Here is a 106,034-nt window from a genome sequence, read left to right on the forward strand (position 1 = left end):
CGAACTACGACCTGGCGGGCAAGCCAGTCGAGCTGATCCCGGTGGAAGACGTCTACCTGGAAGGCCCGCCGCACGGCTTCAACATGGTGGCCGTGAAGGACACCGCAGTGTTCGACGGGCCCGGCTATTCGATCGTGAAGGGCGTGAGCCCCAAGTACCTGCGCCACAAGGATCCCAAGCTGCATCACCCTCTGGGTGGGCTCTGAGGCTTTGGCGGGCCCATCTCCCGCTAGATTGGCCACCGTCGTTGGCGCGGCCGGCTTCGTCGGCGCCCGCCTGAGCGCGCGGCTGCAGGCCGACGGCTGGAGCGTGTGGGCCCCGGCCAAGGGCGATCCGGCGCTTTGCGAGCGTGATCTGGGGACGGTCTTCTACTGCGCGGGCCTGACCGCCGACTACGATCGCCGCCCCTTCGATACGGTGGAGGCGCACGCCAGTCTGGTCAGCGAGGTGATCCGCGCCGACCGGTTCGAGCGGCTGGTCTATTGCTCGTCCACCCGGCTCTACGACGGTCAGCGCAAGGAGGTGGCGCACGAGGCCGAGCCGCTGGTCTTCGATCCGGCCGACCCCCGCCGGGTCTACGACCTGTCCAAGGCGCTGGGCGAGAACCTGACCCTGGCCCGCACCGGCGGCCGGGGCGCCGTGGCGCGGCTGTCCAACGTCTACGACTGGGCCGACGGCGCGCCGGGCTTCCTCTCGGAGTGGCTGATGAAGGCGCGGACGACCCGCGACCTCGTGCTCGAAAGCAGCCCCAACATCGCCCGCGACTACATCCATCTGGACGACACGGTGGAGGCGCTGATCGCGTTGGCTGAACGAGGTCAGGGAATCTACAACGTGGCCGCCGGCCGCCTGTCGACCAACGCCGACATCGCCCGCGTTTTCGAGCGCGCAGGCTGGTGGGTCAGGTTCACGGGCGACGCCACGCCGCTGCCGCCGCCCAACGCCAGCGCCGAACGCCTCGCGGGCCTTGGCGTCGTCGCCCGACGGGTCGAGGATGTGGTCAAGGACTACCTGGAGGGTCTGCCCGCGTGAAGCTCGTCGACCACACCCGCGAGAGCCTGATCGGCTACGTCACCGCCCAGTGCGCCGCCATCGTGCCCGACGGGCGTGAGGCCGAGTTCCGCAAGGCCGTGGACGCCCACATCGACGAGGCGCTGGAGCGGATGCATGTCTGCATCAACGCCTGCGCGCCCTGGCGGCCCGACCAGTTCAACGTGCTGCAGAGCTCGCAGCACTGCATCTTCCTCTACTACCTCTCGAACACGATCTACCGGCGCTCGGGCGATACGGCGGCGGGGACGCGGCTGTTCCTGATGAACAAGGCGCTAAACGGCATCGACCTCTTCTACGAGATCCAGATGCCCGAGGTGTTCTACATTGGCCACTCGGTCGGCATCGTCCTGGCGAAGGCCACCTACGGAAACTACCTGGTGCTCTACCAGAACTCGACCGTGGGGAGGCACAAGACCGACATCCCGGTGATCGGCGACCGCGTGGTGCTCTATCCGAACACCGCCGTCATCGGCCGCTCGGTGATCGGCTCGGACTCGGTGCTCAGCCAGGGAACCAGCGCGGTGAACAAGACCGTCCCCGAGGGCGTCATCGCGTTCCGCTCCGGCGGCGCGGACCTGACGTTCGCGCCCCGCCCGAACGACCTGCTGCAGGAATACTTCCGGCTGTAGGCGCTGGGCTCGCTCAGGCGGTCTTCTTGAGCCCCGGCCGTTCGGTCACCGCGCGGTGGATCATGGCGTAGAAGTCGGCGGCGAACTGTTCGGTCTGGCCCAGCGGGCTGGCCCGCAGCCGGTCGCGGATGGTGGTGCGAAACTCGCGGCGGCGGTCCACGTCGGCGGCCAGCTTGAGCGCGATCTCCAGGTACTCGTCGAGGGTCCTGGCGCACAGGTCGCCGAAGCCGGCGTTCGACAGGATCGAATAGCTGAGCCGCTCGAAGAACGCCTCGCCTACCATGCTGACCAGGGGCACGCCCATCCACAGGGTCTCGGTGGTGGTGGTGCCGCCGGTGAGCGGGAACGGGTCCAGCGTGATGTCGATGTCGTTGTAGTGCGGCAGGTGGGCGCCGCGCACCGCGCGCCAGATGATCCGGTCGGCGCTGACGCCTTCCAGCGCGAACTGCTTCTCGATGTTCCTGCGGAAGCTCTCGCCACTGGCCTCGGGGCGCACGAAGGCGAACTTCGAGCCCGGCGTTGCGGCGACCACCCGGGCCCACTGACGCAGCACCTCGCGGGTATATTTGTGCGGGTTGTTGGCGGTGCCGTAGGTCACGAAGCCATTGCGGTCGGACGGCATCTCGGCCGCGATCGCGTGCCGGTCGACGAAGAACTGCTGGCCCAGCGCCAGCCAGGTGTGCGGCATCACCAGCGGGGTTTCGACCAGATACTCGTCCTTGGTCGGCCGGCTGTAGGGGTCGCAGATGAAGTAGTCGATGGTCGAGAGACCCGCCGAGTGCGGATAGCCCAGCCAGCTCGCCTGAACCGGGGCCGGGCGATAGGCCATCACCTCCAGCTTGTTCATGTGGGTCGAACCGCCCAGTTCGATCAGGATGTCCAGCTGGTCGGCGGCGATGTTCTCGGCCGCCTTGGGCACGCCGATGTCGCGCCACCAGCGGTAGGCCTTGATCCGGCTCTCGATGTGCCGCTGGGCGGGGTCGGGCTGTCCCTGATTGAACGAGTAGACATAGACCTCGAACCGCGGATCGACGTGGTCGAACAGCGGCATCGCGAAGTACCCCACGGGGTGCTGGCGCAGGTCAGACGACATGAAGCCCAGCCGGATCTTTCCGTCGGCCGGGCGCGGCGCGGGGCGGGCGATCTTGCGGCGGGCGGCGGCGGTCTCCTGGTCGCGGCCCCAGATGCGGTGTTGCTCGACCAGCTCCAGGCGGTCTGCGTCGGAGCGAACGCGGGCCAGCTGCTTCAGCAGCGCCGTGTGGCGGCCGTGGCGGGCCCAGCTGCGGCCCAGAGTCTCGAAATCGCCCACGGCGTCCAGCGCGTCGTAGTCGGCCACCCGTACGAAGACGTCGGTGAGGATCTTGTTCGCCGCGTCGGTGAACTCGTTCCGGCGCGGCAACAGTGACAGGGCCAGCTGGTAGGCCTTCTCGATGTAGGCGCCCTCGTCGCCGATCCGGCTGCGCTCCCAGGTTTCGACGAGAGCGGTGGCGGTCTCCAGTCGGCCCGGATCCAGCTGGTAGGCCTTCTCGAGGTGGTAGTTGGCGCGCTCGCGATCGCGGTCGGCCACCAGCATGCCCAGCTGGTAGTGGATCCACGCCACGTTCGGGTTGGCGGGCAGCTGCTCTTCGAGAAACGCCTCGCAGCGGGTCAGGTCGCCCGCGCGCCGCATCACCATGGCCTTGCTCTCGGCCAGGCGCAGGTCGTGCGGCGCGATGGCCAGCGCCTTGTCGATCGTCTCTTCGGCCTCGGCCGTGCGCAGCTCTTCGTTGAGGACGCCGATCATGTCCAGCCAGGCATCGGCGTTGTCGCGCTTGACGCTGATCGCGGTGCGCAGGCGCATCAGCGCCGGCTCGATCTTGCCCAGCTTGCTCAGCGTTCGGCCCAGCTGTCGGTGATATTCGCTGTTCCGCGGCTCCAGCCGGATCAGCTTCGTGAACATCGCCTCGGCCTTGGTGAGCTCGTTCAGGTCGATCAGCACGTTGCCCAGGTTCTGCTGTGCGGCGAGGCTCTTGGGCTGGAGCTTGATGGCGGCTTCGAACAGCGGCACGGCCTCGGCCTGGCGGCGCAGCTTGCGCAGAAGGACGCCGCGCGTGTTGAGCAGGTCGTAGTCGCGGGGGTAACGCTCGAGCCCTTTCGCCGCGGCGGCCTCGCCCTCTGCGAAACGGCCGGCGTTGTAGAGCTGGACCACCAGCGCCCGGTAAACCTGGACCGTGCGGGCGGGGTCTTCCGCAATCGCGGCGCTGAGGTGCTCGATGGCCTCGTCCCGGCGCCCCGCAGTCAGGGCCGCCTGCGCCGCGTTCAACCGATCGCTCATTCCTAGACCTTTATGCCGATAGTCGCGCCCGACTTACGGCGCTCGCCCGGCCATGGCTAGGGCCGGGTGGCCGCACCTGAAGCCTGTCCGGTGCAGATGGGGTCGTCTCAACCGGGTGAACAGGCGCTATTGCGTCGATTTTGTTCGTGTTTCGGGGCGAAACCGGCGTCCCCGTCGACCGACGCGCTCTAGCGCGAGAAGCGCCATTTCAGGACCAGGATCGTGGCCGACAGCCCGAGGCAGACGATGTTGGACGCGGCGACCGGCCAGCTTCCCGTCATGAGGCCGTAGACGGTCCAGAGGACGAAGCCCGTGACGGTCACGGCGTACATGCGGAGAGACACGGCCGAGGCGTCGCGTTCGCGAACGATCTTGATGATCTGGGGCGTAAAGCTGGCCATTGAGCACAGGGCGGCGCCTGTGCCGACGAGGTCGGCGGCTGAGAACATGAGGCCTCAGGCCCGTTGCGTGTGATTGTCCATGGGGACGCTAACGATGATGCGGACCCCGGGTTGCTCAGGTCTGATATCCAGCTTGCCGCGAAGCTGCTGGGCCATCAGTTGGGCCACGGTCAGCCCGAAGCCGGCCTTGGGCGCCGCAGGGTCCATCCCCACCCCGTCGTCGGCGACCGAGATCTCGAAGCCCTCCGGCGTGCGGCGCAAGCCCACGCGGATGCGCCCCGGCACGCCGTCGCGAAAGGCGTGGCGCAAGGCGTTGTTCACGGTTTCGCTGACCAGCAGCGCCACCGGCGCGCCATGCCGGCCCGGGATGTGAATGCTTTCGAGGTCCAGGTCGATGTCGACGCCTTCGCGCCCGGCAGACCCGGCCAGATCGCCGGCGATCTCGCGCACAAGGCCCGACAACTCGACCTCTTCGCAGTCGTCCGACCAGGTGACGTGGCGGTGGGCGACGCTGACGGCGGCCACCCGTAGCTGCACGGCCCGGAGCGCCTGGCGCGCGGTGTCGTCGCTCACCCGGCGGCCCTGCAGCATGACGATCGAGGAGATCAGCTGCAGGGTGTTCTTGACCCGGTGCTCGGCCTCCCTCTGCCGCGCCTCCTGGCGCTGGAGGGCGGCTTCCGGGCTTTCGTCGCTGGGACTGACCATACTGACTCCCGTGGTCGGCCGGGCCGACGCTCTACCGTAAGGCGGGTCGGTCGATCTTGCCACTCGGCGCCGCGTTCGCGGAACCGGTCACGTTGAAGCGGGCTCCCCGCTTGACCCGAAAGGGCCTGCGGGCGAAAGCGGCGCCTCATGAACATCCTGATCGTTGGGTCCGGCGGCCGCGAACACTCGCTGGCGTGGAAGATCGCGGCCTCGCCGCTGGTGAAGCGCCTGGTGGCTGCGCCCGGCAACCCCGGCATGGCGGCCCAGTGCGAGCTGCGGAACGTGGCCGCGACCGACGTCGCGGGCCTGGTGGCGCTGGCGCAGGAGATCGCCGCCAACCTCGTGGTGATCGGCCCCGAAACCGCGGTGGCGGCGGGGCTCGCCGACGCGCTGGCAGCGGTGGGCATCCCGTGCTTCGGGCCGACGGCCCAGGCGGGTCAGCTGGAGAGCTCGAAGGCTTTCACCAAGGCCTTCTGCGACCGCTACGGACTGCCCACCTCGGCCTATGCGGTGTGCGAGACCGCCGATGCGGCCAAGGCGGCGCTGGCCCGTTTCACGCCGCCCTACGTCATCAAGGCCGACGGGCTGGCGGCCGGGAAGGGCGTGGTGATCGCCCCGGACCGCGCCGAGGCGGACGCCGCGATCGACGACGCCTTCGGAGGCCGGTTCGGCGAGGCCGGCGCCCGGGTGGTCATCGAGGAGTTCCTGGAAGGCGAGATCGGCTCGCTGTTCGCCTTGTGCGACGGCAAGTCCTCGATGGTCTTCGGCTGGGCCCAGGACCACAAGCGGGTGTTCGATGGCGAGCAGGGACCGAATACGGGCGGCATGGGCACCTATTCGCCCGCGCCGGTCTTCACGCCGGAATTGGTGGAGCAGGTGCGCACGCGGCTGGTGGAGCCGGCGTTCGCGGGCATCGCCGCCGATGGGGCGCCCTATCGCGGCGTATTGTTCGTGGAACTGATGGCCACCAAGGACGGACCCAAGCTGGTGGAGTTCAACACCCGCTTCGGCGATCCCGAGTGCCAGGTGCTGATGCTGCGTCTCAAGAGCGACCTCGTGCCCTACCTGCTGGCCTGTGCGACCGGCCGGCTGGCCGAGATGCCGGAGCCGCAGTGGCGGGACGAATCCGCGATCTGCGTCGTGGTGGCGGCCAGGGGCTATCCGGGCACGCCGCAGGCCGGGGGCGTCATCACGGGCGCCGACGCCGATTTCGGCGCGGACGCGGCGGTCTTCCATGCCGGGACGAAGCTGGACGACGACGGCGTGCTGCGGGCAGCCGGTGGTCGCGTGCTGAACGTCTGCGCCCGGGCCGTCACGCTGCGCGACGCCAAGGACAAGGCCTATGCCGCCGTCGACGCGATCGACTTCCCGGACGGCTTCTGCCGCCGCGATATCGGCTGGCGCGCGCTTTCCCTCCCTTGATGGGGAGGGACAGGCGGCGAAGCCGCCAGGGTGAGGGAGTGTCGATCCTCCCGACCCTCTGAGTCTGGCCCTTACTGCCTCGCCCTGGCCGCTGGCGCGGCCTGTCCCTCCCCATCAAGGGAGGGAAGATTCCGCCACCGCCTTGAGTGCCGGCAGCGCCACGGCGTGCCAGGCGTGGCCCATGCCGCCCTGGATGCCCTCGACCTCGCGGTCGTCGAACTGGTCCCAGCCCGAGTGGACCAGCCTTACGTGCGTGCCGCCGGGGATATTGCGCAGCCGGATGTCCACGTGCGTGTCGGGCAGGCCCCACGAGAACGCCAGCCGCCTTGGAGCGTCCAGCATCTCGATCCGGCACGCGATGCCATCGGTGGGGTCGCCCGCGAGGCGCCGCGCACGGTCAGGCTGCAGGTAGAAGACCTGACCGACGACCGGCTGGAAGCGCAGACAGCCCATCCACTGGGTCACCAGCGCCGGTTCGGTGATCGCCCGCCACACCCGCTCGCGCGGGGCTTCGATCTCGATGATGGAGGCGACGTCCTCGACCATGACCCGCCTCTGAGGGGCGCCGGCCGCCCCGTCAAGCGCTTGCCCGACGCCGCGTCACCGGTAAAAGGACGTCAAACAAGCGTACGAAGCGTGGGAGAGCGCCATGACCGAAGCCGTCACTGCCGAGCAGGAGCGCGAGGCGCTCAACACCGGCACCAAGGAGGTCGCCGAGACCCACCGCTTCGACGAAGCCTCGCTGGCCCGCTGGATGGAGGCCAATGTCGAGGGCTACCAGGGCCCGCTCGAGGTGCGCCAGTTCAAGGGCGGCCAGTCCAATCCGACCTACCAGCTGATCACCCCGACCCAGAAGTACGTCATGCGCCGCAAGCCGCCGGGCAAGCTGCTGCCGTCGGCGCACGCTGTCGACCGCGAGTTCCGGGTGATCTCGGCGCTCTACCCCACCGGCTTCCCGGTGGCCAAGCCCTACGGCCTCTGCGAGGACGAGAGCGTCGTAGGCACCATGTTCTACATCATGGACATGGTGGAGGGTCGGATTCTCTGGGACCAGTCCCTGCCGGCCTATTCGCCCCCCGAACGGCGCGAGATTATTCTCGCGAAGATCAAGACGCTCGCCGACCTGCACAACACCGACTACGTGGCCGTCGGGCTCGAGAGCTACGGCAAGCCGGGCAACTACATGGCCCGTCAGGTCGACCGTTGGACCAAGCAGTACAAAGCCTCGGAAACGGTCCACATCCCCGAGATCGAGCGCCTCATCGAGTGGCTGCCGAAGACCGTGCCCGAGCAGGAGCGCACCTCGATCGTCCACGGCGACTATCGCCTGGACAACATGATCTTCCATCCCACCGAGAACCGCGTGGCGGCGGTGCTGGACTGGGAGCTCGGCACGCTGGGCGAGCCGCTGGCCGACTTCACCTACCTGCTGATGAACTGGATCAACGGCGGGATCTCGCAGATCCCCGACCTGAAGGCCCACGGCATCCCGACCATGGAAGAGGCGGTCGAGTACTATTGCGGGCTCACGGGCCGCAGCGGCCTGCACGACCTCTACTGGTTCTACAGCTACAACACCTTCCGCCTCGCGGGCATCCTGCAGGGCATCGTGGGCCGCGTCCGCGACGGCACCGCCAACAGCCCCCACGCCGCCCAGCAGGCCGACCGCGTGCTGAGCCTGGCCGAGACCAGCTGGAAGTACGCCAAGCTGGCCGGCGCGGAGTAGACGGCGGATCCTTCTCCCCTTGCGGGAGAAGGTGGGCCGCGAAGCGGCTCGGATGAGGGGTCGCGCTGGTCGTTCAACCCCCGTGGCGCGCCAGCGCCGCTAAACGGAACCACGGAAAACACGGAAGGCAGGCTCATGCTCGGAGCCCTTTACGTGTGCTTTCGTGCCTTCCGTGGTTCGGGCTGACGGCGCCTGCGCGCACATCGAGCTAGCGAGGTCAGCGCGACCCCTCATCCGTCAGCCTGCGGCTGACACCTTCTCCCGCAAGGGGAGAAGGAGACTTTCCAGCGCCGCCTCGTCCTCGAACACCGCTCGCACCGGCCAGGGCCGGATACGCGTGCGCCAGGCCGGGGGCAGGCGGGCCCAGTCCTTCTCCGTGGTGACCAGGCCGGCGTCGAATTGCGTGGCGCGGTCGGCCAGGCGGGCCAGTTCGCTTTCCGAATAGGCGTGGTGATCGGGGAAGGGCCAGAAGTCGGCCAGCTCGCAGCCGGCGGCCTTCAGCGCGCGCTCCACCTTCCACGGCTTGCCGACGCCCGCAAAGCCCACCTGCGGGCCCGGCGGGGGCGGTTCGGTGGGTTGCAGCCGGGCGACGAGAACCGGGACGCTTGCCAGGGCGCGCAGCAATTCCGGATCGGGCGCCTCGAGGTCGGCCGGCAGCAGGACGATCGCCGCGTCGGCGCGGGCGAGGCCCGCCTTCAGCGGCTCGCGCATTGGGCCGGCCGGAAAGACCCGGCCGTCGCCAAAGGGCCATTCATCGTTGCGGGTCTCGCCATCCACCACGACCAACGAGAGCGCCTTCTTCACGGAGGGGTTCTGGTGGCCGTCATCCATGATGATCACCGGCGCCCCGGCCTGCGCCGCCGCTACAGCCCCGGCCGCACGATCGCGCGCCACCCAGACGGGCAGGTCAGCGGCCAGCATCACCGGCTCGTCGCCGACGTCGGCCGCGGCGTGGTGGGGCTCGACCCTAAGCGGGCCAGCCTGCGCGCCGCCATAGCCGCGGGTCAGCACATGGCCCCCCAGCCGGCGGGCGACTTCGCGCACGACCGGCGTCTTGCCCGCGCCCCCCATGGTGACATTGCCGACGCAGATAACGGGCGCGCCGGGATCGACGGGTGCGCCGCGCGCGATCCGCCGCGCCGTGGCCCAGGTCCATATCCACGACGGCGGGGTCAGCAGCGCCCGCAGCACCGGACTGGGCGAGCGCTCGCGCGTGTACCACCACTGGGGTGTCGACAGCTTCATGCGGCCAGCAGGGGTTCGAGGCGGGCCAACGCATCGTCCAGGGCGGCGCTCTGGCGGCTGGCGTAGCTGAGGGCCGCCTCGCCCATGCGGCGGCCGATGGCGGGGTTGCCCAGCAGGCCGCGCAGGTGGCGGGCCAGCGCCTCGGTGTCGGCGGCCGCAATGGCGGCGGCCTCGGCGAACAGGTCGGCGTAGGGCTCGGCGGCGTTGGAGACGTTCGGGCCAGTCAGGATCGGCCGCCCGATGCGCGCCGGCTCCAGCGGGTTGTGGCCCCCCACGCCGGCCCAGCCGCCGCCCATCACCACCACGTCGGCCAGCCGGAAGAACAGCCCCAGCTCGCCCAGGGTATCGGCGACATGGATCGCGCCCGACGGCGCCTCGCCGGCGGCCCGGCGGGTGGCGGCGAAGCGGGCCGCGAGGTCGAGGCCACGCTCGGGATGGCGCGGCGCCAGGATCAGCAGCGTGTCGGCCTCGGCGACGCTCCGGAACGCCCCCACCACGATCTCGTCCTCTCCCGGATGGGTGCTGGCCGCCAGGACCACCTTCCGCCCGGCGCACGCTTCGCGCAGGCGCGCCAGTTCGGCCTCGTCGGCGGGCAGGGGCTCGCCCGCCAGCTTCAGGTTCAGCTTCGCCCCCGGCGACCCGCCCAGCCGGCGCACGCGCCCGGCGGTCGCGTCGTCCTGCGGCAGGATCAGGTCGAAGGACGAGAAGATCTCGTGCGCCGCCACCGGAAAGCGCCGCCAGTTCCGCGCCGTGCCCTCGGTGATCCGGGCCGAGACCAGGGCCAGCTTCACGCCGCGCGCGTGGGCGTCCTGGATCAGGTTGGGCCACAGCTCGCTCTCGACGAAGATCGCCAGCGACGGACGCCAGTGGTCCAGGAAGCGCTTTACCGTCCGGGGCGCGTCGATGGGGGCGTACTGATGGATCACGCCGTCCGGCAGTCGCCTGGCCAACATCTCGGCGGCTGTTCTCGTGCCGGACGTGACCAGCAGCACCAGCTCTGGCCGCGCCGCGTGCAGCGCCGCCACCAACGGCAGCAGCGACATGGCCTCGCCCACGCTGACCCCGTGCAGCCAGACGAGTCGACCGTCCGGCCGGGGCCGCGTGGTCCGACCCAGGCGCTCGTCCAGTCGCGCGGCGTCTTCCTTCCCGCGGGCGGCGCGGCGGCGCAGGAGCATCGGCGCGAGCGGCTCGAGGAGCGCCGTCAGCACGCCGTAGAAGGCGAGGGGGCTTGGCCTCACACCACGTCGGCCGGCGCGAGGCGGCAGGCGTGGACCGTGCTGGTCTCGACCTGCAGGGTGGCGTGGCAGATGCGGAAGCGGTGCTCAAGCCCTTCGCAGGCCATGTGCAGGAAGCTGTCGCCGTCGCCATTCTGAGGCCGCAGCACGTGGGCGGTCATGGCCGTCTCGGTGGTGGAAATCGCCCAGATGTGCAGATCGTGGACGTCCTCGACGCCCGGCAGTTCGGCCAGGTAGCGGCGCACCGCCTCGACGTCGATGCCGCGGGGCGCCGCGTCAAGAGCAAGGTCGGCCGAGTCGCGCAGCAGGCCCCATGTGCCCATCACAATGACCGCGGCGATGACCAGGCCCAGCACCGGGTCGATCCAGAGCAGCCCCGTCTGGGCCATCGCGAACGCGCCCACCACCACGGCCAGCGATACGCCGGCGTCGGCGGCCATATGCAGGAAGGCGCCGCGCACGTTGAGGTCGGAATGGCTGCCGCGCATGAAGAGCATGGCCGTCAGGCCGTTGATCACGACACCCAGGCTGGCCGTGAGCATGACCAGCTGGTTGTCCACCGGCGCCGGCTCGCGCAGCCGATGGGCCGCCTCGGAGACGATCACGCCCACGGCCACCATCAGCAGGATGGCGTTGGCGAGCGAGGCCAGGATGGTGGCCTTGCGCAGGCCATAGGTGCGACGCCCGGCCGGCGCTCGCCTCGCCAGCACCACCGCGCCCCAGGCCAGCAGCAGCGCCAGCACGTCCGAGAGATTGTGCCCGGCGTCGGCCAGCAGCGAGAGCGACCCGGTCCAGAGGCCCGCGGTGACCTCGGCGGCCACGAACAACGCATTGAGCCCGACCCCGATCGCGAAGGCTCGGCCCATGTCGGCCGGCGCATGATGATGGTGGCCGCCCCCGTGATGGTGGTGGTCGTGATCGTGTCCGTGGGCGTGATGATCGTGCGCGTGAGCCACGGGGCCTATGTCTCACCGACCTCGGGCGCGATCAACGCGATAACAAGTAACGCGTGCGCTGAGGGGGCGAGCTGGGCTGTCCGGTTCAGCGTGTGCCGCAGGCGCAGTCTTGTTTGACCACGAACGACACGAACCACACGAACGCGAGAAAACGCTGAGCGCCCGAGCTGCCGGCTCCGTTCGTGTGGTTCGTGTGGTTCGTGGTCAATCTGAACGGCGCTGACGCGCCACCGCGGCTGACAGGATTGTGCGCCCCTTGTCAGCCGCGCCCCACAATCGCCTCCGCCTTTCGGGTCGCTGCCGACAGCCGGGTCGACCACTCGACGATCAGCGCCTCGATCGCGGCCTCGTCGGCGTCCGCCGGGACGTAGAGTGGGCCGTCCCAGACCACGGCGCCGAGGCCGAAGGGGGCGGCCCACATGACCTTGTCCCAGGTGCTCTGCATCTGGGTCGCGGGGCTGGCGGCGATGCCCATCAGGTACACCGCCTGGCCCGAGCGCCTGGCGATCTGCAGCGAGCCGGCGGCGATCACCTCGTTGGGGCCGCGCGGGCCGTCGGGCGTGACCACCAGGGCCCCGCCGCCCTTCACCCAGTTGGTGGCCTCGCGGATCGCGGCGACTGCCTGGCGGGCCTTGGCCGCGTCGCCCTTCTTCGCCGAGGAGACGCGGATCGCCGGGAAGCCCGACATGTCCAGGGCGCGGGCGATGAACTCGCCGTCGGCGCTGGGCGAGATCAGGCACTTGGTGCGCTTCCTCCACCACTGCGGCGCCGTCGCCAGGCACAGCGGGATGCGGCCGTGCCAGAACAGCGCGATGGCGCCCTTGGCGTCGTCGACCAGCACGGGTTCGACGGCTTCGACGTTCTCGTGGCGCCAACGGATCGTGCGCAGCACCACGCGCAGATAGGTCCCGAGCAGCCAGCCGAGGAAGGCCTGGACACCGTCGGATCGCAGCAGCTTCTTCAAGCGGCGGGCTCCGCCTCCAGATCCTGGCTGCGCGCCAGGCGGGCGTAGAGGCCCTTCTTCTTCAACAGACCCGCGTGGTCGCCGGTTTCCACGACCCGCCCCTGGTCGACCACATAGATCCTGTCGGCGCCGCGGACGGTGGACAGGCGATGGGCGATGAGCAGGGTCGTGCGGCCCGCCATCAGCCGCTTCAGGGCGGCCTGCACCTGGGCCTCGCTTTCGGTGTCGAGCGCGCTGGTGGCCTCGTCCAGCAGCAGGATCGGAGCATCTTTCAGGAAGGCGCGGGCGATGGCGATCCGCTGCCGCTGGCCGCCGGACAGGCGCGTTCCGCCCTCGCCGACGAGACTGGCGTAGCCCTCGGGCAGGGCCGCGATGAACTCGTGGGCCGCGGCGGCCTCGGCCGCGGCCTGTATCTCGGCGTCGGTGGCGTCGGGCCGGGCGTAGGCGATGTTGGCGCGGACGGTGTCGTCGAACAGGAACGGCTCCTGGGTGACCAGCGCGATCTGGTCCCGAAGCGAGGCCAGGGTCACGTCGCGCACGTCCTGGCCGTCCAGCGTCACTCGGCCGCCGCTGACGTCGTAGAAGCGTGGGATCAGGTTGAGGATCGTGCTCTTGCCGCCGCCCGAAGGGCCCACCAGGGCGACGGTCTCGCCCCGGCGGGCCTCCAGCGACACGCCACCCAGCGCGGGCGGGCCCCCGCCCCCGTACGAGAAGCTGACGTCCTCGAAGCGGATGGCGCCCTCCGAGCGGGTGATGGCGTGCGCGCCGGCCTGTTCCCGCACCTCGGGCTCGACGTCCAGCGCCGCGAACAGCCGCCGCGCCGCCGACATGCCCTCGGCGAACACGGTCTGCAGGTTGGCCAACTGGCGCAGCGCCTGGCTGGCCATGGTCAGCGCGGCGATGAAGGAAAAGAACGCGCCGGCGTTCATCTCGCCCACGGTCGAACGCCAGCCCGCGTAGGCGAAGACGATGGCCACGATCAGGGACATCATCAGTTCGGTGGCCGGCGCGGCGCGGGCCCGGGCGTTGGCCCCCTTGGTCAGGTGGCGCTGGCGGCGTTCGACCACCTCGGCGACGCGGGCCTCCTCATAGGCCTCGCGGTTCTCCAGCTTCACGACGCGCACGCCGTCCAGGCTTTCCATGATCGCCGACGACAGCGCCGAGGTCTCGGCCATGGCGCCCTTGGCGGCCTTGGTCGTGCGCTTCGAGAACCGGCGCATGATCGCGCCCGCGACCGGCACAGCCCCGATCAGCACCAGCGACAGCACCCAGTCGTTGGCGATCATGACCGCCACGGCGCCCACGAAGACCAGCAGGTTCTGGGTGTAGTTCACGACCCCCGCAGTCGCCGCCTCGCGGATCAGGCCCGCGTCATAGAGCACCGACGAGACGTAGGCGCCCGAGTGCTGGCTGCGCAGATGGGCGAGGTCGGCGCGGACCAGCTTGCCGAACAGCTGAACCTGCACGTCGCCCACCACGCCGTTGCCGATGCGGTTGACCAGGGTGGCCTGGACGATCTGGGCGACCGTGCGGGCGACCGCCAAGCCCGCGATGGTCAGGGGGATCCAGAGCAGTGCGCCCGGCTTGTGAACCACCAGCAGGTCGTTGGTCGCCGGCTCGATGATCTGCACCAGCTGCGCCGAGCAATAGGCCACCACCACGGCGGCCAGCATGGCCACGGCCCAGCCCTTCCACCGCGGCGCCATGTAGATGCGGGCCACCCGGGCGATCAGCGCGCGGGCGGACAGCTCCGGCTGGGCTGGCTCGCTCATGGGGGTTGGGTCGGACGTTGCGGGGGTGAAGTCAAGCGGCTGTCGGGGACCTTCTCCTAGCGGGAGAGAGGGCGCCGGCCGAGCCGTGGTGGGTCAAATCCGCTTCATCGCCTCCGCGGCCGCGATCACGGAAGCGGCGAGCGGGGTCGGGAGGGCGTCCAGCCGAAACCAGCCCAGGCCGGTGTGCTTCTCAGGCTCGAGGAGGGCCGGCTCGCCCTGGAAGCTTCGCGCCAGGTATGTCGGCGAGACCCAGTGCTGATCGGGGAGGATGAGATCCACGACACAGAGGAGCTCGAGCGGGCCGAGGGTCAGGCCCAGCTCCTCCGCGATCTCGCGGCGCGCCGTGGTTTCCGTAGGTTCGCCCGCATCGACCTTGCCGCCCGGCAGGCTCCAGCAGCCCGCCTCCGGAGCGCGGCCCCGGCGGATCAGCAGGAGCTCGCCATTGCGCAAGATCGCGACGCCGCAGCCGACCCGGGGCTGGTTTGGGGATGGCTCCGTCATGGGCGGACCCTAGGATATCGGAGGCGAACCTCAAGCTGGCGAGTGTCGGAAGGCTTCCCCGGCGGCACGGCTGGCCCTAGTTAGGCCGACATGACCGCCCCGGCCGACCGCTTCGACCTCACAACCCCGTTGGGGCGGACGAAGACCTACCTCGACTATCTCTGGAACGACCACGCCTACCTGCGGCTGGGGTTCTCGAACGCGCACTGGATCAGCGAGGAACTGGTCCGGGCCAACCAGCCGTGGCCGCACCAGATCGCGGAATGGAAGGCGCGCGGGATCAAGTCGATCGTCAATCTGCGCGGCGGGTTCGACGCCAGCTTCCATGCGCTGGAGAAGGACGCCTGCGAGCGCCTGGGGCTGAATTTCGTGAACTTCACGATCACCTCGCGCGAAGTCCCGTCGCGCGACCGCGTGCTGGGCGCAAAGCGGCTGTTCGAGACGCTGGAGTACCCGGCGATGATGCACTGCAAGTCCGGCGCGGACCGGGCGGGCATCATGAGCGTGCTCTACATGCACTTTCGCAAGGGCCTGCCGATCCGCGTGGCGCTGGACCAGCTCTCGTTCAAGTACCTGCACATCCGCCACGGCAAGACCGGCGTGCTGGACTATACCTTCGCCCGCTACCTCACCGAGGGCGAGCCGGCGGGCATGAGCTTCCTGGAATGGGTCGAGAGCCCGATGTACGACCCTGCCGCCATGAAGGCCGACTTCCGCACCAACATGTGGGGCAACCTGCTCACCGAGAGCGTGCTGCGCCGGGAGTAGTCTGCCCAGATCCTCCCCCGCTGGGGAGGTCCGCGCGAAGGCGCGGGGCGGGGGTTCAGGCAGGGACTCGGGGCCTGCAACCCCCACTCGCTTCGTGAGCTCCCCCAGAGGGGGAGCATCTGGGCAGCGCCGCTGTCCTAGTGTGCGTGGCCGTCGTCGGCGCCGGGCGTCAGCAGCTTGTGGGCGTGCAGGACGAAGTAGCGCATGAGGGCGTTGTCGACGGTGGCCTGGGCCTTGGCGCGCCAGGCGCGCGCGGCTTCCTCATAGCTCCCGAAGGCGCCGACGAAGTCGACGCTGGCGTAGTCCTTGAACTCGGGCGGGCCGTCGAGGGACTTGAGCTCCCCGCCGAGGACGAGATGAAGGAGTTCTGTGCTGGGCATGGGTTAGATCGTTTCAGCTGAAATCATTTCCGCGGGCCAATATGCTGGACGAGCGGCAGGATCAATGGGGCCAGCGCTGGCGTAGCGCAGATGAGGCTGGCCTGCGACGCTCTGGCGCAATTGTAGCGGAAGCCTTCGCCGGTGTGGTCGCCCACGAAGCAACCCGCCTCGCGTGCGATCAGATCTCCGGCGGCCACGTCCCAGTCCGACTTGCGCACCGGCGCCACGGCGGCGTCGAAGTCGCCGGCCGCCACCAGGCACATGCGGTAGGCCGTGGAGTTGCGCTGCTCGACCTGCATCGCCGGCCAGGGCGTGGGCCAGGACCAATGCCCGAAGACGATCGGGTCGCCCACCATGCGGCAGTCGGCCAGTTCCGTCGCAGCGGAGGGCGAGATCGCCTCGCCGTTGCGGGTCGCGCCCTGGCCGGCGGCGGCGGCGTACAGCTCGTGGCATTCCGGCGCGAACACCACGGCGGCCACCGGCAGGCCGTCCTCGACGACCGCGATCGCCACCGACCACCAGGGCCGACCCTTCAGGAAGGCGCGCGTGCCGTCGATCGGGTCGACCACGAACAGACGCCGGCAGTCCATCCGGCTCTTGTCGTCGGCGGTCTCCTCGGACAGCCAGCCGTAGTCGGGGCGGGCGCCGCGCAGGCGTTCTGTCAGCAGCTTGTCGGCGGCCAGGTCGGCGTTGGTGACCGGCGTGCCGTCGTCTTCCTTGTACTCGATCTCCAGGCCCTGGCGGCGCAGGTCGCTGGCCAGCTCGCCGGCCTCGCGGGCCGCGTCGAGGATGAGGGCGAGGTCCGCTTCCATCCGGGCGTCTAGAGACCCGCGATGGCGAGGGCGTCGACGAGCAGCGAGGGGGCGTTTGCGGCGCCGCGGATCTCCAGGTCGGAGCCGGGCGTGACGCGGCCGAAGATGTCCAGCAGGTTGCCGGCCACGGTGATCTCGTTGACCGGATAGGCGATCTCGCCGTCCTCGAACCAGAACCCGGCGCAGCCCACCGACCAGTCGCCGGTGTTGCCGTTGAGCGAGGGGCCGAACATCGAGGTGATCAGCAGGCCCTTGCCGGCGTCCTTCATGAGGCCCGCCTGGTCCTTCTCGCCCGGCATGAAGGTCAGGTTCGAGGTCGAGACGCCGGGCGGGCCGGCCAGGCCGCGCGAGGCGTGGCCGGTGGTGGTCAGGCCGAGCTGACGGGCGGAAGAAGTGTTCAGCAGCCAGGTGGTCAGCACCCCGTCGTCGATCAGGTTACGGGCCTCGTTGGCCACGCCCTCGTCGTCGAAGGGCGAGGAGCCCAGGCCGCGCAGCCTGTGGGGGTCGTCGCGGATGACGACGCCCTTGGCGAACAGCTGCTGCCCCAGCTTGTCCTTCAGGAACGAGGCGCCGCGGGCGATGGCAGGGCCCGAGATGGCGCCGATCAGCGGGCTCATCAGCGAGCCGGCGAGGCGGTTCTCGAAGATCACCGGGGCGGTGGTGGACGCGATCTTGCGCGCGCCGAGACGGGCGGCGGCCCGGCGGCCGGCCGAGTCGCCCAGGCTCTCGGGCGAGGGGAGGTCGGCCTGCCATCGGGTGGAGCGGCCGTCGTGTCCGGTCTCCATGCCGTTCTCGTCGCCGGCGATGGCCGAGGCGCTGATAGAGAACCCGGAAGCCCGGTGGACGCCGGTGAAGCCCGCGCTGGTGACCATGGTCCACTGCGACGACGACCAGGCGCCCGACCCCCCGTCGGAGTTGGTCACCTTGGGGACTGCCCGCGCGGCGGCCTCGGCGAGGCGGGCGCGCTCCTCCAGCGTCTCGGGCGTCGGTTCGCTGGCGTCGTAGAGGTCCAGGTCGCGCATCGGCCCGCGGGCCAGATGCTCAGGGTCGGCGAGACCGGCGTAGGGATCCTCGGGCGCGAGACGGGCCATGGCGACGGCGCGCTCGACCAGCTTGGCGCGGGCTTCGGGCGAAATGTCGGACCCGGACACCGTCGCCTGCCGCTTGCCCACGAAGACGCGCAGGCCCAGGTCGCGGGACTCCTCGCGCTCGACTTCCTCGAGGTCGCCGTTGCGCACGGTGATCGACAGGCTGCGCCGTTCGGCGCCCACGGCCTCGGCAGCGTCGGCCCCCGCCTTGAGCGCAGCGGCGACGACGTCGTTCAGAAGGGTCTCATCCATCGCGGGGATATGGCCGACCCGGGCCGCCCGAACAACCCTACGGGATGGCGTAGAACAAGAGGGCCGCGGCGATGGCCACGTAGCTGATCCATGTGCCCAGCACGCCCAGCGCCCGCGGCAGCGTCGCGGACGTCGAACGCGAGAGGCCGACGGCGTGAGCGATGCGGCCCGCGAACAGGATCGCGCCGATCGGGTGGATCAGCAGCGGCGGGGCGCCCGCCAGCGCCAGCAGGCCCAGCCCGGCCAGGGCCGCCGGGACGTACTCCGTCGCGTTGCCAAAGGCGCGGATGGCCTGGTTCAGCGCCGGCACGCCGCCGTCGCCGATCTCGACGTGATGCTTGCGCCGCTGTCGGGTGACCAGCACCGACAGCACGAGCAACAGGATCAGGTGCAGGCCGGCCCAGAGGGCGGCGGCGTGGGCCGAAGCGGTAGCGTCCATGGGCTGCGTTAATCCACCGGTGCGCCATCACCCGGCAACCCCAGGCGGCCCCACATCTCCGTGACCTTGGCCACGGTGTCGCGGTCCATGCCCAGTTTCTCGCCCCATTCGCGGTGGGTCTCGGGCGGCCACTTGTTGGTGGCGTCGAGGCCGATCTTGGAGCCCAGGCCGCTCTCGGGCGAGGCGAAGTCGAGGTAGTCGATGGGCGTGTTCTCGATGACGGTGATGTCGCGGGCGGGATCCATGCGGGTGGAGAGCGCCCACATGACGTCCTTCCAGTCGCGCGCGTCGATGTCGTCGTCCACGACGATCACCCACTTGGTGTACATGAACTGCCGAAGGTAGCTCCAGACGCCCATCATCACGCGCTTGGCGTGGCCGGCGTAGGCCTTCTTCATCGACACGACGGCGATGCGATAGCTGCAGCCTTCGGGCGGCAGCCAGAAGTCGACCACCTCGGGAAACTGCTGCTGCAGCAGCGGGATGAACACCTCGTTCAGCGCCTCGCCCAGCACCGAGGGCTCGTCCGGCGGGCGGCCCGTGAAGGTGGTGAGGTAGATCGGGTCCTTCCGCATGGTGATCGCGGTCACCTGGAACACCGGGAACGGCTCCACCGAGTTGTAGTAGCCGGTGTGGTCGCCGTAGGGCCCCTCGTCGGCATACTCGTCCAGCAGGACGTGGCCCTCCAGCACGATCTCGGCGTGGGCCGGCACCATCAGCGGCACGGTCTTGGCGGGAACCAGATCCAGCTTGGCCCCGCGCATCAGGCCCGCGAACTGGTACTCCGACAGGGTGTCCGGCACCGGTGTCACCGCCGCCAGGATCGTGCCGGGGTCGGCGCCGATCACCGCGCAGGCGGGCAGCGGCCCGCGCTTGCCCTGCGCCTTCCACCGCCGGTGATGTTGCGCCCCGCCGCGGTGGGCCAGCCAGCGCATGATGGTGCGGTCCTTGCCCAGCACCTGCATGCGGTAGATGCCGAGATTGAAGTCGTCCTCGCGGCTGTCGGACGGGCCCTTGGTCACCACCAGCGGCCAGGTGATCAGCGGCGCCGGCTCGCCCGGCCAGCAGCCCTGGATCGGCAGCTTGGTGAGGTCGATCTGGTCGCCCTTGAGCACGATCTCCTGCACCGGCGCGGTCTTCCGCACCTGGGGCCGCATGCCCATCACGGTCCGGGCAAGCGGCAGCATGTCGAAGGCGTCCTTCAGGCCCCGCGGCGGCTCGGGCTGGCGCAGGAAGGCCAGCAGTTCGCCCACCTCGCGCAACTCGCCCGCGGTGGTGCGTTCCTTGCCCTCGAGCGTCACGCCCATGGCCACCCGCTTCACCGTGCCGAAGAGGTTGACCAGGCAGGGCATGGTCGAGCGCTCGCCGTCGGCGCGGATGACGTTCTCGAACAGCACCGCCGGCCCGCCGGTCGCCAGCAGGCGGCGCTGGATCTCGGTCATTTCCAGGTGGGTCGACACAGGCTCGGTGACGCGGACCAGCTCGCCCGCCGCCTCCAGCTTGGCCAGGAACTCGCGCAGCGATCGATAAGCCATGGCGCCGTTTACCTGGGGCCGGTGAAGCGGTCTAGGATGCGGCCCCACGGAGAGCACATGGCCCGCCTCGACCTCGACGACCTGCCGCCCAAGATCGCCGCCCTTCTGGCCGGCCTGCCCGAGGGCGAGGATCTGGTGTTGGTGCAGCACGGCGCGGTCGTGAGCCGCCTGACGGTCGCCGCCCCGCCGCCGGCCGCCGAACCCGAGCCGGACCTTTCGCCCGAGCAGAAGATGGCCGAGGTGTTCGAAGACTTCCGCGCCGCCATCGAGGACGAGTTTTGAACGTCAGCAGCCACATCCACGCCACCGCGCGCCACACCACCCACTACCTGTCGGCGGGCGCGCCGGGCGCGACGCCTATCATCTTCGTCCACGGTTGGCCCGAACTCTCGATATCGTGGCGCCACCAGCTGCCGGTCTTCGGGGGGTTGGGCTTCCACGCCGTCGCGCCCGACATGCGGGGCTATGGGCGCTCCAGCGTCTATCCCCGTCATGAAGACTACACGGTCGAGAATGCGGTCGCAGACCTCATCGAGCTGCTCGACCACCTGGGCGCCGAGAAGGCGGTGTTCGTCGGCCACGACTGGGGCGCCCCCGTCGTCTGGAGCATGGCCCAGCAGCATCCCGAGCGGACCCTCGGCGTCGCCGCGCTTTGCGTGCCCTACATGCCCGACGGCTTCGCGCCCGAGACGCTGATCCCGCTGGTGGACCGGACGGTCTATCCCGAGGCCCAGTTCCCGGCCGGACAGTGGGACTACATGCTGTTCTACCGAGAGAACTTCGCCGCCGCCTGTGCGGGCTTCGACCAGAATCCCCGGGGCTTCGTGAAACTGGCGTTCCGCGCGGGCGCGCCGGGCGGTGAGGGCCAGCCCGCCGGCACCGCCTTCGTTCGCGCCAACGGCGGCTGGTTCGGGGGCGCCGCGATCCCCGACGTCCCGCGTGACGAGAGCGTGCTGACCGCCGAGGACGAGGAGGCCTACGCCGAGAGCCTGTCGCGCAACGGCTTCTTCGGCCCCGACAGCTGGTACATGAACGGCCCGGCCAACATGGCCCACGCCGCCCGCGCGCCCGACAAGCGCCTCGCCATGCCGGCGCTCTTCCTGCACGGCGCCTACGACTACGTCTGCGCGACCGTGGGGACGCGCCTGCCCGATCCCATGCGGGCCAACTGCGCCGATCTGACCGAAGCGGTGGTCGAGAGCGGCCACTGGATGGCCCAGGAGAAGCCGCGCGAGGTCAACGCGGCGCTGGCGAAGTGGCTGGTGGCGAAGCTGCCGGAGCTTTGGCCGCTCTAGCCGACGGAACGAAGCGGCCGGTCCGCGGTTCTGCCTGCTCCACGGAGCTCGGCATGAAATCCAGGACGCTACTCTTCGCGGGCGGTCTCGCCCTTCTCGTCGCAGGCTGCGCGTCCCTGGGCGCGTCCCGCACGCCGCGGGCGCCCGAGCCCGCCAAGCCGATCGATGCGGCGTCCCACTTCACCGGCCGCTGGTACGAGATCGGCCGCACCCCGATGAAGCTCACCGACGGCTGCGTCGCGGGCTACACCGACTATCTGCGCGAGGGCGACAAGCTCATCCAGCGCGACGGCTGCCGCGACGGATCACCGGCGGGTAAGGAGAAGGTGGTCGCCGGACCGCTGAAGATTCTGAACCCCGGGCTGAACAACAAGGTCCACGTCAGCTACCGCCTGTTCGGCGTGCTGCCCGTCGGCCGCACGTACTGGCTGCTGGACCACGGCGAAGGCTGGTTCATCATGGCGACCGACGATTTCAAGCTGGTGAACCTCTACACCCGCGATCCCCGGCCTGCGCCGCAGATGGTGGCCGACATGACCGCCCGCACCCGCAGCCTGGGCCATGACGTCAGCAAGCTGGAGTACCCGACGCAGTTTCCGCCGGGCCAGAACTAGCGCGGCGTCGCGTCCCAGGCCTTCACGACGGATTTCTTGGCCGCCTTGCGGAAGCGGCGCTCGATGAAGCTGCGCAGCGAGCCGGGGTGCAGCGTCCCCAGGCGCGCCAGCACGCTGGGATAGTCCTTGTAGTGGGCCGTGACGTGAAAGGTCTGCGGTTCGGCCTCGATCAGCATCTCGCGTTCGTCGAACGGCACGTCGACCAGAACCAGCGAATTGTCCTCGTCGCGCAGCCGGGTCAGGAACTTGCCGTTCACCTTGAACGACGGCCGCCCATAGCTCGTCCCCTCCTCCACGCCGGGGAAGCTGAGCACGATCTCGCGCATCTCGTCTTCGGTCACGGATCGCCTCTTGCCTCAAAGCCGTCCAGGCTGAGCGGTCAGTCTGGCGCCCCGGACGCCCGGCGGCTAGCGGCCGGACCGAACCTCAGTGTGGGCATTGCGGTTGCGGGCCCAGGCCTCCGCGTTGGACGCCGGGTCGAGCGGGCGTTCCTTGCCGTATGAGATGGTCTGCACGCGGCCGGGGTCGACGCCATTGGCGACCAGCACCTCGCGGGCCGCGGCGGCGCGGCGCGCGCCGAGCGCCAGGTTATATTCCCGGGTGCCCCGCTCATCCGCCGAACCCGCGACGATCGCCGAGACACCGACGTTGCTGGCCAGCCACGCGGCCTGCCGCACCAGGATGTCACGCGCCTCGGGCGCCACCGCATGGCTGTCGAAGGCGAAGTAGACCCTGTCGCCGGCCCGCGCCGCGAGATCTGCCTGGCCCCCCGCCGCCGCCTCGCCGGACGAGGCCGATGGGGTCGGACTCTCCTGGGGGGTTGTGGACGAGGGCGTATCGGCCGGCGTGGGGCCAGGCGGCGGCTTCGGACGGCTGGCGCAGGCGGAGAGCGACAGCACGGCGAGGCCGCAAGCGGTGAGGCTGAGAAGGTTTCGACGCATGCATCGACGTCGCCCGCCGGGCCCTGCAAGCTCAAGCATAAGGAACTTATAGTGGGGCGTCCGGGCCTCAGCCGTCCCACACCTTCGTGGGGGATTGCAGGCGCGGGCCGTGGCGTCGATGAGAATGTCCAGGCGCCGCGCCCGCGTCTCCGCCGATTTCGCCGACACGACGCGGTGGACGGCCACCTTGCGGTAGCGGGGCGGGAGGGCCTGGAGCCGAGCCCCAGGCCAAGGGGTCAGCCGCCCGAGTCCAGGAGGTGGTCGCGGACCTGGACGAGGTCCTCCCGCAGGCGAGAGGCCTCGGTCTCCGTGACGCCGCTCGAGGCGACCAGCCGATCCCAGAAGGCAAAGGCCTTCTCGCGCGCGGCCCGCCCGGCCGGGGTCAGCGAGACGAGCACCTGGCGCTCGTCACGCACATCGCGCCGCCGGTCCACCAGGCCCGCCGTCTCCAACCGCTTCAACAGAGGCGTGAGGGTGTTGGAGTCCAGAAACAGCTTCTCGCCGAGCCGGCTCACCGTGACGCCGTCCTCTTCGTACAGCGCGACCAGCGCAAAGTACTGCGGATAGGTCAGGCCCAGTTCGTCCAGCATGGGCTTGTAGGTCCGGCCGAACGCCAGGTTGGCGGAATAGATGGCGAAGCACAGCAGCTCTCCGAGGCCGGCTTCGGGGTGGGACGGGTCCTGGGTCATGCGTCACATATAAATCGTGCGCGATTGGATCGTAAGGGGTTGCATCTCCCAGACGGCCCGACCAGACGACTCGCACACGATTTAATCGCAAACGATCTAAACGGAGATCACCCATGACCAAGTCCTTCAAGTCCCTGCTCGGCGCTGCCGCGGCCGTCGTCGCCATCGCGTCGCCCGCTCTCGCCGCGCCCGCGCTCGCCGGCTCTGTCCTGGACCCGGCCGCCCAGTCGTTCGCCGACGCCGCGGCCGCCGGCGCTCCGATCTACGCTCTTCCCTACGCCGATGCGCGTAAGGTGCTGGACACCGTCCAGGCCGCGCCGATCGCCGTGCCGGGCTCGAGGATCGAGGACGCGGTCTGGCCGGTCGGCCCCACCGGCAAAGTGCGGGTGCGTATCGTGCGGCCTGAAGGCGTCAGCGGGTCGCTGCCGGTGGTGCTCTACTTCCATGGCGGCGGCTGGGTGATGGGCGGTCCGAACACCCACGACCACCTGATCCGCCAGCTGTCGGTGCAAACGGGCGCTGCGGTGGTCTTCGTCGACTACGACCGCGCGCCGCAGGTGCAGTATCCGGTGAACAACGAGCAAGCCTACGCGGCCCTTCAGTACGTGGCCGCCAACGGGGCGAGCCTGGGCCTCGACGGATCGCGCATCGCGGTGGCGGGCGACAGCGCCGGGGGCAACATGGCCGCCGCGGTCACTCTGATGGCCAAGGCGCGCAAGGGCCCGGCGATCGCCCGGCAGGTGCTGTTCTATCCCGTGACCCAGGACATCTCGGACAACGCCTCGTACCGCGCGTTCGGCGAAGGGCCGTTCCTCACGCTCAAGGCGATGCACTACTTCCTGGACGCCAACTACCCGGCGGCCCGCCGCGGCGAAGTCCTGGCGTTCCCCGGGACGGCGACGGTGGAGGACCTGCGGGGTCTGCCGCCGGCGACGGTCATCGTGGCCGAGAATGACCTGCTGCGCGACGAAGGTGAGGCCTATGCCCGCAAGCTGCGCGCGGCCGGCGTAGCGGTGACGTCCACTCGCTACAACGGCACGATCCACGACTTCGTCATGCTGAACCCGCTCGCGGGGACGCCGGCCGCCAAGGCGGCCATCGGTCAGGCAAGCGCGGAACTCCGGTCGACGTTCCGAAAGTAACCGGCCGCCCAGGCGCCAAGACTCCCCTCCCGATTGGCTGGTCGAGCCGATCGGGAGGACCGGCGTCCTAGTAGGCCAGCGCCACGCCGTCCTTGCGCATCTCGGTGGCGGCGGCATAGCGGCCGGGCCAGCGCTGGATGGCCTGATAACCGCCATATCCACCGGGCGCCGGCTTGATCACCCAGCCGATCTTCGCGAGCTCGGCCTGGGTCTTGGCCGGCACGCCGGTCTCCAGGTTCAGCACGCCCGGTTGGCCCAGATCCTCGCCCGTCGGCTCCGATCCGCCGTCGTGGTGCCAACGCGGGCTGTCGCCGGCTTCCTGCAGGCCCAAGCCGAAGTCCACGATGTTCGAGATGATCTGGGTCTGGCCCTGGGGCTGCATGTCGCCGCCCATGACGCCGAAGCTGAGCATCGGCTGGCCGCCCTGGGTGGCGAAGCCGGGGATGATCGTCTGGAACGGCCGCTTGCCGGGCGCATACAGGTTGGGGTGCCCGTCGGTGAGCGAGAACAGTTCGCCGCGGTCCTGGAACATGAAGCCCAGCCCGTCGGGCATCAGGCCCGAGCCCATGCCGCGATAGTTGGACTGGATGATCGACACCATCATCCCGTCCTTGTCGGCCGTGGTGAAATAGGTGGTGTCGCCGCGGCTGGGCGCCTGGCCGTGGGCCACCTTGGGCTGGATGCGGTCGGGCAGGATCAGCTTTGCGCGCTCCCTGGCGTACTCCTTCGAGAGCAGCCTATCGATCGGCGCCTTGTAGAAGGCGGGGTCGGCGTAGAAGCGGGCGCGGTCCTCGAAGGCCAGGCGCTTGGCCTCGACGCCGTGATGGATGGCGGCGGCCGACTGGAAGCCCATCCCCTTCACATCGAACTCGTTCAGCATCGCCAGCATCTGCAGCGTGGCCAGCCCCTGGCTGTTGGGCGGCAGGCCCCAGACGTCGACGCCGCGGTAGTCGACGCTGCGCGGCTCGACCCATTCGGTCTTGTGGGCGGCCAGGTCGGCCTTGGTCATCCAGCCGCCGATCCGCTTGAAGTAGCGCTCGATGGTGTCGGCGATCTCGCCTTCGTAGAACGCGCGGCCGCCGCCCTCGGCGATCAGACGGTAGGTGCGGCCCAGGCCCGGGTTCTTGAAGATCTCGCCCTCGCGCGGCGTCCGGCCGTCGGCCACCCAGACCTTCTTGAAGTTCTCGATCTCCTCGATGGCCGTGTTGCGCGAGAAGTTGCGGTTCGAGGCCTCGACATAGAAGGCGGTGTTCTGGATGACCGGCGCGCCCTCCTCGCAGTAGCGAATGGCGGGCTGCAGCAGGTCCTTCCACGGCAGCTTGCCGTAGCGCTGGTGCAGCGCCCACCAGGCGTCGACCGCGCCGGGCACGCTGACCGAGATGGCGCCGTGGCTGGGGATCGTACCCTTGGCGGTCGCCCGCTTGCGGACGGTCTCCAGGCTGAGGCCTCTGGGGCTGCGGCCCGAGCCGTTGAGGCCGACCACCTTCTTCGTCTTCGGGTCCCACAGCAGCACGAAGCAGTCGCCGCCGATGCCGCAGGCGATGGGCTCGCCGTAGCCCAGCACCGCATTCGCCGCGATCGCCGCATCCACCGCCGAGCCCCCGGCCTTCAGGATGTCGATGGCGGCCAGGGTGGCCAGAGGGTGCGCTGTGGCGGCCGCGCCATGCACGCCCCAGGCGGCGCTGCGGCCGGCCCAGGTGGCGCCGTCGATGCGGTCGCCGGGGCCGACGTCCGGACGGTTGCGGTTGGGGTTCTCCGCCCGGCTGGACGCGAAGGCGGGCGCCGCGACCGCGGCGGCGGCGGCGGGCAGGGCGGCGAGGAAGGTGCGGCGGCGCATGCGGGACTCCGGCTAGGCGCCGAGATGTAGCAGATGCGGCGGGACCCGCTACGGCGGCGTGGCGCCTGGGATCAAGCGAATGGCGCCGTGCGTCATGGCCGGCTTGAGGCGCCCGCTTCAGGCTCAGGCTCTGGAGGTCTGTCCATGTCCAATCTCGTCGTCGCCGCCGACGCCCCCTGGATCGCCCACGCCACGGCCGCCGCGGCCCTGGGGCTGCATATCGGTGGCGGCAGCCTTGCGATCGCGTCGGGCTATGTCTCCATCTTCGCAAAGAAGGGCCAGAGGCTGCATCGGCTGAGCGGCAACGTCTTCTTCGCCTCGATGCTGGTGATGGCCGGCATCGGCGCGGTCGTGGCGCCCATGCTGGACGAGGCGCAGTGGACCAACACCACCGCGGCGGTCTTCACGCTGTATCTGACGCTGACGGCCTGGCTGACCGTGAAGCGGCGGCCGGGCGAGGCGGGGCGCGCCGAGGCGGGCCTGGTCGCCGTGCCCGTGAGCATCGCGGCGGTAGGCCTCTTCTGGGCCACGGTCACCGGCGGGTCGGACTCCTACGCCGTGGTCTATGCCTTCGGCGCGGTCGGGGTCCTGGCGGCGGCGTGCGACCTGCGGATGCTGCGAGCCGGCGGAATCACGGGCGTGGGGCGCACCGCGCGGCACCTCTGGCGCATGAGCTTGGCCATGTTCGTGGCGACGGGCTCGTTCTTCTTCGGCCAGCCCGCTTTCCAGCCAGACTGGCTGCGCGCCACGCCGCTGCCGATGATCGTGGGACTGGGGCCGCTGGCGCTGATGGCGTTCTGGCTGGTGCGGGTGCGGATTCCGCGCCGGAGGCGCACCCGCTCGGCTGCGGCGTAGCGTGAGCGGCCCGGCCTCGCCTATCTATGGGGCATGATGAGGCTTCTTCCCTGGATCGCCCGCGCGGCCCTGCTGGCTGTCCTGGCCGTGGCCTTCGCCGGCGCCATCGACCCGCACCACAACGCCCAGCGCTCGGCCCAGCCGGGCGATGTGGTCGAACACGTGGTCTACGGCTACCTGCTGACGGTGCTGACCGTGGCCGCGCTGCCGCGGGTGAACCCGTGGTGGATCGGCGCTGCCTACCTGGGCGTCGGCGGCGGGTTCGAACTCATGCAGGTCTTCGGCCTCGTCTCGGGGACGTTCCAGGCCAAGGACCTCGTTTCCAATGTCACCGGCGTGGCGGCGGCGATGATCCCCCTGGCGCTCGGCCGCGGCGCTGGCAAGCGGGCGTGAAACGGCGCTAGGCTCCGCGCGAGGGTTCGGCGACAGGAGCGGCGGCGTGCGAATTGGGCTCATGGGACGGGTGGCGGCGACCGTGATCGCGCCCCTGATGGCGTTGGCGACAACGGCCGGGGCGCAGGACGCGCCGGTCAACCTGACGCTGACCTGCATCGGGACGGATTCGATCCCCGTCGCCATCGCGCCCAACGCCTGGAGCGGGCGCTACGCCTACGCCATGGGCGGGGTCGTGCAGAGCCGTCAGGCCGCCCAGCTGGGCGTCATCGTCGAGGGCGGCAAGGTGCGCGTGCGCCCGCCCCAGACCTCGATCCCCCTGTTCGCCAAGGACGACCAGGGCGGCTGGTACGAACTGACCGACGTCGCGATCGACCGGCTCACGATCCGCGGACGCCTCAAGTGGAACCGCCTCGACCGCTCCACGCTCGACATCGACCGCCGCACGGGCGTCGCCAACTTCGGCGCCTTCTCCGGCGTCTGCCAGGTGGTCTCCACCACCCCCGAAGCGACGAAGTTCTAGGGGGCTGGCGGAGTCTACGACGCGGGCGTCAGGGCCAGCGCCTTGAGCGCATCGTCGATGGGGATGAACAGGTTGATGCCCACCGGCGCGCCATTGATCTCCATCCCCGACACGCAGATCCCGATCACCGCCCCGGCTTCGTCCAGCAGCGGCCCACCGCTGTTGCCGCCGTTGATGACCACGTCGCTCTGAATGTAGGGCAGGCCCTCATAGGTCCGTGTCGCCGAGACGATGCCTTTCGTGACGGTTCCCTGGAATTTGGGGTCGAGCGGGGTCCCGACGGCGAAGACCGCCTCGCCCACTGCGGCGGGCGGGGTGCGCAGGACGAGAAGAGCCTGACGCCCAGGCGAAACCTTGATCAGCGCCACATCACGACGGTTGTCGGAACGAACCACCTCGCCCAGCGACTCGGTTCCGTCAGCGAAGCGCACCTTTACGTACTTCGCGCCGCCGACGACGTGGCGATTGGTCAGCAGGTAGCCGTCGGTCGAGATCAGAAATCCGGAACCGTGTCCGTCACCGGCGAAGATTGCGGCGACCGCGTCGGACGCGCTGGCCACGGTTCGGCGGGTCTCGGGCGGCTTCATGAAGCGGATGGGCGCGGCGGTTGGAGACGGCGGCGCCTGGGCAAGTCCTGCGCCAGGATCGGTCATGATGACCCGGCGGAAGTCGTCGCTCGCGATCAGCCGTCGCGTACTGTCGCGTAGGGCGTTGTAGACCAACTGCGACGGCGCGCCTGACAGCCCGTCCTTGGGAGCTGCATAGCCGCCGTCAGTGATCACGGTGGCTATGACACGCCGTTCGCGGCCCGAGTAGATCTCCCACCGGGCCGTCTGGACCACTGCGCCGGACCATCGCGGACCAATCTTGAGGATGCCCGTGCACCCCTGGCAGAACGAGGCCTGCATTCCGATGATGGTCACGCCGAGCGCGAGATCAGCGCTGGTCTCCTGGCCGAACAGGCTTTCGCCGGAGCCATCGACAGGCACTCCGGCGGCGCGCAGCTCCTCGTTGACGATTTGCGCGACGAGGGAGGTCTCGAACTCGACCTGCCCATCTTCCCAGGTGAGAAGCTCGGGTTGGCCGCCCACGATCTTCTCACCGACGTAGTAGGGCGTCGGCCGCACGCGGGCCCAGGGCTCGGGGCGCAGCCGAATGACGCCGCGAGCGAACTTCACGGCCTGCTTGGGCCCCGCAGGCATCTGCCGAAGTTCGGCCGCTGCTGGCGCCTGTAGACGTGCCAAGTCGCGCCCCTCGACCGCCGAGGCGTGGGACGGCGCCAAGGCGGCGAACAGGCCTACTAGAAGCAACAAAGACGCCAGCTTGGTCGCCACTCGTTCTATCGCTACTCGCACGCCGTTCCCCCGATTGACCCACCGGCAACCTACAACCCTGGCGCGCCGGCCCGCTACCCCTCGCTCCACACCGCCAGTTCGTTCCCCGCCGGGTCGGTGAAGTGGAATCTCCGTCCGCCGGGGAAGGCGAAGATGGGCTTGGTGACGGCGCCGCCGGCGGCGCGGACCTTGGACTCCATAGCCTCCAGGTCGTGGGCGTAGAGGATCACCAGCGGCTTGGCGACGGCGCCCTCGTCCTCCTGGCCGGTGTGGAAACCGCCATCCAGCCCCTCGTTGAAGGCGGCGTAGTCGGGCCCGTAGTCGGTGAAGCCCCAGCCGAACGCCTGGGCGTAGAAGGCCTTGGTGGCGGGCAGCTCCCCGCCCGGCATTTCCACATAGTCGACCTTGCCGTCCTCACGCATCCGCGCCTCCAAAGTTGCCCGTTTGTTCTATATCGAGCCTAGGGCAGAGTCCAGACGGCGGTCTTCTTCACCTCCTGGTCCTCGAGTTCGCGGGTGGTGGGCACCTGGTACTCCGCCAGCTTCACGAGGCCCTCGCGCGGGAAGTAGCTGCGGCCGGGATCGCCGATCAGCACCGTGGCGCCGGCGGCGCGCGCCTCGGCCAGCCAGGCCATCACCCGGTCGGCCAGCGGCTTCTCGTAGCAGATGTCGCCGGCCAGGATGACATCGGCCCAGGGCGGCGGCGGCGCATCCAGCAGGTCGGCGTCGGTGTAGTCCACGGCCACCCCGTTGGCGGTGGCGTTCAGCGACAGCGCCTCGCCGCAGAAGGGATCGATGTCGGCGGCCAGGACGCGGGTCGCCCCGGCCTGCATGGCGGCGATCCCCACGATCCCCGATCCCGAGGCGAAGTCGACCACGGCCTTGCCGCTCACCACGTCAGGACGATCGAGCACATGGCGCGCCAGCGCCTGGCCGCCCGCCCAGGCGAAGGCCCAGAACGGCGGCGGCACCCCGATCTCGGCCAGCGCCTCCTCGGTCATGCGCCAGATCGGCGTCACCTCGTCGGCGAGGTGCAGCGTGAGCTCGGGCGTGTGCGGCGGCGACTGCAGGCGGGTGTTGGCGACGATGAACTGGCGGCGCGCCGCAAGGGGGATCATGGCGGCTCCTTACCGGAAGCGGTAAGGTGGGCGCCATGCTCGCATCCGATCCCGCCGCCGCCGAACAGCGCCTGCGCGCCCTCTGCCTGGCCCTGCCCGAGACCGGCGAGCGGATCAGCCACGGGATCCCGGCCTTCGACGTGGCGGGCAAGATGTTCGCCTACTTTCGCCACAACCATCACGGCGACGGCCTGACCTGCGTCTGCGTGAAGACCACCGGGCGCGACGAGCAGGAGTTCCTCTGGCAGGCCGACCCGGACACCTACTCGAAGCCCGCCTACCTCTGGCCCTCGGGCTGGGTGGCGATCTGTCTCGCGGAAGAGCGGGTGGACTGGGACCTGGTGGAGTCGCGCCTGCGCTCAAGCTGGAGCCTCGCGGCGCCGAAGCGGCTGGCCGGCGCGCTGGGCTAGGCCTCGTCGAAGTGGACGAGGGCGATCCGGTTGTAGTCTAGGAGCCAGTCCAGGAAGCTCCCGGCCACCTCCATCACCTCGCCGTTCTCGTGGTCCATCTGGAAGACGCCGCCCTCGGCCGGTCGTGCGCTGTTGCCCGGCGTGCACAGGAATCCGTAGCGGTCGCCGCAGGAGTCCGAAGCGAAAGCCACGAACGCCGCGGGCGTCGCGGCGGTCCGGTGGGCGTTCAAGCCCGCGGTGATCTCCTCGGGCGTGAAGAAGGCCTCGATGTCGCTGGCGTCGGCGTCGGCTTCCATCAGGCTGTTCGACAGCGAGAGCGTCGGCAGCGGCAGCCCCACCAGCGTCACTGCGTGCACATAGGCCTCGGGGAACCGCCGCCCCATCCGGTGCTCGGCGATGGCCAGGTCGCCCGAGTCGATCAGTTCCGGGAGCAGGTCGGGATCGCCCCACTTGTCGGCGAACCGCTGGAGCGCGAGGGCGGCCGGCTTCATTGGATCACCGTCTGCACGATGCCGCGCTTCTCGGGCGTGGCGCTGCCGCCCCTGTCCTGCCGGTCGGGCTTGGACGCGGCCATGCGCATCACGTCCATGTAGCTGGGCGCCGTCAGCATGCCGCTCAGCACGCCCTTGTCCCGCAGCAGGCGGTGGGTGCGGGGCAGGTTGTAGCAGGGGATATGCATGAACATGTGATGCTCGCAGTGGTAGTTCACGTAATAGGGCGCGAGGAACATCCGTTCCAAAAGGCTGGCCCGCGTGGTGCGCGCATGGCGCAGCGGATCGGGCTCGTCCTTGGGGATGCAGGCGTGCTCGGCGATGTTGCGCAGGCGCGTCACCAGCGGCAGCCAGGTCGCCGACGGCAGCCACCACAGCACGAACCAGGCCCACCAGAAGCCCAAGGGCGCCGTCAGGGCGATCGTCACCGCCCCGCCGATGAAGAAGCGCGGCCGGCGCTTGACGAACCCCCAGATCAGCCCGGGCGCGCTCTCGCCCGGCCGTTTCTCGCCGATGCGCCGGAACAGCGGCGCCCAGCGCTGCTTGAAGTGGGTCTGGCCGGTCAGGTCGCGGAGGATCTTGCGGCGCAGGCTGACCCGCGTGATCGGGAACGGGGCCGACAGGCCCAGGTCGGGGTCCTCGGCCTGCTGGGCGAACTTGTGGTGGCCCAGGTGGTAGGTCCGGTACTGAACCAGGCCGCCGGGCGTCAGGTATTCGCCCAGCCAGTCGTTGACCTTCAGGTTCGGGTGCAGCGCGCCGTGGGCGGCGTCGTGCATCAGGATCGCCAGGCCCAGCTGGCGCGCGCCGATGATCATCACGGCCAGCGGGATGGTGATCGGGAACGCCATGGCCATGGCGGCGGCCAGGCCGATGACGATCCAGGCATGGGCGACCATCGCCGGTCCCTTCCACGACGACTTCGTCGACAGGGGGCTCCATTCCTGCGGCGTGAAGTAGTCCTTGGGGGCGACGCGGGCGGCGGCGGCCATCAGCGGTCTCCGTTGGGGCGGGTGTCGAGCAGGGCGGTCATCTCGGCGACCGCCTCGGAAAGCGTGGCTTCGGTCGCGCCTTCGCGCAGCGTAACGCCCAGCGCCAGGGTCCAGAAGCGGCGTGCGACCGTGGCCGACGGCTGGACCTCGGACCAGCCGCGCTGGTGCCGGACCTCGCCATAGGCGCGGTCGCCCTCGGCGTGCAGACGCTCGAACGTGCGCTCGACCAGCGGGGCCAGATCCTGTCGCCGGCGCGTGAGCGACAGCGCTTCGACGAACAGGGCCAGGCCCGGCGAGCCGATCACCGTCTCGACCAGTCGGCGATTGTAGTCGCGGCCCGAGGCGGCGCCCGCGGCGGCCAGTTCGGCCTGGCGGGCCACATAGAGCACCTCGCGGCAGGCGGCCTCGACGAACAGGGCCTCCTTGGTGCGGAAGTAGTAGGTGATCTGGCTGGGATAGGCGCCGGCCGCCGTGGCGATCTCGGCGACCGATACGGCCGACAGCCCCTTGGCCTTGAACATCTCGACCGCGGCGTCCAGCAGGCGCGAGCGCATCCGCTTGCCGGGCTCACGCACGGCGCGGACGTCTGCAAGGGCATGGACCTCGGCCATGCCCTTGTTTGTATGTCATACAAGACGCGGGGTCAAAGGCGACGGGGCGCCCGTTTCGGTTGTCATGGGCTCACCCCCTGCGCGCATTCGTCGCTGCATCCTTTCGCCCCGTCGCCACGTGCCGGACATGGTCGTACGCCACCCTGCGGAGATCGACGGAGGCGTAGCGTATGACCCGGGCAATTCTCGACGGACTGATGCGGCTGATCGGCCGCAAGCCGAAGCGGCGGCAGATGTCCCTGCCGGGCTGGACGGCGAAGCGCTAGGGCCAGGCCAACCGTCCCCGCCACGCTTCGCGAGTGACCCACGGATCGCACGGATGGGCGCGGCGTCGGCGCCTCTCGTGCGCGACCCGTGAAATCGGTGAAATCCGTGGTTCCGAGGCGCCTTGGGCCTAAAAAGCCCCCGCCGCGATCGCCACGAAGAGGATCACGCCGGCCCAGGTGTTGGAGCGGAACAGCTTCAGCGCCAGCGCGGGGTCGTCGGTCCGCACCCGCGTGGCCTGCCAGACCAGCAGGTGGGCCGCATAGAGCGCGAGGCCGGCGTGGAATCCGGGGCCAAGCCGACCCGCGACGGCGGCTCCCGCCGGCAACGCGGCGGCGATCGCGTAGAAGGCCAGCACCGCGCGGGGCGCCGCGTCTCCCAGCCGCCGGGCCGACGACTTCACACCCGCCAGCGCGTCGTCCTCCAGGTCCTGGATCGCATAGATCGTGTCGTAGCCCAGGGTCCACGCGACCCCGCCCAGGTAGAGCAGCAGCGGTGGCAGGAGGGCCGTGGTCAGCGTCACCGCGGGCGAGACGCCATAGAGCCGGCCGGCCATCAGCATTTCGGGGATGTGGGCCGCCGCCGCGAACCCCATCAGCGCGCCCCAGTTGAACGTCAGCCCCAGCCACGCCTGCGGCCACCAGGTGATCCGCTTCATGAACGGGTAGGCGGCCACCAGCCCCAGCGAAGCCACCCCCAGCGCCCAGCACAGCGGCGGCAATGCCAGGAGGATCACCAGCGAGGCGAGGCAGCACCCCAGCACGAACGCCCAGGCCTTCTTGACGCTGATCTGCCCCGACGCCACGGGCCGCATCGCGGTGCGCGCGACCTTGGCGTCGATGTCGCGATCCACGATGTCGTTGTACGCGCACCCCGCCGCCCGCATCAGCGCCGCGCCCAGGAAGAACAGTCCCAGCAGCACCGGATCGGGCAGCCGCCCCTGCATCGCCGCCGCCAGCCCGATCCCCTGCCATCCCGGCAGCATCAGCAGCCAGATCCCCGCCGGCCGATCGAACCGCCCCAGCTTCAGCCACGGCCGCAGGCCGACCGGCGCATAGGCGTCCACCCAGTTCGTCGGGGCGGCGTCGGGGAGGGGAGCGGACCGGGTCATTCCCTCCCCTTTATGGGGAGGGGCAGGCCGGCGCCAGCCGGCCGGGGTGGGGAAGTTTGGGTCGCCATGAAACGCCGCTTGACAGCGCTTCCTATATTTAGGCAATTAACTCGAAAGTTAATTAGGAATTCGTGTGATGGAGAAGGTCTTCGAGGCGCTGGCGTCCACGCCCCGGCGCAAGATCCTGGCCTATCTGTCGGAGACTGAGCTCACTGCCGGCGACATCGCGGGCCGGTTCGAGATGAGCAAGCCGGCCATCTCCAAGCACCTGCAGATTCTGGAGAACGCCGGCCTGGTCACCAGCGAGAAGCGCGGGCAGTTCGTCTGGTACGCCCTGGTCCGCGAGAACCTGGTCAACACGCTGAACGGCTTCGTCCAGAACGTCTGCCCGGTCTCGGCGCCGCTGAAAAAGGAAAGCGCCAAGATCAAGCGCGAGCGAAAGGGTTAGGCGTGCGTCCGCTGGCGACGGAGACGCCGGGCTGGCTGACGGCGTTGCGCCATACCGTAGCCCTCATCGTCGCCACGCTTGCTGTCTGCGTCCCGATGATGCCCGGGCTCATGCCGTGGGTCGCCGCTGCATTCCTGCCGATGACCGTGGGCTACGCCCTCGTCGTTGGGCTTCCCCTGGCGCTGATCATGCGCGCCCGAGGTTGGGCGGGGCCGCTTCATGCGATGGGCACGGGTGCGCTGGCCGGCGCAGTTCCGGCTGGACTGTTTGCCATGATCACGGCGGGCCCAGGCGGTCTGGTCTTTATGTCGGCGGTAGGGTTTGCCATCGGGCTCGTCGCGTGGATTGCGGCGCAACTTCAGGCGCTACCGGACCGCCTGCTCAGTGGGCGGCGCACGGTCCTGGCCGGCGCCGCCACCTCGCTGCTGTTCCTTGTCGCTGCTATGTACGGGACGTTGGCGGGGTTGCGGATGATGCGAGGCCCGCCGGACCTGAGTTGCCACAACGTGATGCGTGACGGGCGGCGTTCGATCAGCCCCGTGGCTGGCGCAACGCTCGACATCACGCCCGTAGACTGGCCACGGCTCAGAGCTTTGCTCGCGGAAGCTGGCGCCGCCGCCAACTGGTCTGTGCGCGACCTGAGTCGCTCTCGTGAAGGGTTCCGGCGAGTCTCTGTAAGTCTCTGCCGGGAGCCCGGCACCAACCTGAACGCCGACCACCTGCTTTTCGACGGTCAGCGGGACGCAATTCCAGGCGTCTACATCGGCGTGTACCAGCCACAGGGCGGGGATAGTTGGGTCCAGCCGGCGCGCATGGTCTATCGCAGAGTCTCGCTGGCATGGCCGGGCAAGCTTGCGTTTAAGAATAGTGGAGGGCAGCGGATCGATGCGCCCGATTGGTACTGCGAGAGTGAAGCGGACTTGCCCACCGACACCCTGCTGTGCCCGCAGGTCGCCGCTGTTCCCTCAGCCAGACTGGACTAGCCCACCCGTCTCCGTCGGCGTTCCGCGCCCGGGATAAGCGCAGATTCCTTGACTTCCGCATTCTAATGTTCTACTTTTGTTCTTTATGGATGCGCCCCCGGTCCTCACCCCCGAACGTATCGACGCGATGCTGTCGATCATGGCCGAGGTGTGCCTGGGGTCGGTGGTCGAGGCGGGGCAGCGTCAGAAGGCGGCGCCTGACGACGAGGCCTTCGAGCGCTCGGGTCGGGCCCTCAACCAGGCCTGCCGTAACCTGCGCCAGACCATCGCCCTGAAACAGCGCTTCGACCGCGAGGAAACCGCCAAGGCCCGCGAGGCCCAGGCCGCCGCCGAGGCCGACCGCAAGGCCGCCGAGCGCGACCGTCAGGCCAGGATCGAGTTCAAGCGCAAGCGCGTTCGCCGCCATCTCGAGAACCTCGTCTGGGACGAGTACGACGAGGATGAGGCCGAGGCGTTCTGCCACGACGTCGACCAGCGCCTATCCGACCTCGTCCACGAGGACGACTTCCCCGACACCCCCATCGAAGCCCTCATCGCCCGCCTCGCCGACGACATCGGCATGAACCACGAGCCCGAGGCGGAGACGGAGGCGGACCCCTCTCCCCGCGAGCCCGAGGCCTCGCCCCAAGAGCCCGCTCCCCCTTGCGGGGAGAGGGTGGGGAGTGGGGGTGTCGGCTCCGCGCCTGAAGGTTCGCACCCCCACCCCCGACCCCTCCCCGCAAGGGGGAGGGGAGAACCCGCTCCTGAGCCGGTCGTCGCACAGGCTGCCCGGCCCAGGCCCCCGATCCCCCGCCCGAGCCCTACATCCCACCCTGGGAAAAGCTCCGACCCGGACAGCGCATGCCCGGCGGAACCGGCTGGTAGATCCACGGCGGCTGCGACCCGCGGCCGGCGGCGCCCCCCTGTGGCCGTCATGCAACCCTTGGCCGCAAGCTTCGGCGGGACCGACCCCGTTCCTTGACCGCCTCCAAGGCCGCGCCTAGCCTTGCTCTCCTCGAAGCCACGAATGAGGGAGGTCCGTCAGGATGACAGCTGTCGCAATGACCAACGCCCTCAAACGTCGTCTCGGGCCGCCGCCGCCGCTCCGTTAAGTCCGAGCCGCTTCGCCGCGTGGCCTGACCGGCCACCTTCTCGAAGCGATCCCGCGCGCCTCCAAGGCACACCTCATTCGCGGTCCTCCGAGCCTCCGGCTCGAAGCCCCCCGCCAAGCCACGATCCCATTTCCGCGTCCGGACCTGCCTGCGCTCAGACTCTGAGCCTCGGTCCGGCGCCCGCATTCGAGACGTTCCATGACCGACCATTACGAGGATGAAGAAGAGACCCGGGAGCGGCAGCTCTCCAACAGCAAGGTGCTGGCCTTTGTGGCCGGTTACTGGCGGCGACGGCCGTGGCTGATGGCCGGCACGGTGGCGCTGACGCTGGTCGCGATCGGGTTCGACCTGATGATGCCGTGGGCCGCCGGACGCCTGGTCGATGCGGTCGCCGCCGGTCCCGCCAACGTCGATCCGGCCTGGCGCGCCTGGGCGATCTTCGTCGGGGTGTATCTGGCCTTCTCGGTGATCCGGAACACCGCCATGCGGTTCCTGATCCCCTTTTCGGCGACCAACATGAAGGAGATGACCGACGACGGCTTCCGCCGCGTGCAGAGCTTCTCGGCCGACTGGCATGCCGACACCTTCGCCGGGGCCACCGTTCGGCGGCTCTCGCGGGCGATGTGGGGCTATGACGTGGTCACCGACGCCGTGCTGATCTGGTTCGGCCCCGCGGCCATCGTCCTGGTCGGCCTGTGCGTGATGATGCTGGTGCAGTGGCCGATGGTGGGCTTGTTCGCCGCCGTCGTGACGGTGATCTACGTCCTGTCGAACATCTACCTGACCGCCCTGTGGGCGCGGCCGGCGAACCTGCGCTCGGTCGCGCTGGACTCGCGGATCGGCGGCGCCCTGTCGGACTCCATCTCGTCCAACGCCACGGTGAAGACCTTTGGCGCCGAGGGCCGTGAGGAGGCGCGGATCGGCGGCGTCACCGAACTCTGGCGCAAGGCGACGATGAAGACCTGGGGCCGCTTCACCGACCTGTGGCTGTTCCACAACCTGATCCTGGTCTGCCTTCAGGCGGGGCTGACCGGCCTGCTGCTGCGCGAGTGGGTGCAGGGCCGGGCCAGCGTGGGCGACATCACCTTCGCGGTGACCGCGTTCATGCTGATGAGCGGCTACCTTCGCAACATCGGCGAGAACATCCGCACGGCCCAGAAGGGCATGGACGACATCGAGGACGTGGCCCGCTACGCCCAGACGTCAGCACAGGTCGCCGACCGCCCCGCCGCGCCGGCGTTCCGCGCCGATCTCGGCGAGATCGTCTTCGACCGGGTGACCTTCCGCTACAAGTCGGCCGCCGCGCCGCTGTACGACCGGTTCACCCTGCGCATCGCGCCCGGCGAGCGGGTGGCGCTGGTGGGGCCGACGGGCTCGGGCAAGTCGACCTTCGTGAAGCTGGTGCAGCGCCTGTACGACGTGCAGGAGGGCGCGATCCTGATCGACGGCCAGGACATCAGCCAGGTGACCCAGGGGTCGCTGCGGCGCGCCATCGCCGTGGTGCCGCAGGACCCGGCGCTGTTCCACCGGTCGCTGGCCGACAACATCAGCTACGCGCGGCCCGACGCCACCCCGGCCGAGGTGGCCCTGGCCGCCCGGCGGGCGCGGGCCGACGACTTCATCGCCAGGCTGCCCAAGGGCTACGACACCCTGGTTGGCGAGCGCGGCGTGAAGCTGTCGGGCGGGGAGCGTCAGCGCGTCGCCATCGCCCGGGCCTTCCTGGCCGACGCGCCGATCCTGGTGCTGGACGAGGCGACCAGCTCGCTGGACGTCGAGACCGAGCGCCAGGTGCAGGCGGCGATGGAGGAGCTGATGGTGGGCCGCACCACCATCGTCATCGCCCACCGCCTGTCGACCATCCGCGGCGCCGACCGGATCCTGGTCTTCGACCAGGGCCGGATCGTCGAGGAGGGCCGTCACGACGACCTGGTGCGGAAGGGCGGCGCCTACGCCCGCCTGCACGCGGTCACCGAAGGCGTCGCCTAGTTCCTCACCCGCGCTAGCGGGGGAGGGGGACCACGAAGTGGTGGCGGGGGCGTCGCGTGGCGCCAGCGCCCCCTCCGTCAGCTTGGCCGGCACCTCCCCCATCGCGATGGAGGAGGAACCGGGTCGACCGGAACCTCAGGTGCGTGCGACGGTTCCTCCCGCTCAAGGAGGAGCCGTCGCATGGCCGAGAAAACGCCTGAGGCCCCGCACACCGTGCCGGCCGGGATCATGGACGAGTGGCTGGGCCTGAAAGGGCCCAACGGCGAACTCATGCACCAGGGCAAGCCGGCCTTGGTCGTCGACCTGCCCGACGACGATGAGGACGACGAGGACTGACCCTCGCGGGTCTGGACGTCAGAGCGCCGCGTCGAGCGCCTGGGCCAGGTCGCCCTTGGGCTGCACGCGGACGCTCTCCAGCCCTAGCCAGCCGGCCATGCGCTTGAGCTCATGCGCCAGCTTCACGGGCGTCTCGTCGCTGGCCCAGGGTTCGGCGTGGGCGGACTGGACGATCAGGACGCCGGCCTTGCGGTCGGATTTCAGGTCGACCCGGGCGGTCAGGGCGTCGCCCTCCAGGAACGGCAGGACGTAGTAGCCGTGCTGGCGCTTTTCGGCCGGCACATAGATCTCGATCCGGTAGCGGACGCCGAACATCCGCTCGGTCCGCTCGCGGAACCAGATCAGGTTGTCGAACGGCGAGAGCAGCGCGTGGGTCTCGATCCTGCGCGGCCGCCGGGCGCCGGCGTCGAGATAGGCGGGTTCGCGCCAGCCTTTCACGGCCACCGGCAAGAGGTCGCCCGCCTCGACCAGCTCGGCGATGCGGTCCTTGGCCCCTTCCACCGGCATGCGGAAGTAGTCGCGCAGGTCCTTCGACGTGGCCACGCCCATGGCGCGGGCGGCGATGCGGTAGAGCTGGCGCTGGGCGTCGGCGCGATCCGGCGTGGGCAGCTCCCACACGGCCTTGGGGATCACCTTCTCGGGCAGGCCGTAGACCCGCTCGAAGGTGCCGCGCCGGGTCGCGGTCGTCAGCTCCCCGGCCCAGAACAGGCACTCGACGGCGCGCTTGGCCTCGCTCCAGCCCCACCAGCCGCCCTGGCCCTTGTGACCCATCTCCAGCTCGCTCGCCGACATGGGGCCGCGGGCGGCGATCTCGTCGCGAACCCGGTCCACGAAGTCGCGCCGCTCGCGCAGGAACTTGGCGACGCCTTTCCAGACGCCGACCCCGGCCTGGGCGTCTTCCATCCGCCAGCGGAACAGCGGCTGGCTGGCCATCGGCAGGAGCGAGGCCTCATGCGCCCAGTACTCGAACAGCGGCCGCGTCTTCGACCACGCGATGTCTTCCAGCATCGCGCGCGGATAGGCGCCCAATCGCGAGAAAGCCGGCAGGTAGTGGGTGCGCGAGACCACGTTGACCGAGTCGATCTGGATCACGCCCAGCCGGTCGACCAGCTTGGTCAGCTGGCGCTTTGCAACCGTCGCCTCGCGGTCCCCGCCGAAGCCCTGCGCGGCCATCGCGATCCGGCGCGCCTCGCCGGCGGTGAGCGTGTCCTTCATGCGATCTCCGCGAGTCGGAAGATCAGGCTAGCCGTCGAACAAAGATGGAACAAGATTGAGTCAACGGATGGTTAACAAGCTTCGCCGTTGTCTCGGCCGCGCCGGAACAAATGAGCACTACCTGAGGTGGTTTGTCGCATTCGCGTCTAGGGCGAGTTCCAGGCTGTCGACGATGCGCTGCGCCGCGTCCCCAGGCGAGGTCTGGGAGGTGTCGATGGCCAGCTCCGAGGCGATATCCGGGTAGTCGAAGGCGCCCTCTGCCGACAGGCGTTGGAACAGCTCGCGGTCGCGCAGCTTGCCGAAGGCGGCGCGATCAGAGCCCTCGACCCGCCGCGCCAGTTCGCCGGGCGGACAGGTAAGCTGGACGAAACGCACACGACCGCCCTGCTCCTCAACGGCGGCGACAGCCTCTTGCGGAAAGGTCGGCGTGACCGTCGCCTCGGGCGCGAAGGTGAATACCAGAGAGCGGCCATCGCGCGCCGCCGCCTCGAACATCTCCAACCAGAACCGCTCGCGCAGCCGGCGGAATTCTGGGCTGCCAAACGGGAAGACCGCGGCCACAGCATCGACCACCAGATGGTTGTGGAACAGCGCAAAGCCGGTCCGTTCGGCCACCGCGCGGGCGACGGTCAGCTTCCCGGCGGCGGCCGGACCGTGGAGGAAGACGAGCTGCATGGCGGCCTCAGGGCTCGAGTCGCCCGTCGGTCAGGGCGGCGGGCTCGAACGGGAAGACCACGTCAGGGTCCGGCGGACTTATCGCGTCGGCGATCTCCGGAGGCGCCAACTGCTTCAGCAGGTGGCGCATGATGTTGAGCCGCGCCTTCGACTTCGAGTCGGTGTGGACGATGGTCCAGGGCGCGTCGGTCGTGTGGGTCCGCCGCAGCATCTCGTCGCGGGCGGCGGAATAGGCGTCCCACTTCTCCTGGGCGACGGCGTCCAACGGACTGATCTTGAGCGCCTTCAACGGATCGGTCTTGCGGGCTTCCAGGCGCTCGGCCTGTTCTGTCCGAGAGATGTCGAGCCAGAGCTTCACGACCTGGACGCCGCTTCCCGTCAGCATGCGCTCGAAAACGGGCACGTCGCGCAGGAAGGTCTCCTGCTCATCCGGCGTGGAGAATCCCATGACCTTCTCGACGCCCGCCCGATTGTACCAGGAGCGGTTCAGGATCACGAGTTCACCCTTGGCGGGCAGATGCTCGACATAGCGCTGGAAGTACCACTGGCCGCGCTCGCGATCGGTCGGCTTGGGCAGCGCCACCACCCGCGTGGAGCGGATCGACAGGTGCTCGACGATGCGCTTGATCGCGCCGTCCTTGCCCGCGGTGTCGCGGCCCTCGAAGATCACCAGGTCGCGCTCGCCCGCTTCGATCGCGTACTGCTGGAAGCGCACCAGCGCCACCTGCAGGGCTTCGAGTTCGCCGTCGTCGTCGTCCTTGGCCATGACTACCTTTGGGTCTGAGTGGGGGTGGCGCGGCCGTCGGCGGTGGTCACCGCGACCGGACCGCGGCGTGCGATGGGCGGGATCAACGCTGCGAGGTCACGGTAGATGCGGTCGGTGTCGGCGCGGGTGCGGGTGACGACACAGCGGGTCGACTCGCCCTCACGACCCCAGGCGCTGGAGGTCGAACGCGCGACGCCGCGGGCGCCGGCGAGGTAGCGCTCGACCGCCGCCTTCGTCTCGCCGTCGACGCCGCAGCAGTAGCTGCCGAACTCGACTTTTACCGAGCATGGCCTGTCCGCGGCGGGAACCGCGGCGCAGCCGGCGGCGAGCAGGGCGAGGGGCAAAAGGCGCAGGATCATTGGGTCCGCATCTGGCGCGCCGGGTGCGGCGCAGGCAAGGGCGCGCTAGAACGCGCCCAAGACAAGAAGGCTCACATGATCCGCCTGTTCATTCCCCATGACCTCGCCGCTGGCGCGCGCCTGGACCTGGACGAGGGCCAGAGCCGCTACCTCGCCGCGGTGATGCGCAAGGCCGTCGGCGACGCGGTGCTGGTGTTCAACGGCCGCGACGGCGAGTGGCGGGCGGTGCTGGCGGCCGTGGGCAAGCGCGTCGTGACCCTGGACATCGCGGCGCAGATCCGGCCCCAGGCGACGGGCCCCGACCTGGACCTGGTGATCGCGCTGGTGAAGCGGGCGCGTCTGGAGACGATCGTGGAGAAGGCGGCCGAGCTGGGCGCCCGCCGCGTGCGCCCGGTGATCACCGAGCGCACCAACGCCGACCACACCCGTGTCGACCGCCTGCAGGCCATCGCTGTCGAGGCTTCGGAGCAGACGGGACGGCTGGACGTGCCCGAAGTGCTGGAGCCGGTGAAGCTGGAGAAGCTGATCTCAGGCTGGGAGAGCGGCCGCCGTCTCCTATTCTGCGACGAGGCGGGCGACGCGAAGCCGGTCCTGGAGGCGGTGGGCGGGGGCGGGGCGTGGGCCATCCTGATCGGGCCTGAGGGGGGCTTCTCGCCGGCCGAGCGCGACAGGCTCCGCGCGCTGCCCTACGCGACGCCCGCCACCCTGGGCCCGCGGATCCTGCGCGCCGACACCGCGGCCATCAGCGCGCTGACGCTCTGGCAGGCGGCGGTCGGAGACTGGCGCTAGTCTCCCGCGTACACCGTTTCCTCGGCGACGTCGGTCGGGCTCTCGAAGTCGATGCGGTAGCCGTCGGGATCGCGGAAGGACACGACCCAAAGGCCGTTGCCGACGAAGGGCCGGTCGGGCTTCAGGCCCCTGCCGCGGACGTCGCGCCAGATCGCGAGCGCGTCGTCGCACATCAGGCAGAGCGTCACGCCCTGGCCCGGCGGCGTGGGAAGCGGGGCCGGGCCGACACCCTCCTGCCAGCTCTGCTGGATCATCAGAGCCGCGTCGCCGACCTCGAGCCAGCACCAGCGCAGGACGCCGTCCGGCGCCCACTGCCGGGTCATGCGGAAGCCGAGGCCATCGACATAGAACCCTGCCGAGGTGGCGATATCGGCCACGTTCAGCAGGGGGACCATCTGCCGCACACCGGTCGTCGAAGCGTTCGCGCCGTCCATCTCGGGCTCCTCCGCAACCCAGGAAAACTAGCCCGGGCTTGAGCTTGGCGGAATTGCGCCCACCTATCCTGACGGCGTAAAGACGCGACCTGGGCGGGACCCCAACCCGGCGACTTGGGCGGCTCGCCCGTGGAGGAAGTACATGGCCGAGGTCGCCTGCGACGATCGTCCCCTGGTGTTCGAAGACCTGGTGCGCTGGATGGCCGATGGGGCCAAGCCCGCCAGTGAGTGGCGATGTGGCGCCGAGCACGAGAAGTTCGTGTTCAAGCTGGCCGACCATTCGCCGGTCCCCTACGAGCCCGGCGGCATCAAGGCGCTGCTGGACGGCCTGACCCGGTTCGGCTGGACGCCGGTGATGGAGGGCGAAAACGTCATCGCGCTGGAGCGCGGGATGGCGAACATCAGCCTCGAGCCGGGCGGCCAGTTCGAGCTGTCGGGCGCGCCGCTCGAGACGGTCCACGACATCTGCGAGGAGACCGGCTCCCACCTCAACGAGGTGAAGATCGTCGCCGACGAACTGGGCCTGGGCTTCCTGGGTCTTGGCTTCACGCCGGTCTGGCGGCGGGACGAGGTCCCGGTGATGCCGAAGGGCCGCTACAAGATCATGCGCGAGTACATGCCGAAGGTCGGCAAGCTGGGCCTCGACATGATGTTCCGCACCTGCACGGTGCAGGCAAACCTCGATTTCAGCTCCGAAGCCGACATGGTGGCGAAGTTCCGCACGTCGCTGGCGTTGCAGCCAATCGCCACGGCGCTGTTCGCCAATTCGCCGTTCATCGAGGGCAAGCCGTCGGGCTTCGTGTCCAGCCGCGCCAACGTGTGGACCGACACGGACGCCGACCGCACCGGCATGCTGGACTTCGTGTTCCAGGACGGCTTCGGCTTCGAGACCTACGCCCGCTATGCGCTGAATGTGCCGATGTATTTCGCCAAGCGCGGCGATCGGTACATCGACCTGGCCGGCCGCTCGTTCGTGGACTTCATGGATGGCAAGCTGGCGGAATTGCCGGGCGAGCGCCCCAGCATCAAGGACTGGGCCGACCACACCACCACCATCTTCCCCGAGGTTCGCCTCAAGAAGTACCTCGAGATGCGCGGCGCCGACGCCGGGCCTTGGAGCCGGCTCTGTGCGCTGCCGGCGCTGTGGATGGGCATCTTCTACGACAGCCAGGCGCTGGCCGCCGCGTGGGACCTCTGCAAGGACTGGAAGATCGAGGACCACGAGCGCCTGCGCGCCGACGTGGCCCGCATGGGCCTCAAGGCCCAGATCGCCGGGCGCTCGGTGCAGGACGTGGCCAAGGACATGGTCGCCATTTCCCGCTCGGGCCTCAAGAACCGCAACCGCCTGTCGGGCGGCATGGTCGACGAGAGCGGCTACCTGGCAGAGCTGGAACACATCGCCGAGACCGGCGTGACCCCCGCCGAACGCCTGGTGGAACTCTACAACACCCGCTGGGGCGGCAAGGTCGACCCGGTGTTCGAAGACTTCGCTTACTGAACGGGGCGCGCCGCAGGCGCATTCATTTGAACCACGGAAAACGGAAGGGGCTCCGGACCTGAACCTGCGTTCCGTGATTTCTGTGTTTTCCGTGGTTCAGATCCAGCGGCGCTGAAGCGCCGCCGCGGCGGATTCGCACGATCCCCTCCCGTCCGCTCTTCCCGAAAACGTGGAAGGCCACGGCTTCCGAGGTGGCGCTTTGCGAGGCTTCGCCGCGTGATAGTCACGCTGCATGGGCGTCTGGTCGGGATCCTGTCATTGCGGCGCTGTCCGCTTTCGCGTCGAGGCCGAGATCGACGAGCTGACGCGGTGTGACTGCTCGCTCTGCCGGCGCAAGGGCGCGCTGATGGCGAAGGTCCCTGAGCGCGGGCTGACCATCGAGGCCGGCGAGGACGAGCTGACGCTCTACCAGTGGAACACACGCGTCGCGCGCCACTGGTTCTGCCGCACCTGCGGGATCTACACCTTCCACCGCAAGCGGGCGGCGCCGGACCACTACGGGGTTAACGTCGGCTGCCTGGAGGATTTCGACCCTCAGGCATTTGCGTTTCGCCTCGCCGACGGCTTGACGATGAGCGTACGGTCTGGCGAGGGTCGCCCGGAGTGGAGCGGCCCGCGCGAGGACTGAAATGCCTGTGACACTGCCGAAGTACGCGCACTGGGTGGCGGAACGGCGCTTCCTCGTGGATGCGAAGACCCTGCCGGCGCTGGACCTCGGCCACGCCCGTCGGATCGAGGACCTCTATGTTGAGGGCGGTCGCCTCCGGCTGCGCGCGACCACCGACCTGTCCAATGGCGAGCGGACCTTCAAGCTGGCCAAGAAGTATGCCCCGGACAATCCGCTGATCGGCCCGATGACCAACCTCTACCTGACGGCCGAGGAGTACGCGGTGCTGAACGTGCTGCCTGGCGAGCGTCTTTCGAAGCTGCGTCACAAGGTGGGCGGGTTCATCATCGACGTGTTCGAAGGCGCGCTCGAGGGCCTGGTCACCGCCGAGTGCGAGGCGACCAACCGGATGGCCGCCATGCGCTTCGACGTCCCGGAGTGGTGCCTGCGTGAAGTCACCAACGAGCCGGCCTACACCGGCTGGCAGCTGGCGCAGAACCAAGCCGCGCCGGCGGCCTAACGGGAGCCACCGTCCTCGCGAGGCATGCTGACGTTCGCGGGCCAGTGCTCGCGCTGCGACGCGCCGCTGCCTGAGTCTGTGTGCAGCACGACGTCATCGACCGAGGGGGTCGTCTCAACGTCAGCTGCCTCGGTGGGCTGCGGAATCACCGTCTCAGCGTCGTCGGGCGCATAGACCTCGACCTTGTTCGTATAGAACGCCAGTCGCCCGGCGATCTCCGCCATCGCGGGGTAGGGCTCCTCGTAGGTCCAGATGGCGTTCTCGGCGAAATGGCCGTCCATCTGCAGCGTGTAGTAGGCCGCATCGCCCTTGTAGGGGCAGTGCGTCGCGTGTGCGGTGCGGGCCAGGAACGCCATCGAGACGTCCTCGCGCGGGAAATAGATCACCGGCGGATAGCTCGCCTCCTGGAGCACCAGCGCGTCGCCCGTGTCGGCGATCACGTGGCCTTGGTACCTGGCGCGCCAGCGACGGCCTGCGGGCGTGATGGTGATGGGGTGGTCGGGGCCGGGGATCTTCATGGGGTTCGCGTCTCCTGAAGGCCTGAACGCGCGAGCTCGCGACCGGCTGCGAAAGGATATGGGCGCCCGTCCCAGCGGCGCCAGGCGCCCGGCCGGCGCCGGTTTGCTTGTGTCTTGAACGGGTTGGTGGTTCTCTGCCCCCAATTCAGGCCAGGCCGGGTCGAAAAGACCCCGTGGGAGACGTAGGCCGGCCCTTAGGATCGGAAGCAAACCCTCAGATGCCAATCGTATTGCTGGCCGGGATCGTCATCACGCTGGTGACGGGTATCCCGGTGCTCCTCCAGATGCTCCGCCACCACCCGCGGGGCCTCATCATCCTGTTCTTCGCCGAGATGTGGGAGCGCTTCTCCTACTACGGCATGCGTGGGATCCTGATCTTCTACCTGACCCAGCACCTGCTGTTCGACCAGGACGTGGCGAGCGGCCAGTACGGCTCGTACACCAGCCTCGTCTACCTGCTGCCGCTGATCGGCGGCATGCTGGCCGACCGCTACCTGGGCACGCGCAAGGCGGTGGCGTTTGGCGCCCTTCTCCTGGTCGCGGGCCACCTGACCATGGCGGTCGAGGGACGCCCGGCGACCCAGACGCTGACCTACGCGGGACAGACCTACAATGTGGCCATCGAGGGCCGCATGGAGAACCGCTCGGTGAAGCTGGTGGTGGGCGACAAGGCCTACGACTTCTCGGCCAACGAGGCGGGCGGCTTTGAGATCAAGGATCTGCCCGCCACCGCGCCGCTCCCGGCCGTGCTGCCCAAGGGCAGCTACGAGCTGAAGAAGGACGTCGATCTGTTCGGCAAGAACGCCTTCTACCTGGCGGTGGCGCTGATCATCATGGGCGTCGGCTTCCTGAAGCCCAACATCTCCACGATCGTGGGCCAGCTCTATCCGCAGGGCGATCCGCGGCGGGATTCCGGCTTCACGCTCTACTACTACGGCATCAACCTGGGGGCCTTCTGGGCCTCGTTCGCATGCGCCTGGTTCGGCCTCAACGTCGGCTGGTGGGCGGGCTTCGGCCTGGCCGGGGTCGGCATGGCCGCGGGCTGGATCGTGTTCGTGCTGGGCAAGAAGCACCTCGAGGGCAAGGGCGAGCCGCCGAACCCCGCGCTGCTGCAGGAGAAGGTGGCCGGTCCGCTCAATCGCGAGTGGCTGATCTATCTCTGCGGGGTGCTGGGCGTGATCCCGGTGTGGTTCCTGGTCCAGCGCAACGACTGGGTGGGGGTGATGCTGATCGCTTCGACCCTCGCGGCCCTGGCCTACGTGATCTACTTCATCGTCACCCAGTGCGACAAAATCCAGCGCGAGCGGATGATCCTGGCCCTGGTGCTGGTGTTCGGGGCGGTGGTGTTCTTCACCCTCTTCGAACAGGCGGGCACCTCGCTGAACCTGTTCGCCGCCCAGAACGTCGACCTGAACCTGACACGGCAGGCCAGCACCTTCCTCGGCATCCCGATCGGCAGCGCCGACCAGCTGGCCGCGGCCGGGATCCAGCCCACGGGCTTCTGGATCGACACCGGCATCGGCGCGGCCCAGACCCAGTCGTTCAACGCCGGCTTCATCCTGATCTTCGCCCCGATCTTCGCGGCGATGTGGGCGTGGCTCGGCCGTCGCGGCCAGGCGTCGAACCCGGTGATGACCTTTGGCCTGGGCCTGATCCAGGTGGGCCTCGGCTTCCTGGTGGTGGTGTGGGGCGTGGGCCTGGCCAACAGCGCCTTCCAGGTGCCGCTGATGCTGCTGGGCCTGCTCTACCTGCTGCACACCACGGGCGAGCTGTTCCTGTCGCCGGTCGGCCTCTCCGAGATCACCAAGCTGTCGGTGGCCAAGGTGGTGTCGTTCATGATGGCCATCTGGTTCCTGGCTTCGTCGATCGCCCAGTACGTCGGCGGCTTCATCGCAGGCCTGGCCGGCACCGAGACGGTTGGCGGCCAGGTGCTGAACCCCGAGCTGGCGCTGAAGACCTCGCTGGGCGTGTTCAACACGCTGGGCTGGGGCGGCTTCGGGATCGGCGTGGCGTTCGTGCTGATCAGCTTCCTGATCAAGCACTGGTCGCACAGCACCGCTGAGGCGGAGACCAAGGCCGGGGCCTGATCCCAGGCGTCGGACACGACGAAGGCCGCGGAGCGATCCGCGGCCTTCTGCGTGTTTGGGGCCTGCTAGCCGAACGTCTTGCGGATCCGCAGGAACGTACCGCCGGGGGTCTGGTTGGTGCGCTTGATGTCCGCCGACGTGGCGTCGGCGCCGGCCACGCGCCGGCCGCCGTAGAAGGCGTAGTTGTCGCTCAGGTTGCGCCGGGTCGCATTCGGCAATTCCAGCCGGATGTTGAGGTCGGGCTGCGGCTTGTACTCGATGAACGGCTTCACATAGGTGTTGAGCTTGCGCGTGTAGACGAGGTTGTAGCGGTAGGTCGTCTCCTTGAATGCGCCGAAGGCTTCGACCCCCCATGTGATGTTGTACTGCGGCATGTCCCAGGTGAACGTCGCGTTCCAGTCCAGGCCGCGCAGCGCCGACTGTGACCGCGTCTCCATCGTCGTGGGATCGGTCACCTCGCTCCAGCGCTTGGTGAGGTTGCCCTTCAGCAGCGCCCCCTTCGCGCCCAGCCGGTCGAAGGGCAGGGTCAGGTCCACGGCCACGACGTCCTTGGTCCCGTCGCCGATGTTCTCGGGCCGGTCGAACAGGCCGCCGCCCGGCGCGTCGACAGGCCCCCGGTCGACCACGTCGCTGAGTTCGGAATGGCGGTAGCTCAGCGCCACCGACCCTGACGTCCAGAACCGCTGCTCCAGCGCCACCTCGCCCACCCAGGCCTGGCCAGGGTTCAGATCGGGGTTGCCCGCGGTGACGCCGCCCGCCTGGTTCAGCCCCCCGGCGGCCACGAAGTCGTTGAAGTTCAGCTGGTCGACCTCGCGCTCGAGGCGCAGTCGCAACTGGGTCATCTCCAGCGGCGCCCAGCTCACCGCCAGCCGCGGCTTCAGGTAGCGCAGAGACTTCTCGAGGACCACGTCGCCCTCCGAGCTGATGGTCGGGAACTCATAGCGCAGGCCGGCGTCGACCGTGACGGTCTCGAACGGCCGCCAAGCGGCCTTGGCGAACAGCTCTTTGCGGTCCTCCTCGACCTCGACCGAGCCGGCCGGCAGGCGGACGAGGGTCCCGTTGCTGCGGAGCGTGGTCTCGCTCTCCAGTGTGTTGACGGCGCGCTCGCCGCCCACCTCGAACGAGAGCTTCGGATCGAAGCGGTATTTCACGACCGCGCGCCCGATGGTCTCCACGGTGTCGCGCTCGACAAGCAGGCGGTTGGCGACGGACGGCGCGTCGAAATTCTCAGTGACCAGCCGATCGCGGCCTGTTCGCAGGGCGACCAGCTCCAGGTCCCAGTCGGCGGCCAACTTGCGCGTGTAGCGGGCGCCGAACTCGGTATCGTCCTGTTCCTGGAGGTAGAGGTACTGCTGGTCGACGACAGGCGTGGAGACGACGCGGGTCTTTTCCTCGAACTTGAAGTCGTCGGTCAGGACGCGCCCGTTCAGCCGCAGCGACCCGCCCAGAACGGGCGCCTCGACGGCGGCGACGAGCGAGTAGAACAGCCCGTCGCCCTCGGCGTCGTATCCGTTGAGCACCGTGGGCCCGCCGGCGGTGATCTGGGCTCCGCGCCCGGCGCCGGCGCCGTCGTCCAGCCCGCGCGCCGCCCGGGCCGAAGCTTCCCACTTCACATCGCCCAGCGCGCCGGAGCCCTCGAGGCGCATCTGGCCCAGGTCGCGGCCGTCGTCGATGTGGTTGTCGGCGATCGCGATCACGCCGCGGATGCTGTTGTCCTTTTTCTGGATGACGTTCGCCATCACGGTCTTGCCCTGCATGTCGATCCCGGGCGCGCCGCCGCGAATGATGTCGATGCGCTCGATCTTGGACGCCGGGATGCGGATCAGGATGTCCTGCAGGCTGTCCGACTTGCTGGCGGGGCGCTGGCCGTCGATCAGCACGTTGCCGGCCGCGCCCTCGAAGCCGCGCACGCTGGCGCCGTTGTCCAGGGTGAAGCCTGGGATGCGGTTGAGCATGTCCACGACGGTCGCGGGCTGCTGTGCGGCGAAGAAGGCCGGCGCATAGCTGGTGACGCCCTGCTGCACGGCGGCTTCCGGCGCAGCGGCGGCGGCGGCCTGCGCCAGGATGTGGACGAACAGCATCGACGATCTCTCCCCAAGAGCCGAGAGGAGTGGAGGCCGCCGCCGTCAGGCGCGAGTTAAATGCCTGTAAGCTCGATTAAACTTCCGCAATCTTGGCGTGCGGTTGCGGGGGTCAGCGGCCGAAGGTCTTGCGGACGCGGATGTAGACCATCCGGCCGACCTGCACGTCGCGGTCGTCGACAAACGTCAGAGCGCCGGTGCTGCGCGGCCCGGCGAACGAGCGGCGCGTGTTGCGCAAGCCGCGCTCGGTGAGATTCGACAGTTCCGCGCGCACCGACAGGTCGGGCTTGGGTCGGTACTCCACGAAGAGCTCGACATAGCTTTTGACCTTCTCGTCCGTGATCTGATCGACGCGATAGAAGGTCTCGCGCGAGGCGCCGTACACGTCGACGCCCCAGTTCATCCGCCACTGGGGCAGGTCGTGGGTGAAGTGGACCTCCCATGACAGCGGACGCAGGCCCGAGATCTCGCGCGCCCGGCCGGTGGTGGGGTCGGTGACCTTGCTCTCTCGCCAGGTGGCCGAGCCGCGTAGCTCGGCGCCCTTCCAGCCCAGTTTCTCCAGCGGCAGCGTGCCGCTGACCGCGAACTCGTCCTTCGATCCGTCTCCGATATTGCCCGGCGCATCGAAGACGCCGCCCGCGCCGTCGAACACGGGCGCGCTGTCGACCACGTCCTTCAGCTCGAAGCGGCGCCAGGTGAGGACGAGCGCGCCCTTGCCCCAGAACCGCTGCTCGATCGCGACCTCGCCTACCCAGGCCTGCTCGGGGTTGATGTCGGGATTGCCGGCCTGGACGCCGGCGCCGGTGTTGAAGCTGGTCTCGGCGACGAAGTCGTCGAAGTCGAGCTGGCCCACCTCGCGCTCCACGCGGGCGCGCACCTGGGTGTTGGGAGTCGCCGCCCAACTGGCCGTCACCCGGGGCTTGGTGAAGTAGAGGGTCTTCGACAGTTTCACGTCGCCCGACGAGGTGATCTTCGAGGCCTCCTGGCGCACCCCTGCCTCGAACGTCCAGGCCGGAAGCGGTCGCCAGGTCGCCATGCCCGAGGCCTCGCCGCGCGTCTCCTCGACCCGCACGCCCGCGGCCGGCAGAGGCACGGACAGGCCGTTCTCCACGTAGCGGGTCTCGCTCTCCAGCCAGTTGAACGCGCCCTCGGCGCTGGCTTCGAACGAAAGCCGGTCGTCCACCCGGTGCTTCAGGACGCTGCGCGCGATGCTCTCGCCGGTCTTGTTGTCGAGGGTGAAGAAGGTGATTTCGCCGGGCTGTCGGAACGTCTCTCCGAAGTGTTCGTCCTCGTTGCGCTGGAGCAGCACGACCTCCAGGCTGCTGCGCGGGCCGAGCGTGCGGTTGAAGTGGGCCCCGGCCTCCAGCTGCTTCTCATCGTCGCCGTACTGGTCGAACTGGCCGCTGGGCGCGGGCAAGCTGATGCGGTTCTGTTCGTCGTAGTTGTACTCCTCGGTGCGCAGGAGGCCGTTCAGACGCAGGCGTCCACCCAGCGCTGGGGTCTCGTAGGCGCCGATCAGCACGATCTCGTGGCCCTGGCCCTCGGACTCGATGGCGGACCGCCGCAGAACCTGCCCTGTCGGCGAGATGCGGATGCCCGGACCGTCGCCGGCGCCGTCGTCTGTGAACCGCGCGGCGAGCAGGCTGGCTTCCCAGGTGCGCCCGTTGCCGCCGCCTGAACCCTCGAGACGAATGGCCGGCGAGGTGCGCCCGTCGTCGACCACATAGTTGTTGGCCACAGACGCCAGGCCGCGGACGCCGCCGGTGGTCTTGCGGACCACGTTCACGAGAACCGTCTTACCCTGCATGTCGATGCCGGGCGCCGAGCCGCGAATCAGCTCCAGCCGCTCGACCTGGCTCGCCGGCAGACGGCGCAGGATGCTCTCCAGGTTGTCGGTCTTGGCGGCAGGCCGTTGGCCGTCGATCAGCACGTTGCCGGCGGCGCCCGCAAAGCCGCGCACGTCGTCGCCGCTGTCGAAGGTGAATCCTGGGACGCGGGCGATCATCTCCATGGCGTTCACGGGCTGAAAGCTGGCGAAGAACTGGGGCGCGTAGCTGATGACCCCTTGCTGCGCCGCGGCCTCTGGGGCGGCCGCGGCGGCAGCCTGGGCCAGGACCTGGACGATCAGCATCGACGAACTCCCCATAAGAGCGGGAGACGTGGCCAAACTCCGCCCAAAGCGCGAGTTAATTGCCCGTAACGCTCAGGACCGGCCGCGGGCCGCTCGCCTCTCAGGCGAGATGGCGTTGACGGACCTCGAGGGGCGGGCAACCTGTTCGGCGAACTGTAATCGCCGTTGGGAGACGCCCGCCATGCTCGTCAGATCGCTCGCCCTTTCGCTCGCCCTGATCGCCACCCCGTCGTTGGCGGCCACGGTCAGTCTCAACACGGGCGCCGCCGACTGGCAGGTCACTCAGGTCAGCGGCGTCGACAATGGATTGGGCTCCTCGACGAATGCGGCGGTCGTCCTGACCGGCACGCTCCCGTTCGCGGCCAACCTTCCGGGCTTCGAGGCCTTTGCGTGGGCCAACCCGTTCGGCGGCGCCGTGTGGGTGGGCCAACTGGCGACCGACGGGCAGTTCTCGAACGGAGCGTCTATCACTTGCGGCAGCCCCTGCGGCGCGACCGCCGGCTTTTATCGCTACGACTTCACGTTCGATGCGTCCCTCGGCGGCAGCATGATCCTCAACGGGTTCACCGGCGACAACGGCGTCCGTTCGCTGAGCGTGACCCAGGCCAACAACGGACTGCTGTACGAATGCACGGCCGCGGGGCCTGGAAACCTCTGCGCCCCGACCCAGACCAGCGTCACGGCGTCCAGCGGGGTGCTGTCGCTGGCGGCCGTGACGGGCGGGCTCGTGACGATCAGCGCCCTGGTCCAGAATTTGGACGGTCCCGGGCGCAACCCGAGCGGCTTCATCCTGTCGGGAAGCGCCGATCTGAACCAACGCCAGGCCGTGCCCGAGCCGGGGCAGTGGGCGCTGCTGCTGCTCGGCTTCGGGCTCTCCGGCGCCGCGCTGCGCGCACGGCGGCGGAGCCTCGCCGCGGCCTGATCTAGACCGCGGTCCCGCCCACGGTCAGGCCGGTGATCTTGAGCGACGGTTGGCCCACGCCGACCGGAACGCTCTGGCCGGCCTTGCCGCAGACGCCGACGCCCAGGTCGAAGTCGAAATCGTCGCCGATCATCGTCACCCGGGTCAGGGCCGAGGGGCCGTCGCCGATCAGGGTCGCGCCCTTGACCGGGACCGTCACCTTGCCGTCCTCGATCAGGTAGGCCTCGGTGCACTGGAAGACGAACTTGCCGTTGGTGATGTCCACTTGGCCGCCGCCGAAGTTGGCGCAGTAGAGGCCCTTCTTCGTCGACGCGATCATCTCCGCGCGCTTGTGGTTGCCGCCCAGCATGGCGGTGTTGGTCATCCGCGGCATGGGCATGTGAGCGTAGGACTGACGGCGGCCGTTGCCGGTGGCGCTGAGGCCCATGAGGCGCGCGCTCATCCGGTCGTGCATGTAGCCGACGAGAATCCCGTCCTCGATCAGGATGGTGCGTTCGGTGGGGGTGCCCTCGTCGTCCACCGTCAGCGAACCGCGGCGGCCGGGCAGGGTGCCGTCGTCGAACACGGTGACGCCCGGTGCGGCGACCCGCTCGCCGATGCGGCCCGAGAAGGCCGAGGTGCCCTTACGATTGAAGTCGCCTTCCAGGCCGTGGCCGACCGCTTCGTGCAGCAGCACGCCGTTCCAGCCGGGGCCCAGGACCACGTCCATCTCGCCGGCCGGGCAGGCGACGGCGTCGAGGTTGGTCAGCGCCTGGCGCAGCGCCTCGTCCACCTGATCCTGCCACTTGTCGGGGCTGATCCAGGCCTCGAAACCGGCGCGGCCGCCGGCGCCGGTGTAGCCCTGCTCGCGCTTGCCGTCGCGCTCGACGGTCACCTGCACGTTCACACGGCAGAGAGGGCGGACGTCGCGGATCAGCCGGCCGTCCGCGCGGAGGATCTCGACCGTGCGGCGCTCGCCGGCGATCGAGGCCATCACCTGCACCACCCGCGGATCCCGGGCGCGGGCCCAGGCGTCGATCTCCTGGAGCAGGGCCACCTTGTCGGAGAAGGCGGGCGAGCTCAGCGGGTTTTCCTCGCCGTAGAGCTTGGTATTGGTGGCCCGCGGCGCCTCGGCGGTGACGCCCGCATACCCGCGCTTGGCCAATCGGGCCGAGTCGGCGGCGCGGCGGATCGCCGCTTCGGAAATCTCGGAGGCGTGGGCGTAGCCGGCGGTCTCGCCCGCCACCACCCGCAGGCCGAAGCCTTCGGTCGAATCATAGGCCGCCGATTTCAGCCGCCCGTCGTCGAACAGGAACGACTCGCTCTCGGACCGTTCGACGAACAGCTCGCCGTCGTCGGCCCCCTGAAGGGCGTCGGCGAGGATTTCCTGGGCGCGGGCGGGGTCGACCCCCACGGAATCGAGGATCGAGGGGGCGGGGACTGGGGCGTTCATGCCGGTGAAGATAGGGGCTCGAAGGTGGGGCGTCACCCGCGACGTGACTCTTGGCCCGCCTTTGCCCCCGTCGCGTGACGGACGATTCGCATCTCCACCGGGCCGCTGCATTCTCCGCAGCGCCCGCATCGTTCGCGGGACGGCCAACTCCAGAATGGGGTGTGATCGACACGGCGCTTGCGGCGAGACGTCGCGCCATTTCCGTGCGCAAACGGCGTCGAGAGCCTGCGTACGCCACGTAAGACCCGCCGACGCCTTGGCAAGGCCGAACGATGCGCGTATGGACCCCGGCGAAGGGGCCGGTCGGGCGTTGCGCAAGTCGCGCCCGCGCGTCCCGTTCCGTAGCGTTGGACCGCCCATTGTTGAGGGCGTCGCCGGCCAAACTGACCGAGGGGACATGAAGTCGAGCTTTCACGGATTGCGGACGCGGGCGGCAGGCGCTCTCGCGGGCGCTGCGACGGCGTTCTGGGGCGCGGCCGCCATGGCTGCGGACAAGTTCGGCGAGCCGACGGACAAGGCGATTGACTTGCAGCCGGGGGTGACCCCGCTGCGTCACGACGCGATCTGGTTCCACAATTGGATCCTGATGCCCGTGATCACGGGCATCACGCTGTTCGTTCTGGCGCTGCTGATCTGGGTGGTCGTTCGCTACAACAAGAAGGCGAACCCGGTCCCGGCGAAGTTCACGCACAACACGATGATCGAGGTGATCTGGACCCTCGCGCCGGTCGCGATCCTGGTCGTGATCTCGATCTTCTCGTTCAAGCTGCTCTTCGCCTACAACGACATGCCGAAGCCGGACCTCACCATCAAGGCGGTCGGCTATCAGTGGTACTGGGGCTATGAGTACCCCGACCAGAAGATCGGCGAGTTCGTCTCGAACATGCTGCCGGAAGACGAGGCGAAGAAGGCCGCCAAGCCGTACCGCCTGGCCGTCACCGAGCCGCTGGTCGTTCCGATCAACAAGGTGGTCCGCGTGCAGGTCACGGGCGCCGACGTGATCCACGCCTTCGCCGTCCCGTCGTTCGGGATCATCAGCGACGCCATCCCCGGCCGCCTGAACGAAACCTGGTTCAAGGCCGATCGGCTCGGCACCTACTACGGCAACTGCCGTGAGCTGTGCGGCGTCGACCACGCCTTCATGCCGATCGAGGTCCGCGTCGTGACGCAGGCCGAGTTCGACGCCTGGGTCGCCAAGAAGGGCGGCTCGGTCGCCGGCGCCGCGCCTGCGCCCGCTCCGGCCACCGCGCCCGCCGCCGAGGGGGCTCCGGCCGCCGACGCCGCGGCGACGCCGGCCACCGCCACGGTGAACCCTGCCGCCCCGCCTCCGGCGACGCCTGAGCCCAAGGCTCCGGTCGCCGCCACCACGCCCGCGCCCAAGGCGCCGGCTGCGAAATAAGCCTTAGGATCCGCGTAAGATGGCTCAAGCCGCCGCTCACGATCATCACGACGACCACGGGCACATGCCCGGGTTCTTCGCCCGCTGGTTCTTCTCGACGAACCACAAGGACATCGGCACGCTCTACATCCTGTTCGCCATCATGGCGGGGATCGTCGGCGGCCTGATGTCCGGCCTGATCCGCTGGGAACTGGCCGAGCCGGGCATCCAGGTGTTCACCGAAGGCTCGTGGCTCGCCACGACCGGCCTCGTGGAAGCCTCGAAGCACGGCTACAACGTCGTCGTCACCGGCCACGCCCTGGTCATGATCTTCTTCATGGTCATGCCCGCCATGATCGGCGGTTTCGGCAACTGGTTCGTGCCGCTGATGATCGGCGCGCCCGACATGGCCTTCCCGCGGATGAACAACATCTCGTTCTGGCTGCTGGTCGCCGCCTGGGTGATGCTGATCGTCTCGATGTTCGTCGACGGCGGACCCGGTAAGGGCTTCGGCGGCGGCTGGACGATCTATCCGCCGCTCTCCACGTCAGGCCACACGGGCCCGGCCATGGACTGCGCGATCCTGTCGCTCCACCTCGCGGGCGCCAGCTCGATCCTGGGCGCGATCAACTTCATCACCACGATCTTCAACATGCGCGCGCCGGGCATGACCCTGCACCGGATGCCGCTGTTCGTCTGGTCGATCCTGGTGACCGTGTTCCTGCTGCTGCTCTCGCTGCCCGTGCTGGCTGGCGCGATCACCATGCTGCTCACGGACCGCAACTTCAAAACCCACTTCTTCGACGCCGCCGGCGGCGGCGACCCGGTGATGTTCCAGCACCTGTTCTGGTTCTTCGGTCACCCGGAAGTGTACATCCTGATCCTGCCCGGGTTCGGCATGATCTCGCACATCGTCTCGACGTTCAGCCGCAAGCCCGTCTTCGGCTATCTCGCGATGGCGTACGCCATGGTGGCCATCGGCTTCATCGGCTTCGTCGTGTGGGCCCACCACATGTACACCGTGGGCATGGGCATCGAGCTGCGCGCGTACTTCGTGGCGGCGACGATGGTCATCGCGGTGCCCACCGGCGTGAAGGTGTTCTCCTGGATCGCCACGATGTGGGGCGGCTCGATCACCTTCAAGACGCCCATGCTGTGGGCGATCGGCTTCATCTTCCTGTTCACCGTCGGCGGTGTGACCGGCGTCGTCCTGGCCAACGCCGGCATCGACTACAGCCTGCACGACACCTACTACGTGGTGGCCCACTTCCACTACGTGCTGAGCCTCGGCGCCGTGTTCGCGATCTTCGCGGGCTTCTACTACTGGTTCGAGAAGATGTGGGGCGTGAAGTACAACGAGTTCCTCGGCGCGCTGCACTTCTGGGTGATGTTCGTGGGCGTGAACCTCGTGTTCTTCCCGCAGCACTTCCTGGGCCTGCAGGGCATGCCGCGTCGCTACGTCGACTATCCGGACGGCTTCGCCTACTGGAACAAGATCTCGTCTATCGGCTATGCGATCACCGGCGTCGCCGTGGTCATCTTCCTGCTCGTCCTGCTGGAAGCCGCCATCCGTCGCCGCAAGGCCGAGGCGAACCCGTGGGGCGAAGGCGCCACGACGCTGGAGTGGACGTTGAGCTCGCCTCCGCCGTTCCACCAGTTCAACGAACTTCCGGTGGTGAAGCCCGACGCGCACTAAGCGTCGGGTCCACCTCTCCGAATACGGGCCGGCCGCTCCCAGGAGCGGCCGGCCATTTCATTTTCCGGCCAATTTTGTCGCGGCAGGGCTGGACGCGCTTCGTCCGGGCGCCGATCTGCGCTAGAGAGCGCCACCCCGCATTCAGGTGTATCCGAGATGGCCATGGCCACGGCCCACGACACTCCGCGCACGACGCCCGCTCGCTGGCAGGACTTCCTGCAGTTGATGAAGCCGCGCGTGATGTCCCTGGTGGTGTTCACCGCACTGACCGGGCTGGTCTGCGCGCCGGGATCGATCAACCCGATCCTGGGCGCCGTGGCCGTGCTGTGCATCGCCGTGGGCGCCGGCGCGAGCGGCGCGCTCAACATGTGGTACGACGCCGACATCGACGCCAAGATGCGCCGCACGCGCGGCCGTCCGGTCCCGGCCGGCAAGGTCCAGGGCGCCGACGCGCTGGGCCTTGGCGTCGTGCTATCGCTCTTCTCTGTGATGCTGATGGGCGTGGCCACCAACTGGCTCGCGGCCGGCCTCCTGGCCTTCACCATCGTCTTCTACGCCGTGGTCTACACGATGTGGCTCAAGCGCTGGACCGCGCAGAACATCGTCATCGGCGGCCTGGCCGGCGCGCTGCCGCCGGTGATCGGCTGGGCCGCGGTGACCGGCACGGCGCCGGCCAACGCCTGGCTGCTGTGCGCCATCATCTTCATGTGGACGCCGCCCCACTTCTGGGCGCTGTCGCTGTACACGTCCGAGGACTACGCCAAGGCCGGGGTGCCGATGATGCCGGTGGTGAAGGGCGCGACGTCCACCCGCTTGCAGATCCTGGTCTACAGCCTGCTGCTGATCCCGATCTGCATCGCGCCGGCCTTCACGGGACTGGGCGGCCCGTTCTATCTCGGCGTCTCGGCCCTGGGCGGCCTGGTGTTCCTGCTGCTGGCCTGGCGGCTCTATCGCAGCCACGCGGGCGAGGCGGCCGATCCGCGCATGGACGACGGCCTCTACGACGTCCGCGCCGGCGCCCGTGACGCGCGCAACCTGTTCGCCTTCTCGATCCTCTACCTGACCCTGCTGTTCGCGACCCTGCTGGGCGAGCATCTGGCCGGCGTAGCCCCCCTGGAGCTTCTCTAGATGAGTGATCCGAACCGCGAGGGCGACGATTTCGCCAAGGCTCGGCGTGGCCGTAATGTCGCCATAGCTCTCGGCTTGGTGGCCTTCGTGATTATCGTTTACGCGGTCTCGATCATCCGGATGGGCGGCAGTGTCCTTGAACGCACCTTCTGACCCGGCGCCGCCCAAGGCGCCCGTCGACCCCGATCGCGCCCGCAATGTGAAGGTTGCGGTCATCTGCGCATCGGTCTTCTTCGGGATGATCGGCGCGGCGTTCGCCTCGGTGCCGATCTACCGCGCGTTCTGCCAGATCACCGGGTTCGACGGCGCCACGCGTCGCGCCGAGGCCGCCTCCGACACCGTCCTGGACCGCAAGCTGACCATACGCTTCGACGCCAACGTCCGCGATCTGCCCATCGCCTTTTCGGCGCAGCAGACCTCGCAGGAGGTGAAGATCGGCGAGACCAAGCTGGCTTTCTTCCGCGTGACCAACAAGTCGGACAAGCCGGTCATGGCGCGGGCGCTCTACAACGTCGTGCCCGAGCAGGCGGGGCCCTACTTCCAGAAGCTCCAGTGCTTCTGCTTCGAGGACCAGACTATCGCCGCCGGGGCCACCGTGGACATGCCGGTCCTCTACTACATCGACCCGAAGTACGCGGCCGACGTCGACACCAAGGGCAAGCCCGAGGTGACGCTGAGCTACACCTTCTTCCCGTCGACCAACGCCCAGCCCAAGCAGGCCGACGCGGCGAGCAGCGTGAAGTCACACACGGGCGGCTGAGCAAAGGCTGACGCTCCGCGTCAGTCAAAGGGGCCTATCCCAATCCGCTGGATCGGGAGGACCTCCAATGAACGAACAACGACGACGGCTGCTGAGCGCCGGAGCCGGCGCGTGGCTGGCCGCTTCGGCGGGTGGCGCAGCCGCCGCGCCGGCCGCCAAGTCCGTGGCCGGGAAGCCCGGCGAGTTCGACTGGCTGAGCGGCGAGTGGAAGATCGCGCATCGCCGCCTGAAGGCCCCTGGCCAGTGGGACGAATTCGCGGGCGAGGCGACGTGCTGGAGCATCCTGGGCGGCGTGGGCCACGTGGAGGAGCTGCGGATTCCCCAGCGGGACTTTTCCGGCATGGGACTGCGGCTGCTCGATCTCGGCAACGGCGTTTGGAGCGATTACTGGGTCAACGCCAAGAGCGGCGTCCTGGGCGGCGAGGCGGGCCTGACCGGGGGATTCGTCGACGGGGCCGGTGTGTTCCTGGCCGACGACGAGGAGGCTGGAAAGCCCATCAAGGTCCGCGGCCTGTGGGATGAGATCACCGGCAGGTCCCACCGCTGGAGCCAGTCGGTCTCGCGCGACGGTGGTCGCACCTGGGAGGACAACTGGGTCATGCGGTGGGTCAAGGTCTAGCGCTGCGACCGCGCAGGCCCAATCTGCGACGCTGGAGCGCGCCTTTCCCCTTGGCGGATGCCGCTGGCGGGCGCTATAGCGTCCGCGACTGACCGCGCGCGACTCTGTCCGGAGTCGTGTGCGTGGGGATTTGACGAGGGGTTAGGACCGCGATGGCTGCTGGCGTGAAGCACGACTACCACCTGGTGGACCCGAGCCCGTGGCCGTTGGTTGGCTCGATCGCCGCCACCGTCATGGCACTGGGCGGCGTCGCCTGGATGAAGGGCCTGTTCGGCCTGCCTCAGCACACGTCGTGGCTGTTCTTCGCCGGTCTGGCCGGCGTGCTGTTCACGATGCTGGGCTGGTGGGCCGACGTCGTGAAGGAAGCGAACCGCGGTGACCACACCCCGGTCGTCTCCATCGGCCTGCGCTACGGCATGGTGCTGTTCATCGCCTCGGAGGTGATGTTCTTCGTCGCGTGGTTCTGGATCTTCTTCGAGATGGCCCTGTTCCATGGCAACCGCACGCACGCCCCCATCGAGGAAGTGCGCGCCGCCTGGGCCGCCTGGCCGCCCAAGGGCATCGAGACGGTGCCGGCGTTCCAGCTGCCGCTGGTCAACACGCTGACGCTGCTGCTTTCGGGCACGACCGTCACCTGGGCGCACCATGCGCTCCAGCAGGGCGACCGCAAGAACGCCAAGATCGCGCTTGTGCTGACGATCATCCTGGGCGCGCTGTTCACGGCGATCCAGGCGTACGAGTACCACCACATCCTCGAGCACAACTACTTCTTCGGCGGCGAAGGCCAGGAGAACTCGGGCCTGTACGGTTCGTCCTTCTTCATGGCCACCGGCTTCCACGGCTTCCACGTGCTGGTCGGCACGATCTTCCTGGCCGTCTGCCTGATCCGCCTGATGGGCACGGGCTTCACGGCCAAGCAGCACTTCGGCTTCGAAGCGGCCGCCTGGTACTGGCACTTCGTCGACGTGGTGTGGCTGTTCCTGTTCGCGTTCATCTACGTGATCTTCGGCGGACCGGCCCACTAGGCTGATCATGTGAGCAAGCCCAATCCGTTGCTCGCTGGGGTGGCCGGACGCTGCCCCAACTGCGGGGAGGGCTTTCTCTTCGAAGGCTTCCTGAAGGTCGCTCCGGCCTGCGAGGCCTGCGGCTACGACTTCGCCAAGGCGGACTCGGGCGATGGCCCCGCGGTGTTCGTGATCATGATCGCGGGCTTCGTCGTGGCCTTCTCCGCCCTCTTCGTCGAGTTCGCCCTGCACCCGCCCGTCTGGGTGCACCTGATCCTGTGGCTGCCGGCGACCCTGATCATCTCGCTGGGCCTGATGCGCCCTCTGAAGGGCGCGATGCTCGCCGCCCAGTTCATGAACAAGGCCTCTGAACACCGCAATGACGAGTGAGGCCCCAGGGCGGCCGCGTTTTCCTGTCGGCCTGACGATCGCCGTCGCCATCGCGCTGGTGATCCTGGTGGGCCTGGGCACGTGGCAACTCCAGCGTCTGGCGTGGAAGCAGAGCGTGCTGACCCGTATCGCCGCGCTGCAGGCGGCGCCGGCCCAGCCCATCGACGTGGTCCTGGAGCGGGTGGCGGCCGGCGCCGACGCCGACTTCACGCGCGTGACCGCCACCTGCCCGGGCCTGGGCTCTGCGCCCTTCCTGGAGCTTTACTCGGTGCGGGACGGACAGGCCGGCGCGCGGCTGATCTCGGCGTGTCGGGTGGCGGCTGGACGCTATGCGACGGTGCTGGTGGACCGCGGCTTCGTGGCCGACGACGTCTCGGCCCGCCCCGCGGTGGCCGCCTCGACCGCGCCGGTGACCGTCCAGGGCGTCCTTCGCACGCCCGAGCACGGCAACGCCTTCTCGGCCCCAAACCGGCCGGACCGCTGGTACACCCGCGACGTCGCCGCCATGGCGGCCCAACTCGAGGCCTCGTCGCCCGCGCCCCTGTTCCTGATGGCCGAGACCGCGACCAATCCCGAGTGGAAGGCCCTGGTCCCGGCGCCGATCCCCACCGACATCCCCAACCGCCATCTGGAGTACGCGCTGACCTGGTACGGCCTTGCGGGCGCCTTGCTCGGCGTCTATGCCGCCGTGCTTCTGAGGGCTTTCAGGCGAAGTGGCAGCCGGTTAGCCGTGGAAAGTCCGACCACTAAAGACTCTTGAGCGATGCTCGCATCGCTCAAGGGGCGGAAATCCTGATGCGCTATATCTCGACCCGTGGGCAGTCGCCGGCCGTCGGCTTCACAGACGCCGTTCTGGGCGGGCTCGCGCCCGACGGCGGCCTCTATGTGCCGCAGGATTGGCCGACCTTCACGAAGGCCGAGATCGCGGCGTTCGCGGGAAAGCCCTACGCCGAGGTGGCCGCCGCCGTGTTCGGCAAGTTCGCCGGGGACGAGATCGCGCCGGCCGACATGGCCCGCATGTGCGCAGAGGCCTACGCCAGTTTCCACCACAGGGCCGTTGTGCCGATGGTGCAGGTGGGCCCGCAAACCTTCATCGCCGAGCTGTTCCACGGCCCCAGCCTCGCCTTCAAGGACGTGGCGATGCAGATCCTGGCCAAGCTGTACGACCACCTGCTGGGCCGGCAGAACCGCAAGCAGACGATCTTGTGCGCCACGTCGGGCGACACCGGCGGCGCGGCCGTCGAGGCGTTCCGCGGGGCCACGAATGTCCGCGTGGTGGTGATGTTCCCCGAAGGCCGGATCAGCCAGGTGCAGCGCCGGTTCATGACCACCGCGACCGAGGACAACATCGCCTGCCTGTCGGTGGCCGGCACGTTCGACGACTGCCAGGCCATCCTGAAGGACGCCTTCCAGGACAAGTCGCTGAAGCAGGCGGTCGACCTCACCGGCGTCAACTCGATCAACTTCGCCCGCATCGTGGCCCAGGCGGTCTACTACTTCACCACCGCCGTCGCCCTGGGCGCGCCGGACCGCGCCGTGAACTTCGTGGTGCCGTCGGGCAACTTCGGCGACGCCTTCGCGGGCTATGTGGCGATGCGCATGGGCCTGCCGATCCAGCAGATCGTGGTGGCCACCAACTCCAACGACATCCTGGCGCGCGCGCTCACGACCGGCCGCTACGCCGGCGGGGCCGTGCACGCCACCCTGTCGCCCGCCATGGACATCCAGTCGGCCTCCAACTTCGAGCGGCTCTACTTCGAGGCCGGGGGCCGCGACGCCGCCGATACAGGCCAGGCCTTCGAAACCTTCAAGACCGCCGGCGCCATCGACATCCCGACCGCGGCGCTGGCCGCCATGCAGCAGACCTTCACCGGCGTCGCCGTCGGCGAGGACGAGACGGTGGCGACCATCGTCTCCACCCTGGACGAGACTGGCGAGCTGATCGATCCGCATACGGCGGTGGCGATAGCGGGCCTCAAGCACGTCGCCCTGGACGGCCCCACTGTGGTGCTTTCGACCGCGCATGCCGCCAAGTTCCCCGAGGACGTGGAGAAGGCGACCGGCGTTGAGCCGGCGCTGCCTCGCGGGGTGGCCAGCCTGGCGGATCGGCCCGAGCGGTTCCAGCGAATCGCGGGCGATGCCGCGGCCATCAAGGACTACGTGCGCAGCTTCGCGGAGGCGGCCCGGGTTGACGCCTAGAGTACATACGCTGGCCAACGGCGTGCGGGTGGTGTGCGATCCGCTCCCGGGCTGGCAGACGGTGGCGCTCTCGGTCGTGGCCGGGCGTGGCGCCCGGTTCGAAGACGCCGCGCGGTCGGGCTGGTCGCATCTCCTCGAACACATGGTCTTCAAGGGCGCCGGCGGGCGCTCGGCCCGCGACATCGTCGAGGTCATCGAGGCCGAGGGCGGCCACATCAATGCGGCCACCGGCTATGAGCGCACCAGCTTCCAGGTCCGCGCGTTGAAGGACGGGCTGGATCTGGGCTCGCGTGTGCTGTCCGACCTGGTCCTGCGGCCGACCATGGACGCCCAGGACCTCGCCCGTGAGAAGCAGGTGGTGGGGCAGGAGATCGCCGAGGCGGCGGACACGCCCGACGACCTGGTGTTCGAACTGGCGCAGGAGGCGGCCTTCGACGGCCAGCCCCTGGGCCGCCCGATCCTGGGCACCCCCCGTTCGATCAAGGGCGCGACGCCCGAGACCCTGGGCGACTGGCGCGCGGCGCTCTATGCGCCCGAGAGCCTGATCGTCAGCGCCGCCGGCGCGGTGGACGAGGACGAGCTGATCAGGCTGGCCGAGCGCGACTTCGGCGAGGCCGCCGGCGCGGGCGTGGCCGACGCCCCGGCCGCCGCCTTCGTGGGCGGAACCCGTACGGTCGCCAAGCGCCTGGAGCAGGCCAACATCGTGCTGCTGCTGCCGGCGGTGGGCGTGATGGATCCAGACTATTTCGCGTTGCGCCTGCTGGCCGAGATGCTGGGCGGGGGCATGGCCTCACGGCTGTTCCAGGAAGCGCGCGAGAAGCGCGGCCTGGCCTACGCCATCGACGCCTACTCGGAGACCTACGCCGACATCGGCGCGCTGGGGGTCTTCGCCGGCTGCGACGCCAAGGACGCGGCGGAACTGGCCCAGGTGACGGCCGGCGAACTCCAGGCGCTGACGAAGCCTGTGGGCGAAGCCGAGCTCTCCCGCGCCAAGGCCCAGCTCAAGGGTTCGATGTTCATGGGCCGCGAGTCGGCGCTCGCTCGCGCCGAACAGGCCGCCGGCCAGGTGCTGCTGTTCGGCAAGACCCTGGACTCGGAGGCCGTCGCGGCCGAGGTCGACACCGTCACCGCCGATCAGATCGCGCGCCTGATGGCGCGTATCCTGGGTGAGCGAAAGGCGGCCGTCGCCATTCTGGGCCCCAAGCCTGCGCTGGCCGCGGCCGACACGTTCCAGACGCTGTTCGCTTAAGCCGCCGCTTCCTCGTCTTCAGCATCGTCAAGTACGGCCTGCAACGCGGCAAACAGTTCCCCGACGCGGATGGGCTTGGCGATCAAACCGTCCATGCCCGCCTGGGCATACTCCTCGACCTGATGCGCCATGGCGTTGGCGGTGAGTGCTATGATCGGCGTGCGCGCCCGACCGCTCTGGGTTTCGGCTGCGCGGATAGCGCGGGTTGCGTCCGGACCGTCCATCACCGGCATCTGAACGTCCATAAGGATCACATCCCATTCTGCGGCGCGCCAGGCGGCGACGGCGGCGGCGCCATCGTCGACGATCTCCGGCTCGACGCCGGTTTGCTGCAGGAGGGTGCGCAAGACCGTCTGATTGACGCTGTTATCCTCGGCCGCCAGCACCCGTAGCGGCCGCTGCGGCGCGATCGGGGGCGGGGCTGGGATTGCAGGCGCCGCAGGCTCGTCGCTGATGCGTCTCAGGGGCAGGCGCAGGGTGAACTCGCTGCCTTCGCCGAGCTGACTCTCCACGGAGATCGCGCCCCCCATCAGCGTCGCCAGCTCGCGGCTGATAGCCAGGCCCAGGCCCGTCCCACCGAACTTCCGGGTGGTCGATACGTCGGCCTGTTCGAACTTGTTGAAAAGGCGCGCCAGCCGATCGGTCGGTATACCGATCCCGGTGTCGCGCACCGCGCAGACCAGAGTCTCGCCATCCCGCTGTACGATCAGCCGAACCTCGCCCACCTGGGTGAACTTCAGAGCGTTGGAGACCAGGTTGAAGAGGATCTGCCGCAGCCGCGTGGAGTCGCCGCGATAGACGCCCGCCGCGGCCGGGCAAACGTCGAGCACCAGCCGCAGGCCCTTGCGCGCGGCCAGATCGGAGTATGTGGCGCGCACGCCGTCCAGGAGTGGACGCAGCGGGAAGTCGGTGACCTCGAGCTCCAGTTTGCCGGCCTCGATCTTCGACAGGTCGAGCAGGTCGTTGAGGATCACCAGCAGCGTCTCGCCGGACTGGCGGATGGTCTCGAGGCGGGTGCGCTGGGGATCAGACAGTTCGTCGACGGCCATGGCCTGGGCCATGCCCAGGACGCCATTCAGTGGCGTGCGGATCTCGTGGCTCATGGTGGCCAGGAACACGCTCTTGGCCCGGTTGGCGGCCTCGGCCTCTTCCTTGGCCGCGAGCAGCGCGGCCTCGGCCGCTTTGCGCGCGGTAATGTTCTGCATCGCGCCGACCAACTGGGTCGGCTGGCCCTTGTCGTTGCGCACTAGGCGCGAGGTGCAGGCTGCCCACACCTCCTTCCCGTCGCGGCGGTTCACCCGATACTCGGGCTTGTAGGGGGTGTCGGACAGCAGGGCCTCTTCCCAGGCCTTCGAGATTTCCTCGCGATGGTCGGGGTGGATGGTGATCGAGGTATCGGCGGCGATCTCGGCGTCCGAGATCGAGCCGTCGAAGAAGGTCGCGCTGGCCCCGGCCGTGGTCATCTCCCGCGTCCGGAAGTCGAGCTCCCAGACATGAACCTCGGCAATCTCGAGGGCCAGGTTCAGCCGGGCCTCCGAGCGCTCACTGGCGGCCAGGCTCTCCATGACGTCGGTGATCTCGACCGACACCGAGACCAGACCGCCGATCTCGCCGCGGGAATCGCGCCAGGGGCTGATCTCGGTGCGGAGCCAGACGTCGTCGCCCTCGGCCTGGCGGGCCCGAACCCGCGGCGCGGTGAAGGTCTCGTCGTTGACCAGGCAACGCTCGGCGATAGGCCGGTAGGGGCCGAAGTAGAGCGGGTCGATCTCGAAGAGGTCGCGACCGAGAAAGTCTTCATTGCCCATGCGGAGCCCGCCGACGGACGATTTGCTGGCGGCCAGCACCCGCATCTGGCGGTCGACCATGATGATCCGCAGCGGCAGCCGACCGATCAGTGTGGCCAGCGCCGCCTGGTTCGGATCGATCCCGGGCTTGCGCAGGGCGAGCCCGCCGCGTCGGGCAAGGACGCCAGCGCGCTGTCGATCCCGCAGGCGCGAGAGCCGACCATGATGCCCGACAGGTCCACGCACGTTGGACGTTCCTTCCGTAGTCCGAAGAACATGGATCGCACGGTGTTAAGGCCACGTTTGACGCCTGTGCGTCCAGGTGCGGCAAAGCGTCCGCCCAGTCTGGGATCGGCCGCCGGCGGCGCGGGTCGGGGGCCCCTGGCGCCGCGGGCTTGACGCGACGGCGATTTGCGCGACCCTCCGTCGCATGGCCCTGCTGGACTGGATCGCGCCCGAGAGCGGCCTTCGCATCGAAGGCGAGGGTGTGCGCCTGCGGCCGCCGCGGGCCACGGACTATGCCGAGTGGCGCGATTTGCGGGCCGCCAGCCGGGGGTTTCTGCAGCCCTGGGAGCCGACGTGGCCCACGGATGACCTCTCCCGGGCCGCCTTCCGGCGCCGCCTTCTGGCCTATGCTCGCGACCGCGAAGCCGGGGTGGCGTACCCGTTTTTCGTCTTCCGCGCCTCGGACGACGCCCTCACCGGGGGCATCACGCTGTCGAACGTGCGGCGTGGCGTCGCCCAGATGGGGTCGGTCGGCTACTGGTGCGGCAAGACGTACACGCGCCAGGGCCTGACCCTGGCCGCGGTGCGGGCGCTGTGCGAGTTCGCGTTCCGCACCTTGGCCCTCCACAGGCTGGAAGCCGCCTGCATTCCCGACAACGCGCCGTCCCGGACTCTGCTCGGAATGGCGGGGTTCAAGGAGGAGGGATTTGCCCAGGCTTATCTTAAAATTAACGGCGCATGGCGAGACCATGTCCTGTTCGGACGCCTGACCCCCTATCGGGGCCACGAGGGTCCGGACGAGGGGGTGTCGGTCTGATCTGACCGGCGCCGTGGCGCGGGCTTCGTTTCGGGACGGCATGGCGAACGATCGCTGGATGTGGGACGCCACGGCCACGCTCGAGGCCTTGGGAGCGGCGGAAGTCGCGCTCTGGGTCTGGGAGCCGGAGAAGGACCGTCTGCGCCTCACCGGCGCCACCCGCGCGCTCGGCCTGGGCCCGCTCGCCCCCGACTGCTCGTCCGCTGCATTGCGGGCTCTGGCCCTGCCCCAGGACCGCGCCGTCGCCGAGGATATCCTGCGGGTGCAGGAGCCCGGCGAGGAAGTCGCCGTGCGGCTGCGCCTGCGCGGCGGCGAGCCCTGCATCTGGCGTGGCGTCTGGCTGGAGGAGGGCGTGCGCGCGGCCGGCGTGGTCGCCGCCGAAGTGCGCTTCGCCGCTTCGGGCCTGGATCACCTGACGGGTCTGGCCGACCGCAAGAGCTTCATCGCCCTGGCTCGCGAGCGCCTGCAGGCGCCGGGTCATCACGAGCTGATCGTCGCCGACCTGGATCGCCTGCGCCGCCTGAACGAGGCGCTGGGCCACGAACGCGCCGACCTGGTGCTGGCTGCGCTGGGCTCGCGCCTGGCCGCGGCCTTCCCCCCCGGCGCTCTGCTCGCCCGGATCGGCGAGGACGAGTTCGCCGCCCTGGCGCCCGTGGGCGCCTCGCCGGGCGCCGAGACGCTGCGCCGCGCCCTCGAGCAGCCGTTGAGGGTCGCGGGCTTCGATATCCATCCCACCCTGTCGATCGGGGCCGTGGAAGCCCAGGGCGGCATCGACGCGCCGGAGGCGGCCGAGCTGCTGCGCCGCGCCGAGCTGGCGGTGGAATCGGCCAAGAGCAATGGCCGCGGCGGCGCCGCCGCCTACGGCCGCAGCCTGGAAACCGACGGCCTGTCGCGCCTGGCCCTCGAGGGCGACCTCAAGGGCGCGCTGCGCCGCGGCGAACTGATGCCGTTCTACCAGCCCATCGTGCGGCTCTCGACGGGCGCGCTGTCGGGCTTCGAGGCCCTGGTCCGCTGGCGCCACCCGCGCCGCGGTCTGCTGATGCCCGAGCAGTTCCTGCCGCTCTGCGAAGAGATGGGGCTGATGCCGGAACTGGGCGCCATGATGATGCGCGAGGCGTCCAGCCAGCTGTCGACCTGGCGCAAGCGGCACCGCGCCGCCGGCGAGCTGACCGTCGCCGTGAATCTGTCGACCGGCGAGATCGACCGGCCCGACCTGGTCTCTGACGTCGTCTCGATCCGCCAGGCCACCGACCTTCCGCCCGGCGCGCTGAAGCTGGAGGTCACTGAGAGCGACGTCATGCGCGATCCCGACCGGGCCGCCGTGGTGCTTCGCAACCTGCGCGCCGCCGGCGCGGCCCTGGCGCTGGACGACTTCGGCACCGGCTTCTCCTCGCTCAGCTACCTGACGCGGCTGCCCTTCGACACGCTGAAGATCGACCGCTACTTCGTCCGCACCATGGCCACCAACGAAGGCTCGGCGAAGATCGTCAGCTCGGTCGTGAAGCTGGGCCAGGATCTGTCGCTGGAAGTGGTGGCCGAGGGCGTGGAGAACGCCGGCATGGCGCGGCAGTTGCTGTCAGTGGGCTGCGACTACGGCCAGGGCTTCGGCTATGCGCCGGCCCTGTCGGCCCAGGAGGCCGAGGTCTATCTCAATGAGAGCTACGTCGACGGCGCCGCGCCGGTGAAGGCCCGCGGCTAGAGCGCGTTGGGCGAAAGTGGAGGCCGGTTTCGCCCCCGAAGCGCGCTCTAAATCAAAGAGATCGAGCCTGTTCATCCGGCTCAGATGACTCCATCTCAACCGGACAGGTTCTAAGCCCGCCCGCCCTCCGAACTCAGGAACTTGGGGTCGATGCGCAGCTTGGCGAGGGCGCGGGTCCACTTGGTGTCGTAGTCGTCGTCGAAGACCAGGGCCTCGTCGGCTTCGACGGTGAGCCACACGTTCTCGCGGATCTCGCGCTCCAGCTGGCCGGCGCCCCAGCCGGCGTAGCCCAGGGCCAGGATCGCCCGGCGCGGATGGTCCGGCCCGGCCATGGCCTGCAGCACGTCGCGGGTGGTGGTGAGCGCCAGGCCGCCCTCGACGGCGACGCTGTGTTCGGCGTGATAGTCGTCCGTATGCAGCACGAAGCCGCGATCGACATCGACCGGGCCGCCGATCAGCACCAGGTCCGCCTCGACGTCGCCGTCGATCTCGATCTCCAGCCGCTCCAGCAAGTCGGGGACGGTCACGCCCTCCAGCGGCCGGTTCACGGCGATGCCCATCGCGTGGTCGGCGTCATGGGCGCAGAGCAGGATCAGCGAGCGCTCGAACCGGGGATCGCCGATCCCCGGCATGGCGATAAGCAACTGGCCCGAGAGGAACGCGCTTTCCATCCTGATGTGAAGATTCTGCGGGAACGTGGCGACTTCAAGGGGCGCACGCTCGTCTCTCTTGAAATCGAGGTTACCTCGGCCGGGGTTCTTGCTTATCTGCACGCCTGCAACCCTTCGAAGGAGAGACCCCCATGGCGATCAAAGTGGGCGACAAGCTGCCGAACGTGACCCTCACCCAGGCGACGGCCGAGGGGCCGAAGCCGGTCCAGACCGAGGACTTCTTCAAGGGCCGGACGGTCGCCCTGTTCGCCGTGCCGGGCGCCTTCACCCCGACCTGCTCAGCCAAGCACCTCCCGGGCTTCAAGCAGCACGCCCCCGACCTGAAGGGCAAGGGCGTCGACGAGATCGCCTGCCTGTCGGTGAACGACGCCTTCGTGATGCGGGCCTGGGGCGAGGATCAGGCGGTGGGGGACGACATCATCATGCTGGGCGACGGCAACGGCGCCTTCACCGAAGCGGTCGGCCTGGAAATGGACGGCTCGAAGTTCGGGCTGGGCAAGCGCTCGCAGCGCTACTCGATGATCGTCAAGGACGGCGTCGTCACCGAGCTCAACGTCGAGCAGGGCGGCGAGTTCAAGGTCTCGTCGGCCGACTACATGCTGGCGCAGCTCTGATGTTGCAGGCGGGGCTCAGCCTGATCGCGGTCCTGGCGGCTCTGCTGCCAGGGTTTGCCGCCGAGACGCGCGGGCCCCGCACCAACTCCGACGAATACCGCAAGAGCTGGGGCCTCGAGGCGATCGGGGCCCGGGCGGCCTACGACGCCGGCCTGACCGGCAAGGGCGTGACAGTGGCGATCCTCGATTGCGGCGTCGCCACCGCCCAGACCGAAGTGCTGCGCAACGTCTCCCGGCACTCGACCGATGTGGTGCCGGGCCGCAAGGCGCCTGTCACCGACCCGCACGGAGCCTACACCGCCGCGCCCCTGGCCGCGGCGCTGAACGGGCGGGGCATGGTGGGGGTGGCCTACAACGCCACCCTTCTGGCCGTTCGGGCCGACGTGGAGGGCGGCCTGAACGGCAAGTGCGCCTTCCGGCCCAGCGATCTCGCCCGCGGCCTCGACTACGCCGCCGAGCAAAAAGCCCGGGTGGTGGTGCTGCCGCTCCAGCACGGCAAGCCGCTGGGGGCGGCGTTCGAAGCCTCGCTCCAGCGGTTGGTGGATGGCGGCGCGGTGGTCGTGATCGCTGCGGGAAACCGGAGCGGCCCCGACCCAAGCTGGCCGGCCATGTACGCGATCGATCCGCGCTATTCGGGCTCGATCCTGGTGGCGGGGGCCACCGGCTACTACGGATCGATCGCCAGTTGGTCCAACCGGGCCGGGCAGGTGAAGGCCTGGTACGTCGCCGCGCCCGGCGAGTGGGTGCTGACCGATTGCGCGGCCAAGTGCCAGCTGGTGTCGGGGACGTCGTTCTCGACCTCTTACGTCGCCGGCGGCCTGGCGCTGATGATGGAGGCCTGGCCGCAGATGGCGGGCCGCGACATCGCCGCGCGGCTGCTCGCGTCGGCCCGCGACGCGGGCGACGCGGGCGTCGACGACGTCTACGGGCGCGGCATGCTGGACCTGGGCGGCGCCTTCGGCCAGGCGGCCGAGTAAGCGCCGGGCGGCGTCAGAAGTACTCGCAGTCGCCCATGGGCGGGGGCGGGGCGTCCACGGCGGCCATGCTGAGGGCGGCGCCCATGCGCTCGGCCACCTCGGCCAGCGTGATGGCGGGCAGCGCCTTGCCAATCTCCAGCAGCGACTCGCCGCAGTCGACCCGACGCAGGAACGTGTCGAGAGCTTCCAACTGCTGATTCAGACGGTCTACGACGTGCAGTTCTCCCAGGAGCGTTCCGCGCTGCTCGGAGCTGGCGCCTTCCAGCACACTCACCATGGCGCCGTCGAGGCGCGCGCAGGCTTCCCGGGCGACCGCAAGCTCGGCGGTCAGGGCGGACATGACGTCTTCGGTCGGTACGACGAGGTGTTCGGCGAGGTTCACTGTGGATATCCGGCGGAGTGGTGAGAGCACCATGCACGGGTTCGCCTTGCTCGCTGGTTAAAGCCGGCGAACGGCGTTGCGCGTGTGGCGAAAGCGGACGCGGGGTGGCCTGTTGCGGCGCGCCGGGCTAACTCCCCCGCATGGCGCGCATGAAACAAAGCCCGGAGTTCGACATCGACGTCGACGGCGAGTCCTTTGTCTGGAAGCTGCAGCGTCAGCCGGCGTGGTCCAGCGATGCCGCCGGCTGGCGGGGCATGGCGATCGCGGTGCGCCACAAGGAGGGGCAGCGCGAGGTGGTCATCGAGTTCCCCCCCGGGCCCCAGCGCCGCTTCGGCGCGCCGCTGTTGCATGCCTCGCAGATTGCGCCGGCTCTGGTGGCGAAGGCCATCGCATCGGCCATGGCCGCGGGATGGGAGCCGCACTCGCGGGGCAAGACGGTCACCATCGTCGTGGACGCGACCGGCGGCTGACTAGCCGGGCTGACGCAGGATCTTGGCCATCGCCTTGCCCTTGGCCAGTTCGTCGATGAGTTTGTCCAGGTAGCGGATCTCGCGCATCAGCGGCTCGGCGACCTCTTCCACCCGCACCCCGCAGACCACGCCCTTGATCTCGGCGCGCGCCGGATTGAGGGCGGGGGCCTTCGCGAAGAAGGTCTCGAAGTCGGTGCGCACGGCGATCTGGGCCTCGAGCCCGGCGGGGCTGTAGCCCGTGAGCCAGAGGATGACCTCGTCGACCTCGGCCCTCGTGCGACCCTTTTTCTCCGCCTTGGCGACGTAGAGCGGATACACGCTGGCGAAGCTGGTCGTGTAGATGCGGTGCTTGGTGGCCAGGGTCATCCACGCACCATGGTTTGCCGACCCCGAAACGTCTAGCGGGGGAACGGCCGGCTCACGAACTTCGAGCCGGCCTCTCCGAACCGCCAGGGCGTTTCGGCGGCCTTGGTGATACCGATGCGGGGGCCTGCGATGAGCCCTCGCGACTGGCCCTCCCGCAATTCGAACGGCGCACGGTCGAGCGGCAGCCCGTCATGCGCGCGGGTGACGGCCATCGCCTGACAGAGCTTGCCGGGGCCCGAGCAGAGGGCTTTCGGATCGGCGAGGTTGCGGCGCTCGCGCATTTCTTCCAGCCCATGGAGCGGCTCGATGGCCCGGATCAGGACGGCGCTGCCGGGGGCCTCCCCGCAGACGACGTTCAGGCACCAGTGGATCCCATAGCTCCGATAGACGTAGGCATGCGCCGGCGGGCCGAACATCACGGCGTTCCGGGGCGTCTGGCCGCTGAAGCTGTGCGAGGCAGGGTCCTCGTGGTGGTAGGCCTCGGTCTCGACGATGCGACCGCCGACGCCGCTCACATAGACCTCCCAGCCGATCAGATCGGCGGCCACCTGCGCGGGATGGCGGGCCCAGAATCCTTGACGTGCGGAATTTGAAGGTCCGGAATGACGGCCAACGAGAGAAGACATCCGGGGAGATTGCGCCATGGCTTATGTCGAAGGCCAGACCGTCCACGACGCCGACAGCCACATCATGGAACTGCCGGGCACGATCAACCGCTACCTGGATCCCAAGTTCCGCGACGATTTCGTGGCCAAGACCGGCCGCAAGGACGTGCTGCCCGAGTGGTTCGCCAAGGCGGCCGAGACCTCGCGCGACCCCGAGTTCCTGGCCGGCGCCGAGGCCAACATCCTGCTGCGCAAGAACTATGAGGCCCTGGGCGCCTTCAACGCCGACCAGCGGCCCAAGACCCTGGATTATCTGGGCTTCACCAGCCAGCTGGTGTTCACCACCGCCTGTCTTTCGAACTTCGGGCTGGAGCAGATGGGCGAGGTGGAGCTGGCCGCCGAGGCCGCCCGCGGCCACAACCGCATGATGGCCGAGTTCTGCAGCGTCGATCGCCGCCTGCTGGGGACCGGCTACGTGCCGCTGATCGATCGGAAGCGGGCGCCGGAAATCGCCAAAGAGGCGCTGGCCCTGGGCTGCAAGGCGCTGGTGATTCCCTCGCGCCACCCGCCCGGCTTCTCGCCCAGCCACCGCGAGCTGGACCCGCTGTGGGCGCTGGCCCAGGAGGCGGGCGTGCCGATCCTCTTCCACGTCGGCGGGGAGGAGAAGATGCACAAGGACTACCTGGAGAACGGGCTGCCCTTCGTGAAGGACTTCCACGGCGGCGACGAGAACTTCACCTCGCTCACCTTCATGGCGATCCCGCTCAGCGTCTGGCAGACGCTGTCGGCCCTGGTGATCGACGGGGTGTTCGACCGCTTCCCGCGCCTCAAGTGGGGCGCGATCGAGCTGGGCGCCTCGTGGCTGCCCAGCCTGATGAAGTTCCTGGACTCGGGCTGCGCGGCGTTCGGCAAGGAGGAGCGGCTGCAGAAGCTGTCGGACACGCCGTCCAACATCCTGCGCCGGCAGCTGCGGGTGACGCCCTATCCGCACGAGGACGTCCGCTGGATCATGGAGAACTCGGGCCAGGAAATGGTGCTGTTCTCGTCGGACTTCCCGCACATCGAGGGCGGCCGCAATCCGCTGAAGCGGTTCAACGACAGCCTGGCGGGCGTGAGCGAGGTCGGGAAGCGAGCCTTCTATCGCGACAACTTCATCGATCTGATGGGCAAGGGTCTGGACTCGTCGCTGCACGATCTGCCGTCGCTGGCGGCAGCGTAGGAGGCCGCTGGGCGGCTATCCCGCCAGCGCGGCCGCGTGGGTCTCGGCCAGATCCGGCCCGCTCTCGGTGATGGCGTCGGCCAGGCCGGGGGCGGCGGTGAGCACCTGGCTGGCATAAAGCCGCGCCAGGGCACCCTTGCTCTTCAGCCATGGGTCGTCCGAGCCCGCCGCGGCCAGGGCCTGACGGCCAAGGATCCAGCCGCCGCAGACGTCGCCGGCCAGCTTCAGGAATGGGGTGGCGGCGGCCAGCGCCGAAATGTTGTCGGCGGCGACCAGCCAGTTTGTGGCACGTTCCAGGGCGGCGATCCCGGCGCCGAGGCGGCGGCCGACGCCGTCCAACCCGGGCGTCTGAGTCAGGGTCTCGGCGGTGAGGGCCATTTCTCCGCACAGCGCGCGCAGAGTCTCGCCGCCATTCAGGCGCACCTTGCGGCCGACCAGGTCCATGGCCTGAATCCCGTTGGTGCCTTCGTAGATCGGGGCGATACGGGCGTCGCGGTAGTGCTGGGCCGCGCCGGTCTCCTCGATGAAGCCCATGCCGCCGTGCACCTGGACGCCGGCGGAAGCGACCTCGACGCCGATGTCGGTGGACCAGGCCTTGGCGATGGGCGTCAGCAACTCCTGGCGCGCGCGGGCGGCGGCGCGCTCCTGGTCGCTGCCGGCGTGTTCGGCCAGATCGGACAGGACGCCGACGGTCAGGCAGACGCCGCGGGCGGCCTCGATCTTGGCCTTCGACAGCATCAGGGTGCGTCGCACGTCGGGATGGCCGTAGATCATCCCCTGGGCGTCGTCGAAGGCGGGGCGGCCCTGCTTGCGGTCCTGGGAGAAGGTCAGGGCCTGCTGGAAGGCGCGTTCGGCGATGGCGACGCCCTGGACGCCCACCTGCAGGCGCGCGGCGTTCATCATCACGAACATGTGGGCCAGGCCCTGTCCCAGTTCGCCGACCAGCTCGGCCTTGGCGTCCTCATAGGCCATGATGCAGGTGGGCGAGCCGTGGATGCCCAGCTTGTGCTCGATCGAGACGGGCCGGAAGTCGTTGCGGGGGCCCAGGGCGCCGTCGTCCTTCACCTCGAACTTGGTGGTCAGGAACAGGCTGATGCCCTTCACCCCGGGCGGCGCGTCGGGCGTGCGGGCGATGACCAGGTGGCAGATGTTGTCGGCGGCGTCGTGGTCGCCCCAGGTGATGAAGATCTTCTGGCCGGTCAGCAGCCAGCCGCCGTTTCCGTCAGGCCGCGCCATGGAGGTGAGCGCCGCGAGGTCGGTGCCGGCGTGGGGCTCGGTCAGGCACATGGCGCCCGTCCACTCGCCCGACACCAGCTTGGGCAGCACCAGACGCTTCTGGCGCTCGGTTCCGTGCTGGGCCAGCGCCTCGATGGCGGCCTGGGTCAGCATGGGGCAGAGGCCGAAGGCCATGTTCGCGGCGTGCACCATCTCGAAGACCGAAAGCTCCATGGCCTTCGACAGGCCCTGGCCGCCGTAGGCCGGGCTGGCGCTCAGCGAGTTCCAGCCCTGCTCGACGAAGTGCTTGTAGGCTTCGGCGAAGCCGGGCGCCGCACTGACCTTGCCGTTCTCGTAGCGGGCGCCCTGCTGGTCCCCCTGGCGGTTCAGAGGGGCCAGCTCACCGTCGGCGAAGGCGGCGGCGGCCTCGAGGACGGCCTGGACGGTATCGTCGTCCAGGTCGGGAAAGGCCCGCTCCAGAAGCTGCGGATGACCCACGGTCTTCAGCGCGAAGGCGAGGTCGCGGACGGGGGCGCGGAAGGTCATGACACGGGTCTCCGAAAGCTCGAGCGCCTTCTAGCCGGGCAGCCCGCCGAGGGAAGCTGAAAAATCCCACCGCCGCCCACGTCCGAGGCGCTGATCGGCGGCATTAACACGCGCGCCGTCCGCCGCGGCGCGTATGATGCCCGCAATCGCAGAGAGCCGACCGATGCTTCGACGCCTTGTCCTCGCCTTCACCCTCGCCCTGCTGGCCGGGGGCGCGGCGGCCGCCGACCCCACCACCCGCGATCCCGCCAAGGCGCCCGCCGGCGAGTACGTCCTGGACCCGCGCCACGCCAGCCTGGTGATCAGGGTGCCGCATATGGGCGGGTTCTCGCGCTACACCATGCGCTTCAACCGCCTGTCGGGCAGCTTCAGCTATGACCCGGCCAGCTGGCAGGCGACCAAGGTGACGATCTCGGTGGACCCAAAGTCGATCGACACCGAAGACAACATCTTCAACCGCACGGTCGCGGGCTACTTCGAACCCGACAAGTATCCGGTGATCCTGTTCAACTCGACCGACCTCATCGCCGACGCAGACGGCAAGGGCCAGCTGACAGGGGATCTGACGTTCCATGGGGTGACCAAGCCGGTGACCCTGGACGTGGCGTTCAACGGCGTCGGGCCGGGTCTGCTCGGCGCTGGCACCCGGATGGGCTTTTCCGGGCAGGGCAAGATCAAGCGGTCCGAGTTCGGGGTCACCCAGGCGCGGCCGTTCGCCGGCGACGTGGTGGACCTGGAGTTCGAAGTCGAGTTCGTGAAGAAATGAGCCAGCCGTCTCCGGCGCGCTACTCTGGCGTCGCCATCGCATTGCACTGGACCATCGCCGCGCTGATCGCGCTGCAGGTCGTCCTGGCCGGGCGGATGGAGGACCGGACGCCCGAGGCGTTCGCGGTCACCCAGTTCCACAAGTCCATCGGGATCACGATCCTACTGCTCAGCCTGGCGCGGCTGGCGTGGCGGCTGATGCATCGCCCGCCTCCCGAACCCGCAGGTCTGGCGCGCTGGGAGCGGACGGCGTCGCACGTGGTGCACTGGGCGTTCTACGCGGTGATGATCCTGATGCCGGTCACCGGCTGGATCATGGTCTCGGCAAGCCGCATCGAAGTGCCGACGCTGCTCTTCGGCGCGATTCCGTGGCCGCACCTGCCGGGCCTGTCGGACCTGGCGCCGGCGGCCAAGGAGACCTGGCGCGAGGGCGCGGAGGTGGCGCACGAGGCGATCATGAAGGGCGCCTACGGGCTGGCCGCCCTGCACGTGGCCGGGGCGCTGAAGCACCATTTCGTGGACCGTGACGCGCCGGTGTTGCCGCGGATGGCCCCGGGCGCCGTGACTGGGCGGTGGTGGGAGCCCCGTCTGCTGGCGGTGGTGTTGGGGCTGGTGGCCGTCTTCGCGTTCGGCCGCCTGTATGATCCGCCACGGCGGGCGCAGGCCCCGCTGCCGCCTCCCGTGGCGGCGATCGAGACGCCTGAGCCGGTGGCGCAGGTCGCGTCGTCTCCGCCGGTGGCCGCGGCGGCGACGGTCAAGCCAAGTCCGCGATGGGCCGTGCGGGGCGGCTCGACGCTGGGCTTCGCGACGGCCTGGGGCGGCGAGCCGATCCAGGGGCGGTTCGAGCGCTGGACCGCGGACATCGTGTTCGACCCTGACGATCTGGCGGCCGCCAAGGTTACGGTGGGCATCGACATGGCTTCGGCGCGCACCGGCGACGACCAGCGCGACGCCAGCCTTCCGTCGTCCGACTGGTTCGACACGGCCAGCCATCCCAAGGCCACGTTCACCGCCACCCGCTTCGAGAAGACGGGCGAGGGACGCTATTTGGCGCGGGGCAAGCTCAGTCTGCGCGGCGTGTCGAAACCGCTGTCGCTGCCGTTCCGCCTGACGATCGACGGCGACAGGGCGACGGTGGCCGGTGTAACCAGCCTCGACCGGACCGCGTTCGGCGTTGGACAGGGCGAGTGGACGAGCAGCGATCAGATTCCGGCGAAGGTGAGCGTGCGCATCGACCTGAAGGCGGCTCGCGCGCCCTAGGGGCGGATGTCGCCCACGCCGCGCGGGCGATCCGCTACGGCGGCCTGGTGCTGATGCCCACCGAGACCGTGTACGGGCTGGCGGCGGATGCGGGGAATGCGCTCGCCGTGGCGGCGGTCTATGAGGCCAAGGGCCGGCCCAGCTTCAACCCCTTGATCGCCCATGTAGCCGACGTGGCGATGGCGCGGCGGATCGCGCGGTTCGACGACCGGGCTGAGGCGCTGGCGCGGGCCTTCTGGCCCGGGCCGCTGACGCTGGTGCTGCCGGTGGCGGATGAGCAGGCGGTCTGCGACCTAGCGCGGGCCGGGCTGGACACGGTGGCGGTGCGCGCGCCGGGGCACCCGCTGGCGCAGGCGCTGATCGAGGCCGTCGGCGGGCCGGTCGTGGCGCCGTCGGCGAACCGCTCGGGCCGGCCCAGTCCCACGACCTACGCGGACGCCGTCGAGGAGACCGGCTCTGCCACGGCGGCGGCGCTGGATGGCGGGGCCTGCCGGATCGGGCTGGAGTCGACGGTGGTGGCCCTACTGGACCAGCCGCGGCTGCTGCGCCCGGGGGCGGTGACGCGCGCGCAGATCGAGGCGGTGATCGGGACGCTTGCCGAGGCCGAGGCCGACGCCAAGCGCTCTCCGGGCCGCCTGACCCGCCACTACGCGCCCAACGCGCCGGTGCGGCTGGACGCATCCGAGCCCGCCGACGGCGAGGCCTGGTTGTCGTTCGGTCCCTCAGGGACGGGGCCGTTCAACCTCAGCCCCCGTGGCGACCTGGCCGAGGCCGCCGCCAACCTGTTCGCCTACCTGCGTGCGGCGGATCGGACAGCGCCGAGCGGCATCGCGATCGCCCCCATCCCCGACGAAGGCCTTGGCGAGGCGATCAACGACCGCCTGAAGCGCGCAGCGGGGTTTGTCGGCTGAGCGGCGAGGGCTAGATTGACCCTATGACCGCCCCAGTCCCCGCCGATGTGATCTCGCGCCTGAAAGCCGTGCTGGGCGAGGGCGCCTGGAGCGAGGATCCCGAGCGGATTTCGCCGAAGCTCGTGGAATGGCGGGATCGCTGGGTGGGGCAGACGCCGTTCCTGGCGCTGCCGAAGACGACCGAACAGGTGGCCGCCGTCGTCGGCGTCTGCTTCGAGGCGGGCCAGCCGATCACGACGCAGGGCGGCAACACCGGTCTCGTCGGCGGCCAGATCCCACAGGGCGAGATCCTGCTGTCGACCGAGCGGCTGAAGGCGATCCGGGACGTGGACGCCCGCGATGACGCGCTGGTGGCCGAGGCCGGCGTGACCCTGTCGGAGGTCCATGCCGCGGCGGCCGAGGTGCGCAGGCGCTTCCCGCTGGGGCTGGCGTCGGAAGGCACGGCGACGGTCGGTGGTGTTGTCTCGACCAACGCGGGCGGCACCCAGGTGCTGCGCTATGGGATGACGCGCAACCTGGTGCTGGGCCTGGAGGCCGTGCTGCCGAACGGCGAGGTCTGGAATGGCCTGAAGCGCCTGCGCAAGGACAACACCGGCTACGACCTGAAGCAGCTGCTGATCGGGGCCGAGGGCACGCTGGGCGTCGTCACGGCGGCGGCGCTCAAGCTCTATCCCGTGATGGCGTCCCGGGCGGTGGCGATGATCGGGGTAGGTAGCCCGGAGGATGCGATCACACTGCTCGCGCGGGCCAAGGACGAGACGGGCGGAGCCGTCGAGGCCTTCGAGCTGATGGGCCGCCTGGGCATCGACTTTGCGCTGCGCAACATCGCCGGCACGCGCGATCCGCTGGCGGGGCCGCACCCCTGGTACGTACTGGCCGAGTTTTCTTCCGGCGAGCCCGGGTCGGCCGAGGCCGCCATGGAGCGGTTCCTGGCCGAGGGGCTTGAGGCCGGGCTGGTCCGCGACGCCGTCGTGGCGCAGACCGAAACCCAAGCCAAGGCCCTGTGGGCCATCCGCGAGAACCAGTCGCCGGCCCAGAAGCCGGAGGGCGCGACCTGGAAGCACGACGTCTCGGTGCCCGTGAGCTGCGTCCCGGCCTTCCTGGCCGAGGCGACGGCGGCCATGGAAGCCTTCGCGCCGGGCGCCAGGATCGCCGCCTTCGGCCATGTGGGCGACGGCAACATCCACTACGACGTGCTGCGGCCCGACGGCGGTTCGGACGCCGAACATGCGGCGAAGCGCGACGCCGGCTCGCGGATCGTTCACGACCTGGTGGCGAGGCTGGGCGGCTCGATCAGCGCCGAACATGGCCTGGGCGCGATGAAGACGGCCGAGGGCGCGCGCTACAAATCTCAGGTCGAGCTGGAGGCGCAGCGGGCGATCCGGCAGGCGCTGGACCCCAGGCGCATCCTGAACCCCCGCGTGCTCTTCTAGCGCCACCCTTGCCGCCCCGGCCAAGTCGCGGCAAAGGTCGCTCGATGCTGATCGTGCTCTCCCCGGCCAAGGCGCTGAACTTCACGGCTCCGCCGGCCGCCGCCCCCCTGACCGCGCCGCAGCTGGCCGACCAGACCGCTGAACTCGCCAAGACCACGAAGAAGCTGCGGGTCGTCGACCTGAAGCGGATGATGGATCTGTCCGACGCCCTGGCGAAGCTGAACCGCGAGCGGTTCCAGGCCTTCGATCCCGAAAGCGACGACGGGCTGCAGGCGGCGTTCGCGTTCAACGGCGATGTCTATCTGGGTCTGAAGGCGCGCGAGCTGGACAAGAAGGCGCTCGCCTGGGCGCAGGACCGGGTTCGCATCCTGTCGGGACTGTATGGCGTGCTTCGGCCCATGGACGCGATCCAGCCCTACCGGCTGGAGATGGGCGTGCGGATCAAGACCAAGCGCGGCGGCAGCCTCTACGACTTCTGGGGACCGCGCATCTCCGAGCAACTGAACGCTGCGGCCGAGAGCCACAAGGACAAGACGCTCGTGAACTGCGCCAGCACCGAGTATTTCGGCGCGGTGGACCGCGCGGCCTTGAAGCTGCCGGTCGTGAGTTGCCGGTTCGTCGAGGAGAAGGACGGCGAGGGCCGGGTGATCTCGTTCTTCGCCAAGCGCGCCCGCGGCGCCATGGCCCGCTACGCCATCGACCACAGGATCGACAGGGCCGCCGACCTGCGGGCCTTCAACACGGACGGCTACATGTATCAGGCCCACCTCTCCTCCGACGAGGAGTTCGTCTTCACCCGGCCTCAGCCTCCGCCGGCGACCGCCGGCCGCAAGAAGGACGCCTGACAGCGGCAGGGCCGCGGGGGAGCATCGGGTGGTGCTTTGACCGACGCGCGCCGTGCGGACAAATGTCCGGAGTTGCTTGCGGGAGGCGCCGCCCATGAGACGCATCCTGATCGCCCTGGTGGCGGCCCTGGTCACGCCCGCCGCCGCCGCGCCTTCGGCTCGCGCCGTGGTCGAGGCCAAGTTCGCCGCCGTGAACCGCCACGCCGTGGCCGATGTGGTGGCGCTCTACGCCCCCGATGCGGTGGTGACGGCGTCCGACTTCTGCGCGCCGCGCCGGGGCCGGGACGACGTGCGCCGCACCTACGAGGCGATCATCGGCGGCGTGCCCGACGTGGTGGCCGACGTTCAGGAGATGATCGTCGAGGGCGACCGTGTCGCGGTGAAGTTCGTGGTTCGCAGCCGGATTGCTGGCCGCGCGTTCGACGTGCCGATCCTGGATCTCTTCACCGTGCGCGACGGCCTGATCGTTCGCGACGACGGGATCTTCGACAATCGCGGATGCGCCTGTACGCCCTGAGACAGGGACGAGGCGGCGGCCGACCGCAGGGACTGACCTCGCGTCACGGTTTCCATTGATAACCTGCGGCGCCATGCTTCCCGGCAACAAGACACGGGAGGACGTCCGATGACCCTGCACACTCCGCTATGCGACCTGCTGGGCGTGAAGCATCCGATCATGCTGGCTGGCATGGGCGGGGTCTCGTACGCCGAACTGGTCGCGGCCGTGTCGAACGCCGGCGGCTATGGCGTACTGGGCATGGCCGGAACCACGCCGGACTTCATCCGCGAACAGATGCGCCAGGTGAAACGCCTGACCGACAAGCCGTTCGGGGTCGACCTGCTGGCGGCGAGCCCGGAGAGCCTGACCGCCTCGGTGGAGATCATCATCGAGGAGGGCGCCTCGTCGTTCGTGGCGGGCCTGGGCGTGCCGATGCCGATCATGGAAAAGCTGAAGAAGGCCGGCCTCAAAGTCATGGTCGTCTGCGGCGCGGTGAAGCACGCGGTGAAGGCCGAGCAGGCCGGCTGTGACGCGGTGATCTGCCAGGGCGGCGAAGGCGGCGGGCATACGGGCCTGGTCGGCACCCTGCCGCTGGTGGCTCAGGCGGTCGAGGCGGTGAAGATCCCGGTGGTCGCTGCGGGCGGCCTCTATGACGGCCGAGGCCTGGCGGCGGCGTTGAGCCTGGGCGCCGTCGGCGTCTGGATGGGCACGCGCTTCATCGCCAGCCAGGAGGCCCACGCGGGTCAGATGTATCGGGACGTGATCCTGCAGGCGACCGACGAGGACACGATCCGCACCCGCAGCTACTCGGGCAAGCCGATGCGGGTGAAGAAGAACCCCTACGTCGAAGACTGGGAGAAGCGGCCGCAGGACATCCAGCCGTTTCCGCAACAGGCCATGCTGTCCAGCCGGGCCGGGGTCATGGGCGGCATCGGCGGCCAGATCGAGGGCCTGGACGAGGACCGCTCGTGCTTCGCCATGGGCCAGTCGGCGGGCGGCGTGCGGGACATCCCGACGGCCGGTGAGATCGTGACGCGCCTGATCTCGGAAGCCGAGGCGGCGATCGACAAGGTGGCCGCGATCCGGAAGGGCTCGGGCGTCCCGGCCTAGCTAGACGCCCAGGGCGCGGCCGACCGCGCCGGGATCGAAGAACGGCCGCTCGCAGACGATCTTGTCCGACCCGGGCGCGAACTCGAAGCTGGCCGCCATTCGGACCCGGAAGGTCTTGCCGGTCGGCTCGATCACACCCTTGGACGTCCGCAGCGGACCCAGGTGGGTGCCGGTCAGCCAGAACTCGACCAGCACGGTGTCGCCGTCGTGGGCCAGGGCGATGATCTCGTTGCCCTGGTCGGGGAAGGGCGTGCGCGAGGCGGCGAAATAGCCGCGAACGGCCGCCTCGCCGTCGAACACCGCGCCCGACGCCATCTCGTAGCGCGGGTGGTCGAAGGTGGCGATCACGCCGTCCCAGTCGTGGGTGACCTCCAGCGCCATGTGGTCGCGTACGGTCTGCAGGCGGCGCTGGGCGAGGTCGGTCATGCGGGCTCCAGCGACAGGTCGACCATGATCTCGGCCGAGATAGCTTCCAGCGCATCCTGGACGGCGGCGGCGTCGAGGCCGGGCGGCAGGCGCAGGGCGGCGTTCAGATTGAACAAGGGCGCCCCCGAATGAGGTTCGGAGGTGATCTCGGTGCGCAACGTCTCGATGTTCACGTCCAGGCCGCTCAGCACCCCGGTGACCTGACGCACGATTCCCAGCCGGTCCTGTCCCACGAGACTGAGGCGCAGGGCCTCGCCCGTGGCGCCCGGCCCCTCGACGGCGCTGGCGATACGCACTTCCAGGCCCTTGGCGTCCACGGCCTGGACCGCTGCGCGCAGCGCATCGATCCGCCCGGCGTCCAGCGCGATGAGCACCGAGCCCACGTACAGCCCGCCCAGCTGGCTGAGATGGCCTTCCAGCCAGTTGCCGCCGGCGGAGAAGACCGCATCGGCGAGCGCCTCCGTCAGGCCGGGCCGGTCGCTTCCGATCACGCTCAGGATCACCGAAGGCATCTGGATCTCTCTCTTGGGGGCGCGGCCTTCCTCTAGCAGAGGCCGGACGCACGGCGCGACCCCGAACCGGCCGGCCCGCGATCCCCTGCGGCGCGCGAGGGGGCTGGAAATCCGACAGACCGGCGCAGACATTGTGCAGCCTCAGCCGGCCCGCTCTCGCTCCGCGCGCATTGACTCCCCTGTCGCCCGCAACGGCTTGAAGACTGGTGAAGCTCAGCTAGAAGGCGCGTCTCTCCAGGGGACATCATGCGTAAGCTTCTCATCGCCGCGGCCTTCGCCGCCGCTCTGGCCACACCGGCCGCCGCCGAAACCGCCGCCGATTTCAACCTCTTCGTGCTGGGCAACTTCCACGCCGTGGGCTCGGACGAGGAAGGCCGTGTCGCCGTGGGCGGCGACTTCTATGCGCGCGGCCATTCGGTGGGCCTGCTCGCGGACCATGGCGACGTGAACCTCGTGGTGGGCGGCAATCTGAACGCCAAGAACGGTTCCGCATACGGCGACACGATTGTGGGCGGCACGGTCACGACCGATTCGAGCTGGGCGCCCAGCAACATCCTGGCGTCGGGCACGGCCCTGCCGGTGGATTTCGCCGCCGAGGGCGAGCGCCTGCGCGACCTGGCCGACACGCTGCAGGGCTATGCCGACACCGGCACGACCACCTACCAGTATTGCAGCAGCTGCCAGATCACGCTGACCGGCGCTCTGTCGGGCCTGAACGTGTTCACGATCGACGGCTCGAAGCTGGCCACCGCCAACACCTTCAAGATCTACCTTCCGTCGGACGGCTACGCCCTGATCAACGTGACGGGCACGACGGGCAAGTTCGCCAACGCCGGCATGTTCTTCAACGACCAGTTCCTGGACGTGAGCCGCCAGGCCCTGGGCTCGCGCATGCTGTGGAACTACGCCGACGCCACCTCGCTGGACTTCCGTGGCATCGCCATGGCGGGTTCGGTTCTGGCGCCCAACGCCGACTACGTGGGCGGGCCGGGCGTGGTCTTCGGCCAGATGGTGGTGAAGAGCTTCGGCGGTCAGGACTGGAACGTCACCCAGATCAACAACGTCAAGGACGGCACGGGTCTCCTGAACCCGCCGCCGACGACCGCCGTGCCCGAGCCCGGCGCGTGGCTGCTGATGATCCTGGGCTTCGGCGCCATGGGCGCGACGCTGCGCCGTCGTAGGGCTGCGCTGGCCTGATCGGGCTCTAGGCGGCGTTGGCCAGGTAGCCGACGGGGTCGCGCATGAAGTCGCGGCCATCGGCCAGGCACCCCTGCCACGCCAGCAGGTGGGTCGCGGCGTCGTCGCGGGTCATGCTGCGGAACAGGATCGCCGAATAGACCACGTGCGGGACGCCGCCCCGGTCCTGATAGACCCGGCACATCACCGAGGTCTGGTTGAAGGCGTTCATCTGCGCCGTGGTCGCGGGGCCCCGCTCCATGGCGTTGTCCAGCAGCACCGCCTTGCAGGCGCGGCCCTGAGGCGTGCATCCGGCGAACTGCATCGAGAACGACGCAGCGGTCGAGGTGACGGCCACGAAGACGGCGTCCTCCTCCTTGCGACTGGTCTGCGCCTTGGCGCCCGCGGCGGCCAGCAGGTCCATGAACGACTGCGGGTTGGTCGCATCGAACGGGGCGGCCGGCGCGCCGGGCTTGGCCACCGGCTTGGCGGCCGGCGTCGGGGTCTTGGCAGGCGCGGCCTTGGCGGCGGGGGGCTTCGCCGGAGCTGCGGCCAGGCAGGCGAGGGCGGCGGGCACGATCAGGAGGGCGCGAAGCGTCATATCGGACCGCTACCATCGCTGCGACCTGGGCGCGAGCATGGCGGGCGCGTGTCCGTCCGGTTTCCGTAGCGGCGGGCCGCAGGCGCGGATAAGCTCGACCTCAGGGCTTTGGGGGAGACATGCAATGGGTTTGATCGTCGCCGGAATTTTCCTGGTGCTGGCGCTCTTCGTGGCCCTGGGCGCCATCAAGATCGTGCCGCAAGGGCGCGAGTTCACCGTCGAGCAGTTCGGCCGCTACACGCGAACCCTCAAGCCGGGGATCAGCTTCCTGACCCCGTTCGTCGAGGGCATCGGGCGCAAGATCAACATGATGGAGCAGGTGCTGGACGTGCCGCGCCAGGACGTGATCACCAAGGACAACGTCTCGGTCCAGGTGGACGCCATCGTGTTCATCCAGGTGATGGACGCCGCCGCCGCCGCCTATCGCGTCACCAACCTGGATTTCGCCATCACCCAGCTGACCATGACCAACCTGCGGACCGTGGTCGGCAACATGGAACTGGACGAGGTGCTGTCGCAGCGCGACCAGATCAACAGCCGCCTGCTCTCGGTCATCGACGAGGCCACCAGCCCCTGGGGCGTGAAGGTGGCGCGGATCGAGATCAAGGACCTGCAGCCGCCGCCGGACATCACCAACGCCATGGCCCGGCAGATGAAGGCCGAACGCGAGCGGCGCGCGGTGATCACCGAGGCCGACGGCGAGAAGCAGGCCGCCATCACGGTGGCCGAGGGCCAGAAGCAGTCGGCGATCCTGCAGGCCGAGGGCCGACGCGAAGCCGCGTTCCGCGACGCCGAGGCCCGCGAACGCGCCGCCGCCGCCGAGGCCAAGGCCACCGAGCTGGTGTCGAACGCCATCGCCGCCGGCGACGTGAACGCCATCAACTACTTCGTCGCCCAGAAGTACGTGGAAGCGTTCGCCAAGCTGGCCGAGAGTCCGCAGCAGAAGACCGTCATCGTCCCGGCCGACATGGGGTCGCTGGTCGGCTCCATCGCGGGTATCGGCGAGCTGGTGAAGTCCATCAACGCCGAAGGGCCAGCCCCGCGGGCGCCTTCGCCGCCTCGCAGCCGGGCGACGCCGACCACGGGAGCCTAGCGCGCCATGGACACGATCCTCGGGATTGTCGCCGATCAGCCGTTCTGGCTGTGGGCCGGCCTCGCGGCGGCCCTGCTGGCCGCCGAGATCGCGACCGGGTCGGGCTGGCTGCTCTGGGCGGCGGCCTCGGCGGCGGTCACGGCGGTGCTGGTGGCGTTGCTGGGCCCGTCGCATCCGACGGCGATCCTGATCTTCGCCGGCCTGACGATCGCCTCGACCCTGCTGGCGCGCCGCTATCTGCCACGGCCCGCCGACGCGCCGGGCGGCGACATCAACGACAACATCGCCCGGCTGATCGGTCATCGCGGCGCGGCCGTGAGCGCGTTCCAGCGACGTGCTGGCCGGGTGTTCGTCGATGGCAAGGAGTGGGCCGCTGAACTGGACGACGGCGAAGCGCTGGAAGCCGGCGCCAGCGTCGAGGTTGTGGGGGTCGACGGCGCCCGCCTGAGGGTGCGTCGCGCCTAGAGATCATTGGTACGACAGCGCTTGTTGAGCGCAGCCTAAGTGCTTGGAAATGTGTCACACTTCGGCCCGGTTCCTGAGCCAGCTTGACCCCGTAGTGTTCGCGGCGCTTATAACGCGCAAAACCATGACCTGAGGGACCTGGGCCCGAGGGAAACAAACGTCCAGGAGATGACACAGGTGAAGACGCCCAAAGCCATCGGGTTGCTGATGGCGCTGCTTGCCATGACGCTCACGCCGGCGGCCGCCGTTTCGCAGAAGAAGGCCGCGTCCGCGGTGCCGGAAGCCGCTCGCAAGGCCGGCATGGCCGAGGCGCCCGCCGTTTTGGCGGCCGCCAACGTGCCCTGCCAGTTGTCCGACGCCCGCAAGATCGGCGAGGATAAGAAGACGAAGACGGCTTACTACGAAGTGGCCTGCGCTCCGGGCGCGATGGGCTACGTCCTGCAGGCTCCGGCCGGCGCTCCGGCCACCATCTACAGCTGCGTCGAAGCCAACACGCCGCCGGCCCCGGGCCAGCCGCCGTCGGCGCCGTGCCTGCTGCCGGGCAACTCCGACCCGAAGGTCCCGCTTCAGGCGATGATCAAGGCCAGCGGCTTCGAGTGTCTGCCCGAGCAGGCGCGCGGCATCGGCCAGACCAAGACCAGCACCTACCTGGAAGTCGCCTGCCAGGGCGGCGCGGGCTACATCGTGGTCGCCAGCGTTCCGTTCGACGGCGCCAAGCCGGCCCAGGTGCAGAGCTGCCTGATGTACGACGACGCCGAGACCAACATTAAGTGCGCCCTCGGCGACAAGGCCACACGCCTGGCGGTGATCGACAAGTACGCGGGCATGGCCAACAACGGCTGCACCGTGAAGGACAAGCGCTTCGTGGGCGTGTCGAAGGACAACTCCACCTTCTACGAAGCCGCCTGCGAGAACGGCAAGGGCTACATCTACAAGGTGGCCGCGGCCGGCACGCTGACCGAGGCCTATGAGTGCGCCAAGGCGACCTCGATCCTCGGCGGCTGCACGCTGACCGATGCTCGCCAGGCGCAGAACGAACAAGCCGCGCTCTACACCAGCCTGTCGACCAAGGCCGGCGGCAAGTGCGATGTCGAGAAGTACGCCCTCTTCCCGTCGCGCAACCCGCGTGAGGAAGTGGTCGAGATGGTCTGCAAGGACGGCACGGGCGCCATCGGCATCTTCCCGGCCGGTTCGAAGGGCCAGGTGCTGGACTGCGGCCGGGCGCCGGTGGCGGGCTACAAGTGCTCGCTGGCCAAGGACGTCACGGGGTATACGGCGCTGACCGCCGACCTGAAGAAGTTCAAGGCCGACACCACCTGCCAGGTCTCGGAAAGCCGTGTCGTCGGCAAGACCGCGACGGGCACGACCTATGTGGAAGTGGCCTGCGCCGACAAGTTCAAGGGCTACATCATCGAGTACCAGAGCCAACCGGTGGTGAACCCCATCGCGGTCACCGGCTGCGCGTTGACCCGCGACTGCAAGCTGGCTGGCAATACCTGAAGCCGGACCCGAGACGAGACGAACGAGGCCCGCGGAGCGATCCGCGGGCCTTTTTCGTGGGCGGCCGACGTGAGGGGCTTGGCGGACGTCGCGGAAAGACCCGAGGTTGCGCGTCCCATACCTCATGGAGCGCGCGATGCCCGCCTACGCCATCTTCATCAAGAACAGCACCAAGGACGCCGAGGAGCTGAAGGTCTACGCCCAGAAGGCCGGTGCGGCCCGCGGCGACCACAAGATCACCCCCCTGGCGTACTACGGCCCGCTGGAAGTGATGGAGGGCGATCCGGCCGAGGGCGTCGTCCTGCTGCAGTTCCCCGACATGGCCGCCGCCAAGGCCTGGTATGGCAGCCCGGCCTACCAGGACGCCAAGGCTCACCGGCTGAAGGGCGCAGACTATCGCGTGATCTTCGCGGAAGGCCTGGGCTGAGCCGCCGACGGCCATCTACAGATCGGGGACGTCACCCCGGCGTTGCGCCGGGGATGACGTTCGTCCGACCTAGATCTTCGCCTCGATGAACATCGGGCCGCGCTGGCCCATGGCGCCGGCGAAGGCTGTTTCGAACTCCTCGGCCGAGGCGCAGCTGACCGCCGGCAGGCCAAGGCCCTTCGCCACCGCCACGAAGTCGATGTTGGGCCCCCCCAGTTCGAGCAGCTTCGCGGCCTGGGGTCCCGCCTTGCCGGCGCCGGTGCGCTCCATCTCCACGTTCAGGATCCGGTACGTGTAGTTGGCGAAGATCACGACGGTGATGTCGAGGTTCTCGCGCGCCATCGTCCAGAGCGCCTGGATCGTGTACATCGCCGCGCCGTCGCCGTTGAGGCTCAGCACCTTGCGGTCGGGCGCGGCCACCGCGGCGCCGATGGCGAGCGGCAGTCCGATCCCGATGGCGCCGCCGGTCAGGGCCAGCACGTCATGCGGCCGCGCCGCCGCCGTGCCGGCCGAGACGCCGGCGCCCGAGGTCACCGCATCGTCGCACAGGATCGCGTGGTCGGGCATGTGGCGGGCGATGGACGCGCCGACGGCATAGGCGGTGAGCTTGCCGGTGGGGCCCGCGTCCGGGATCGCGAGCGACGTGGTCGGGCCGGTCTTGGGCGCGCCCAGCGCATCGGCCAGCGCCGCCAGGCCCACGACCGAGTCCTCGGCGCGCTCAGACAGCGTGAGCTGCGCGCAGCCCTCGGGCACCAGCACGCTGGGTCGGTCGGGGTAGGCGAAGAAGGCCACCGGCAGGGTCGTGCCGGCGAAGACCATCAGGTCGACGCCCTCCAGCTCGGCCAGGGCCATCTCGCCGAAGTACTGCATCTTCTTGGGCGTGAAGCCGCCGGCGCCCTTGGGCTGACGGGCGACGAAGGTGTCGGTGTAGACGGTGACGCCCGCGGCCTGCAGACGCGCGGCCTGGGCCAGCGCCTCGGCGCGGCAGGCTTGGCCGCCCAGTAGGATGACCGGGTTCCGGGACGCCTTGATCGCCTTGGCGGCGGCGTCGACCGCCGCTGAGGGGGGCGCTGGGCGCACCGGCTTCTGGGCCAGGACCACCTCGCCGCTGGCCGGGAGCCAGGCGCTGTCGGCGGGCAGGATCAGGCTGACCGGACCGCCGGGCGGACCGTAGCTGGCGGCGACCGCTTCGGCGGTCACGCTGGCCACCTCATCGGGCCGGTCGGCCGACTTGGTCCAGATGGAGTTGGGCTTCACGAGCGTGGCGATGTCGGAGTTCAGCGGCGCGTCGTATTGGCGGTGGTAGGTGGCGTGGTCGCCGATGACGTTGACGATCGGCGTGAAGGCGCGGCGCGCGTTGTGCAGGTTGGCGACGCCGTTGCCGTAGCCGGGGCCCAAGTGCAGCAGGGTGCAGGCCGGCTTGTCGGCGATGCGGCCATAGCCGTCGGCGGCGCCCGTGGCCACGCCCTCGAACTGGCACAGCACCGGACGCATGGCGGGCACGCCGTCCAGGGCGGCGACGAACTGCATCTCGGACGTGCCGGGGTTGGCGAAGCAGGCGGTGACGTCGTTGACCACCAGGGTCGAGATCAGGGCGTCGGCCCCATTTTTCACGGCGCCAATCATCAGAACACCATCACGTCGGAAGCTGCGGGGACGGCGTAGAGCCGGTCGATGGCCTCGCCGCGACGGGCGCGGGCGAGGCTCTGGGCGATGTAGCCCTTGTCGGTGATTTCCCCCGAACCGGCGTCAGGGCCGTCGGGCAGGACGAGCGCTCGGGCCACCCGGCCGCCGGCGCCCTTGGCGCGCGCGTTGAAGGCCTCAAGGCCCTTTCGGACCGCGGCCTCGATCTCGGGGCGGGGCAGGATTGGGCTGGGGTATAGCAAGAGACCCACGGCCTCCTGGTTCTCGCCGCAGACGACGGCGTCGGTGACCGCGCCGCCGATGGCGTTCAGGGCGCTGATCCGCAAGTCGCCCACCATCACGAACGTGCCGGACGCGAGCTTGAAGTTCTCGGAGATGCGGCCGTCGAAGACGAGCCCGGCGTAGGGATCTTCAGGGTCGGCGAAGCGAGCGGCGTCCCCCAGGCGGTAGTAGCCCTCATCGTCGAACGCCGCGGCCGACTTCTCGGGCTGGTTCAGGTAGCCCTCGGTGACCTGCGGGCCCTTCACGCGGAACTCCAGCTTGCCGGCCTCGGGCAGCAGCCGCACGGAGGTGCCCGGCAGCGGCAGGCCCATCAGCCCCATTCGCCCGTTCGGCCAGTGAACGTTGGAGGCGGTGGGGCCCGTCTCGGTGGCGCCGTAGCCCGAGCCGAAGCTGATCCGCTCGCCGCAGGTGCGGACGGCCACAGCCTGGATGCGGTCGGCGTAGGCCTGGCCCAGGGCCGCGCCGCCGTACTGGAGGAGGCGCACCCGGGAAAAGAAGTTGCGGGCCAGCACCGCGTCGTTCTCCAGCGCCTCGGCGAACAGCATCCAGGCGGCCGGGACCATGTTCTGGTAGGTGGGCGCCACCTCGCGCAGGTTGCGCACGGTCTCGGCGAACTTCGCGCCCGTGGGCTGGCCGGCGTCGATGTACAGCGAGCCGCCGCGGTGGGCCGAGTAGTGCAGGATCGCGTTGGCGCCCAGGGAGTGGCTCCAGGGCGCGGCGTGCACCATCACAGGCGGGTCGGGATCGTCGAAGCAGGCGGTGATCTGGGCCGAGTTGAGGCTCATCGCCCGGTGGGTGCAGATCACGGCCTTGGGCAGGCCCGTGGAGCCCGACGTCAGCAGATACTTGGCGTGCTGGTCCGGGGTCGCGGTGGGGGCGGCGGAGCCTGCGCGATAGAGGTCGGCCAGATCCACGTCGCCGGGGCGGGGGTTGGCGCTGGCGATGACCGGCAGGCCGGCGATGATGTCGGCGCCCAGGCCCTCGGCGAAGAGCGCGGCATCTTCGACGTACACGGCGGCCGGCTTCAGCACCTCGCAGGCGTGGGTCAGCCGCATCAGGTTGGCGCCGGGCAGGCCGTACTGTGGAGACACCGGCGCGACGGGCATGCCCTGGCCCATCGCCGCATAGGACATCAGGGCATGGTCGATGGTGTTGCGGGCCAGGATCAGCAGCGGGCGATCGCCCACGACGCCCAGGTCGCGCAGGCCGGCGGACAAGGCCCCGATCCGCTCCCAGGCCTCTGCGAAGGTCACCGTGCGCCAGACGTCGCCCGAGCGCTCGGCCAGCCAGATCGTGTCGGGTGTGGCGGCGGCCCAGTGGCCAAGCGACGCCGTGGTGGTCTGGAACGCGGTCGAATAAGGCCGAGGGTTGGTGAGGATGATCTCACCTCCCGGCCTGCGGTCGATCACCAGCTCGCGCGGCGCATAGCGCGGGTCGCGGAACGGGGCGGTCGCGATATTGAGCTCGGCGTCCATGGCCGACCGTTACGAGGGCAGGCGGCGAAAGGGAAGCCCCGGGTGGGACCTCTGAGCGCCTGCCCTCTTGATCATGCGGCGCGTCAGTCCGCGGCGCGGACCAGCATCTTGCCGGCGTTCTTGCCGGAGAAGAGGCCGACCAGGGCTTCGGGCGCGCGCTCGAATCCGTCCAGGATCGTCTCCTGGTACTTGAGCTGGCCAGACTTCAGCCAGCCGGTCATGTCGGCCTGGAACTGGGCCTGCAGGTGGGGGAAGTCGCTGGCGACGAAGCCTTCCATCCGCACCCGGCTGTAGATGATGCTGGAGAGGTTCTTCACCCCGACCCGATCGCCGTTGTAGGTCGAGATCATCCCGCAGACCGGGATGCGGCCCCGGACGTTCATCCGCGGGAGGATCGCGTCGAGCTGTTCGCCGCCGACGTTCTCGAAATAGACGTCGATGCCCTTGGGCATGGCCTCGCGGACCGCCTGGGCGAAGGGCTGTTCGCGGTAGTTGATGACGGCGTCCAGGCCGGCGACGTCGCGCAGCCAAGCCGCCTTGTCCGCCGCGCCGGTGGAGCCGGCCACATAGCAACCCTTGATCTTGGCGATCTGGGCCACGACCGAGCCGACAGCGCCGCCGGCCGTGGAGACGAACACCTGCTCGCCGTCCTTCAGCGCGCCGGTCTCGAGCAGGCCGCCATAGGCGGTGATCCCGGTGCCGCCCAGGGCGTGCATGTAGACGCTGAGGGGCAGGGCGGGGTCGGCGTCCAGCTTCTGCAGGCCGCGGCCGTCCGAGACGAACCGCTCCTGCATGCCGTTGAAGTGACGGACCAGGTCGCCTTCCTTGAACGCGGGGTTCATGGATTGGACGACGCGGGCGATGCCGCTGCCCAGCATGGGCGCGTTCAGCGGCTGGTCCACATCCAGACGGGGCCGCATGTAGGGGTCCACCGAGACCAGCAGGGCCTGGAGCTGCACCTGCCCGTCAGCGGCGTCGGGCGTCTCGACCGGAACGACGGCGAAGTCTTCGGCGACCACCATGCCTTGCGGGCGGCGGATGAGCTGGATCTGGCGGGACTGGGTCATGGCTATGGTCTCGGTCGGTAGGGTTTAGCGAGGTTGGCGGGGGCCGGACGGCGCGTGCTTGGGCAGCACCGGCAGATTGCCGATCATGCCATCGGGACGGGCGTTGGCCAGCATGCGCTTGTAGGCCGGGCGGGCCTCAATGCGCGTCTTCCACTCGGCCACTTTCGGGAACTGGGCCACGTCGACGATGTTGAGCGCTGTCGCCACGTTGAGCGGGAACATCATCATGATGTCGGCGGCCGAGAACTCGGCGCCGCCGAACCAGGGATAGCGGGCCAGGTGGTCCTCGGCGAACTGAACGGCCGCTTCCGAGTCGACCAGCGGCGAGCGCGTGGTCGGCGGCTTGGCCATCCAGGCGCGGTAGTCCGAGAACAGGCGCGCGGCCAGAGAGCCCTCGGCGTAGTGCATGAAGAGCAGGTGGTTGGGCAGGTCGCGGCTGTTGTCGGCCGGACGCAGCTTGCCAGCGGCGTGCCGGGTCAGGATCAGGTCGATGATGGCGCCCGACTCCACCAGGATCTGGTCGCCGTACTGCACGGTGGGCGCCATCGGGGCGACCGGGTTGATGGCCCGGATCAGCGCCATCGAGCCCGCCAGGTCGCCGCGCTTGAACTTGAGTTCATAGGGCAGGCCCAGCTCCTCCATCAGCCAGACGATCCGCTCTGAGCGGCGGCCTTCCAGATGGTAGATCGTGATCGGCGGCAGCGGCGCCGCCTTGCTGCCCTTGGCTGCGGCCTGCACAGCCGCCGGCGCGCTCAGCGCCATGGCGCCCAGGAGCCCGATCGAAGCCCGTCGTCCCACGCCCTGCCGCATCGTCTTCCTCCCTTGGCGCCCCTTCCATGAGGCTTAAAGTAACGGTACCGTTACTTGGTGGGTTGCGCAACCTCGCGCGCCTTCAAGGCCTCGGCTGCGGCCATCACCGACAGGGTGATGGTTTCGATCACGTCCTCGTCGTCCTGGCCGTTGCGAACCGCCAGTGCGCCGGCAGTTCCGGCCACCAGGAAGGAGGCCAGATGCTCGGCCGGCCGCTGGGAGATACCGAACACCCGCTGCAGCGCGCGGGCCCAGTTCGCCACGTCCTCGCGCCGCCGCGCCGCCGCCTTCGCCGCCAGCGGGCCGTTGTCGCTGGTGAGCCGCACGAACAGCTCGCCGCTCTCATCCATCCGCCGGAACCAATGGCGCAGGCCGTAACGGATCCAGTCCTCGAAGCTCGCATCGCGGGCGATCTCGTGTTCGACCCGGCTCTCATGCCGGGCCACCTCACGGTCAAAGAGCGCGGCCAGCACCTCGTCGCGGCCGGAGAAGTACCGGTAGCCGAGCGCCCGATTCACACCGCTGCGCGCCGCCACGCCGTCCATGGTCACGGCGGCCACGCCGCACGCGATGACGATCTCGGCCGCGGCGTCCAGGAACCGCTCCCTGCGCTCGGCGCCCTTGAGCCGGGTTTGCTTCATAGCGATCTCATAACACGGCGTTGGCGCGCCACACCGCTTGCGCTCTAGTGGCAGGCGAGAGGGAACCTAGACCGATGGATGAGGTGGCGCTGCCGCTGCACGGCGGATGCTTCTGCGGAGGCGTGCGATATCGGGTGGCGGGCGCGCCCCTCCTGGCCCACGTTTGCCACTGCCATCTCTGTCAGAAGCGCTCGGGCTCAGCCTTCAGCCTGATGGTGCTGGTGCGGACCGAAGACCTGACCGTGGAGGGCGCCTTGGGGACCCGCCGGCGGACGACAGCGCGCGGACGCGAGGTCGACGACAGCGCCTGCCCGGACTGTGGCGCCTACCTGCTGGCCCGAGCGCCGTCAGCCGCCGAGTACACCACGCTGCGCGCCGGCACATTGGACGACGCCGGCTGGGTCAAGCCGATCGCGCAGGTGTGGGTGGAGAGTGCGATTCCGTGGGCCGTGATCCCGGGCGTGCAGCACGCCGACGCTGACACGTTCGACTACTACGCCCTGGGCGAGGCCTGGCGGGCGGGCGCCCCGGCTTTTCGCTAGCGACGGGCGGGACGCAGCATCGGCGTCAGCGGTGGGATGTCCGCCACCTCGATGACGCCCAGGGCCTCGAAGCCGTGGCGCTCGTAGAACGGCACGTTCTTGGGGTCGGAGGCCTCGAGGTAGGCCGTGGCGCCGTCGGCGTCGATCTGGGTCAGCCGGTGTTTCAGCAGCGCCGAGCCTATGCCGCGGCCCTGGCAGCGCGGATCGACGCCCAGGGTCCACAGGTACCAGTGCGGCGAGGTAGGGTGATAGCGATCCATCTCGGCGCGGAACGCGGCCGAGACTTCGGCCGACTCCTCTGTTCCCGGCAGGTTCAAGGCGGCGATGCGGGCCGGTTCGGGCTCGACGCCCGGCGGCATCCAGAGCGCCGCGCCCTCGAAGTCGGCGGCGAGATCGCAGGCGCCGGCGTCCAGGCCGCGCTCGCCCATCGCCAGCACGAACCTGGGCCACCATTCGAGGTGCTCGCTGGCGGTGGTCCACCAGTAGCGGACGATGGGGTCGGCGGCGAAGGCCAGGGTGATGGTGTCGAGCAGGCGGGCCTCGTCGGCCCGCGTCGCGGTGCGGATGTCCATGCGCCTCCCCTGGTCGCCGGTTGATCCGGCTTACGAAGGACATGGCCGCGCGTTTGCGTCCGCGCAAGGCGGGGACGCCGCGGCCACGCTTGAAGTAGGCTTCAGACTGCAGAAGGGGAACGGTCATGGCAAAGCCAGCCAAGTTCGCGCACGTCGTCTACCAGACGCGCCGCTACGACCAGATGATCGCCTGGTATCAGGATGTGTTCGAGGCCACGGTGGTCCACCAGGATCCAGCCCTGGCGTTCCTGACCTACGACGACGAGCACCACCGCTTCGCCTTCGCGAACCTCGATGTGCTGAACCCCGGCGGCGGCGATCAGCGCGGCGGGATCGGGGTGAACCACGTCGCCTACACCTATGCCGACATCGGGGATCTGCTGGCCACCTACAAGCGGCTCAAGGCCAAAGGGATCACGCCCTACTGGCCGATCCATCACGGGCCAACGCTGTCGCTCTACTACCGCGATCCGGACGGCAACCGGATGGAGTTCCAGGTCGACGCCTGTTCGGTGGATGACGCCAACGCCTACATGCGGTCGGACGCCTTCGCGGCGAACCCTATCGGCGTGACGATCGACCCCGACGACCTCCTGGCGCGGCTTGAAGGCGGCGCGGACCCCAACAGCCTGATCACGATGCCGGCTGGTCCGCCGTCGGCCATCCCCGACGCGCACGGCTTCGGCTGACGGGCGCTCAACGTCCCTGGAGTTCGGCCAGGCGCCGGCCCAGAAACAGCCGCTCGGCCGGCGCGGGGTCCATCGCCAGGGCCGCGGCATAGGCTGTCCGCGCCGCGTCGTAGCGGCCGGCCCGGGCGCTGAGGGCGGCCAGCGCGGCCTGATAGGGCAGCCAGTCCGCCATCTCCTCGACCCTCGCCAACTCGGCCAGTCCCGCCTCGGCGCCCCGCGCCTCACCGATAGCGACGGCGCGGTTCACCGCCGTGGCGGCGTGGGGGCGCAGGCGGGCCAGCACGTCGTAGAGCGCTGCGATGGTCGTCCAGTCGGTGGCGCCGGTCTCGGCGCGGGTGCAGTGTGCGGCGTGGATGGCGGCCAGGATCTGGCGGGGGCCGGAGCGCGCGAACCCGGCCGCCCGTTCCAGCAGGCGGGCCCCCTCGGCGATCAGGTCGCGGCGCCACAGACCGGTGTCCTGCTGATCGGGCGGGACCATGGCGCCCAGGTCGTCCAGGCGGGCGGGCCGCCGCGCCTCGGCGAAGCGGACCAGGGCGGCGAGGCCCAGCACCTCGGGCTCGTCGGGCATCAGGTCGGCCAGCAGGCCCGACAGGCGCAGGACCTCGGCGGCGAAGCCGGCGGTCTCGCCGGCGAGGGCGGCGTCCTCGTAGGCCTGGGCGTAGGCGATCTCGAGCGTGGTGAGGATCGCGTCCAGCCGCTCGGGCCAGGCCTCGCGGCCCGGAACTTCGAAGGGCACGCCGGCGCCGGCGATCTTGCGCTTCGCCCGCGTGATGCGCTGGAGCATGGCCGGCTCGGCCACGAAGAAGGCCCGGGCCAGCCGTTCGGTGGAGAGACCGCAGACCACCTTCAGCGTCAGCGCCGCGCGGCTGTCGGGCGCCAGCGCCGGGTGGCAGCAGACGAAGATCAGCTTCAGCCGCTCGTCGGGGATCGGTTCATCGGCCGCCATCAGAGCCTCCTCGGGCGTCGGCGGTGGGGCGGGTTCTTCCAGAACAGCGCGCTCGCGCACTGCGGCGCGTCGTTTGGCGTCCAGCGCCTTGCGCAAGCCCGCCCGCCACAGCCAGGCCGCCGGGTCGCGGGGCGCCTGGCTGGACCAGGCCGCCAGCGCGGCGGCCGAGGCGTCGGCGAAGGCGTCCTCAGCCAGGTCCAGGTCGCGCAGGCGTCCGGCCAACGCCGCCACCACCCGCGGACGGGCGGCGGAGATCTGCTGGCCGAACCGGTGCGGGCTCATCCGTAGACGGCGAGCGGCCGCACCTCGACCTTGCCGCCGTCTGTCACCGGAACGCGGCGGGCCACCGACAGCGCGTCGTCCAGGTTGGCGACGTCGATCAGGTAGTAGCCGCCCAGGTGTTCGCGGGTCTCGGCGAACGGCCCATCATGCAGGGTCTGCTGGCCGCCCTTGGTCACGACGGTGGTGGCGGTGGAGCTGTCCTGCAGGCCGGAGCCGTCCTTCATCCAGCCCTTGGCGCTCAGGTCGGCGGCCAACGCCATGTGCTTGGCCACGATGTCCTGCAGGGCGGCCTGGCCGGCCTCGCCGGCATAGGCGTCCTCGGGTTCGTAGATCAGGATCATGTACTGCATGTCGGCCCCTCCCTCAGTGCTGGCCGACAGGTCGGACTTCGACCTTGCCGCCCGGGAGGATCGGGATCTTGTGGGCCCACGCGGTCGCCTCGTCGGCGTCCGCAACGTCGACGATGTAGTAGCCGCCCAGCTGCTCGCGGGTCTCGGCGAAGGGCCCATCATGGACGGTCTTGGCGCCGGCGGCGTCCGTGCGCACGGTCCGGGCCGTGCTGGTGGGCTGAAGTTCGTGGCCCGAGAACTCGACGCCGGCGGCGACCAAGGCCTCAGCCAGCTTCATATGCTGGGCGATGATGTCGGCCAGTTTCTTCTGGCCGGCCTCGCCTTCGTAGGCGCCTTCGGGCTCATAGAGCAGAAGCATGTATTTCATTTGGATCCCCGTTCGGCTGAAGATTGCGCGACGCAGAAGCCTGCGTCACCGGGGAGACGGGCGGCGTCCGCCGGATTCGACAGGGGTCTTCGAAAAAATGCGAGCGATCTGGGTGGCGGTGGTCCTGGCCGTGGCGGCGAGCGGGGCGCAGGCGGCGGACGATCCGCACACACGGGCGCTGGCGGCGGGCTACAAGGCCGCCTTCTTGTGCAGCGGTGTCTTCAATGCGGGGCGGCCCGAAGCCGAGATCGCGGCCGACGACCTTGAGGGGATCTATCCCGAGTATCAGGCGCTGGTGCGGACCCTGCCGGCGACGGTGGATCGCCAGGCGAAGACGGTGAGCGTCGCGTTCGACCCGACGCTGCCGCCGCGGATCGCCGCGTGGCGACCGCATCTGGGCTGCGCCCAGCTGCCGATCGGAGCGCGCGTGGATGGTGCGGCGAAGCTGCCGACGCTGGGCATCGTGCGCGAGCCGGGGCCGAAGGCCGCATGGCCGGCGGGTGACGAGCAGGCGACGGGCAAGGCGCCCAAGGCGCTGGCCCCGCTGCTGGCCAAGGCGTTCAGCGACTACGGCGGCAAGACCACGGCTGTTCTGGTCGTGAAGGACGGCAAGATCGTGGGCGAGCAGTATCGGCCGGGCTACGACCTCTACACACCGCAACGCACCTGGTCGGCCGCCAAGAGCCTGACCGCCACCGTCGTCGGCCGCGCCGTGCAGCTGGGCAAGGTCAAGGTCGACGCGCCTGCGAACATTCCGGACTGGAAGGCGCCGGGCGATCCGCGGGCGTCGATCACGCTGGCGCAGCTGATGCACATGGGCTCGGGCCTCTGGACCGACGGGCCGGGCAACCGCACCGACGAGGCGTACCTGGGCGGCGGGCTGGTCACCGAGTGGGCCACGCGCATGCCCCTGGAGGTCGCGCCCGACAGCCGCTTCCGGTACGCCAACAACGACACCCTGCTGGCGGCGCGGTCGGTCCGCGCGGCGCTGGGCGATGGGGCCGACGCCCTGGCCTTCCCGTTCACCGAGCTGCTCTGGCGGATCGGGATGAACCACACCACCCTCGAGACCGACTGGCAGGGCAACTACATCCTCTCCAGCCAGGTCTGGACCACGTCGCGTGATCTGGCGCGGCTGGGGCTGCTCTACCTGAACGACGGGGTCTGGAACGGCGAGCGGCTGTTGCCTGAGGGCTGGGCGAAGTTCGTGGCCACGCCTGCGCCGGCCCAGCCACCGAACGGCCCGGGCTATGGCGCCTTCTTCTGGCTGCACGGCCCGGCCCAGGGCCTGCCCGAGGGCGCCTACGCCATGAACGGCAACCGCGGGCAGTACGTCTTCATCGTGCCGTCCAAGAAGGTGGTCATCGTCCGGCGAGGATTCGACAGCGCCCAGGCCCGCTTCGACGAGGTGCGCTTCGCCCGCGATGTCCTGGCGGCCCTGGAGGCGAACTAGCTCGCCAGGGTTTCCAGGAACCGCACCGCCTCGCCCTGAGACCGCAGAACGATCTCGTCGTCGCGCATGACGACCTTGCCGCGGATGATGGTGGCCTTGGGCCAGCCCCTGGCCTCCATGCCGTCGAAGGGGGTCCAGCCCGAGCGGGTGGCCATCTGCTCGTGGGTGATGGTGCGGCGCGCCTTCAGGTCGACGATGGTCAGGTCGGCGTCGTAGCCCACGGCCATGCGGCCCTTGTCGGCGATGTTGAAGATGCGTTGCGCGCCGTGGCTCGTCAGGTCGACCAGACGCTCCAGCGACAGACGCCCCTCGGCCACGTGCGTCAGCATCAGCGGCAGCAGCGTCTGCACGCCCGGCATGCCTGACGGCGAGGCGGGGTACGGGCGGGCCTTCTCCTCGCGGGTATGTGGGGCGTGGTCCGAGCCCAGGACGTCGGCGACGCCGTTGGCCACGCCGGCCCAGATGCCCATCCGGTGGTAGTGATCGCGGATCGGCGGGTTCATCTGGGCGAAGCCCTTCAGCCGCTCGTAGGCCTCGGGCCCTTCCAGGGTGAGGTGCTGGGGCGTCACTTCCACCGAGGCCACGTCCTTATGGGCGGCCAGGTACTCGATCTCTTCCTTGGTGGTCACGTGCAGGACGTGGATTCGCTTGCCCAGCTTCTGGGCCAGGCGGACCAGCCGGTGGGTGGACTGCAACGCCGACTCTGCGTCGCGGACCTCGGGGTGGCTGGTCCAGTCGCCGGTGCGGGCCAGCGGCCGGCGCTCGGCCAGGCGGTACTCGTCCTCGGAGTGGAAGGCGGCCCTGCGGTTGATGTGGCGCAGGACCTGCTCGATGCCCTCATCGTCCTGCACCAGCAGTGTGCCGGTCGAGGCGCCCATGAACACCTTGATACCGCAGCAGCCGGGGAGACGCTCAAGGTCACCCAGGTAGATGGCGTTGTCGTGGGTGCCGCCGACATAGAACGCGTGGTCGCAGTGCATGCGGCGCTTCGCGCGCTTCAGCTTGTCGGCCAGGCTGTCGGGGTCGGTGGTCGTGGGTTCGGTGTTCGGCATTTCGAACACGGCGACGACGCCGCCCAGGACCGCGCACTGGGAACCGGTCTCCAGGTCTTCCTTCCACTCCAGCCCCGGTTCGCGGAAGTGGACCTGGGTGTCGATGACGCCCGGCATGACCGTGAGACCGGTGGCGTCGAACACCTCGCCCGCGCTGGCCTGGGAGAGGTCGCCGATGGCGGCGAACTTGCCGTCCTTGACGCCCACGTCGGCCATGCCCCGGCCCGCATGGTTCACCACGTCTCCGCCGCGCACGATCAGATCGTAGGTCTCAGGCATCTCGGGGTTCCGTGGCTTTCAGGAGGTCGTTGGCGGCGGTTACGACGGTTTTCACCGGCAGGTCCATCATGTGGCACAGCGCCTGGCCAAAGCCAGGGTCAACCGCGCGGATCGCCTCGAACGACCGGGGGCCACGCACCACCCGCGCGTGCTCGCCCCAGGGCGCATAGAGACGCTCGTCCGAGGGACCGAAGAGGCCGATGGTGGGCGTGCCGGCGGCCGCCGACAGGTGCATCGCACCGGAGTCGTTGCCGATGAACAGCCGCGCCCGCTTCAGGCAGGCATAGGCGGTCAGCACGTCGACCTTGCCCGCGAGGTTGATGAACCGGCGGCCGGCGGAATCCTTGAGCGACCGGGCCAGCGCGTCGTCGCCCGGGCCGCCCAGCACCATCAGCCGCCCGCCCGCCAGGGGGCCGTAGCCGTGCAAGAGGTTCATGGCCACCTGGCTGAACCGCTCGACCGGCCAGGTCTTGCCGATCCAGTTGGCGGCCGGCGCCATGGCCAGGATCGGCCCGGCGCCCTGGGTCAACTCGTCGGCATAGGCCTCGACGTCGGGGCTCGTGAAGATGTGGGGCGGCGCGGGGTCTTCCTCGATACGCAGGGTACGGGCCGCCTCCAGGACCTTGTGGGTCGGCGTGGCGCTCTTCCGATGGATCGCGCGGCGCCGGGTGGTGAGGAACCGGGAGATGCCCGACCCGCGCAGGTCGACCACCAGCCCCCACTTGGTCCGGCGAACCTGCCGCCACAGCTCGAACCAGTGGCTGCCGCTCTTGGACTTCTCGAAGGCGATCACCCGGTCCAGGCCCGGAACATTGGCGAACAGCGGCGCGGCGTCGGGGCCGGCCACGATCGTGAAGCGGGCGTCGGGAATCTCGTCGATCAGCCGCTTGATCAGGCCCGAGGACAGCACCGCATCGCCGATCCGGGTGGCCGTGATGAACAGGATGGGGAAGCCGCGGGACATTTGGCGCTCTCTATAGCGTCCTACGGCTGGCGCTCCATCGCCCGCGGCCCCAGATTGTCGGGATGTCGCCGACTGTCACCTTCGCGCACTTGCAGAGCCGTTCGCTGATCGCCGTGAGCGGGCCGGACTGGCGCAGCTTTCTGCAGGGGCTGATCACCCAGGACGTGGAGACGCCCGCGCCGGGCGTGGCGCGGTTCGGCGCCCTGCTGACGCCGCAGGGCCGGCTGCTCTACGACCTGTTCGTGGTGGAACGCGAGGACGGCGCCTGGCTGGACGTGGAAGCCGAGCACCGCGACGCGCTGATGCAGCGCCTGATGATTTATCGCTTGCGGGCGAAGGTGGAGATCGCGGCGGACGACATGAAGGTGAGCGTCCTGTTCGCCGAGGATGGCGCGCCAGCGCAGCTTGACGGCCCGGGCTGGGCGCGCGACGGGCGATTGGCCGAACTCGGCTGGCGCGGATATGGCGTGGACATGCCGGCCGGCGCTGTCGCGGCGACCGAGGCTGAGCGCGAGGCGCAGAAGCTGCGGCGGGGCGTGCCGGGGCCGAAGGACTGGGGTGTGGACCGCACCTATCCGATCGAGGCCAACTTCGACCTTCTGGGCGGCATCGACTTCCACAAGGGCTGCTTCGTCGGTCAGGAGACGACGTCGCGGATGAAGCGGCGCGGCGTCATCAAGAACCGCATGCTGCCGATCACATACGACGGCGCCGCGCCGCCGTTCGGGACCGAGGTCCTGGCGGGCGAACTGCGCGCCGGCGAGATGCTGTCGGGCGCCGAAGGCCGCGGGATCGCCCTGGTGCGCCTGGACCGGGCGCTGGGCGCGGCGCTCACGGTCGAGGGTCGGCCCGCGCGCGTCGAGGTTCCGGCGTGGATGTCAGCGGCCGTCGGCGAAGAAGCCGCGTAGCAGCGCCAGCGTCTCGTCGGGCTTCTCCTCGGGTATGAAGTGGCCGCAGTCGACGGCCTGGCCCTGCACGTCGTCGGCCCACTCGCGCCAGATCGCCAGCGTGTCGTACCAGGCGGCCAGCGCGGCCTTGGCGCCCCAGAGCACCTGGACCGGGCAGGCGATCTTCTTGCCCGCCGTCTTGTCGGCCTCGTCGAGCAGGCGATCGTAGCCGGCGCCCGCGCGATAGTCCTCGCACATGCCGTGGATCACCGACGGGCTGCGCGCGGCGGCCAGATAGTCGGCGTAGGCCTCGGGGTCGAAGCCGGGGATGGCGCCGCCGAACTGCGCGCGGAACAGGGCGTATTCCGGATCGGCGCCGATCAGGGTCTCGGGCATCGGGTGCGGCTGGGCCAGGAACGACCAGTGCCAGTAGGCCAGGGCGAAGCGCCGGTCGGCCCGCGCCCAGACCTCGCCGGTGGGAATGATGTCGAGGATCGAGACCTTGGCGACCGCGGCCGGATGGTCCAACGCTAGGCGGTAGGCGACGCGGCCGCCGCGGTCGTGCCCGGCGACGGCGAAGCGGTCGAAGCCCAGGCTGGCCATCAGGTTCACGGCGTCGCGGGCCATGGCGCGCTTGGACGAGGTCTCGTTGTCGCGCGACGAGGGCGGCTTGGTCGAGCCGCCGTAGCCGCGCAGGTCGGGGCAGACGACGGTGAAGCTGTCGGCGAGGCCCTGCGCCACCCTGGCCCACATCATGTGGGTCTCGGGGTAGCCGTGCAGCAGCAGGAGCGGCGGGCCCGAGCCGCCGTGGCGGACCCGCAGGCTCACCTCGCCCGCGGGATCCGGAACCGTAATCTGCGACAACTCGAAGCCTTCGAACGCCATCGAAGCACAACCCCTTGTTTCCCGCGGCCGGGTCGGTTGAGAGTCCGCCGATGAGCGAGACCCCGTCCCTGACTCGTTGCGAATGGCCCGGCATGGCGGGCAATCCGATGTACGAGGCCT

At 69.5% G+C, this 106,034-nt stretch carries 115 protein-coding genes and 1 pseudogene (2 of these 116 running past the window's edge); 59 read left to right on the plus strand and 57 right to left on the minus strand.

Translation table 11 applies throughout. From position 1 onward, the window contains the following. The 3 genes in view from ACQ66R_RS16580 to ACQ66R_RS16590 are tightly spaced (at most 28 nt apart) and all read left to right on the plus strand, a layout consistent with a single transcriptional unit that may run on beyond the window. On the plus strand, positions 1 to 206 hold the 3' portion of the coding sequence (locus ACQ66R_RS16580) for an FkbM family methyltransferase (protein WP_430423793.1). Its footprint begins 871 nt before the window's first position; 206 of the gene's 1,077 nt are visible here — the last part of the coding sequence; its start codon lies off the left edge, out of view; its stop codon occupies positions 204 to 206. Positions 207 to 234: 28 nt separating this feature from the next. Then, positions 235 to 1,032, plus strand: coding sequence for an NAD-dependent epimerase/dehydratase family protein (locus ACQ66R_RS16585; RefSeq protein WP_430423794.1), 798 nt, complete (start codon positions 235 to 237; stop codon positions 1,030 to 1,032). Beyond that, positions 1,029 to 1,682 (plus strand): hypothetical protein, encoded by a 654-nt coding sequence (locus ACQ66R_RS16590; RefSeq protein ID WP_430423795.1) that lies wholly within the window; start codon positions 1,029 to 1,031, stop codon positions 1,680 to 1,682. The genes ACQ66R_RS16585 and ACQ66R_RS16590 overlap by 4 nt, the downstream gene beginning before the upstream one ends. A gap of 13 nt (positions 1,683 to 1,695) precedes the next feature. On the opposite strand, the gene ACQ66R_RS16595 is transcribed toward ACQ66R_RS16590, so the two are convergent. From ACQ66R_RS16595 to ACQ66R_RS16605, 3 genes are all read right to left on the minus strand, one after another. Then, positions 1,696 to 3,996 carry a tetratricopeptide repeat protein gene (locus ACQ66R_RS16595; protein ID WP_430423796.1) on the minus strand — a complete coding sequence of 767 codons (2,301 nt, stop codon included), beginning with the start codon at positions 3,994 to 3,996 and terminating at the stop codon, positions 1,696 to 1,698. 188 nt (positions 3,997 to 4,184) lie between these two features. Next, positions 4,185 to 4,445, minus strand: a complete 261-nt coding sequence (locus ACQ66R_RS16600; RefSeq protein ID WP_430423797.1) for a SemiSWEET family sugar transporter — start codon at positions 4,443 to 4,445, stop codon at positions 4,185 to 4,187. Positions 4,446 to 4,451: 6 nt separating this feature from the next. Continuing rightward, a complete protein-coding gene (locus ACQ66R_RS16605; protein ID WP_430423798.1) occupies positions 4,452 to 5,102 on the minus strand; it encodes a sensor histidine kinase in 651 nt (216 codons plus the stop codon). 147 nt (positions 5,103 to 5,249) lie between these two features. Between ACQ66R_RS16605 and purD the strand changes: the two genes are divergently transcribed. Further along, positions 5,250 to 6,524, plus strand: coding sequence for a phosphoribosylamine--glycine ligase (gene purD, locus ACQ66R_RS16610; protein WP_430423799.1), 1,275 nt, complete (start codon positions 5,250 to 5,252; stop codon positions 6,522 to 6,524). Positions 6,525 to 6,638: 114 nt separating this feature from the next. Here purD and ACQ66R_RS16615 read toward each other — a convergent pair whose 3' ends face one another. Beyond that, positions 6,639 to 7,070, minus strand: a complete 432-nt coding sequence (locus ACQ66R_RS16615; protein WP_430423800.1) for an SRPBCC family protein — start codon at positions 7,068 to 7,070, stop codon at positions 6,639 to 6,641. A 103-nt stretch (positions 7,071 to 7,173) separates the two neighbouring features. On the opposite strand from ACQ66R_RS16615, the gene ACQ66R_RS16620 reads away from it, so the two are divergent. Next, a complete protein-coding gene (locus tag ACQ66R_RS16620; RefSeq protein WP_430423801.1) occupies positions 7,174 to 8,250 on the plus strand; it encodes a phosphotransferase family protein in 1,077 nt (358 codons plus the stop codon). A gap of 237 nt (positions 8,251 to 8,487) precedes the next feature. On the opposite strand, the gene lpxK is transcribed toward ACQ66R_RS16620, so the two are convergent. The 6 genes from lpxK to ACQ66R_RS16650 all read right to left on the minus strand — a co-directional run bounded on the left by lpxK (position 8,488) and on the right by ACQ66R_RS16650 (position 14,923). After that, positions 8,488 to 9,495 carry a tetraacyldisaccharide 4'-kinase gene (gene lpxK, locus ACQ66R_RS16625; RefSeq protein ID WP_430423802.1) on the minus strand — a complete coding sequence of 336 codons (1,008 nt, stop codon included), beginning with the start codon at positions 9,493 to 9,495 and terminating at the stop codon, positions 8,488 to 8,490. After that, positions 9,492 to 10,733 (minus strand): 3-deoxy-D-manno-octulosonic acid transferase, encoded by a 1,242-nt coding sequence (locus tag ACQ66R_RS16630; protein WP_430423803.1) that lies wholly within the window; start codon positions 10,731 to 10,733, stop codon positions 9,492 to 9,494. Before ACQ66R_RS16630 ends, lpxK begins: the two co-directional genes overlap by 4 nt. Continuing rightward, positions 10,730 to 11,686 carry a cation diffusion facilitator family transporter gene (locus tag ACQ66R_RS16635; RefSeq protein WP_430423804.1) on the minus strand — a complete coding sequence of 319 codons (957 nt, stop codon included), beginning with the start codon at positions 11,684 to 11,686 and terminating at the stop codon, positions 10,730 to 10,732. The genes ACQ66R_RS16630 and ACQ66R_RS16635 overlap by 4 nt, the downstream gene beginning before the upstream one ends. A gap of 259 nt (positions 11,687 to 11,945) precedes the next feature. Beyond that, positions 11,946 to 12,650, minus strand: a complete 705-nt coding sequence (locus tag ACQ66R_RS16640) for a lysophospholipid acyltransferase family protein (protein ID WP_430423805.1) — start codon at positions 12,648 to 12,650, stop codon at positions 11,946 to 11,948. Continuing rightward, complete coding sequence (locus tag ACQ66R_RS16645) at positions 12,647 to 14,422, minus strand: ABC transporter ATP-binding protein (protein ID WP_430423806.1); 1,776 nt, start codon at positions 14,420 to 14,422, stop codon at positions 12,647 to 12,649. The genes ACQ66R_RS16640 and ACQ66R_RS16645 overlap by 4 nt, the downstream gene beginning before the upstream one ends. A 93-nt stretch (positions 14,423 to 14,515) precedes the next feature. Further along, complete coding sequence (locus ACQ66R_RS16650) at positions 14,516 to 14,923, minus strand: NUDIX domain-containing protein (protein ID WP_430423807.1); 408 nt, start codon at positions 14,921 to 14,923, stop codon at positions 14,516 to 14,518. A gap of 90 nt (positions 14,924 to 15,013) precedes the next feature. Between ACQ66R_RS16650 and ACQ66R_RS16655 the strand changes: the two genes are divergently transcribed. Beyond that, complete coding sequence (locus ACQ66R_RS16655) at positions 15,014 to 15,691, plus strand: fused DSP-PTPase phosphatase/NAD kinase-like protein (protein WP_430423808.1); 678 nt, start codon at positions 15,014 to 15,016, stop codon at positions 15,689 to 15,691. A gap of 137 nt (positions 15,692 to 15,828) precedes the next feature. Here the strand turns inward: ACQ66R_RS16655 and ACQ66R_RS16660 are convergent, their stop codons facing one another. The 5 genes from ACQ66R_RS16660 to ACQ66R_RS16680 are packed head-to-tail and all read right to left on the minus strand — an operon-like array spanning position 15,829 to position 20,197. Continuing rightward, positions 15,829 to 16,071: a DUF4170 domain-containing protein gene (locus ACQ66R_RS16660; protein WP_421936452.1), complete on the minus strand. Its 243-nt coding sequence runs from the start codon at positions 16,069 to 16,071 to the stop codon at positions 15,829 to 15,831. A 23-nt stretch (positions 16,072 to 16,094) separates the two neighbouring features. Then, positions 16,095 to 16,883, minus strand: coding sequence for an inositol monophosphatase family protein (locus tag ACQ66R_RS16665; protein WP_430423809.1), 789 nt, complete (start codon positions 16,881 to 16,883; stop codon positions 16,095 to 16,097). Between the two features lie 8 nt (positions 16,884 to 16,891). After that, a complete protein-coding gene (locus ACQ66R_RS16670) occupies positions 16,892 to 18,223 on the minus strand; it encodes a TldD/PmbA family protein (protein ID WP_430423810.1) in 1,332 nt (443 codons plus the stop codon). A 37-nt stretch (positions 18,224 to 18,260) separates the two neighbouring features. After that, a complete protein-coding gene (locus ACQ66R_RS16675) occupies positions 18,261 to 18,662 on the minus strand; it encodes an MAPEG family protein (protein ID WP_430423811.1) in 402 nt (133 codons plus the stop codon). Between the two features lie 8 nt (positions 18,663 to 18,670). Continuing rightward, the gene (locus ACQ66R_RS16680) at positions 18,671 to 20,197 is read right to left on the minus strand and encodes a UbiD family decarboxylase (RefSeq protein ID WP_430423812.1); all 1,527 of its coding nucleotides are present in this window, start codon (positions 20,195 to 20,197) and stop codon (positions 18,671 to 18,673) included. 57 nt (positions 20,198 to 20,254) lie between these two features. Here ACQ66R_RS16680 and ACQ66R_RS16685 point away from each other — a divergent pair, with 57 nt between their 5' ends. The 3 genes from ACQ66R_RS16685 to ACQ66R_RS16695 are packed head-to-tail and all read left to right on the plus strand — an operon-like array spanning position 20,255 to position 22,106. Next, a complete protein-coding gene (locus tag ACQ66R_RS16685; RefSeq protein ID WP_430423813.1) occupies positions 20,255 to 20,479 on the plus strand; it encodes a hypothetical protein in 225 nt (74 codons plus the stop codon). After that, positions 20,476 to 21,492: an alpha/beta fold hydrolase gene (locus ACQ66R_RS16690; protein ID WP_430423814.1), complete on the plus strand. Its 1,017-nt coding sequence runs from the start codon at positions 20,476 to 20,478 to the stop codon at positions 21,490 to 21,492. The genes ACQ66R_RS16685 and ACQ66R_RS16690 overlap by 4 nt, the downstream gene beginning before the upstream one ends. Before the next feature lie 53 nt (positions 21,493 to 21,545). Continuing rightward, positions 21,546 to 22,106, plus strand: coding sequence for a lipocalin family protein (locus ACQ66R_RS16695; protein WP_430423815.1), 561 nt, complete (start codon positions 21,546 to 21,548; stop codon positions 22,104 to 22,106). On the opposite strand, the gene ACQ66R_RS16700 is transcribed toward ACQ66R_RS16695, so the two are convergent. From ACQ66R_RS16700 to ACQ66R_RS16715, 4 genes and pseudogenes are all read right to left on the minus strand, one after another. After that, complete coding sequence (locus ACQ66R_RS16700) at positions 22,103 to 22,447, minus strand: MmcQ/YjbR family DNA-binding protein (protein WP_430423816.1); 345 nt, start codon at positions 22,445 to 22,447, stop codon at positions 22,103 to 22,105. The two genes, ACQ66R_RS16695 and ACQ66R_RS16700, sit on opposite strands and share 4 nt — an antisense overlap. Before the next feature lie 66 nt (positions 22,448 to 22,513). After that, positions 22,514 to 23,047, minus strand: coding sequence for an OmpA family protein (locus ACQ66R_RS16705; protein WP_430423817.1), 534 nt, complete (start codon positions 23,045 to 23,047; stop codon positions 22,514 to 22,516). Between the two features lie 114 nt (positions 23,048 to 23,161). Beyond that, a pseudogene (locus tag ACQ66R_RS16710) lies at positions 23,162 to 23,389 on the minus strand (YdeI/OmpD-associated family protein); the annotation flags it as partial. Continuing rightward, positions 23,284 to 23,736: a MarR family winged helix-turn-helix transcriptional regulator gene (locus ACQ66R_RS16715; protein WP_430423818.1), complete on the minus strand. Its 453-nt coding sequence runs from the start codon at positions 23,734 to 23,736 to the stop codon at positions 23,284 to 23,286. The gene ACQ66R_RS16715 and the pseudogene ACQ66R_RS16710, both read right to left, overlap by 106 nt. 113 nt (positions 23,737 to 23,849) lie before the next feature. Between ACQ66R_RS16715 and ACQ66R_RS16720 the strand changes: the two genes are divergently transcribed. Beyond that, positions 23,850 to 24,878: an alpha/beta hydrolase gene (locus ACQ66R_RS16720; RefSeq protein WP_430423819.1), complete on the plus strand. Its 1,029-nt coding sequence runs from the start codon at positions 23,850 to 23,852 to the stop codon at positions 24,876 to 24,878. 67 nt (positions 24,879 to 24,945) lie between these two features. Here ACQ66R_RS16720 and ACQ66R_RS16725 read toward each other — a convergent pair whose 3' ends face one another. Continuing rightward, positions 24,946 to 26,715 carry a gamma-glutamyltransferase family protein gene (locus ACQ66R_RS16725; RefSeq protein ID WP_430423820.1) on the minus strand — a complete coding sequence of 590 codons (1,770 nt, stop codon included), beginning with the start codon at positions 26,713 to 26,715 and terminating at the stop codon, positions 24,946 to 24,948. 144 nt (positions 26,716 to 26,859) lie between these two features. On the opposite strand from ACQ66R_RS16725, the gene ACQ66R_RS16730 reads away from it, so the two are divergent. From ACQ66R_RS16730 to ACQ66R_RS16740, 3 genes are read left to right on the plus strand one after another with little or no spacing between them, the layout of a single operon-like run. After that, positions 26,860 to 27,570, plus strand: coding sequence for a hypothetical protein (locus ACQ66R_RS16730; RefSeq protein ID WP_430423821.1), 711 nt, complete (start codon positions 26,860 to 26,862; stop codon positions 27,568 to 27,570). A gap of 36 nt (positions 27,571 to 27,606) precedes the next feature. Then, positions 27,607 to 27,963, plus strand: a complete 357-nt coding sequence (locus ACQ66R_RS16735) for a hypothetical protein (RefSeq protein ID WP_430423822.1) — start codon at positions 27,607 to 27,609, stop codon at positions 27,961 to 27,963. Positions 27,964 to 28,009: 46 nt separating this feature from the next. Further along, the gene (locus tag ACQ66R_RS16740) at positions 28,010 to 28,486 is read left to right on the plus strand and encodes a hypothetical protein (RefSeq protein ID WP_430423823.1); all 477 of its coding nucleotides are present in this window, start codon (positions 28,010 to 28,012) and stop codon (positions 28,484 to 28,486) included. Between the two features lie 14 nt (positions 28,487 to 28,500). Here ACQ66R_RS16740 and ACQ66R_RS16745 read toward each other — a convergent pair whose 3' ends face one another. The 3 genes from ACQ66R_RS16745 to ACQ66R_RS16755 all read right to left on the minus strand — a co-directional run bounded on the left by ACQ66R_RS16745 (position 28,501) and on the right by ACQ66R_RS16755 (position 30,937). Further along, positions 28,501 to 29,820 carry a S1C family serine protease gene (locus ACQ66R_RS16745; protein ID WP_430423824.1) on the minus strand — a complete coding sequence of 440 codons (1,320 nt, stop codon included), beginning with the start codon at positions 29,818 to 29,820 and terminating at the stop codon, positions 28,501 to 28,503. Positions 29,821 to 29,894: 74 nt separating this feature from the next. Beyond that, positions 29,895 to 30,242 carry a VOC family protein gene (locus tag ACQ66R_RS16750; protein WP_430423825.1) on the minus strand — a complete coding sequence of 116 codons (348 nt, stop codon included), beginning with the start codon at positions 30,240 to 30,242 and terminating at the stop codon, positions 29,895 to 29,897. Between the two features lie 38 nt (positions 30,243 to 30,280). Next, positions 30,281 to 30,937, minus strand: coding sequence for a class I SAM-dependent methyltransferase (locus ACQ66R_RS16755; protein ID WP_430423826.1), 657 nt, complete (start codon positions 30,935 to 30,937; stop codon positions 30,281 to 30,283). A 35-nt stretch (positions 30,938 to 30,972) separates the two neighbouring features. Between ACQ66R_RS16755 and ACQ66R_RS16760 the strand changes: the two genes are divergently transcribed. Continuing rightward, positions 30,973 to 31,347: an MmcQ/YjbR family DNA-binding protein gene (locus tag ACQ66R_RS16760; protein ID WP_430423827.1), complete on the plus strand. Its 375-nt coding sequence runs from the start codon at positions 30,973 to 30,975 to the stop codon at positions 31,345 to 31,347. Here the strand turns inward: ACQ66R_RS16760 and ACQ66R_RS16765 are convergent. The 4 genes from ACQ66R_RS16765 to ubiA form a co-directional block, all read right to left on the minus strand. Then, positions 31,344 to 31,838, minus strand: coding sequence for an SMI1/KNR4 family protein (locus tag ACQ66R_RS16765; RefSeq protein WP_430423828.1), 495 nt, complete (start codon positions 31,836 to 31,838; stop codon positions 31,344 to 31,346). The genes ACQ66R_RS16760 and ACQ66R_RS16765 overlap by 4 nt on opposite strands. Beyond that, the gene (locus ACQ66R_RS16770) at positions 31,835 to 32,827 is read right to left on the minus strand and encodes a fatty acid desaturase family protein (RefSeq protein ID WP_430423829.1); all 993 of its coding nucleotides are present in this window, start codon (positions 32,825 to 32,827) and stop codon (positions 31,835 to 31,837) included. Before ACQ66R_RS16770 ends, ACQ66R_RS16765 begins: the two co-directional genes overlap by 4 nt. Next, on the minus strand, positions 32,827 to 33,438 hold the full coding sequence (locus ACQ66R_RS16775) for a TetR/AcrR family transcriptional regulator C-terminal domain-containing protein (RefSeq protein ID WP_430423830.1): 612 nt from the start codon (positions 33,436 to 33,438) through the stop codon (positions 32,827 to 32,829). The genes ACQ66R_RS16770 and ACQ66R_RS16775 overlap by 1 nt, the downstream gene beginning before the upstream one ends. Before the next feature lie 394 nt (positions 33,439 to 33,832). Further along, positions 33,833 to 34,813, minus strand: a complete 981-nt coding sequence (gene ubiA, locus ACQ66R_RS16780) for a 4-hydroxybenzoate octaprenyltransferase (protein WP_430423831.1) — start codon at positions 34,811 to 34,813, stop codon at positions 33,833 to 33,835. Positions 34,814 to 34,949: 136 nt separating this feature from the next. Between ubiA and ACQ66R_RS16785 the strand changes: the two genes are divergently transcribed. From ACQ66R_RS16785 to ACQ66R_RS16805, 5 genes are all read left to right on the plus strand, one after another. Further along, a complete protein-coding gene (locus ACQ66R_RS16785; RefSeq protein WP_430423832.1) occupies positions 34,950 to 35,261 on the plus strand; it encodes a metalloregulator ArsR/SmtB family transcription factor in 312 nt (103 codons plus the stop codon). Between the two features lie 2 nt (positions 35,262 to 35,263). Next, on the plus strand, positions 35,264 to 36,244 hold the full coding sequence (locus ACQ66R_RS16790; RefSeq protein WP_430423833.1) for a hypothetical protein: 981 nt from the start codon (positions 35,264 to 35,266) through the stop codon (positions 36,242 to 36,244). Between the two features lie 85 nt (positions 36,245 to 36,329). Then, positions 36,330 to 37,205: a hypothetical protein gene (locus ACQ66R_RS16795; RefSeq protein WP_430423834.1), complete on the plus strand. Its 876-nt coding sequence runs from the start codon at positions 36,330 to 36,332 to the stop codon at positions 37,203 to 37,205. A gap of 328 nt (positions 37,206 to 37,533) precedes the next feature. Continuing rightward, positions 37,534 to 39,321, plus strand: coding sequence for an ABC transporter ATP-binding protein (locus ACQ66R_RS16800; protein ID WP_430423835.1), 1,788 nt, complete (start codon positions 37,534 to 37,536; stop codon positions 39,319 to 39,321). Positions 39,322 to 39,501: 180 nt separating this feature from the next. Further along, on the plus strand, positions 39,502 to 39,657 hold the full coding sequence (locus ACQ66R_RS16805; protein WP_430423836.1) for a hypothetical protein: 156 nt from the start codon (positions 39,502 to 39,504) through the stop codon (positions 39,655 to 39,657). Between the two features lie 18 nt (positions 39,658 to 39,675). Here the strand turns inward: ACQ66R_RS16805 and ACQ66R_RS16810 are convergent, their stop codons facing one another. The 4 genes from ACQ66R_RS16810 to ACQ66R_RS16825 form a co-directional block, all read right to left on the minus strand. Next, positions 39,676 to 40,872 carry a winged helix-turn-helix domain-containing protein gene (locus ACQ66R_RS16810; RefSeq protein ID WP_430423837.1) on the minus strand — a complete coding sequence of 399 codons (1,197 nt, stop codon included), beginning with the start codon at positions 40,870 to 40,872 and terminating at the stop codon, positions 39,676 to 39,678. Between the two features lie 117 nt (positions 40,873 to 40,989). Further along, entirely contained in the window at positions 40,990 to 41,547 is a 558-nt protein-coding gene (locus ACQ66R_RS16815) for a shikimate kinase (protein WP_430423838.1), read from the minus strand. A 7-nt stretch (positions 41,548 to 41,554) separates the two neighbouring features. Then, complete coding sequence (gene ppk2, locus ACQ66R_RS16820) at positions 41,555 to 42,313, minus strand: polyphosphate kinase 2 (RefSeq protein ID WP_430423839.1); 759 nt, start codon at positions 42,311 to 42,313, stop codon at positions 41,555 to 41,557. Positions 42,314 to 42,315: 2 nt separating this feature from the next. Beyond that, positions 42,316 to 42,672: a hypothetical protein gene (locus ACQ66R_RS16825; RefSeq protein ID WP_430423840.1), complete on the minus strand. Its 357-nt coding sequence runs from the start codon at positions 42,670 to 42,672 to the stop codon at positions 42,316 to 42,318. Positions 42,673 to 42,747: 75 nt separating this feature from the next. On the opposite strand from ACQ66R_RS16825, the gene ACQ66R_RS16830 reads away from it, so the two are divergent. Continuing rightward, a complete protein-coding gene (locus tag ACQ66R_RS16830; protein ID WP_430423841.1) occupies positions 42,748 to 43,461 on the plus strand; it encodes a 16S rRNA (uracil(1498)-N(3))-methyltransferase in 714 nt (237 codons plus the stop codon). Here the strand turns inward: ACQ66R_RS16830 and ACQ66R_RS16835 are convergent. Then, positions 43,458 to 43,895, minus strand: coding sequence for a VOC family protein (locus tag ACQ66R_RS16835; protein WP_430423842.1), 438 nt, complete (start codon positions 43,893 to 43,895; stop codon positions 43,458 to 43,460). The two genes, ACQ66R_RS16830 and ACQ66R_RS16835, sit on opposite strands and share 4 nt — an antisense overlap. Before the next feature lie 142 nt (positions 43,896 to 44,037). Between ACQ66R_RS16835 and ACQ66R_RS16840 the strand changes: the two genes are divergently transcribed. The 3 genes from ACQ66R_RS16840 (at position 44,038) to ACQ66R_RS16850 (ending at position 46,520) form a co-directional block, all read left to right on the plus strand. Next, complete coding sequence (locus ACQ66R_RS16840; protein WP_430423843.1) at positions 44,038 to 45,393, plus strand: glutamate--cysteine ligase; 1,356 nt, start codon at positions 44,038 to 44,040, stop codon at positions 45,391 to 45,393. 232 nt (positions 45,394 to 45,625) lie between these two features. Further along, positions 45,626 to 46,021, plus strand: coding sequence for a GFA family protein (locus ACQ66R_RS16845; protein ID WP_430423844.1), 396 nt, complete (start codon positions 45,626 to 45,628; stop codon positions 46,019 to 46,021). A 1-nt stretch (position 46,022) separates the two neighbouring features. Then, entirely contained in the window at positions 46,023 to 46,520 is a 498-nt protein-coding gene (locus ACQ66R_RS16850; RefSeq protein ID WP_430423845.1) for a hypothetical protein, read from the plus strand. On the opposite strand, the gene ACQ66R_RS16855 is transcribed toward ACQ66R_RS16850, so the two are convergent. Next, the gene (locus ACQ66R_RS16855) at positions 46,517 to 47,038 is read right to left on the minus strand and encodes a DUF427 domain-containing protein (protein WP_430423846.1); all 522 of its coding nucleotides are present in this window, start codon (positions 47,036 to 47,038) and stop codon (positions 46,517 to 46,519) included. The two genes, ACQ66R_RS16850 and ACQ66R_RS16855, sit on opposite strands and share 4 nt — an antisense overlap. Before the next feature lie 218 nt (positions 47,039 to 47,256). On the opposite strand from ACQ66R_RS16855, the gene ACQ66R_RS16860 reads away from it, so the two are divergent. After that, the gene (locus ACQ66R_RS16860) at positions 47,257 to 49,125 is read left to right on the plus strand and encodes a peptide MFS transporter (protein WP_430423847.1); all 1,869 of its coding nucleotides are present in this window, start codon (positions 47,257 to 47,259) and stop codon (positions 49,123 to 49,125) included. Positions 49,126 to 49,190: 65 nt separating this feature from the next. Here ACQ66R_RS16860 and ACQ66R_RS16865 read toward each other — a convergent pair whose 3' ends face one another. Together ACQ66R_RS16865 and ACQ66R_RS16870 are read right to left on the minus strand one after the other, a co-directional pair. Next, on the minus strand, positions 49,191 to 51,206 hold the full coding sequence (locus ACQ66R_RS16865; RefSeq protein WP_430423848.1) for a TonB-dependent receptor plug domain-containing protein: 2,016 nt from the start codon (positions 51,204 to 51,206) through the stop codon (positions 49,191 to 49,193). Between the two features lie 112 nt (positions 51,207 to 51,318). Next, complete coding sequence (locus ACQ66R_RS16870) at positions 51,319 to 53,337, minus strand: TonB-dependent receptor domain-containing protein (RefSeq protein WP_430423849.1); 2,019 nt, start codon at positions 53,335 to 53,337, stop codon at positions 51,319 to 51,321. 181 nt (positions 53,338 to 53,518) lie between these two features. On the opposite strand from ACQ66R_RS16870, the gene ACQ66R_RS16875 reads away from it, so the two are divergent. After that, the gene (locus ACQ66R_RS16875) at positions 53,519 to 54,259 is read left to right on the plus strand and encodes a PEPxxWA-CTERM sorting domain-containing protein (RefSeq protein WP_430423850.1); all 741 of its coding nucleotides are present in this window, start codon (positions 53,519 to 53,521) and stop codon (positions 54,257 to 54,259) included. Position 54,260: 1 nt separating this feature from the next. Here the strand turns inward: ACQ66R_RS16875 and tldD are convergent, their stop codons facing one another. Further along, positions 54,261 to 55,691 carry a metalloprotease TldD gene (gene tldD / locus ACQ66R_RS16880; protein ID WP_430423851.1) on the minus strand — a complete coding sequence of 477 codons (1,431 nt, stop codon included), beginning with the start codon at positions 55,689 to 55,691 and terminating at the stop codon, positions 54,261 to 54,263. A gap of 397 nt (positions 55,692 to 56,088) precedes the next feature. Between tldD and coxB the strand changes: the two genes are divergently transcribed. The 11 genes from coxB to ACQ66R_RS16935 all read left to right on the plus strand — a co-directional run bounded on the left by coxB (position 56,089) and on the right by ACQ66R_RS16935 (position 66,114). Continuing rightward, positions 56,089 to 57,090, plus strand: coding sequence for a cytochrome c oxidase subunit II (gene coxB / locus ACQ66R_RS16885; RefSeq protein WP_430423852.1), 1,002 nt, complete (start codon positions 56,089 to 56,091; stop codon positions 57,088 to 57,090). 19 nt (positions 57,091 to 57,109) lie between these two features. Beyond that, positions 57,110 to 58,765 (plus strand): cytochrome c oxidase subunit I, encoded by a 1,656-nt coding sequence (gene ctaD, locus ACQ66R_RS16890; RefSeq protein ID WP_430423853.1) that lies wholly within the window; start codon positions 57,110 to 57,112, stop codon positions 58,763 to 58,765. A gap of 156 nt (positions 58,766 to 58,921) precedes the next feature. After that, positions 58,922 to 59,893, plus strand: coding sequence for a heme o synthase (gene cyoE / locus ACQ66R_RS16895; protein ID WP_430423854.1), 972 nt, complete (start codon positions 58,922 to 58,924; stop codon positions 59,891 to 59,893). Further along, positions 59,894 to 60,046 carry a hypothetical protein gene (locus ACQ66R_RS16900; protein ID WP_430423855.1) on the plus strand — a complete coding sequence of 51 codons (153 nt, stop codon included), beginning with the start codon at positions 59,894 to 59,896 and terminating at the stop codon, positions 60,044 to 60,046. It abuts the gene before it with no gap. Then, a complete protein-coding gene (locus ACQ66R_RS16905) occupies positions 60,030 to 60,653 on the plus strand; it encodes a cytochrome c oxidase assembly protein (protein WP_430423856.1) in 624 nt (207 codons plus the stop codon). The genes ACQ66R_RS16900 and ACQ66R_RS16905 overlap by 17 nt, the downstream gene beginning before the upstream one ends. Before the next feature lie 67 nt (positions 60,654 to 60,720). Then, entirely contained in the window at positions 60,721 to 61,272 is a 552-nt protein-coding gene (locus ACQ66R_RS16910) for a hypothetical protein (RefSeq protein ID WP_430423857.1), read from the plus strand. A 152-nt stretch (positions 61,273 to 61,424) separates the two neighbouring features. Beyond that, complete coding sequence (locus ACQ66R_RS16915; RefSeq protein WP_430423858.1) at positions 61,425 to 62,297, plus strand: cytochrome c oxidase subunit 3; 873 nt, start codon at positions 61,425 to 61,427, stop codon at positions 62,295 to 62,297. A 9-nt stretch (positions 62,298 to 62,306) separates the two neighbouring features. Next, the gene (locus ACQ66R_RS16920; RefSeq protein ID WP_430423859.1) at positions 62,307 to 62,666 is read left to right on the plus strand and encodes a DUF983 domain-containing protein; all 360 of its coding nucleotides are present in this window, start codon (positions 62,307 to 62,309) and stop codon (positions 62,664 to 62,666) included. Next, on the plus strand, positions 62,656 to 63,426 hold the full coding sequence (locus ACQ66R_RS16925; protein WP_430423860.1) for an SURF1 family protein: 771 nt from the start codon (positions 62,656 to 62,658) through the stop codon (positions 63,424 to 63,426). The genes ACQ66R_RS16920 and ACQ66R_RS16925 overlap by 11 nt, the downstream gene beginning before the upstream one ends. Before the next feature lie 35 nt (positions 63,427 to 63,461). Next, positions 63,462 to 64,865: a threonine synthase gene (gene thrC / locus ACQ66R_RS16930; RefSeq protein ID WP_430423861.1), complete on the plus strand. Its 1,404-nt coding sequence runs from the start codon at positions 63,462 to 63,464 to the stop codon at positions 64,863 to 64,865. Further along, a complete protein-coding gene (locus tag ACQ66R_RS16935; protein ID WP_430423862.1) occupies positions 64,855 to 66,114 on the plus strand; it encodes a M16 family metallopeptidase in 1,260 nt (419 codons plus the stop codon). Before thrC ends, ACQ66R_RS16935 begins: the two co-directional genes overlap by 11 nt. On the opposite strand, the gene ACQ66R_RS16940 is transcribed toward ACQ66R_RS16935, so the two are convergent. Then, complete coding sequence (locus ACQ66R_RS16940) at positions 66,111 to 68,144, minus strand: ATP-binding protein (protein ID WP_430423863.1); 2,034 nt, start codon at positions 68,142 to 68,144, stop codon at positions 66,111 to 66,113. The genes ACQ66R_RS16935 and ACQ66R_RS16940 overlap by 4 nt on opposite strands. A gap of 184 nt (positions 68,145 to 68,328) precedes the next feature. Between ACQ66R_RS16940 and ACQ66R_RS16945 the strand changes: the two genes are divergently transcribed. Beyond that, positions 68,329 to 68,940: a GNAT family N-acetyltransferase gene (locus ACQ66R_RS16945; protein ID WP_430423864.1), complete on the plus strand. Its 612-nt coding sequence runs from the start codon at positions 68,329 to 68,331 to the stop codon at positions 68,938 to 68,940. A gap of 40 nt (positions 68,941 to 68,980) precedes the next feature. Further along, a complete protein-coding gene (locus ACQ66R_RS16950; RefSeq protein WP_430423865.1) occupies positions 68,981 to 70,639 on the plus strand; it encodes a putative bifunctional diguanylate cyclase/phosphodiesterase in 1,659 nt (552 codons plus the stop codon). A 110-nt stretch (positions 70,640 to 70,749) separates the two neighbouring features. Here ACQ66R_RS16950 and ACQ66R_RS16955 read toward each other — a convergent pair whose 3' ends face one another. Beyond that, positions 70,750 to 71,310, minus strand: a complete 561-nt coding sequence (locus tag ACQ66R_RS16955; RefSeq protein WP_430423866.1) for a YqgE/AlgH family protein — start codon at positions 71,308 to 71,310, stop codon at positions 70,750 to 70,752. A 131-nt stretch (positions 71,311 to 71,441) separates the two neighbouring features. Here ACQ66R_RS16955 and ACQ66R_RS16960 point away from each other — a divergent pair, with 131 nt between their 5' ends. Further along, the gene (locus ACQ66R_RS16960) at positions 71,442 to 71,924 is read left to right on the plus strand and encodes a peroxiredoxin (protein WP_430423867.1); all 483 of its coding nucleotides are present in this window, start codon (positions 71,442 to 71,444) and stop codon (positions 71,922 to 71,924) included. Then, positions 71,924 to 72,901, plus strand: a complete 978-nt coding sequence (locus tag ACQ66R_RS16965; protein ID WP_430423868.1) for a S8 family peptidase — start codon at positions 71,924 to 71,926, stop codon at positions 72,899 to 72,901. Before ACQ66R_RS16960 ends, ACQ66R_RS16965 begins: the two co-directional genes overlap by 1 nt. A 13-nt stretch (positions 72,902 to 72,914) precedes the next feature. Here the strand turns inward: ACQ66R_RS16965 and ACQ66R_RS16970 are convergent, their stop codons facing one another. Next, positions 72,915 to 73,241 carry a hypothetical protein gene (locus ACQ66R_RS16970; protein ID WP_430423869.1) on the minus strand — a complete coding sequence of 109 codons (327 nt, stop codon included), beginning with the start codon at positions 73,239 to 73,241 and terminating at the stop codon, positions 72,915 to 72,917. Positions 73,242 to 73,432: 191 nt separating this feature from the next. Between ACQ66R_RS16970 and ACQ66R_RS16975 the strand changes: the two genes are divergently transcribed. Further along, a complete protein-coding gene (locus ACQ66R_RS16975; RefSeq protein WP_430423870.1) occupies positions 73,433 to 73,753 on the plus strand; it encodes a hypothetical protein in 321 nt (106 codons plus the stop codon). On the opposite strand, the gene ACQ66R_RS16980 is transcribed toward ACQ66R_RS16975, so the two are convergent. Continuing rightward, on the minus strand, positions 73,754 to 74,119 hold the full coding sequence (locus ACQ66R_RS16980) for a DUF2200 domain-containing protein (protein WP_430423871.1): 366 nt from the start codon (positions 74,117 to 74,119) through the stop codon (positions 73,754 to 73,756). 32 nt (positions 74,120 to 74,151) lie between these two features. Then, positions 74,152 to 74,763, minus strand: coding sequence for a DNA-3-methyladenine glycosylase (locus ACQ66R_RS16985; RefSeq protein ID WP_430423872.1), 612 nt, complete (start codon positions 74,761 to 74,763; stop codon positions 74,152 to 74,154). On the opposite strand from ACQ66R_RS16985, the gene ACQ66R_RS16990 reads away from it, so the two are divergent. After that, complete coding sequence (locus tag ACQ66R_RS16990; protein ID WP_430423873.1) at positions 74,762 to 75,943, plus strand: amidohydrolase family protein; 1,182 nt, start codon at positions 74,762 to 74,764, stop codon at positions 75,941 to 75,943. The two genes, ACQ66R_RS16985 and ACQ66R_RS16990, sit on opposite strands and share 2 nt — an antisense overlap. Before the next feature lie 15 nt (positions 75,944 to 75,958). On the opposite strand, the gene ACQ66R_RS16995 is transcribed toward ACQ66R_RS16990, so the two are convergent. Beyond that, entirely contained in the window at positions 75,959 to 77,704 is a 1,746-nt protein-coding gene (locus tag ACQ66R_RS16995) for an acyl-CoA dehydrogenase (protein ID WP_430423874.1), read from the minus strand. A gap of 163 nt (positions 77,705 to 77,867) precedes the next feature. Here ACQ66R_RS16995 and ACQ66R_RS17000 point away from each other — a divergent pair, with 163 nt between their 5' ends. The 7 genes from ACQ66R_RS17000 (at position 77,868) to ACQ66R_RS17030 (ending at position 84,527) form a co-directional block, all read left to right on the plus strand. After that, positions 77,868 to 78,470 carry a YceI family protein gene (locus ACQ66R_RS17000; protein WP_430423875.1) on the plus strand — a complete coding sequence of 201 codons (603 nt, stop codon included), beginning with the start codon at positions 77,868 to 77,870 and terminating at the stop codon, positions 78,468 to 78,470. Further along, complete coding sequence (locus ACQ66R_RS17005; protein ID WP_430423876.1) at positions 78,467 to 79,729, plus strand: YceI family protein; 1,263 nt, start codon at positions 78,467 to 78,469, stop codon at positions 79,727 to 79,729. Before ACQ66R_RS17000 ends, ACQ66R_RS17005 begins: the two co-directional genes overlap by 4 nt. Then, entirely contained in the window at positions 79,657 to 80,640 is a 984-nt protein-coding gene (locus ACQ66R_RS17010; protein WP_430423877.1) for an L-threonylcarbamoyladenylate synthase, read from the plus strand. Before ACQ66R_RS17005 ends, ACQ66R_RS17010 begins: the two co-directional genes overlap by 73 nt. Before the next feature lie 23 nt (positions 80,641 to 80,663). Then, a complete protein-coding gene (locus ACQ66R_RS17015; protein ID WP_430423878.1) occupies positions 80,664 to 82,073 on the plus strand; it encodes an FAD-binding oxidoreductase in 1,410 nt (469 codons plus the stop codon). Between the two features lie 44 nt (positions 82,074 to 82,117). Beyond that, complete coding sequence (yaaA, locus tag ACQ66R_RS17020; RefSeq protein WP_430423879.1) at positions 82,118 to 82,918, plus strand: peroxide stress protein YaaA; 801 nt, start codon at positions 82,118 to 82,120, stop codon at positions 82,916 to 82,918. Between the two features lie 94 nt (positions 82,919 to 83,012). After that, positions 83,013 to 83,435, plus strand: coding sequence for a nuclear transport factor 2 family protein (locus ACQ66R_RS17025; protein WP_430423880.1), 423 nt, complete (start codon positions 83,013 to 83,015; stop codon positions 83,433 to 83,435). 108 nt (positions 83,436 to 83,543) lie between these two features. After that, complete coding sequence (locus ACQ66R_RS17030; RefSeq protein WP_430423881.1) at positions 83,544 to 84,527, plus strand: NAD(P)H-dependent flavin oxidoreductase; 984 nt, start codon at positions 83,544 to 83,546, stop codon at positions 84,525 to 84,527. Here ACQ66R_RS17030 and ACQ66R_RS17035 read toward each other — a convergent pair whose 3' ends face one another. Beyond that, positions 84,528 to 84,953, minus strand: coding sequence for an ester cyclase (locus tag ACQ66R_RS17035; protein ID WP_430423882.1), 426 nt, complete (start codon positions 84,951 to 84,953; stop codon positions 84,528 to 84,530). Continuing rightward, positions 84,950 to 85,465 carry a glycine cleavage system protein R gene (locus tag ACQ66R_RS17040; RefSeq protein ID WP_430423883.1) on the minus strand — a complete coding sequence of 172 codons (516 nt, stop codon included), beginning with the start codon at positions 85,463 to 85,465 and terminating at the stop codon, positions 84,950 to 84,952. Before ACQ66R_RS17040 ends, ACQ66R_RS17035 begins: the two co-directional genes overlap by 4 nt. A gap of 246 nt (positions 85,466 to 85,711) precedes the next feature. On the opposite strand from ACQ66R_RS17040, the gene ACQ66R_RS17045 reads away from it, so the two are divergent. Continuing rightward, entirely contained in the window at positions 85,712 to 86,662 is a 951-nt protein-coding gene (locus tag ACQ66R_RS17045) for a choice-of-anchor A family protein (protein WP_430423884.1), read from the plus strand. Positions 86,663 to 86,669: 7 nt separating this feature from the next. Here ACQ66R_RS17045 and ACQ66R_RS17050 read toward each other — a convergent pair whose 3' ends face one another. Next, positions 86,670 to 87,242: a YbjN domain-containing protein gene (locus ACQ66R_RS17050; RefSeq protein ID WP_430423885.1), complete on the minus strand. Its 573-nt coding sequence runs from the start codon at positions 87,240 to 87,242 to the stop codon at positions 86,670 to 86,672. A 124-nt stretch (positions 87,243 to 87,366) separates the two neighbouring features. Between ACQ66R_RS17050 and ACQ66R_RS17055 the strand changes: the two genes are divergently transcribed. From ACQ66R_RS17055 to ACQ66R_RS17070, 4 genes are all read left to right on the plus strand, one after another. Continuing rightward, a complete protein-coding gene (locus ACQ66R_RS17055; protein ID WP_430423886.1) occupies positions 87,367 to 88,335 on the plus strand; it encodes an SPFH domain-containing protein in 969 nt (322 codons plus the stop codon). A gap of 6 nt (positions 88,336 to 88,341) precedes the next feature. Next, entirely contained in the window at positions 88,342 to 88,800 is a 459-nt protein-coding gene (locus tag ACQ66R_RS17060; RefSeq protein ID WP_430423887.1) for an NfeD family protein, read from the plus strand. Between the two features lie 177 nt (positions 88,801 to 88,977). Beyond that, entirely contained in the window at positions 88,978 to 90,300 is a 1,323-nt protein-coding gene (locus tag ACQ66R_RS17065; protein ID WP_430423888.1) for a hypothetical protein, read from the plus strand. A 136-nt stretch (positions 90,301 to 90,436) separates the two neighbouring features. Then, positions 90,437 to 90,727: a DUF1330 domain-containing protein gene (locus ACQ66R_RS17070; protein WP_430423889.1), complete on the plus strand. Its 291-nt coding sequence runs from the start codon at positions 90,437 to 90,439 to the stop codon at positions 90,725 to 90,727. Between the two features lie 69 nt (positions 90,728 to 90,796). Here the strand turns inward: ACQ66R_RS17070 and ACQ66R_RS17075 are convergent, their stop codons facing one another. The 5 genes from ACQ66R_RS17075 to ACQ66R_RS17095 form a co-directional block, all read right to left on the minus strand. Beyond that, a complete protein-coding gene (locus ACQ66R_RS17075; protein WP_430423890.1) occupies positions 90,797 to 92,341 on the minus strand; it encodes an acetolactate synthase large subunit in 1,545 nt (514 codons plus the stop codon). Positions 92,342 to 92,352: 11 nt separating this feature from the next. After that, complete coding sequence (locus tag ACQ66R_RS17080) at positions 92,353 to 94,128, minus strand: feruloyl-CoA synthase (protein WP_430423891.1); 1,776 nt, start codon at positions 94,126 to 94,128, stop codon at positions 92,353 to 92,355. Positions 94,129 to 94,211: 83 nt separating this feature from the next. Further along, the gene (locus tag ACQ66R_RS17085) at positions 94,212 to 95,195 is read right to left on the minus strand and encodes an NADP-dependent oxidoreductase (protein ID WP_430423892.1); all 984 of its coding nucleotides are present in this window, start codon (positions 95,193 to 95,195) and stop codon (positions 94,212 to 94,214) included. A gap of 24 nt (positions 95,196 to 95,219) precedes the next feature. Next, entirely contained in the window at positions 95,220 to 96,005 is a 786-nt protein-coding gene (locus ACQ66R_RS17090; protein ID WP_430423893.1) for a glutathione S-transferase family protein, read from the minus strand. 50 nt (positions 96,006 to 96,055) lie between these two features. Beyond that, positions 96,056 to 96,646, minus strand: a complete 591-nt coding sequence (locus ACQ66R_RS17095) for a TetR/AcrR family transcriptional regulator (protein WP_430423894.1) — start codon at positions 96,644 to 96,646, stop codon at positions 96,056 to 96,058. Positions 96,647 to 96,720: 74 nt separating this feature from the next. Here ACQ66R_RS17095 and ACQ66R_RS17100 point away from each other — a divergent pair, with 74 nt between their 5' ends. Next, positions 96,721 to 97,188 (plus strand): GFA family protein, encoded by a 468-nt coding sequence (locus ACQ66R_RS17100; protein WP_430423895.1) that lies wholly within the window; start codon positions 96,721 to 96,723, stop codon positions 97,186 to 97,188. Here the strand turns inward: ACQ66R_RS17100 and ACQ66R_RS17105 are convergent. Then, positions 97,185 to 97,760, minus strand: coding sequence for a GNAT family N-acetyltransferase (locus ACQ66R_RS17105; protein WP_430423896.1), 576 nt, complete (start codon positions 97,758 to 97,760; stop codon positions 97,185 to 97,187). The genes ACQ66R_RS17100 and ACQ66R_RS17105 overlap by 4 nt on opposite strands. 125 nt (positions 97,761 to 97,885) lie before the next feature. On the opposite strand from ACQ66R_RS17105, the gene ACQ66R_RS17110 reads away from it, so the two are divergent. Beyond that, on the plus strand, positions 97,886 to 98,449 hold the full coding sequence (locus ACQ66R_RS17110; RefSeq protein WP_430423897.1) for a VOC family protein: 564 nt from the start codon (positions 97,886 to 97,888) through the stop codon (positions 98,447 to 98,449). 7 nt (positions 98,450 to 98,456) lie between these two features. Here the strand turns inward: ACQ66R_RS17110 and ACQ66R_RS17115 are convergent, their stop codons facing one another. The 3 genes from ACQ66R_RS17115 to ACQ66R_RS17125 are packed head-to-tail and all read right to left on the minus strand — an operon-like array spanning position 98,457 to position 100,394. Further along, a complete protein-coding gene (locus tag ACQ66R_RS17115) occupies positions 98,457 to 99,677 on the minus strand; it encodes an RNA polymerase sigma factor (protein ID WP_430423898.1) in 1,221 nt (406 codons plus the stop codon). Then, on the minus strand, positions 99,674 to 100,027 hold the full coding sequence (locus ACQ66R_RS17120; RefSeq protein ID WP_430423899.1) for a YciI family protein: 354 nt from the start codon (positions 100,025 to 100,027) through the stop codon (positions 99,674 to 99,676). Before ACQ66R_RS17120 ends, ACQ66R_RS17115 begins: the two co-directional genes overlap by 4 nt. A gap of 13 nt (positions 100,028 to 100,040) precedes the next feature. Then, on the minus strand, positions 100,041 to 100,394 hold the full coding sequence (locus ACQ66R_RS17125) for a YciI family protein (protein WP_430423900.1): 354 nt from the start codon (positions 100,392 to 100,394) through the stop codon (positions 100,041 to 100,043). Between the two features lie 97 nt (positions 100,395 to 100,491). Between ACQ66R_RS17125 and ACQ66R_RS17130 the strand changes: the two genes are divergently transcribed. Further along, positions 100,492 to 101,847, plus strand: a complete 1,356-nt coding sequence (locus ACQ66R_RS17130; RefSeq protein ID WP_430423901.1) for a serine hydrolase domain-containing protein — start codon at positions 100,492 to 100,494, stop codon at positions 101,845 to 101,847. Here ACQ66R_RS17130 and ACQ66R_RS17135 read toward each other — a convergent pair. Both ACQ66R_RS17135 and ACQ66R_RS17140 read right to left on the minus strand, forming a co-directional pair. After that, positions 101,844 to 103,178 carry a dihydroorotase gene (locus ACQ66R_RS17135; protein WP_430423902.1) on the minus strand — a complete coding sequence of 445 codons (1,335 nt, stop codon included), beginning with the start codon at positions 103,176 to 103,178 and terminating at the stop codon, positions 101,844 to 101,846. The genes ACQ66R_RS17130 and ACQ66R_RS17135 overlap by 4 nt on opposite strands. After that, positions 103,171 to 104,142, minus strand: coding sequence for a glycosyltransferase family 9 protein (locus ACQ66R_RS17140; RefSeq protein WP_430423903.1), 972 nt, complete (start codon positions 104,140 to 104,142; stop codon positions 103,171 to 103,173). The genes ACQ66R_RS17135 and ACQ66R_RS17140 overlap by 8 nt, the downstream gene beginning before the upstream one ends. A gap of 62 nt (positions 104,143 to 104,204) precedes the next feature. Between ACQ66R_RS17140 and ACQ66R_RS17145 the strand changes: the two genes are divergently transcribed. Continuing rightward, complete coding sequence (locus ACQ66R_RS17145) at positions 104,205 to 105,050, plus strand: YgfZ/GcvT domain-containing protein (RefSeq protein WP_430423904.1); 846 nt, start codon at positions 104,205 to 104,207, stop codon at positions 105,048 to 105,050. Here ACQ66R_RS17145 and ACQ66R_RS17150 read toward each other — a convergent pair. After that, entirely contained in the window at positions 105,021 to 105,914 is an 894-nt protein-coding gene (locus tag ACQ66R_RS17150) for an alpha/beta fold hydrolase (RefSeq protein ID WP_430423905.1), read from the minus strand. The two genes, ACQ66R_RS17145 and ACQ66R_RS17150, sit on opposite strands and share 30 nt — an antisense overlap. Positions 105,915 to 105,964: 50 nt before the next feature. Here ACQ66R_RS17150 and ACQ66R_RS17155 point away from each other — a divergent pair, with 50 nt between their 5' ends. Further along, positions 105,965 to 106,034: the 5' end (the start) of a DNA-3-methyladenine glycosylase I gene (locus ACQ66R_RS17155; protein WP_430423906.1), read on the plus strand. The gene runs 527 nt beyond the window's last position; the window shows 70 of its 597 coding nt (coding positions 1–70); it begins with the start codon at positions 105,965 to 105,967; its stop codon lies off the right edge, out of view.

The organism is Phenylobacterium sp., assembly GCF_965284355.1.
Lineage (GTDB): Bacteria > Pseudomonadota > Alphaproteobacteria > Caulobacterales > Caulobacteraceae > Phenylobacterium.

What these genes read in the sequence shown, in the direction of transcription:
- ppk2 (WP_430423839.1), bottom strand. Translation starts at nt 42,313, where the DNA reads ATGGCCAAGGACGACGACGACGGCGAACTCGAAGCCCTGCAGGTGGCG.
- ACQ66R_RS16815 (WP_430423838.1), bottom strand. Translation starts at nt 41,547, where the DNA reads ATGCAGCTCGTCTTCCTCCACGGTCCGGCCGCCGCCGGGAAGCTGACC.
- ACQ66R_RS17000 (WP_430423875.1), top strand. Translation starts at nt 77,868, where the DNA reads ATGCTTCGACGCCTTGTCCTCGCCTTCACCCTCGCCCTGCTGGCCGGG.
- ACQ66R_RS16785 (WP_430423832.1), top strand. Translation starts at nt 34,950, where the DNA reads ATGGAGAAGGTCTTCGAGGCGCTGGCGTCCACGCCCCGGCGCAAGATC.
- ACQ66R_RS16600 (WP_430423797.1), bottom strand. Translation starts at nt 4,445, where the DNA reads ATGTTCTCAGCCGCCGACCTCGTCGGCACAGGCGCCGCCCTGTGCTCA.
- cyoE (WP_430423854.1), top strand. Translation starts at nt 58,922, where the DNA reads ATGGCCATGGCCACGGCCCACGACACTCCGCGCACGACGCCCGCTCGC.
- ACQ66R_RS17015 (WP_430423878.1), top strand. Translation starts at nt 80,664, where the DNA reads ATGACCGCCCCAGTCCCCGCCGATGTGATCTCGCGCCTGAAAGCCGTG.
- ACQ66R_RS17025 (WP_430423880.1), top strand. Translation starts at nt 83,013, where the DNA reads ATGAGACGCATCCTGATCGCCCTGGTGGCGGCCCTGGTCACGCCCGCC.
- ACQ66R_RS17110 (WP_430423897.1), top strand. Translation starts at nt 97,886, where the DNA reads ATGGCAAAGCCAGCCAAGTTCGCGCACGTCGTCTACCAGACGCGCCGC.
- ctaD (WP_430423853.1), top strand. Translation starts at nt 57,110, where the DNA reads ATGGCTCAAGCCGCCGCTCACGATCATCACGACGACCACGGGCACATG.
- ACQ66R_RS16825 (WP_430423840.1), bottom strand. Translation starts at nt 42,672, where the DNA reads ATGATCCTGCGCCTTTTGCCCCTCGCCCTGCTCGCCGCCGGCTGCGCC.
- ACQ66R_RS16805 (WP_430423836.1), top strand. Translation starts at nt 39,502, where the DNA reads ATGGCCGAGAAAACGCCTGAGGCCCCGCACACCGTGCCGGCCGGGATC.
- ACQ66R_RS16830 (WP_430423841.1), top strand. Translation starts at nt 42,748, where the DNA reads ATGATCCGCCTGTTCATTCCCCATGACCTCGCCGCTGGCGCGCGCCTG.
- ACQ66R_RS16810 (WP_430423837.1), bottom strand. Translation starts at nt 40,872, where the DNA reads ATGAAGGACACGCTCACCGCCGGCGAGGCGCGCCGGATCGCGATGGCC.
- ACQ66R_RS17080 (WP_430423891.1), bottom strand. Translation starts at nt 94,128, where the DNA reads ATGGACGCCGAGCTCAATATCGCGACCGCCCCGTTCCGCGACCCGCGC.
- ACQ66R_RS16660 (WP_421936452.1), bottom strand. Translation starts at nt 16,071, where the DNA reads ATGCCCAGCACAGAACTCCTTCATCTCGTCCTCGGCGGGGAGCTCAAG.
- ACQ66R_RS16980 (WP_430423871.1), bottom strand. Translation starts at nt 74,119, where the DNA reads ATGACCCTGGCCACCAAGCACCGCATCTACACGACCAGCTTCGCCAGC.
- ACQ66R_RS17115 (WP_430423898.1), bottom strand. Translation starts at nt 99,677, where the DNA reads ATGAGCCCGCACCGGTTCGGCCAGCAGATCTCCGCCGCCCGTCCGCGG.
- ACQ66R_RS16975 (WP_430423870.1), top strand. Translation starts at nt 73,433, where the DNA reads ATGAAACAAAGCCCGGAGTTCGACATCGACGTCGACGGCGAGTCCTTT.
- ACQ66R_RS17045 (WP_430423884.1), top strand. Translation starts at nt 85,712, where the DNA reads ATGCGTAAGCTTCTCATCGCCGCGGCCTTCGCCGCCGCTCTGGCCACA.
- tldD (WP_430423851.1), bottom strand. Translation starts at nt 55,691, where the DNA reads ATGAACGCCCCAGTCCCCGCCCCCTCGATCCTCGATTCCGTGGGGGTC.
- ACQ66R_RS16945 (WP_430423864.1), top strand. Translation starts at nt 68,329, where the DNA reads ATGGCCCTGCTGGACTGGATCGCGCCCGAGAGCGGCCTTCGCATCGAA.
- ACQ66R_RS16675 (WP_430423811.1), bottom strand. Translation starts at nt 18,662, where the DNA reads ATGGACGCTACCGCTTCGGCCCACGCCGCCGCCCTCTGGGCCGGCCTG.
- coxB (WP_430423852.1), top strand. Translation starts at nt 56,089, where the DNA reads ATGAAGTCGAGCTTTCACGGATTGCGGACGCGGGCGGCAGGCGCTCTC.
- ACQ66R_RS16985 (WP_430423872.1), bottom strand. Translation starts at nt 74,763, where the DNA reads ATGGCGCAATCTCCCCGGATGTCTTCTCTCGTTGGCCGTCATTCCGGA.
- ACQ66R_RS16860 (WP_430423847.1), top strand. Translation starts at nt 47,257, where the DNA reads ATGCCAATCGTATTGCTGGCCGGGATCGTCATCACGCTGGTGACGGGT.
- ACQ66R_RS16605 (WP_430423798.1), bottom strand. Translation starts at nt 5,102, where the DNA reads ATGGTCAGTCCCAGCGACGAAAGCCCGGAAGCCGCCCTCCAGCGCCAG.
- ACQ66R_RS16645 (WP_430423806.1), bottom strand. Translation starts at nt 14,422, where the DNA reads ATGAGCGAGCCAGCCCAGCCGGAGCTGTCCGCCCGCGCGCTGATCGCC.
- ACQ66R_RS16900 (WP_430423855.1), top strand. Translation starts at nt 59,894, where the DNA reads ATGAGTGATCCGAACCGCGAGGGCGACGATTTCGCCAAGGCTCGGCGT.
- ACQ66R_RS16670 (WP_430423810.1), bottom strand. Translation starts at nt 18,223, where the DNA reads ATGGATGAGACCCTTCTGAACGACGTCGTCGCCGCTGCGCTCAAGGCG.
- ACQ66R_RS17095 (WP_430423894.1), bottom strand. Translation starts at nt 96,646, where the DNA reads ATGAAGCAAACCCGGCTCAAGGGCGCCGAGCGCAGGGAGCGGTTCCTG.
- yaaA (WP_430423879.1), top strand. Translation starts at nt 82,118, where the DNA reads ATGCTGATCGTGCTCTCCCCGGCCAAGGCGCTGAACTTCACGGCTCCG.
- ACQ66R_RS17060 (WP_430423887.1), top strand. Translation starts at nt 88,342, where the DNA reads ATGGACACGATCCTCGGGATTGTCGCCGATCAGCCGTTCTGGCTGTGG.
- ACQ66R_RS16850 (WP_430423845.1), top strand. Translation starts at nt 46,023, where the DNA reads ATGCCTGTGACACTGCCGAAGTACGCGCACTGGGTGGCGGAACGGCGC.
- ACQ66R_RS16800 (WP_430423835.1), top strand. Translation starts at nt 37,534, where the DNA reads ATGACCGACCATTACGAGGATGAAGAAGAGACCCGGGAGCGGCAGCTC.
- ACQ66R_RS17005 (WP_430423876.1), top strand. Translation starts at nt 78,467, where the DNA reads ATGAGCCAGCCGTCTCCGGCGCGCTACTCTGGCGTCGCCATCGCATTG.
- ACQ66R_RS16755 (WP_430423826.1), bottom strand. Translation starts at nt 30,937, where the DNA reads ATGATCCCCCTTGCGGCGCGCCGCCAGTTCATCGTCGCCAACACCCGC.
- ACQ66R_RS16915 (WP_430423858.1), top strand. Translation starts at nt 61,425, where the DNA reads ATGGCTGCTGGCGTGAAGCACGACTACCACCTGGTGGACCCGAGCCCG.
- ACQ66R_RS16620 (WP_430423801.1), top strand. Translation starts at nt 7,174, where the DNA reads ATGACCGAAGCCGTCACTGCCGAGCAGGAGCGCGAGGCGCTCAACACC.
- ACQ66R_RS16695 (WP_430423815.1), top strand. Translation starts at nt 21,546, where the DNA reads ATGAAATCCAGGACGCTACTCTTCGCGGGCGGTCTCGCCCTTCTCGTC.
- ACQ66R_RS16750 (WP_430423825.1), bottom strand. Translation starts at nt 30,242, where the DNA reads ATGCGTGAGGACGGCAAGGTCGACTATGTGGAAATGCCGGGCGGGGAG.
- ACQ66R_RS16715 (WP_430423818.1), bottom strand. Translation starts at nt 23,736, where the DNA reads ATGACCCAGGACCCGTCCCACCCCGAAGCCGGCCTCGGAGAGCTGCTG.
- ubiA (WP_430423831.1), bottom strand. Translation starts at nt 34,813, where the DNA reads ATGACCCGGTCCGCTCCCCTCCCCGACGCCGCCCCGACGAACTGGGTG.
- ACQ66R_RS16950 (WP_430423865.1), top strand. Translation starts at nt 68,981, where the DNA reads ATGGCGAACGATCGCTGGATGTGGGACGCCACGGCCACGCTCGAGGCC.
- ACQ66R_RS16870 (WP_430423849.1), bottom strand. Translation starts at nt 53,337, where the DNA reads ATGCTGATCGTCCAGGTCCTGGCCCAGGCTGCCGCCGCGGCCGCCCCA.
- ACQ66R_RS16925 (WP_430423860.1), top strand. Translation starts at nt 62,656, where the DNA reads ATGACGAGTGAGGCCCCAGGGCGGCCGCGTTTTCCTGTCGGCCTGACG.
- ACQ66R_RS16990 (WP_430423873.1), top strand. Translation starts at nt 74,762, where the DNA reads ATGGCTTATGTCGAAGGCCAGACCGTCCACGACGCCGACAGCCACATC.
- ACQ66R_RS16910 (WP_430423857.1), top strand. Translation starts at nt 60,721, where the DNA reads ATGAACGAACAACGACGACGGCTGCTGAGCGCCGGAGCCGGCGCGTGG.
- ACQ66R_RS16775 (WP_430423830.1), bottom strand. Translation starts at nt 33,438, where the DNA reads ATGGCCGAGGTCCATGCCCTTGCAGACGTCCGCGCCGTGCGTGAGCCC.
- ACQ66R_RS16795 (WP_430423834.1), top strand. Translation starts at nt 36,330, where the DNA reads ATGGATGCGCCCCCGGTCCTCACCCCCGAACGTATCGACGCGATGCTG.
- purD (WP_430423799.1), top strand. Translation starts at nt 5,250, where the DNA reads ATGAACATCCTGATCGTTGGGTCCGGCGGCCGCGAACACTCGCTGGCG.
- lpxK (WP_430423802.1), bottom strand. Translation starts at nt 9,495, where the DNA reads ATGAAGCTGTCGACACCCCAGTGGTGGTACACGCGCGAGCGCTCGCCC.
- ACQ66R_RS16835 (WP_430423842.1), bottom strand. Translation starts at nt 43,895, where the DNA reads ATGGACGGCGCGAACGCTTCGACGACCGGTGTGCGGCAGATGGTCCCC.
- ACQ66R_RS16685 (WP_430423813.1), top strand. Translation starts at nt 20,255, where the DNA reads ATGGCCCGCCTCGACCTCGACGACCTGCCGCCCAAGATCGCCGCCCTT.
- ACQ66R_RS16840 (WP_430423843.1), top strand. Translation starts at nt 44,038, where the DNA reads ATGGCCGAGGTCGCCTGCGACGATCGTCCCCTGGTGTTCGAAGACCTG.
- ACQ66R_RS16650 (WP_430423807.1), bottom strand. Translation starts at nt 14,923, where the DNA reads ATGACGGAGCCATCCCCAAACCAGCCCCGGGTCGGCTGCGGCGTCGCG.
- ACQ66R_RS17135 (WP_430423902.1), bottom strand. Translation starts at nt 103,178, where the DNA reads ATGCCTGAGACCTACGATCTGATCGTGCGCGGCGGAGACGTGGTGAAC.
- ACQ66R_RS16845 (WP_430423844.1), top strand. Translation starts at nt 45,626, where the DNA reads ATGGGCGTCTGGTCGGGATCCTGTCATTGCGGCGCTGTCCGCTTTCGC.
- ACQ66R_RS16680 (WP_430423812.1), bottom strand. Translation starts at nt 20,197, where the DNA reads ATGGCTTATCGATCGCTGCGCGAGTTCCTGGCCAAGCTGGAGGCGGCG.
- ACQ66R_RS17085 (WP_430423892.1), bottom strand. Translation starts at nt 95,195, where the DNA reads ATGACCCAGTCCCGCCAGATCCAGCTCATCCGCCGCCCGCAAGGCATG.
- ACQ66R_RS17120 (WP_430423899.1), bottom strand. Translation starts at nt 100,027, where the DNA reads ATGCAGTACATGATCCTGATCTACGAACCCGAGGACGCCTATGCCGGC.
- ACQ66R_RS16725 (WP_430423820.1), bottom strand. Translation starts at nt 26,715, where the DNA reads ATGCGCCGCCGCACCTTCCTCGCCGCCCTGCCCGCCGCCGCCGCCGCG.
- ACQ66R_RS16765 (WP_430423828.1), bottom strand. Translation starts at nt 31,838, where the DNA reads ATGAAGCCGGCCGCCCTCGCGCTCCAGCGGTTCGCCGACAAGTGGGGC.
- ACQ66R_RS16865 (WP_430423848.1), bottom strand. Translation starts at nt 51,206, where the DNA reads ATGCTGTTCGTCCACATCCTGGCGCAGGCCGCCGCCGCCGCTGCGCCG.
- ACQ66R_RS17030 (WP_430423881.1), top strand. Translation starts at nt 83,544, where the DNA reads ATGACCCTGCACACTCCGCTATGCGACCTGCTGGGCGTGAAGCATCCG.
- ACQ66R_RS17125 (WP_430423900.1), bottom strand. Translation starts at nt 100,394, where the DNA reads ATGAAATACATGCTTCTGCTCTATGAGCCCGAAGGCGCCTACGAAGGC.
- ACQ66R_RS17035 (WP_430423882.1), bottom strand. Translation starts at nt 84,953, where the DNA reads ATGACCGACCTCGCCCAGCGCCGCCTGCAGACCGTACGCGACCACATG.
- ACQ66R_RS17070 (WP_430423889.1), top strand. Translation starts at nt 90,437, where the DNA reads ATGCCCGCCTACGCCATCTTCATCAAGAACAGCACCAAGGACGCCGAG.
- ACQ66R_RS16665 (WP_430423809.1), bottom strand. Translation starts at nt 16,883, where the DNA reads ATGGAAGCGGACCTCGCCCTCATCCTCGACGCGGCCCGCGAGGCCGGC.
- thrC (WP_430423861.1), top strand. Translation starts at nt 63,462, where the DNA reads ATGCGCTATATCTCGACCCGTGGGCAGTCGCCGGCCGTCGGCTTCACA.
- ACQ66R_RS17130 (WP_430423901.1), top strand. Translation starts at nt 100,492, where the DNA reads ATGCGAGCGATCTGGGTGGCGGTGGTCCTGGCCGTGGCGGCGAGCGGG.
- ACQ66R_RS17140 (WP_430423903.1), bottom strand. Translation starts at nt 104,142, where the DNA reads ATGTCCCGCGGCTTCCCCATCCTGTTCATCACGGCCACCCGGATCGGC.
- ACQ66R_RS17100 (WP_430423895.1), top strand. Translation starts at nt 96,721, where the DNA reads ATGGATGAGGTGGCGCTGCCGCTGCACGGCGGATGCTTCTGCGGAGGC.
- ACQ66R_RS16770 (WP_430423829.1), bottom strand. Translation starts at nt 32,827, where the DNA reads ATGGCCGCCGCCGCCCGCGTCGCCCCCAAGGACTACTTCACGCCGCAG.
- ACQ66R_RS16760 (WP_430423827.1), top strand. Translation starts at nt 30,973, where the DNA reads ATGCTCGCATCCGATCCCGCCGCCGCCGAACAGCGCCTGCGCGCCCTC.
- ACQ66R_RS16875 (WP_430423850.1), top strand. Translation starts at nt 53,519, where the DNA reads ATGCTCGTCAGATCGCTCGCCCTTTCGCTCGCCCTGATCGCCACCCCG.
- ACQ66R_RS16855 (WP_430423846.1), bottom strand. Translation starts at nt 47,038, where the DNA reads ATGAAGATCCCCGGCCCCGACCACCCCATCACCATCACGCCCGCAGGC.
- ACQ66R_RS16705 (WP_430423817.1), bottom strand. Translation starts at nt 23,047, where the DNA reads ATGCGTCGAAACCTTCTCAGCCTCACCGCTTGCGGCCTCGCCGTGCTG.
- ACQ66R_RS17090 (WP_430423893.1), bottom strand. Translation starts at nt 96,005, where the DNA reads ATGCGGCAGGGCGTGGGACGACGGGCTTCGATCGGGCTCCTGGGCGCC.
- ACQ66R_RS16615 (WP_430423800.1), bottom strand. Translation starts at nt 7,070, where the DNA reads ATGGTCGAGGACGTCGCCTCCATCATCGAGATCGAAGCCCCGCGCGAG.
- ACQ66R_RS16655 (WP_430423808.1), top strand. Translation starts at nt 15,014, where the DNA reads ATGACCGCCCCGGCCGACCGCTTCGACCTCACAACCCCGTTGGGGCGG.
- ACQ66R_RS16735 (WP_430423822.1), top strand. Translation starts at nt 27,607, where the DNA reads ATGAGGCTTCTTCCCTGGATCGCCCGCGCGGCCCTGCTGGCTGTCCTG.
- ACQ66R_RS17105 (WP_430423896.1), bottom strand. Translation starts at nt 97,760, where the DNA reads ATGGACATCCGCACCGCGACGCGGGCCGACGAGGCCCGCCTGCTCGAC.
- ACQ66R_RS16995 (WP_430423874.1), bottom strand. Translation starts at nt 77,704, where the DNA reads ATGACCTTCCGCGCCCCCGTCCGCGACCTCGCCTTCGCGCTGAAGACC.
- ACQ66R_RS16965 (WP_430423868.1), top strand. Translation starts at nt 71,924, where the DNA reads ATGTTGCAGGCGGGGCTCAGCCTGATCGCGGTCCTGGCGGCTCTGCTG.
- ACQ66R_RS17050 (WP_430423885.1), bottom strand. Translation starts at nt 87,242, where the DNA reads ATGACGCTTCGCGCCCTCCTGATCGTGCCCGCCGCCCTCGCCTGCCTG.
- ACQ66R_RS16730 (WP_430423821.1), top strand. Translation starts at nt 26,860, where the DNA reads ATGTCCAATCTCGTCGTCGCCGCCGACGCCCCCTGGATCGCCCACGCC.
- ACQ66R_RS17055 (WP_430423886.1), top strand. Translation starts at nt 87,367, where the DNA reads ATGGGTTTGATCGTCGCCGGAATTTTCCTGGTGCTGGCGCTCTTCGTG.
- ACQ66R_RS16960 (WP_430423867.1), top strand. Translation starts at nt 71,442, where the DNA reads ATGGCGATCAAAGTGGGCGACAAGCTGCCGAACGTGACCCTCACCCAG.
- ACQ66R_RS17145 (WP_430423904.1), top strand. Translation starts at nt 104,205, where the DNA reads ATGTCGCCGACTGTCACCTTCGCGCACTTGCAGAGCCGTTCGCTGATC.
- ACQ66R_RS16595 (WP_430423796.1), bottom strand. Translation starts at nt 3,996, where the DNA reads ATGAGCGATCGGTTGAACGCGGCGCAGGCGGCCCTGACTGCGGGGCGC.
- ACQ66R_RS16970 (WP_430423869.1), bottom strand. Translation starts at nt 73,241, where the DNA reads ATGTCCGCCCTGACCGCCGAGCTTGCGGTCGCCCGGGAAGCCTGCGCG.
- ACQ66R_RS16720 (WP_430423819.1), top strand. Translation starts at nt 23,850, where the DNA reads ATGACCAAGTCCTTCAAGTCCCTGCTCGGCGCTGCCGCGGCCGTCGTC.
- ACQ66R_RS16955 (WP_430423866.1), bottom strand. Translation starts at nt 71,310, where the DNA reads ATGGAAAGCGCGTTCCTCTCGGGCCAGTTGCTTATCGCCATGCCGGGG.
- ACQ66R_RS17040 (WP_430423883.1), bottom strand. Translation starts at nt 85,465, where the DNA reads ATGCCTTCGGTGATCCTGAGCGTGATCGGAAGCGACCGGCCCGGCCTG.
- ACQ66R_RS17150 (WP_430423905.1), bottom strand. Translation starts at nt 105,914, where the DNA reads ATGGCGTTCGAAGGCTTCGAGTTGTCGCAGATTACGGTTCCGGATCCC.